We start from the raw sequence: 112,325 nt of genomic DNA, 5'->3' as shown, positions 1-112,325 counted from the left end.
CGTGCATGACGGATCCCGCGCCGAGGAACAGCCCGGCCTTGAAGAAGCCGTGCGTGACCAGGTGCATGATCGCGAAGACGTAGCCGATGGGACCGAGGCCGGCGGCCAGCACCATGTAGCCGATCTGCGACATGGTCGAGCCGGCCAGCGCCTTCTTGATGTCGTCCTTGGCGCAACCGACGATGGCACCGAAGAGCAGCGTGACCGCGCCGACGATGGTGACGACCAGTTGCGCGTCCGGCGCGCCGTTGAAGATGGCGCCGGAGCGGACGATCAGGTAGACGCCCGCCGTCACCATGGTCGCCGCGTGGATGAGGGCGGAGACCGGGGTCGGGCCCTCCATCGCGTCGCCGAGCCAGGACTGCAGCGGCACCTGGGCGGACTTGCCGCAGGCGGCGAGCAGCAGCATCAGGGCGATCGCGGTGAGCTTGCCCTCGTCCGCCCCGGCCGCGAGCCCGGCCTCCCCGTGGCCGCCGAGCACCGGCCCGAAGGCGAAGGTGCCGAACCACAGGAACATCAGCATGATGCCGATGGACAGGCCCATGTCGCCGACGCGGTTGACCAGGAAGGCCTTCTTCGCGGCCGTGGCGGCGGAGGGCTTGTGCTGCCAGAAGCCGATCAGCAGGTAGGAGGCGAGACCGACGCCCTCCCAGCCGACGTACAGCAGCAGGTAGTTGTCGGCGAGGACGAGGATCAGCATCGCCGCGAGGAACAGGTTCAGGTAGCCGAAGAAGCGGCGGCGCCGCTCGTCGTGCTCCATGTACGCGACCGAGTACAGGTGGATGAGCGAGCCGACGCCGGTGATCAGCAGGACGAACGTCATCGACAACTGGTCGAGCCGGAAGGCGACGTCGGCCTGGAAACCCTCCACCGGGATCCAGCTGAACAGGTGCTGCGTCAGGGTGCGGTCCTCGGCGCCGCTGCCGAGCAGGTCGGCGAAGAGGACGACGCCGATCACGAAGGACACGGCGGCCAGCAGCGTGCCGATCCAGTGGCCGACGCGGTCCAGCCGGCGTCCGCCGCACAGCAGGACGACCGCTCCGAGCAGGGGCGCCGCCACCAGCAGCGCAATCAGGTTCTCCACTTCAGCCCCTCACAGCTTCATCAGGCTGGCGTCGTCGACCGAGGCCGAGTGGCGGGAACGGAACAGGGACACGATGATCGCGAGCCCGACCACGACCTCCGCGGCGGCGACGACCATCGTGAAGAAGGCGATGATCTGGCCGTCCAGGTTTCCGTGCATCCGGGAGAACGCGACGAACGCGAGGTTGCAGGCGTTGAGCATCAGCTCGATGCACATGAAGACCACGATCGCGTTGCGCCGGATCAGCACACCGGTGGCGCCGATCGTGAACAACAGGGCCGCGAGGTACAGGTAGTTGACGGGATTCACTTCGACGCCTCCTCGGACCGCCCGGAGTCGGACCGCTCGGAGCCGGACCGCCGGGATCCGGCCGGGCCGACCGCGTTGCGCTCCAGCCGCTCCTCGGCCCGCTGCTCCAGCGCCTTCAGATCGTTCAGCGCCTCCATCGACACGTCCCGGACCTGACCCCGCTCGCGCAGCGTCTTGCTGACGGTCAGCTCGGAGGGCGTGCCGTCGGGCAGCAGGCCCGCGATGTCCACCGCGTTGTGCCGGGCGTACACACCGGGCGCCGGCAGCGGCGGCAGGTACTTGCCGTCGCGCACGCGCTGCTCGGACAGCTCGCGCTGGGTCCGGGCGCGCTCGGTGCGCTCGCGGTGGGTGAGCACCATGGCGCCGACGGCGGCCGTGATGAGCAGCGCGCCGGTGATCTCGAAGGCGAAGACGTACTTGGTGAAGATGAGGGACGCGATGCCCTCCACGTTCCCGTTCGCGTTGGCCTGGCCGAGGCCGGTGAACTCGGAGAGGGAGGCGTTGCCGATGCCGGCGATCAGCAGGATGCCGAAGCCGAGCCCGGACAGCAGGGCCAGCCAGCGCTGGCCCTTGATGGTCTCCTTCAGGGAGTCCGCCGCGGTCACGCCGACGAGCATCACCACGAACAGGAACAGCATCATGATGGCGCCGGTGTAGACGACGATCTGCACGATGCCGAGGAAGTAGGCGCCGTTGGCCAGGTAGAACACCGCCAGGACGATCATGGTCCCGGCGAGGCAGAGCGCGCTGTGCACGGCCTTCCTCATGAAGACGGTGCACAGGGCGCCGATCACCGCGACCGTGCCGAGGATCCAGAACTGGACGGCCTCTCCGGTCGAGGTGCCGGCCGAGAGAGTCGCCGCGGCGGCGAGCTGCGCGCTCATCGGCGGATCACCTCCTCCGACGCCGGCTCCGTCCCGCCGAAGGTCGAGTCGCCCTCCTGGACGACCTCCCCCTTGGAGTGGGCGACCTGCTGGACCGTGCCGGGCGCGGCCTCGGTCACCAGGCCCCGGTAGTAGTCCTGCTCGTCGGTGCCGGGGTGGATGGCGTGCGGCGAGTCGACCATGCCCTCCTCCAGGCCGGCGAGCAGCTGGTCCTTGGTGAAGATGAGGTTGGCGCGGCTGGAGTCGGCCAGCTCGAACTCGTTGGTCATCGTCAGCGCGCGCGTGGGGCACGCCTCGATGCACAGGCCGCACAGGATGCAGCGGGCGTAGTTGATCTGGTAGACGCGGCCGTACCGCTCGCCCGGCGAGTAGCGCTCCTCGTCCGTGTTGTCCGCGCCCTCCACGTAGATGGCGTCGGCGGGACAGGCCCAGGCGCACAGCTCGCAGCCGACGCACTTCTCCAGGCCGTCCGGATGGCGGTTGAGCTGGTGCCGTCCGTGGAAGCGCGGAGCGGTGGTCTTCTGCTGCTCCGGGTACTGCTCGGTCAGCCGCTTCTTGAACATGGCCTTGAAGGTCACGCCGAAGCCGGCCACCGGGTTCATGAAACCGGGGTCGGTCCCCTTCGGTTCCCCGTGTTCCGGGTTCTCCTTGTGTCCCTTGTGTTCCTCAGCCATCGGACGCCTCCTTTCCATCCGTAGATCCGCCCACAGGTCCGTCACTGTGAGTATCGGGCCCGCCACTGACAATCAGCTCCCGCTCCCGGCGGGGACGGCGCCTGGGCACCGGCGGCACCTGCTGTCCCGGCATCGGCGGGACGGGGAAGCCGCCGGCCATCGGGTCGAAGGCGGCCTCGCTCTCGGCGGGCTGTTCGGCGCCCTTCGCGCCCTTGTCCCGGTACATGTCCACGAGGAAGGACAACAGCAGCAGGACCAGGACGCCGCCGCCGACGTAGAGGGCGATGTCGGAGAAGCCGTAGTTCTCGTTCCTGAGGGCCCGCACGGTCGCGACCAGCATCAGCCAGACCAGGGAGACCGGGATGAGGACCTTCCAGCCGAGCTTCATCAACTGGTCGTAGCGGACTCGGGGAAGGGTGCCGCGCAGCCAGATGAAGAAGAACAGCAGCAGCTGGACCTTGACCACGAACCAGAGCAGCGGCCACCAGCCGTGGTTGGCGCCCTCCCAGAAGGTGCTGATCGGCCAGGGGGCCCGCCAGCCGCCGAGGAACAGCGTGGTGGCGACCGCCGAGACCGTCACCATGTTCACGTACTCGGCGAGCATGAACATCGCGAACTTGATCGACGAGTACTCGGTGTTGAAGCCGCCCACCAGGTCGCCCTCGGACTCGGGCATGTCGAACGGGGCGCGGTTGGTCTCGCCGACCATCGTCACGATGTAGAGGATGAAGGAGACCGGCAGCAGCACGATGTACCAGCGGTCGTTCTGCTGGGCGACGATCTCCGAGGTGGACATCGAGCCGGAGTACAGGAACACCGAGGCGAACGCGGCGCCCATGGCGATCTCGTAGGAGATCATCTGGGCGCAGGAGCGCAGTCCGCCGAGGAGCGGGTACGTCGATCCGGAGCTCCAGCCGGCGAGCACGATGCCGTAGATGCCGACCGAGGCGACCGCCAGGATGAACAGCATGGCGATCGGCAGGTCGGTGAGCTGCATGGCGGTGCGGTGGCCGAAGATCGAGACCTCGTTGCCGGCCGGCCCGAAGGGGATCACCGCGATCGCCATGAAGGCCGGGATGGCCGCCACGACCGGCGCGAGGACGTACACCGCCTTGTCGGCGCGCTTGACGATGACGTCTTCCTTGAGCATCAGCTTGATGCCGTCGGCGAGCGACTGGAGCATGCCCCAGGGGCCGTGCCGGTTCGGGCCGATGCGCAGCTGCATCCAGGCGACGACCTTGCGCTCCCACACGATGGAGAACAGCACGGTCACCATCAGGAAGGCGAAGCAGAACACCGCCTTGACGACGACCAGCCACCAGGGGTCCGTGCCGAACATCGAGAGGTCTTCAGCGGCGAGGTACGGGCTCATGCCTCCACCTCCTTGGGGGCGGCGTCCGCGGGCGTCGCCGGACCGATACGGACGAGGGTTCCGGGCTGCACCCCGGCGTCGGACGCGACGCCGGTGCCGGCCGAGTTCAGCGGGAGCCAGACCACCCGGTCGGGCATCTCGGTGACCTGCAACGGGAACGTGACGGCCCCGGCCGGTCCGGTCACCGCGAGGACGTCGCCGTCCTTGACGCCCGCCTCGGCGGCCGTGGCGGCCGACAGGCGCGCGCGGGCCGCGTGCCGGGTGCCGGCGAGGGCCTCGTCGCCCTGCTGGAGCAGGCCCTGGTCGAGCAGCAGCCGGTGTCCGGCCAGTACGGCCTCTCCGGCGGCCGGCCGCGGCAGCGCGCTCGCGGTCTGCAGCGGTTCACCGGCCCGCGGCCCCTCCCAGGCGCCGAGCCGGTCGATCTCCGCGCGCGTGGTGCGCAGATCGGGCAGACCGAGGTGGACGTCCATGGCGTCGGCCAGCATCTGCAGGACGCGGGCGTCGGCGGGCGCGAGGCGCCGGGTCATCTGGTCGGGCTTGAGCGCGGCCTCGAAGAAGCGCACCCTGCCCTCCCAGTTGAGGAAGGCGCCGGGCTTCTCGGCGACCGCGGCGACGGGCAGGACGACGTCGGCGCGTTCGGTGACCTCGCTGGGCCGCAGCTCCAGCGACACCACGAACCCGGCCTCGTCGAGTGCCGCACGCGCGCGCGCCGGGTCGGGCAGGTCGGCGACCTCCACGCCCGCCACCAGCAGCGCCTGCAGTTCGCCCCGGGCCGCGGCCTCGACGATCTCGCCGGTGTCGCGGCCGTAGCGGTGCGGAAGGTCGGCCAGGCCCCACAGGGCGGCGACCTCCTCCCGCGCGCGGGGGTCGGTCGCGGGGCGTCCGCCGGGCAGCAGCGACGGCAGCGCGCCGGCCTCGACGGCACCGCGCTCCCCGGCCCGGCGCGGGATCCACACCAGCCGGGCGCCGGTCGCGGCGGCGGTCCGTACGGCGGAGGTGAGCCCGCCGGCCACGGACGCGAGCCGTTCGCCGACGACGATCACGGCGCCCTCGGCGCGCAGCGCTTCGGCGGCCTGGGCGCCACCCTCCTCCAGGCCGACGCCGCCGGCCAGGGCGTCCAGCCACTCGGTCTCGGTGCCGGGAGCGGCGGGAAGCAGCGTGCCGCCCGCCTTCTCCAGGCCCCGCGTGGCGTGCGTGGCCAGCGAGAAGACCCGCTGCCCGTGCTTGCGCCAGGCCTTGCGCAGCCTCAGGAAGACGCCGGGCGCCTCCTCCTCGGCCTCGAAGCCGACCAGCAGGACGGCGGGTGCCTCCTCCAGCGACGTGTAGGTGACGCCGGTGCCTCCCTGGGACTCCGTCCGGGAGGCGCCCCCGAGATCACGGCCGCGGCCGGCGACGTGGGCGGCCAGGAAGTCGGCCTCCTCGGCGCTGTGCACGCGCGCGCGGAAGTCGATGTCGTTGGTGTCGAGCGCCACGCGCGCGAACTTGCTGTACGCGTAGGCGTCCTCGACGGTGAGCCGCCCGCCGGTCAGGACGCCGGTGCGGCCCCGGGAGGCCAGCAGGCCCTGCGCGGCGATCTGCAGCGCCTCCGGCCAGGAGGCCGGCTCCAGGTGGCCCTCCGCGTTGCGCACCAGCGGCGTGGTGAGCCGGTCGCGCTGCTGGGCGTACCGGAAGCCGAAGCGCCCCTTGTCGCAGATCCACTCCTCGTTGACCTCGGGCTCGTTGGCCGCGAGGCGCCGCATGACCTTGCCGCGCCGGTGGTCGGTGCGGGTCGCGCAGCCGCCGGAGCAGTGCTCGCACACCGACGGCGAGGAGATCAGGTCGAAGGGCCGGGAGCGGAAGCGGTACGCCGCCGAGGTGAGCGCGCCGACCGGGCAGATCTGGATGGTGTTGCCGGAGAAGTACGACTCGAAGGGGTCGCCCTCGCCGGTGCCGACCTGCTGGAGCGCGCCCCGCTCGATCAGCTCGATCATCGGGTCGCCTGCGACCTGGTTGGAGAAGCGGGTGCAGCGGGCGCACAGGACGCAGCGCTCGCGGTCGAGCAGCACCTGCGTGGAGATCGGCACGGGCTTCTCGTAGGTCCGCTTCTTGCCCTCGAAGCGGGAGTCGGCCTGCCCGTGCGACATGGCCTGGTTCTGCAGGGGGCACTCGCCGCCCTTGTCGCAGACCGGGCAGTCCAGCGGGTGGTTGATGAGCAGCAGCTCCATCACGCCGTGCTGGGCCTTCTCCGCGACGGGCGAGGTGAGCTGTGTCTTCACCACCATCCCGTCGGTGCAGGTGATGGTGCAGGACGCCATGGGCTTGCGCTGGCCCTCGACCTCGACGATGCACTGGCGGCAGGCGCCGGCCGGGTCGAGGAGGGGGTGGTCGCAGAACCGGGGGATCTCGATGCCGAGCTGCTCGGCGGCCCGGATGACCAGGGTGCCCTTGGGCACGCTGATCTCGGCACCGTCGATCGTCAGCGACACGAGGTCCTCCGGCGGGACCGCCGCCTCTCCCCCTCCCGAGGGAGCATTGGTGGTCACAGTCATGCCTTCACCTCCGTGCGGTCGGCCCAGGCCGTCGACTTGGCCGGGTCGAAGGGGCAGCCGCGGCCCGTGATGTGCTCCTCGTACTCCTCGCGGAAGTACTTGAGCGAGGAGAAGATCGGCGAGGCGGCACCGTCGCCGAGGGCGCAGAAGGACTTGCCGTTGATGTTGTCGGCGATGTCGTTCAGCTTGTCGAGGTCGGACATCTGTCCCTTGCCGGCCTCGATGTCGCGCAGCAACTGGACGAGCCAGTACGTGCCTTCGCGGCAGGGCGTGCACTTGCCGCAGGACTCGTGGGCGTAGAACTCGGTCCAGCGGGTGACGGCGCGCACGACGCAGGTCGTCTCGTCGAAGCACTGGAGCGCCTTGGTGCCGAGCATGGAACCGGCGGCGCCCACTCCTTCGTAGTCGAGGGGGACGTCGAGGTGCTCGTCGGTGAACATCGGCGTCGAGGAGCCGCCCGGAGTCCAGAACTTCAGCCGGTGACCGGGGCGCATGCCGCCGCTCATGTCGAGCAGCTGGCGCAGCGTGATGCCGAGCGGGGCCTCGTACTGGCCGGGGCCCGCGACGTGGCCGCTGAGCGAGTAGAGCGTGAAGCCCGGGGACTTCTCGCTGCCCATCGACCTGAACCAGTCCTTGCCCTTGTTCAGGATCGCGGGAACCGACGCGATGGATTCGACGTTGTTCACCACAGTCGGGCACGCGTAGAGGCCCGCGACGGCGGGGAAGGGGGGACGGAGCCGCGGTTGACCCCGGCGGCCTTCGAGCGAGTCGAGCAGTGCGGTCTCCTCACCGCAGATGTACGCGCCCGCGCCCGCGTGCACGGTGATGTCGAGGTCGAGTCCGCTGCCCAGGATGTTCTCGCCGAGGAAGCCGGCCGCGTAGGCCTCGCGCACGGCCTCGTGCAATCGCCGCAGTACCGGGACGACTTCACCACGCAGGTAGATGAAGGCGTGCGACGACCTGATGGCGTAGCACGCGATGATCATGCCCTCGATGAGGCTGTGCGGGTTCGCGAACAGGAGCGGGATGTCCTTGCAGGTCCCCGGCTCCGATTCGTCGGCGTTGACAACAAGATAGTGAGGCTTGCCGTCCCCCTGGGGAATGAACTGCCACTTCATCCCGGTCGGGAACCCGGCACCGCCGCGTCCGCGCAGACCGGACTCCTTGACGTACGCGATCAGGTCGTCCGGCGCCATGGCCAGCGCCTTGCGGAGCCCCTCGTACCCCTCGTGCCTCCGGTAGACGTCGAGAGTCCACGACTCGTCCTCGTCCCAGAAGGCCGACAGCACGGGTGCGAGCAGCTTCTCCGGGTTGCTGCCCTTGATCTCGGCTGCCACGGTCATCACTCCCCCTCCTCGGCGGTAGGCCCTGCCGGGTGGGAAGGGTCGGATGCCGATGTGTCCTGCGGCGCGTCGTGCGAGCTGAGGTGCTGCGTCGGGGACGGGTCGTGCACGGCCCGGTCCTGCGGCGCGTCGTGCGGCCCGCCGTCCCGCGGGTGCACCACGCGCGCGGCGGACGCCTCCCCCTTGGCGAGCCTGAGCCCGGCCAGGGAGGCGGGACCCGCGCTGCCGCCGGCCGCGACGGCGCCGTCCCGCTCGTCGGGGAAGCCCGCCAGGATCCGGGCGGTCTCCTTGAAGGTGCACAGCGGCGCACCGCGCGTGGGCGTCACCGGCCGTCCCGCGCGCAGGTCGTCGACGAGACGCCGGGCACTCTCGGGGGTCTGGTCGTCGAAGAACTCCCAGTTGACCATCACGACCGGCGCGAAGTCGCAGGCCGCGTTGCACTCGATGTGCTCCAGGGTGACCTTGCCGTCCTCGGTCGTCCCGCCGTTGCCGACGCCCAGGTGCTCCTGGAGGGACTCGAAGATGGCGTCGCCGCCCATCACCGCGCACAGCGTGTTGGTGCACACGCCGACCTGGTAGTCGCCGCTCGGCCCGCGCCGGTACATGGTGTAGAAGGTGGCGACCGCGGTGACCTCGGCGGTGGTGAGGCCCAGCACGTCCGCGCAGAACTGCATGCCGGTGCGCGTGACGTGTCCCTCCTCCGACTGCACGAGGTGCAGCAGCGGCAGGAGGGCGGACCGGGAGTCCGGGTAGCGCGCGACGACCTCGCGCGCGTCGGTCTCCAGCCGGGCCCGGACGTCGTCCGGGTAGGCGGGCGCGGGCAGTTCCGGCATGCCCAGGCTGACGCCCCGCTCCGAAGAAGAGGTGGTCACCGGTCGACGCCTCCCATCACGGGGTCGATGGATGCCACGGCCACGATGACGTCGGCGACCTGGCCGCCCTCGCACATCGCCGCCATGGCCTGCAGGTTGGTGAAGGACGGGTCGCGGAAGTGGACCCGGAAGGGGCGGGTGCCGCCGTCGGAGACGACGTGCACGCCGAGCTCGCCCTTCGGCGACTCGACCGCCGTGTAGGCCTGTCCCGGCGGCACCCGGAAGCCCTCGGTGACCAGCTTGAAGTGGTGGATCAGGGCCTCCATGGAGGTGCCCATGATCTTCTTGATGTGGTCGAGGGAGTTGCCGAGGCCGTCAGGGCCCAGGGCCAGCTGGGCGGGCCAGGCGATCTTCTTGTCGGCGACCATGACCGGGCCGGGCTGGAGCCGGTCCAGGCACTGCTCGACGATCCGGAGCGACTGGCGCATCTCCTCCAGCCGGATCAGGAAGCGGCCGTAGGAGTCGCAGGTGTCGGCGGTCGGGACGTCGAAGTCGTACGTCTCGTACCCGCAGTACGGCTGGGTCTTGCGCAGGTCGTGCGGGAGGCCGGTGGACCTGAGGACGGGGCCGGTGGCGCCCAGCGCCATGCAGCCGGCCAGGTCGAGGTAGCCGACGTCCTGCATGCGGGCCTTGAAGATGGGGTTCCCGGTGGCGAGCTTGTCGTACTCCGGGAGGTTCTTGTCCATCTTCTTCACGAACGCGCGGATCTGGTCCACCGCGCCCGGGGGCAGGTCCTGGGCGAGGCCGCCCGGGCGGATGTACGCGTGGTTCATCCGCAGGCCGGTGATCAGCTCGTAGATGTCGAGAATCAGTTCACGATCGCGGAAGCCGTAGATCATGATCGTGGTGGCGCCCAGCTCCATGCCGCCGGTGGCGATGGCCACCAGGTGCGAGGAGAGCCGGTTCAGCTCCATGAGCATGACGCGGATGATCGTGGCCCGGTCCGGGATCTGGTCCTCGATGCCGAGGAGCTTCTCGACGCCCAGGCAGTACGCCGCCTCGTTGAAGAACGGCGTCAGGTAGTCCATGCGCGTCACGAAGGTGGTGCCCTGCGTCCAGGTCCGGTACTCGAGGTTCTTCTCGATGCCGGTGTGCAGGTAGCCGATGCCGCAGCGGGCCTCGGTGACCGTCTCGCCGTCGATCTCCAGGATGAGGCGGAGCACGCCGTGCGTGGACGGGTGCTGCGGGCCCATGTTGACGACGATGCGCTCGTCGTCGGCGCGGGCGGCGGACTGGACGACCTCGTCCCAGTCACCGCCGGTGACCGTGTAGACGGTGCCTTCGGTCGTCTCCCTCGGGGAGGCGTGGGAAGTGCTCACGAGTACGACCTCCGCTGGTCCGGAGCCGGGATCTGGGCGCCCTTGTACTCGACGGGGATGCCGCCGAGGGGATAGTCCTTGCGCTGCGGAAAGCCCTGCCAGTCGTCCGGCATCATGATCCGCGTCAGGGCCGGGTGACCGTCGAAGACGATGCCGAAGAAGTCGTACGTCTCGCGCTCGTGCCAGTCGTTGGTCGGGTAGACGGAGAACAGCGACGGGATGTGCGGGTCGCTGTCGGGCGCGCTGACTTCGAGGCGGATCAGCCGGTTGTGGGTGATCGAGCGCAGGTGGTAGACGGCGTGCAGCTCGCGGCCCTTGTCGTGCGGGTAGTGGACACCGCTGACGCCGGTGCACAGCTCGAACCGCAGGGCCGGGTCGTCGCGCAGGGTGCGGGCCACGCGGACCAGGTGCTCGCGCTCGATGTGGAAGGTCACCTCGCCCCGGTCGACGACCGTCTTCCCGATGGCGTTCTCCGGCAGGAGCCCCTGCTCCTCCAGTGCGCCCTCCAGCTCGTCGGCGACCTCGTCGAACCAGCCGCCGTAGGGCCGGCTCGCCGGTCCGGGCAGCCGGACGGAGCGGACCAGGCCGCCGTAGCCGGAGGTGTCGCCGCCGTTGGCGGCGCCGAACATGCCGCGCTGGACGCGGATCTCCTCGCCGCCCTGGCCGCGCTGGCCGGGGAGGTTCTGCGCGGACAGGTCCTTCTCGGGGTTGGGACCGTTCGCGTCACCCGGGGTGTTGTTCGCGTCGCTCACCGCAGCAGCCCCTTCATCTCGATCGTGGGCAGGGCCTTGAGCGCCGCTTCCTCCGCCTCGCGGGCCGCTTCCTCGGCATTCACGCCGAGCTTGGAGCCCTGGATCTTCTGGTGGAGCTTGAGAATGGCGTCCATCAGCATCTCGGGCCGCGGCGGGCAGCCGGGGAGGTAGATGTCGACCGGGACGATGTGGTCGACGCCCTGGACGATGGCGTAGTTGTTGAACATGCCGCCCGAGGAGGCGCAGACCCCCATGGAGATCACCCATTTCGGGTTCGGCATCTGGTCGTAGACCTGCCGCAGCACCGGCGCCATCTTCTGGCTGACCCGGCCGGCGACGATCATCAGGTCCGCCTGCCGCGGCGATCCGCGGAAGACCTCCATGCCGAAGCGCGCCAGGTCGTAGCGGCCGGCGCCGGTGGTCATCATCTCGATGGCACAGCAGGCGAGGCCGAACGTGGCCGGGAAGACGGACGACTTGCGCACCCAGCCCGCGGCCTGCTCGACGGTGGTCAGCAGGAATCCGCTCGGCAGTTTTTCTTCGAGTCCCATGTCAAAGGCCCCTCAGTCCCATTCCAGGCCGCCGCGCCGCCATACGTACGCGTACGCGACGAAGACGGTGAGCACGAAGAGCAGCATCTCCACGAGCCCGAAAATCCCCAGGGCGTCGAAGGTGACGGCCCAGGGGTAGAGGAAGACGATCTCGATATCGAAGATGATGAAGAGCATCGCCGTCAGGTAGTACTTGATGGGGAAGCGCCCGCCGCCGGCCGGCGTGGGGGTCGGCTCGATGCCGCACTCGTAGGCTTCGAGCTTCGCCCGGTTGTACCGCTTCGGACCGATCAGCGTGGCCATCACCACGGAGAAGATCGCAAAGCCTGCCCCGAGGGCTCCCAGTACGAGGATGGGCGCATACGCGTTCACCGCTCCTCGCTCCTCTCAGTCGGCACTGACTGCTGGCGGTTGCAGTGGACTCAGAGCCGCCCCGACAGCCCCACGAGCCCCGCCCGTCCCGACGAAGATCGCGAACATGTGAAGCAGGTCACAAGCCCAACTGCCTCGCATCCTATGCCCGACGCTCTGTGATCTGCGACACGGGGTATTGCACAAGCTTTGTGATCTCCACCACCTGACGAACGATCATGAAGTCGGATGAGCGGTGATCTTCACACAGGAAGCGTTCACCTGATCACCAGAGGTGACAATTTCGCTCGTCGTCGCTGGCCAGAGGGGTGCCGCGGGGCGCGTCTCCATATCAAGATGGTTCCCTTGCATGCAAATTGGCGCCGGGCGAGCGGCCTTGATAGAGGAGGCGTTCACACGTCAGGAGGAGAGGCGGGGGCGATGTGGACACGTGCACGCGTTCACGAGCGCCGGCGGGCGATGACGGACGACGCCGGACCGCGCGCCGCGCACGCGACGGACGCACGCGCCGGGGTAACCGTTCCGTGACCTGTGCCACATTCATGAGAGGCGTCTGAGAACCGGGCTTGGCCAAGTGCCTCAACCAGTGGTAAGCGCGGGGCAATTCGGGCGTAACGATCAAAGACCGTGATCACAGGCTAGTTACGGCCAGTCCGCAATGTCCGTTACGGCGTCAATAAAGAGCGACACGCCCGGGATTCGACGGCTCGATTGAACAACTGTGGCGCAGCCCACGTTTCTTGAAGGTATGGAGGAGCTACTGATACCGGTTGTCCCTATGTCCCACACCGCTCACATACGCAGCCACCGGAAGCCCCGCCGCAACGCGTCGACGATCGCGATGCGGGCCGGAGTTGCCGGTGGCGTCCTCAGCACCCTGGCAGTGGCCGGTGCGTCGGGGTCGGCCCACGCGGCCGAACCGGTGACGCAGACCCTCGAACTGCCCACCCTGACGGCCGACCTGGCCGCTCAGGTCGCCCAGTCCGCGGACGTCACGCAGCAGGCGGCCGCGAGCTACCAGCTGCAGGCCGAGCGTGACGCGGCGGCCGCGAAGGCCGCCAAGCAGGCCAAGGCGGATCTCGCCGAGGCGAAGAAGAAGGCCGCGGAAGCCAAGAAGAAGGCCGAGGAGGCCGCGCGCAAGGAGGCCGCCGAGCGCGCCGCGCGCAGCGCCGAGCGCACCACCCTGAGCGCCTCCGCGGACACCGGCCCCTCCACCGCCACGGGCGGCAGCAGCACCGGCTCGTCCACCGCCACCGGTTCGGCCGCCGCCGTCGTCTCCTTCGTGCAGGCCCAGGTCGGCAAGGCGTACGTCTCCGGCGCCACCGGCCCGTCCGCGTACGACTGCTCCGGTCTCGTGCAGGCCGCCTTCAAGCAGGTCGGCATCAGCCTGCCCCGCGTCTCCCAGGCCCAGTCGACGGCCGGCACCCAGGTCGGGCTGGACAGCCTCCAGCCGGGCGACATCCTGTACTGGGGCGGTGCGGGCAGCGCGTACCACGTGGGCGTCTACGTGGGCGGCGGCATGTTCGTCGGCGCGCAGAACTCCTCCACCGGTGTCGTCGAGAAGCCGCTGTCGTACGACCCGCCGAGCGGCGCGGTGCGCGTTCTGTAGGACGCGAGCACATCCCGGCGAAGGGCCGCAGCCGCTCGGGGGCTGCGGCCCTTCGGCCTGTCCTGGCATGCTCGGCGCGGGCCGGGTCCCACCGGCCCGTCCACGAGCCGGAGGAGAGAACGTCATGCCGAGTGTGTTCGTCCAGGGGCGGCCCACCGCCTCCTACCCCCCGTTCGCGCCCGAGGCCCGGCGCGGATCGGTGCGCCGCGTCACCGAGGCCGGCGAGGGGGTGCTGCACCGGCCGTGCCGGGACGTCACGGAGTTCGGGCCCGACCTCGCCGCGCTCATCGACGACATGTTCCGCACCATGTACGTCGCGGAGGGGGCGGGGCTGGCCGCCAATCAGGTCGGGGTCGACCTGCGGCTGTTCGTCTACGACTGCCCGGACGACGACGGTGTCCGACATGTCGGGCACGTCGTCAATCCGGTGCTGGAAGCCCTCCCCCCGGCCGCCCGGCGACTGCTGGACGAGGGCGAGGGGTGCCTGTCGGTGCCGGGCGCCGTCATGGCCGTACCGCGGCCCGACCGGGCTGTCGTGCGGGGCCTGGACAAGGACGGCGCGCCGCTCCGCGTCGAGGGGACCGGCTACTTCGCGCGGTGCCTCGCCCACGAGACCGACCACGTGAACGGACGGGTCTACCTGGACCGGCTCTCCGGCCGGGAACGCAAGGCGGCGCTGCGGCAGTCGGCGGACCGGCGCGAGGAGGTCCTCGCGCGCCGCTCCGCCAACGCGGCGGCCTTCATCGCCTGAACGGCCCGGCGGCCCGGCCGGCCCGGCGGGCCCGGCGGTCGGCCGGTCCGTGGGGCCAGGCCGTGACGTGCCGGGCCGTGAGGCCGGGTCGTGGGGCCGGGCCGGCCGGGCGGGCTCAGGAGGCTCAGGCCTTCGGCGCGACCTTGCTCAGTCCGTTGATGATGCGGTCCATCGCGTCGCCGCCCGTCGGGTCCGTCAGGTTGGCGAGCATCTTGAGGGTGAACTTCATCAGGACCGGGTGGGTCAGGCCGCGCTGGGTCGCGATCTGCATGACCTTCGGGTTGCCGATGAGCTTCACGAAGGCGCGGCCCAGCGTGTAGTAGCCGCCGTAGGTGTCCTTGAGGACCCGCGGGTAGCGCTGGAGGGCGATCTCGCGCTGGCTCGGCGTGGCCCGGGCGTGGGCCTGGACGACGACGTCGGCGGCGATCTGGCCGGACTCCATGGCGTAGGCGATGCCCTCGCCGTTGAAGGGGTTCACCAGGCCGCCGGCGTCGCCGACGAGGAGCAGGCCCTTGGTGTAGTGGGGCTGGCGGTTGAAGGCCATGGGGAGGGCGGCGCCGCGGATCGGGCCGGTCATGTTGTCCGGGGTGTAGCCCCAGTCCTCGGGCATGGACGCGCACCAAGCCTTGAGGATCTCGCGCCAGTCCAGCTCCTTGAAGGCGGCGGAGGTGTTGAGGACGCCGAGGCCGACGTTCGAGGTGCCGTCGCCCATGCCGAAGATCCAGCCGTAGCCCGGCAGCAGCCGGTCCTGCGCACCGCGCCGGTCCCACAGCTCCAGCCAGGACTCCAGGTAGTCGTCGTCGTGGCGGGGCGAGGTGAAGTACGTGCGCACGGCGACGCCCATCGGGCGGTCCTCGCGGCGGTGCAGGCCCATCGCCAGGGACAGCCGCGTGGAGTTGCCGTCGGCGGCCACGACCAGCGGCGCGTGGAAGGTGACCTCGCGCTTGTCCTCGCCCAGCTTGGCGTGCACGCCGGTGATCCGGCCGGTGCGGTCGTCGACGATCGGGGCACCGACGTTGCAGCGTTCGTACAGGCGGGCGCCGGCCTTCTGGGCCTGCCGGGCGAGCTGCTCGTCGAAGTCGTCGCGCTTGCGGACGAGTCCGTAGTCGGGGAAGGAGGCCAGATCCGGCCAGTCCAGCTGGAGGCGGGAGCCGCCGCCGATGATGCGCAGCCCCTTGTTGCGCAGCCAGCCGGCCTCCTCGGAGATGTCGATGCCCATGGCGACGAGCTGCTTGACCGCGCGCGGGGTGAGGCCGTCGCCGCAGACCTTCTCCCTGGGGAACGCGGTCTTCTCGAGCAGCAGGACGTCGAGGCCCGACTTGGCCAGGTGGTACGCGGTCGTGGAGCCGGCCGGCCCCGCGCCCACGACGATGACGTCGGCGGTGTTCTCGGAGAGCGGCTCAGTCTCGACGGTCACGGCGGGATCTCCCCAAGTTCGGAATCTGCGTGCCGACCGGCACTGGTCATGGGCAGTCTATTCAGCGTCACCGACCACCCGGCTGAAGGGCTGCCCAGTGAAGCGACCTCTCCCCGCCGTGACGTTGCGCGTCCCCACCGACGAGGACGCCGTCGCCTGGCACCGGATCTTCGACGACCCGGACGTCATGGAGTTCCACGGCGGCAGGGCCGCGGAACTGTCCGTCTACGAGGAGCTGACCGCCCGCCAGCGCCGGCACGACGCGGAGCGCGGCTTCTGCCTGTGGACCATGGTGGACGAGTCCGGCCAGGTCATCGGGTTCACCGGCGCCCAGCCGTGGCCCGGGGAGTGGGGCCCCAAGGGCGAGATCGAGATCGGCTGGCGGCTCGGGCGGGCGCACTGGGGCAAGGGCTACGTCACGGCGGCGGCCCGGCAGACATTGCAGCGGGTGGGCGCCACGGGGGTGACCGGGGTGGTCGCGATGGTCAACGCGCGCAACGCCCGTTCCATCGCGGTCACCGAGCGGCTGGGCATGCGGCTCGCCGAGGTGTTCACGATCCCGTCCTCGGAGCAGCGGGGGCACTGCTACCGCCTCTCCCTGGACAGCGGCGACCTCGACGCCTGACCGCCGGTTCCCCGGCTCCGCCGGCACCCCGGTCCGGGCCGGGGTGCCGGCGGAGCCGGGGAACCGGCCGTGCTGAGCGCGTCGCGCTCAGACCGCCTTGAACCCGCGGTGCAGCGTCACCACGCCGCCCGTCAGGTTGCGCCACGCGACCCTGGTCCAGCCGGCCTTGCCCAGCCGCTCGGCGAGCGCCGGCTGGTCGGGCCAGGCCCGGATGGACTCCGCGAGGTAGACGTACGCGTCGGGGTTGGACGACATCGCGCGGGCGACCGGCGGCAGGGCGCGCATCAGGTACTCGGTGTAGACGGTGCGGAACGGCGCCCAGGTCGGGTGCGAGAACTCGCAGATGACGACCCGGCCGCCGGGCCGCGTCACCCGGTACATCTCGCGCAGCGCGGCGTCCGTGTCCTGCACGTTGCGCAGCCCGAAGGAGATGGTGACGGCGTCGAAGACGCCGTCCTTGAACGGCAGCCGGGTGGCGTCGCCCGCGGTGAACGGCAGCCACGAGTGCCGCTCCTTGCCGACCTTGAGCATGCCCTGGGAGAAGTCGCAGGGCACGACGTAGGCGCCGGTGCGGGCGAAGGGCAGGGAGGAGGTCGCCGTGCCGGCCGCCAGGTCCAGGACCTTCTGCGCCGGGCGGGCGTCGACGGCCTGCGCGACCGCCTTGCGCCACGCCCGGTCCTGGCCGAGCGAGAGCACGGCGTTCGTCAGGTCGTACCGTTCCGCGACGTGGTCGAACATCGAGGCGACTTCGTGCGGCTGCTTGTTCAGGGAAGCGCGGGTCACGGGCCCATTGTTGCAGCACCTCCCCCGCTCACCGCCGACGGGCTCACGGCAGCAGACGCGGCCGCTTCCGCGCGGCGACGTCCTCCACCCATCCGAACAGCAGCACGAAGAGCGCGATCAGCACCCACCCCACCACCAGCAGGAACCACTGGCTCTCCAGCGGCAGGTACGCCTCGAAGGCGGGCACGTCCCAGAGCCGGTCGATCAGCGGCACGGCCAGCACGAGGGCCAGCTCGTGCCAGAGGTAGATCGTCACCGCGCGGGCGTTGAACACGCTCACCAGCCGGTCCAGCCGCCGCGGCCGGACCGGTCCCCGGAGGCCGGACCCGAGCCGCGCCTTGGCGTACATCAGCGGCGTCACGAAGCCGGCCGACCAGAAGGCCTGCGCGAGCGGGATGTCGTCGAGGTCGTAGGTGCCGTACTCGCCCCGGTGCGCGAAGGCGTACCAGGCGCCGCAGACAAGGGCGGCGAGCGACAGGACGACGACCGGGACCGGCCTGAGCCGCCCCAGCACGCCGTCGCGGTGCGCGAAGCCGAGGACCCAGCAGAAGAGGTACGTCGCCAGGTCGAGCAGGCCGGTGCCGAAGCGGTCGTCCGGCGGTTGCCGGAGGAACTGGAACACGACGATCGGCGCGAGGGACAGCAGCAGCACCGGCACGGGCGCACGCCGGAAGAGCCGCAGCAGCAGCGGGGAGAGCAGGACGAACCACAGGTACGTCCGCAGGTACCAGAGGATCTCCCAGGCCTGCTCGCCCCACGCACTGCCCGGCGGGTCGCCGAGCGGCACCACCCAGTAGACGATCTGCCACCCCGGCATCCAGCCGCGCGCCAGCATCGCGCCCACCACGAACACGCCCCAGCACCAGAACGGCGGCAGCAGACGGCGCAGCCGGCTCCGGACCACCGTCGCCGCGGGACGCTGCAGCGAGCGGGCCATCAGGGTGCCGGCCAGGCCGAACATGACCCCCATGGACGGGAAGAGCAGCCCGGCCCAGGGCCAGCCGAAGGCGTGGTAGGCGACGACCCGGACCAGCGCCAGGGCGCGCAGGGTGTCGAAGTACCGGTCCCGGCCCGGCGCCGGGGAGCCCCCGTCCGCGGGAGCGGTACGCGGGGCACCCTTGCGGTGCGCGCCCATCAGCCGGCCCCCGTGGTCCCCGCCGGGGTGCCGACCTCGCCCGTCCGCTTCAGCTTCTGCCAGCGCAGCCGCCCGCCGGTCAGGGCGGTGACGCAGGAGTGGATGAGGACGAGGTACATCATCTGCCGGTACGCCAGCTGCTGGAGCGGCATCATCAGCAGGTACCGGTACTTCTCCCGGTCGAGCCGGAAGGCGTACGCCGCGCACACCAGCTGCACGCCCAGCACCGCGAGCCACGCGAGGAGCGCCGCGCGGAGGTCGACGAAGAGCATCGAGTAGACGGTGAACACGTCGATGAGCGGGGCGAAGACGGGCGTGACCACCTGGAAGAGCACGACCAGCGGCATGCCGACGCGCCCGAAGCGGCCCGAGGGCCCCCGGTCCGTCAGGGACCGGCGGTGCTTCCACAGCGCCTGCATCGTGCCGTACGACCAGCGGTAGCGCTGGGACCAGAGCTGGCCCAGCGACCCGGGCGCCTCCGTCCAGGCGCGGGCGTGCTCCTCGTAGACCACCCGCCATCCCGCGCGGTGCAGGGCGATGGTGATGTCGGTGTCCTCGGCGAGGGTGTCGTCGCTCATGCCGCCGGCCTGGAGGACCGCCTCGCGCCGGAAGGCGCCGATCGCGCCGGGGATGGTCGGCATGCAGCGCAGCAGGTCGTACATGCGCCGGTCGAGGTTGAAGCCCATCACGTACTCGATGTGCTGCCAGGCACCGATGAGGGTCCGCCGGTTGCCGACCTTGGCGTTGCCGGCGACCGCGCCGACGGCGGGGTCGGCGAAGGGCTGCACCAGGTTCCGCACGGTGTCCGGCTCGAAGACGGTGTCGCCGTCCATCATCACGATGATGTCGCAACGGGCTTGCCGGACGCCGTTGCTGAGGGCGGCGGGCTTGCCCGCGTTGGCCTGCCGCACGACGCGGACGCCCGGCAGTCCCAGGGACTCGGCGATCTCCGCCGTACCGTCGGTGGAGCCGTCGTCCACGACGATGATCTCGATCGGGTGGGTGCTGCCCGCCAGTGACCGCAGCGTCGCCTCGATGCACTCCTTCTCGTTGTACGCCGGGACGATCACGCTCACCGGCCCGGTGACGGGCGGGCCCCAGCTGAAGCGGCGTCGGTTGCGTTGTCTGTGGTGGCGGCGGGCGAGGACCAGCATCATCGCGAACCGGCCCAGGACGGCCACGCCCACGACCACGAGTCCGGCCGACAGCGCCGGCACCGTCCATTCGGCGACGGCGACGGCCGCGATCAGCGCCTTGCCCTCGTAGAGGGTGGCACCGGTGGCCGCGTGGTGGGCGGCCTGGAGCCCGCCGCCACCGCCACTGCCGCCGCCACTGCCACTGCCACTGCCGCCCGGTTGCCGTGTCTGCTGTGGCTGTTGCGTCTGCTGTGTCTGCTGTGTCTGCTGCTCGGTCATGACACCGCTGACGGTGGTGAAGGTGTAGCCCGCCGCCTTCATCTTCTCGATGTACTTCGGCAGCGCCTCGATCGTCTGCGACCGCTCGCCACCGGCGTCGTGGAAGAGGACGGACGCGCCCTCGTCGTCCTCCGGCGTGGCCCACTCGACGATCTTCGAGACGCCGGGCCGTTTCCAGTCGTCGCTGTCGGTGTCGACGAAGACGCTGGTGTAGCCGTCCTCACCGAGGCTTTGGTAGACGGGCCAGCTGTAGTTGTCGATGGCGTCCGTCTGCGAGGAGTAGGGCGCCCGGAACAGCGTGGTGGTGATGCCGGCCGCGCCCGCCAGGGCGAGCTGGGTCTGCTCGATCTCGCGGGTGACGCGGGCCCGGCTCTGGTAGGAGAGGTCGACGTGGGTGAAGGTGTGGACGCCCACCTCGTTGCCCTGTTCGACCATGTCCCGCACGATGCCGGGGTGGCGCGAGACCATCGAGCCGACCAGGAAGAACGTGCCGGGCACGTCGTACTTCTCGAGGATCTCCAGCACCCGCGGTGTCCAGGTGGGGTCCGGGCCGTCGTCGAAGGTCAGCACGATCGTCCTGTCGGGGACGGAGACGGTGGTGGCCTGCCCGCCCGGGAAGGACAGGATCGGGCCGCCGTCCAGCACGTCGTCGGGGACGTCGCTCGCCGAGGCGCCGGTGCGGACCCGCTCGTCGCCGCCGACCTCCGCGCGCAGGTAGCCGTCGAGGAGCAGCACGCAGGTCAGCGCGAGCAGGAGCAGCAGCGCGAGGAGGACACGGGGGCGTTGCAGGGCGGCGGCCCGGCCGGCGGCCCGTGCCATGCGGGTGGGGGCGCGGCGGCGTCCCCGGGCGGGCGGGACGGGGGGTGGGGTGGGGGTGGTCATGGGGTGGGGGCGTCCGGTCAGTCGGTGCGGGCGGCGGCGGGTGCGGCGGGTGTGATGGCAGCTGCGGGTGCGGTGGCAGTGGCGGGTGCGGTGGCAGTGGCGGGTGCAGTGGCAGTGGCGGGTGCAGTGGCAGTGGCGGGTGCAGTGGCAGCGGCGCTGGATGCCGCGCTGGGGGCGACGGAGGGCGCGCCGCTCGGCGGGGCGCCCGTGGGAGCGGCCCCGCCCTGGGGACGCGTGCCGCCGCCGGGACCGGGTCCGCCCTCCGGTCCGCCTCCGCCCCCGACGCCGAAGGGCAGCAGCGAGGACGGGTTGACCGAGATGCCGACGCCCATGAAGGCCAGGCCCAGGACGGCCGTGTAGCCGACGCACACGGCCCCCACCAGCAGTCCCAGCAGGCGCAGCAGCCGGGCACGGCGTCCGGTGCTGTCGACGAACACGGGCCCCTCGGCGGATCCCTCGTCGCGGGCGCGGCGACGACCGCGCGCGGCGGCACGGGACGCGGCGGTACGGGACGCGGCACGGGATACGGCACGGGGTGGGTAGGCAGGCTCGGAGTGCATGCCCCCGGACGTTAGGGAGCCTTGCCTGTCGTCGACTGGCAGGTTCTTGAGAGGTTCCGGTGAAAAGCGGCCCATCCTGTCCGTCTCCTGGGAGAGGGCACCGCACGGCGCCCTTTCCTCAGCGAAGACCCAGGAACGCGTGCCACCTTCACTGGTCCGACGACGACCACGGACGAGAACGGGAGAGTGCACTCATGAGGGTTCACCGGAATACGGCGGCCGGGTGCGCCCTGTTGTTCACCCTGGCCACCGCGGGCTGCGCCGGACCGGACGGCACCGCCGACACGGCCCCCGCGGCACCGTCGGCGACCTCCGCGACCTCCGCGACCTCCGCGTCCTCCGCGCCGGCCACCGTCTACGCCCCCTACGTCAGCGCCACCACCGCCTCCGCCACCGACACCGCGGGCTCCCCCACGGTGTACAACCTGGCGTTCGTCATCTCGTCCGGCGACGGCTGCGTGCCGCGCTGGAACGGTGTCCAGGACGTCGACGACACCTCCGTCGCCGCCCGCGTCGGGAAGCTGAAGGCGTCCGGCGCCACCGTCCGCGTCTCCTTCGGCGGCGCGTCCGGCACGGAACTCGCCGCCGCCTGCGACAGCGCCCCGGCACTGGCGGCTGCGTACGGCGCCGCCCTGGACGCCGCCGGGTCCACGCGGGCCGACTTCGACATCGAGGGCGACGAGCTGGCCGACGCCGAGTCCCGCGCCCTCCGCTCGGAGGCGATCGCGCTGCTCCAGGAGGAACGGAGCGGCCTCCAGGTCTCCTTCACCCTCCCGGTGATGCCCTCGGGCCTGGACACCGACGGCCTGGCGCTGCTGGCGTCGGCCGACGATCACGGCGTGCGGGTCTCCACGGTCAACCTCATGACCATGAACTACGGCGAGTCGTACACCGACGACATGGGCGACTACGCCCTCGCCTCCGCGAAGGCCGCCCACACGCAGCTGAGGAAGGTCTTCGGCACATCCGACGCGGACGCCTGGCGGGGCATGGCGCTCACCTCGATGCTCGGCGTCAACGACGTCGCCGGGGAGACCTTCACCCTCGAAGACGCCGCCGAGGTCCGCGCCTTCGCCGCGGAGAAGGGCATCGCCTGGGTGTCGGTGTGGGCGGCGTTCCGGGACCGGCGGTGCGGGGACGACGCGTCCGCCGAGAACGCGCTGACCGACTGCAGCGGGGTGGAACAGGAGAGCGGCGCGTTCGCGGAGGCGTTCGCGGGATAGCGGGCGCTCAGCGCCGCCGGTACACGATCCGGCCCGCGACGACGGTCGCCACGCACGTGGACGCGCCGTCCCGCACCAGCCCGGCCCGGTCGGGCACGTCGAACACCGCGAAGCGGGCGGGTTTCCCGGGGGCGAGCGCAGGAAGCAGCACGAGCGGCACCGGCGAGAACGACGCGGGCCCGGGCAGGGAGGCCGGGCGCCCCGCCAGGGCGAGCCCCGCCCCGCGCACCGCGTCCAGGGCCGCGCGCCCCCGCAGCTCACCGGCGACGGCGACCGTTCCGTGCGCCAGCATGCGCTGCACTCCGCGGCGCGCGCTGGCCCCCCGCGCGGAGGGGTTGCCGGCGAGGAGGGCGAGCCCGCGCTCCCCGAAGACCGGCTCGGTGCCGAGCCGGTCCGCTTCGCGCGGGTCGGGGTGGTACGCCTGCTCCAGCAGCTCCGGACCGTACGGGTTGAGCAGTCCGGGCGTCAGGAGTCCGGGCCACCGGCGCACCCGCGCCCGCGGGTGGCCGGCGACCAGCTCCTCGTACGGGCCGACGGCGGCGAGGTACGCGCCGTCGGCCACGACGGCCGCCTCGGGCGATGCCTCGGCGACGTGGATCGTCAGCACGGCGGCGTCAGTTGGAGGCCAGCAGCTTCAGCTCGGGGTGCGCGGTGCCACCCTCGATGGCCGTGGACGAGATGTGGGAGACCACGCGCTCGTCGACGGGGTCGTTCGCCGGGTCGTCGTGCACGACGAGGTGCTCGTACGTCGTCGCGCGCTGCGCCGGCACCCGCCCGGCCTTCCGGATCAGATCGATGATCTCCATCCGGTTGGAGCGGTGCTTGGCCCCGGCGGAGGAGACCACGTTCTCCTCCAGCATGATCGAGCCGAGGTCGTCCGCGCCGTAGTGCAGGGAGAGCTGACCGACCTCCTTGCCCGTGGTCAGCCAGGAACCCTGGATGTGCGCGACGTTGTCGAGGAACACGCGGGCGATGGCGATCATCCGCAGGTACTCGAAGAGCGTGGCCTGCGTGCGGCCCTTCAGGTGGTTGTTCTCGGGCTGGTAGGTGTACGGGATGAAGGCGCGGAAGCCGCCGGTGCGGTCCTGCACGTCCCGGATCATGCGCAGGTGCTCGATGCGCTCGGCGTTGGTCTCGCCGGTGCCCATGAGCATCGTGGAGGTCGACTCCACGCCCAGGTTGTGGGCGATCTCCATGATCTCCAGCCAGCGCTCGCCGGACTCCTTCAGCGGCGCGATCGCCTTGCGCGGCCGCTCGGGCAGCAGCTCCGCGCCGGCCCCGGCGAAGGAGTCGAGCCCGGCCGCGTGGATGCGGGTGATGGCCTCCTCGACCGACACCTTCGAGATCCGCGCCATGTGCTCGACCTCGCTCGCCCCCAGGCTGTGGATGACGAGCTCGGGGAACTCCTTCTTGATGGCGGCGAAGTGCTTCTCGTAGTACTCGACGCCGTAGTCCGGGTGGTGGCCGCCCTGGAACATGATCTGCGTGCCGCCCAGCTCGATCGTCTCCGCGCAGCGGCGCAGGATGTCGTCGAGGTCGCGGGACCAGCCCTTCTCGGTGTCCTTCGGGGCCGCGTAGAAGGCGCAGAACCTGCACGCCGTGACGCACACGTTGGTGTAGTTGATGTTGCGCTCGATGATGTACGTCGCGATGTGCTCCGTACCGGCGTACCGGCGGCGGCGCACGGCGTCGGCGGCGGCGCCCAGCGCGTGCAGCGGAGCATCCCGGTACAGGTCCAGCGCCTCTTCGGGAGTGATCCGCCCACCGGCGGCGGCGCGGTCGAGGATGGGCTGAAGGTCGGCCTTCTCGGTCACCGGCGTCCCTTTCGCAAGGTTCGTAAGGGTTGTGGACGGACCGCACCAGCGTACGCCAGGCCTTTCGTCCGCTCGTGCTCAGGCCGCGTAGGCCCCGGCCAGGACGCCGAGGAAGGCTCCCGCGATGAGGAAGGGACCGAAGGGGATGGCCGTCTTGCGGTCCGCGCGCCGGGCGACCAGGAGGGCGCCGCCGTACAGCGCCCCGAGCAGGAACCCGGCGAAGGTGCCCAGCATCAGCGTGGGCCAGCCGTACCAGCCGAGGGCGGCGCCGGCCGTGAGGGCGAGCTTGACGTCGCCGAAGCCCATGCCGGCCGGGTTGACGAGGAACAGCACGAGGTAGCCGGCGCCGAGCGCGAGGGCGCCCAGCAGGGCGGTGGTCCACTCCCCCGCGTGCTCGGGCACGAGCGCGGCGAGGCCGAGCACGACGAGTGCGGCACCGGCGAGCGGCAGGGTGAGCGGGTCGGGCAGCCGCCGTACCTTCAGGTCGACGACGGCCAGCAGCACGCCGGCCGGGGCGAGCAGCAGCCAGACGGCGAGCTCGGGCCGGGGCCCGGTGGCGGCGGCGAGGGCGGCGCAGACGAGGGCGGTGACCGGAGCGAGGACGAGGCGGCTCGGCCCGTAGGGCACCGCTGGCGGAGCCCGGTGGTACGCGGTGCCGGTGGTGGCGTCGTACGTCGGCTCCGTCGCCCCCGGCGCCGGGTCGCACTCCCGGCAGCGGGCCCGGCCGGCCCAGCCGCGGACCGGGTGGCCGCCGGGGCACGCGGTGCGCCACGCCTGGCCGGAGGGGGCGGAGAACCGGTAGGCGGCACGCGGCAGCAGCGCGCCCGTCACCGCGCCCCACAGCGCGGCGACGAGGACGACCGCGAGATCGACGTCGATGTCCATGGCCGTGTTCATCCGGCGGCGGCGACGCCCTCGCGCCAGGTCGGCAGCAGTTCGTCGAGCAGCGCCTCGGTGCGGGGCGGCAGCCCGCGAGCCCCGCTGCGGCCGGCGAGGTCGGCGGCGAGGGCGCGCAGCCGGCCGGGGTCGCCGGTGGCGTGCGTGGCGCGCAGCAGCTCGTGCCACAGGCGCTCGTCGGCGGGGGCGGTGCGCAGCGCCGCGTTCAGCGCCTCGATGGCCTTCTCCGCACGGTTCTTCTCCAGGTGGAACTCGGAGAGCGCCAGCCCGGTGTCGGCGACGAGCAGCGGGAGCTGGGCGTCGACGATCTCGTGGGTGAGCCAGCGGTAGCGGCCCTCGGGCCGGTCGGCGAGCAGCGGTCCGCGCACCAGCACCAGCGCGTCGGTGAGCAGCCGCCCGCGCACCTGGCGGCTGTCGACGCCCCGGCCCTGCGTGGCCTCGTAGTAGAGGGAGCGCAGCACGTCGAGGTCGGAGACGACGGACTTGGCGAGAGTGAGCCGTCCGGTCGCGTCGGTGGCGAGCCGCGGCGTGCCGTCGGGGTCGGCGCCGAGCCAGGCCCGCAGCCGCTCCAGCAGCGCGTCGCGCACGTCCGGGGTCACGCCGCGCGGCCACAGCGCGGAGGACAGCACGCGCGGGTGGACGCCCTCGCGGTGCAGCAGGAGCAGCGCCAGCGCCTCGTGCAGCAGGGCGCTGCGCTCGCCGTCGGGCGCGTCCAGGCCGATGATCTCGTACGAGCCGACGAGGCGGGCGTACACGGCGGGCCGGCCCTGCTCGCTGATGTCGACGAGGAACGGCGGCGCGTTGCCCGGCCGGCCGGGCCCGCCCTCGGGGCCGGAGCCGGGGTCGGCGTCGGTGAACAGCTCGACGACGGCACGCTGCTGGGCGAGGGGCAGCAGCTGGGCTTCCAGCTCCAGTCCGAGCAGCGGCGCGAGCAGCCGGCCCGCGCCGGTGATCTCCATCTCCCAGGCGGCGCCCGGCAGGTCGGTGCCCTCGGTGCCGACGAGGTAGCCGATGCCGAGCCGGCCGGCGTCGGCGGCGAGTTCGGCCAGCCGCAGCGCGTCGTCGTCGGAGGGCCGGGCGGCGAGCAGGACGAGGTGCGGCGCCCAACGGGTGTGCTGGGCGGGCCCGGTGCGGCCGGTGAGCACGGAGTCGTGCCCGGCGGCACCGAGCGCTCCGCGCCGCTGCCGGGTCTCGGCCGACATGGTCTCGAAGAGGTCCTCGAAGCCGTCGAGATGCCGGATCCGGCTGGGCGCGAGGGGCGTGAGATCGTCCCCGAACCCGACCAGAGTGATGGTCATACGGTCCGACCAGCCGTTGGTGGCCAGTTCGGCGGCGACCGACGCGAACACCGCGGCCCGGTCGGCCTCGGCGCCGCTCAGCGAGACGATGCCGGGCACGGCCTCCAGGTTGAGCAGCAGCCGGGAGTCGTCCATGGTGCCGAGGCTGACGAGCCCGGGGTAGGGCGCGGCCGTCTCGGCGTCCTCGTACCCCTCGGCGTCGGCGCGGGCCAGCATCCAGAAGGTCTGGTCCTGCCCCTGCTGCCAGGGAGCGGGCGGCTTCCCGGCGGGCTGGGCGAGCTGCAGGTGCAGGTCGCCGTTGCCGCTCATCCAGGCCGCGTAGACGACGGGCAGCGGTCGGGACTCGGCGGCGAGGGCGGCGGCCAGCCCGCGCAGCGACCGGTCGAGCAGGCGTACGCCCTCGGGGTCGGCGCCGACGAGCAGCGCGTCCTGCACGTCCTGCGCGTCGCCGGTCGGCGTGGGCGGCTCCATGCCGCGCCGCCCGCCGACCGCGCCCAGCGCCGACTGCCACATCGCCTGCCGGCGCCGGCGCCCCAGGGCACCGAGGAGACCTGCGGCGAGCAGCGGCGACGCGAGGAGCGCCTCGGGCAGCCCGAAGGAGTCCTCGGCCGGTCCGGCGGCGGGGGTCGCGTGCTGCTGCCCGGCACCGGGGACGGGGGTGGCCGGCGTGACGGGGTTCGCGGGCGTGGGCGCGGGCCGCTGCTGGGGCAGCGAGACCTGCGCGTCGCCGCCCTGCGCTCCCCCTCCGCCCCGGGCGTGGTCCCCGCTCTGTGCGTAGTCGCTGATTTGCTGCTGCACCTGCTCGGGGACGCCCGGCGCCTCGTCGGGCATCTCGACCAGCTCGCCGCCGCGGGCGTCGCCGGGCATCTCCATGATCCAGCCGGGCCGGATGAGGGACGCCTCCGACAGGCGGGACCCGTCCGGCTGCACCCGGTCCTTGTTCAGCTCGAAGATCTCCTTGTACCGGCGTCCGTCACCCAGGTGCCGTTCGGCCACCTCCCACAGGGAATCGTGGTGACGCCCCTCCGGCGGCTGGATCCGGTAGTACTTCGTCTCCCCGTGCGCGGCGGCGGAACCTCCGTCCGTCCGGGCCGCGGACTGTCCGGCCTGCCCCGTCTGCTCGGCCAGGGCGTTCGCGGTGGCGGCGGCCTGCTCCTGCTGCTGGGCGAAGAGTCCCGGCGTCTGCTGGGCGGCGGCGACGGCCGGCTTCTGGTTCCCCTCCAGGCTCTGCCCGAGCTGGGACAGCCCCGGCGTGAGGCTCGCCGCGGTGGCGCCGACGAGGAGCAGCGCGGCGACGAGCTGCCGGGCGAGGAGCTGACTGGGCCCCGACCCGGGCACCCGCCCCGGCACCCCCACGCCGGACAGCGCGGCCTTGACCTCGACGAGCACGCAGGCGGTGAACTGCGCCCAGGCGAACCAGACGATGACGGTGAGGATGTGCAGGAAGGTGGAGACGGTGATCTCACGCTGCAACCAGTCCAGGCTCGGCGCGCCGTCGGGCAACGGCCAGCCGATCTGGGTGGCCAGCGCCAGGGGCACCCCGACGACCAGCACCAGCAGCACCACGAAGGCGAGGAACGCCTTGACGAAGTCCCCGAGCGACCGCCGCCGCACCCGCACGGGCTGAGGCGTGCGGTTCCTCGGTGCGGAGGGTGCCGAGGGAGCCGTCGAGCTTGCGGAGCTTGATGTGCGGCGTCGCGGCATGGGCGGAGTCCTGGGTCGTGGTCGTGGGCGGCGCAGGCCGCGGGGGCGTCCGGGATGAGGGGTGTGCTGAGCCTACCGAGATCTTATGGACTCCCCCCGTCGGCGGCGAAGGGGCGAGGGAGGCCCGCATCACAACGTCCGCCCGCTTCATGCCGTTTGCCCGCCTCTGCGGACTCCGCCTTCACACTCCGCGCACAATCCCCGAAAACCGGTCAGAGGCCGCACGCGCACCCCTGGTAGCTTCGTTCCCTGTCGCACACGTCGTATCCCGGGGGGAACACCAGTGGCCCGCAGCGCCCTCACCATGACCGCCGCCACCTTCGCCGCGACGGCGGCCCTGCTCCTGACCGCCTGCGGGGGCGGCGACGAGGACGCGTCACCGGACGACATCAAGGGGGCGGGGACGGGCGCGAGCAGCCCATCGGCTTCGAAGTCGACCCCGGGGACGGGCGACCGACCGGACCTGAGCCTGCCGACCGACCTGAAGGTCGAGTTCGACGACTCCCAGCCGTCCGACGACCGCCACGCGGCGGCTCTGGACAACGCGGAGAACTACATCCTGGCCCTGAACCACGGCATCACCGCCCAGGATCCGGAGGACCCGGCCTACGAGTTCTACTCACTCGGCAATGCCACCACGTACGCCAGGGGTCAGATCCAGGCCTGGGTGGACGACGAGTGGACCGCCACCGGTACGGACAGCTACTACAGAACGCGGACCGATGACGTCAGCGACTCGGGCGGCGTGCTCGTGACGATGTGCCGGGACCAGGGCGACTTCTTCGGCAAGAACGTCAAGACCGACAAGGTCAAGCGCACCGAGCCGAGCCTCAACGACTACCAGGAGTTCCGCCTCCTGATGAAGCCTCCGCAGGGTTCGCAGAAGATCTGGAAGGTACTGCAGATCGAGGTACAGGGGCGCGTGAAGGAGTGCCGTCGATGACGGCGAGCCCTCTGCGTTGGGCGTCCGCCCTTGCCGTCGTGGCCGTCCTGTGGTCCGCCGGTACGGCGCACGCCGCGGGTCCGGAGGACAACACGACAGTGCCGCCCGCCGACGAGCCGAGCGGCAGCACCACCGGTAACGGAACGCTGTCGGCCTCGGTGTCCCACATCAAGGTCACCTATCCGAGCGGCGGTGACGGCAAGGGCCAGCAGGGCAATCTCGGCACGGTCGACCCCAACTGGAAGCCGCCCGCCTGCTGGTACGAGCCCGCCTTCACTCCCGCACAGCTCAAGAAATTCGTGGAGACGGACGGTGGAGGCGACGTCGGCATCCACGAGTCATGGTGGGGCGAGGAGCTGTGGACCGACCACTACCGGGACGGTAAACCGGCGGACAACTTCGATCTGGGCTCGCCCGCCAACAGCTCCGCCGACGGGTACAAGGACTACAACCTCGGCAAGGACGGCTACTTCTGGCGCGGAGTCGCTCCCGACAGCTCGGATCCCGACTCATGGGACTGCGGCCGCATCATGTTCTGGGTCGATGCGGGCCGGCTTCCGGACGACCCGAACACCCCGACCCCGAAGACACTCGCCGAGTACGCCTACAACAAGGTCAAGGTCCCCGAGACCGAGGTCGAGCTGAAGCCGGCCGCGAAGTCCACGGTGAACCTCCCGACCTGGGTCTGGCTGGACAAGGGCACCTTCAAGGAGGTCAAGGTCCGGGCCGAGCTGCCCGGCACCGGGCTGTGGGCGGAGACGACCGCCAAACCGGTCGCCCTCCACCTCAAGCCCGGCACCGCCGACGCCGAGACCTTCCCCGCCTCCGGCGACTGCGAGATCGACGCCGACGGCTCCATCGGCACGCCGTACGCGAAGGGCAGGGCCGATCAGACCCCGCCCTGCGGCATCCGCTACCTGCGCGCGTCGAACGGCGGGCCGTACCAGCTGAACGCCTCGATCACCTGGGAGATCTCGTGGGAGGGAACCGGCGGCGCCCAGGGCGACCTGCCGGACGGCACGTTCGAGACGACGCAGGACATGGAAGTCCAGGAGATCCAGTCCATCAACCGCTGAAAGAGGCAGCGGATCCCTGGGTATCAGCCACGCCCTTCGGTGAACAGATCTTCCGCGCGCGTGACTTGGACTGCCCGCTGGGACCAGACCCTGAGCTGCTCCAGATCGGTGCAGGCAAGCACCCGCTCCCGCACGGCATCGGCCACCGGGATGCCCCGCCACTCCAGGATCTCCAACGTGATCTCGGAACGATCCTCGGCCCGCCCTTCCTCGCGGCCTTCCTCACGGCCCTCGACTCGGCCCTCCTCGCGAACCTTCTCGGCCACCGGATTGTTGAAGAAGTAGCGGATCTCCGACATCAGGTCCCTCCAGATCCCCCAGCCGGGCAGCCCCCGCCTGATGGGTCGGGAAGCCCAGCGTGCCGTCGCACTGTTCTGCGAGCTCTCCCTCCTGTACGACGTGGTCAACGCGTCACGCCGCGACAAGGTCACACCACCCGTCCTCGCACCGACCCGACACGGGTACGCAGCGCGTGCGATAGGTTCGTACGCGCGTTCCAAGCGGGTACACCTAGCAACGTGCACGGGGGAGAACACGGTGTCGCACAGGCCTGCGGACTGGCACGTACTCGACCTGGACAAGGACCCGACTCCGGGCGACCCGGACCGCGTTCGCAAACTCGCCGGCACCCTGCACGACTTCGCCGATGACGTTGCCGACATCCTGCGCGGCCTCAAGGGGATCGCCAAGGAGGACGAAATCCTCTCCTGGGCGGGCAAGACGGCGGAGGTGTTCGCCGAGGAGTTCGAGGACGCCCCGAAGAAGCTGCGCAAGCTGAAGAAGTCGTACGGCCTGGCGGGCGACGCGCTGGCCACGTTCTGGCCCGACCTGCGGGATGCCCAGGAGAAGGCCGACAAGGCGCTGAGTGACGGCCGCAAGGCCCGCGAGGAACTCAGTACCGCACAGACCGCACTGACTGGTGCCGACGGCTGGGTCCGCAGGGCGACCGAGAAGACCGACTCGTACGACCCGGCCAAGAACGGCGGCAAGGACGTCCCCAAGCCCGACGAGGCCGAGGTCCGCCGCGCCACGCGTGATGCCCAGCATGCGAAGGCCCGGCAGGCGGCGGCCGAGCGGAACGTGGCGAGCGCCCAGAGCGCCCTCGACGCGGCCAAGAAGCTCGCCGGTCAGGCGAAGGGGCTGCGCGAGGAGGCCGCCCGCCGGACGGTGACCAAACTCCGGGAAGCCTCCGACGCCGGTATTCCGAACCGGCACTGGTGGGAGGAGGTGGGCCACTGGGTCTCCGACCACTGGGACGAGATCGTCACCGTCTGCAAGTGGGTCGTGACGATCGTCGGCATCATCGTGATGATCGTGGGCGGCCCGCTGGGCTGGCTGGTGTTCGCCGCGGCGCTCGTGGTGATGGCGGACACGATAAGAAAGGTCATCAAGGGAGAAGCCGGCTGGGGGGATCTCCTATGGGCGGCACTGGACTGCATACCCGCGACCAAGGGATTCACCAGCCTCGCGAAACTCGGCAAGTTGTGGAAGGCGGGAGGGCTGAAAGCGCTCGGCGCCGGTGCGCTGGGGGGTATCGGTGGCGGCCTGAAGAACCTCGCAGCCGGCATCAGAAGCGGACGAGCAGGTCTCAAGAACCTTTTCCTCCGCACCATGGGCAAGGGTCATCCCGAACGAACGGGATCCAAGATTCCCGCTCCTCCCAGAAACCCGGGTGACGATGCACTCGTCTCCGGAATGCCCATCTACCACGGTGATCGCATACTTGCCATCGGATACGACAGCTCGACACTGCGAAACTTCCAAGTGGCGGAACGCCTCCCAGGCCATCAGGACGCAGTGATCCACGGCCTGCGCGATGGAACCTTCCTGGCCGGCGCCGACAACCTCTCCGGATTTCGGGCTGCCGGAGAGGTCGTCAACCCGCACCAGGTGGCGGATGCCATCCGCCGAGCACCTGACTACGACGGCGGAGCAGTTCGCTTGCTATCGTGCCACAGCGGTGCGATACCAACCGACGGGATTGCACCTGCCCAGGAGATCGCCAACATTCTTGGCACCACGGTCAAGGCGCCCACCAACGCGGTGGGGGTGCCACCGATCGGCGACGGCCCCTTCACACCCGCCATCATGGACAATGGAAGCTGGAGAACCTTCCTGCCGCTCCTGTGACTGACGAAAATCAAGGACAGCAATGATCAGAACTGTCGGGTTCTTCCGAGAGCAACCCTCCAGTTGGGGAATCGAGAGAGAATCCTCGATCCACGACCTCGTACGCCCGGTCGGCGAAGCCGATGAAGAAGCAATCGTGACTTACCTGGTCAACGGGATCGACATCTTCAGCGAGATGGGGGCGGAACTGGATATCCTGTCCAGTGACAACTTCCCCATCGCGGGCGGCGCGTCGCTGAAGACCGACGGCGACTGGGTATGGCGCCTCGATCTGCCTCACTACGTGGATGCCTACCACGTGGTTCTGCCGGAAGAATTCCTCGAAACCATCAGATCGCGTGACTACGTCGTGCCGCAACTCGACCAGGACACGTTGTTCTCCATCCTGGAAGAGGTGACAGGGATTGACTACCGACGGAAATGACGAGCTGAACGACGGCTCAGGCAGCAACCCCGCACCCTCCGGCGGCATTTCCCTCTCGGTCCCGGACACCTGGTGGGAGTTCGATGTCCGACCGGAGGGCAGGGACGGGACGATTCGCGCCTTGGTGGATGAACGTCTCGAAGAGACGCCCGAACTCCGGCCCTACCGCGCCGACCTGACCGCCATGCTCCGGAAGATGGCCAAGGACGCCCACGACTCCGGTGCCCTCTACCTGGGGTGCATGGCCGAGAACTTCGACGGTGTACCGCTGTCCGCGACCGTCACCGTGTCCGTTCTCGGCGCCAAGGACAAGCAGGGCGTCGCCCTGTCCACCGATCCCCGGGCCATCGCCGACAGCCTGCGTGTGATCACCGCGCGGCGTGAAGGCGACGCCTGGCGCAAGGTGACGACGGTCGACATTCCCGAAGTGGGCCCGGCCGCGCGGACCTACGGCGTGGAAGACGTACCCGTGACGCCGGGCGACAGTCGTACCCTCCGTATGGTGCTGACGCAGACGTACATCCCCGTCCCGGGAACCACCGACCAGGTCGTCCTCGTCTCCGGGGCCAGCCCGGTGCTGGATCTCGCCGAGGCGTTCCACGACGTCTTCGACGCCGTGACCGGCACCTTCCGTTTCGTCTGACCCGCAACCCGCAGAGAGGACTTCGCGCCATGGCCAAGAGCGACCTCGCACTGCCATTGACCGAGCTGGAGGGCTACGGCCGTCAGCTGCGGTCACTGAAGACGCGGCTGAACCACACGAAGAAGCTGTTCGAGTCCTACCAGGACGACATCGGCGACGGCAGCGTCAACGAGGCCCTCGGCGACTTCGAGTCCAACTGGGAGGACGGCCGCGAGGACATCACCCAGCAGCTCGACGCGCTCGCCGAGATGTCGGACGCCGTGGTGCGGGAGTTCAAGAAGCTTGAGGACGACCTCAGCAAGAAGGTCAGTGGCTCTGTGCAGACGGAGGACAAGCGGGCCGGCGAGGGCGGCAAGGGCGGCGGCACGTAGCAGCCGGCCGGGGCCGCCGTACCGTACCTCGGTGGGACCGGCCCTCACCGGGTCGGGTCACGTCCGGCACGCCGGGTCACCCCACCTCGTTCTCCGCCACCGCCTGGCCGTGGACCACCACGTCGCCGCCGTAGAACATGCCGGTGAAGACCGGGGAGTAGGTGAGCTGGACCTCGACCTGGACGCGGGCCGCGTCGGCCGTGACGCAGTGGGTCGCGGCGATGTCCGCGCCGGTCATGTCCATCTCGGCGGCGAAGGCCTTGACCCGGGCGTCGCAGTTCTCGTAGTTGATCGGGGCGGGGCCGCCCACGTCGTCGTAGAGGGCCTCGCGGTCTATGTCCTGGGCGGCGTAGCGCGCGGCCTGCTCCGCGATGTCCGCGGCGCGTTCGCGCTTGGAGATGGACATGCCGCCGTCGATGACGAAGGCCGAGAGGGAGAGGAAGACCAGCGCGAAGATGATGACCGCGCCGGCGCCCGAGCCGCGGTCGTCCAGCCGGGTGCGCCGGTCCGCGAGCCACTCGCGTACCTGGGATCTCACGCCGTCCTCCGGTACGGGTCCAGCGGGGAACTGAAGGTCGCCGACAGGGTGGTGGGGATGTCCAGGCCGATCGAGGCCAGGCCGCGCACCTCGCAGCTCACCTCGACGGTGAAGAGGGTGTCCGGTTCGAAGCCCGGGCTCTTCTGGACGACCGAGACCGGGCCGGAGCAGACGTCCGCGAGGTTGGACTCGGCGGCCTTCTTCGCCTCCGCGATCGCCGTGCCGTGGTCCTTCTGGATCGAGCCCGCGCGGGCCGCGTCCCTGGCGGCGCCGTCGAGTGCGCCGCGGCCGTCGACCAGCTGGCCGAAGGCCACCAGGACGAGGATGAAGAGGATCATCACGGGGGCCAGGATGACCACCTCGACGGTGGACAGGCCCCGGTCGTCCCCGCTCCTTTGCGGCCGGTCGCCTCTGCGGCGGGAGTGGTCCATCTAGTCGCCCCCCTCCCGCACGAAGCGCTCGACCGGCCCCGTCGACCGGGCGTGCACCGTCAGGTCCAGGCCCGGGAACACCGTGGGGATACGGGCCGTGATCTCCACGCCGACCGTGTTCTGCTCCGGCTGGAGGGTCTTCACGTCGGGTGACAGGACCAGCTGCGGGCCGAGTTGGGCGATGTAGCTGTCGACCACGTCCCGGGCCTCGCCCCGCCACGCGCCGGGCCGGGCGTCGGCCGTCGCGCGGGCCTTGCGCGCGCCCGCCTGGGCCGCGGCCTGCGCCACGTGGTCGGCGAAGAAGTACAGACCGAACTGCACCGTCGCGAAGATCATGAAGAACAGGACCGGAGTGAGCAGCACGAACTCGATCGCGGTCATGCCGGAGTCGTCGCCGCGGGTGGTCGCGGTCTCCCGCGCGGCGTCCACCCTGCGCCGCACCCGTCTGTGCACGCTCCCGAGTACGCCCCTGAGCACGCCGCGCGCGGCGCCCGGCGTCCTCGTCCCCGTCTGTCCCGTCACGTCGTCCCCGTCAGCGCCAATAGCCGTAGAGCCGTACAGCCGCGTACGGCCGTCAGCAGGTCTTGCCCGCGTCCGCGCCCTTGATGCAGTCGCCGACCTTGTTGGCGCCGTCGCTGAGGGCGGTGTTGATGATGGCGGCCACCACGCCGACGATCGCGACGACGACCGCGGAGATGATGACCCACTCGACCGCGGAGGCGCCGCGGTCCAGCTCGCCGGAGCGGGCGCGGTCCACCCGGGCCCGCAGGAAGGTGATCAGGAAGTCGACGGGCACGATGCCCGTGGTGCCGGTGCGGAAGTTCCGTCCGTTCATGGTGGGTTCCGTCCTCTCGTATCGGTTCTGGGAGCGAAGCGGCTCGGCCTGCTGGATCAGGTCGGGGGCGGGTGCGTGGAAGGCTGCGGCGTCACACCTGGAACACCCGCATGGCCGCCGGGTAGATCAGGAACACCAGGAACCCGGCGCACAGCAGGAGCTGGGCCACGAGCATCGACTGAGACTTCTCACCCGCGCTGCCCTCGATCTCGGCGAGTTCCCGGTGCCGCATGGTCTCCGCGCGGGAGGCGAGGGACTCGCGGACCTTGGCGCCGTCGTCCGCAACCAGCGCGAGCGAGGCGGACAGGTCCTTGAGCTCCTCGACGCCCAGGTCCTCGCCGAGCTGGCCCAGCGCCTGCCACTGGCTGATGCCCGTGATGCGCGCGTCGGCCAGCGCGTTGCGGATGCGGTGGGTGGCCCAGCCGTCGGAGACCTCGGCGGCCGCCATCAGCGCCTCCGGCAGACCGCGGCCGCCGGCCAGGCTCATGGAGACCAGGTCCAGGTAGGCGCCGATCACGCGCCGCAGGTCACGGCGCTTCTCGGCGGCGTCCCTGCGGACCTCCAGGTCGGGGAGGAAGAAGAAGAGCGCGGCGCACAGCAGGGCCAGCCAGACCGGGATGATCGGGCTGTCGCCGAAGCCCAGCTGCCAGACGATGGCGAACAGGAACGGGCCGAAGAACAGCCCGCCCGCGGCCAGCAGCGCCTTGGTCGCCAGGAACTTCTCCCAGCTGCGGTCCAGCACCGCCAGGTCCGCGCGCAGCGAGCGCTGCTCCCAGCCCTGCTGGAGATACAGCTCGGCGACCCGGGCGCCGACCTGCGCCCGCAGCGAACCGAGACGGCTGGTGTCCTGCGCGGCGCGGGACGACTCGTACGCCGCCCCGCGCGCCCGCATGGCGTCGATCCGGGCGACCTGCTGGACCGGGCTGCGTCTGCTCGGCATCAGGGCGCGGACCAGGGCGTAGACGCCCAGTCCGATGACGGCGCCGACCAGGACCGGCATGGTCAGGTTCATCGACGTACCCCCTCGTCCCCGGAGGCCGGCGACGGCTGCGACGGTTGCGGCAGGCGCTGTACCGGCTGCCCCGGGCGGCCGGAGTGGCCCGGCTGCCCCGGTGTACGGGGGCGCACGAACTGGACGCCGGAGCCGTCCCGGACCAGGAAGCGTTCCGGTGTCTCGATGGTGGACAGCTTCCGCAGCCACCAGAAGCCCAGCGCGAACAGCCCGCACACGCAGGCCAGGACGAGCTGGCCGACGGGTGAGCCGTACGGTTCGACGAAGTCCCGGTTGAAGATGGACAGGCCGAGGACGAAGAGGACCGAGACCGCGACCACGATCTGCACGGACCGGCGGGTCGAGGCGCGTTGCGCCATCACGCGCTGGCGCATGTCGACCTCCTCGCGCGCCGACTTGGCGAGCGCGCCAAGGACCTGCCGCAGACCCGGGCCGCGCAGCCGCGCGTTGAGGATCAGCGCGGCGACGATGATGTCGGCGGACGCGTCGTCGATCTCGTCGGCGAGGTGCTGGAGCGCGTCGGGCAGCGGGGTGCGCGAGCGCAGCCGGTCGACCAGGGCGTCCAGGTGGGGCCGCAGGACCGGCGCCGCGGCGCGGGCCGAGGCCGGGATGGCCTGCTCCAGGCCTACCGCGCCCGCGATGGTGTCGCGCAGCGACTCCGTCCAGGAGGCGAGGGCCTCGACCCGTTTCATGGCGGCGCGTTCCTCGGAGGCACCGCCGAAGAGGCGGTCCCAGAAGAAGACGAGGACACCGGCCGCGATGCCCAGCACCGCCCAGCGGGTCAGGAGCAGGACCGCCAGACCGACGAGGGCGGCGGCGGAGCCGCGCCGGCCCGCCCACCGGATCAGCTCGTTGACACGCTCACTGGCCTGCCGCTTCTCGTGCTCGGGCTTGACGGGCAGTCCCCGTACCGCGACCAGGAAGAGGGCGAGGCCGCCACCGACGGCGACGCCGCAGCCGAGCGCGTACAGGACCGTGGTCGAGAACAGTCCGCCCATGGAGCCGAGCGAGTCCAGTGCCGCGAGGGTGGTCGTCGCGTCGTTCGTGCCGCTCATGTCCGTCACCCCCACGTTCCGTTGGGCCGGTAGCCGTAGGCGATGAGTTCCTCCAGGCAGGCGATGGGGGCGTGCGGTACGACCTGGCCGTCGGGCGTCTCGGCGAACACCTCGCTGGACAGGACGCGGCCGTCGACGCCGTTGACCTCGCGGACCGAGGTGACCGTGCGCTGGAGGCGGCCGCCGTTCTGGAAGTCGTTGCGCCGCTGGACGAAGACGACGAAGTTGACGGCGCCCGCCACCAGCATCTGGCTGGCCTCGATCGGCAGCCGCTCGGTCGCCTGGAGGGCGTACGTGGAGATGCGGTTGAAGACCTCGTGCGAGCTGTTGGCGTGGATCGTGGAGAGGGAGCCGTCGTTGCCCTGCGACATCGCGTTCAGCATGGTGACGATCTCGTCGCCGAGCACCTCACCGACGATGACGCGGGAGGGGTTCATACGCAGGGAACGGCGGACCAGTTCGGCCATGCCGATGGCGCCCTGGCCCTCGGAGTTGGGCAGCCGCTCCTCGAACGCCACGACGTTGGGATGGAGTTCGGGGAAGGTGTCGAGGCCCAGCTCCAGCGCGCGCTCCACGGTGATCAGCCGCTCGTGCGGCGGGATCTCGTTGGCGAGGGCGCGCAGCAGCGTCGTCTTGCCGGCGTTGGTGGCGCCCGCGATCATGATGTTCTTGCGGGCCCGGACCGCGCAGGCCAGGAAGTGGCCCAGCTCGGGGGTGAGGGTGCCGTTGCCGACCAGGTCGGAGATGAAGACCTTGCCCAGGCGGGCGCGGCGGATGGAGAGCGCCGGGCGCCGGGCGACGTCCATGACCGCCGACAGACGTGAGCCGTCCGGCAGCCTGAGGTCCAGCTGCGGGTTGGCGGAGTCGAAGGGGCGGGAGGACAGGCCCGAGTAGGCGCCGAGGATCTGGATCAGCTCGATGAGCTCCTCGTCGGTCTCGGCGACCGGCTCGCCGCGCACCTCGCGCCCGTCGGAGTAGCCGACGAAGACGTGGTCGCAGCCGTTGATGTCGATGTTCTCGACCTCGGGGTCGTCGAGCAGCGGCTGGAGCCGCCCCACGCCGAAGAGCGCGGCGTGCACGGCGGCCGCGTACGCCTCCTCGGTCTCCGCGTCCAGCGGCGTGCGCCCGGCGTTGATCTCGGCGCGGGCGTACTCCTCGAGTATCTGCGCGATGACGGCGCGGGCGTAGTGCCGCTCGTCCTCGGTGGACATCGGGGTGACGCCGGAGACCTGGTCCTGGCGGCGCTGCTCGGCGATGCGGTCACCGGCGTCCTGCCGGAACCGCTTGACCAACGCGTGGTCGACAGCGGTCATCGGCCGGCCCCCGCGTGGCCGGACATGCCGGCGGGACCGGCGTGGCCGGTGGCACCGGGACCGGCGTGACCGCCGGGCACGGACCAGGCGGCACCGAACTGCTGGTACAGGTCCGAGGTGACCTTGCGGGCCGAGCGGATGAGCAGCGACTTCTCCAGCCGCCCGCGCCTGCGCCCGGCCAACTGGTCGGCGCCGGCCGGGTCGTCGGCGATCGTGCCGACCACGCGGGCGCCGGTCTGGGCGTGCACCAGCATGTCGTTGACCTGGCCGGAGAGCTTGGCCGCGTTGTTCGTGTCGGCGACGAGGACGACGCCGACGAACGGCAGGCCTAGGCTCGCGGCGCCGCGCGCTCCGCCGTGCAGCTTGTTGGACAGCGCGGCGGCGCGGTCCCGTACCCGGGCGATGGCCTCCGGCTCGGTGCGGGAGAGGAGCAGGACGAGCGCGGCGTGCGGAAACAGCTCGGTCGCCGGGGAGTCCCCGCTGACCCGGCCGCAGTCGGCGATGACGTCGGCGGGCGCGTTCGGGGAGTCGGCGAGGGAGGCGAAGGCCCGGCCCAGGGTCGGCCACAGCCCGGCGAGCCCGGCGGCCTGCTCGGAGATGCCGAGCCCGACGAGGACTTCGAGGCCGCCGCTGAGCGGCTGCACGTGGTCCCAGAGCTGGTCGGGCACGAGGCCGCGGCGCGCGGTGGCGGCTATCGACAGCATGCCGGTGTTCGGGTTCAGCGGACCGCCGTGCGCGGCGGCGGACCGGTACACCAGGTCGCCTCCCGCCGGGTCGGTCTCGGCGAGCAGGACACGGCGCGGCCAGACCGCCGCGAGGGCGACGGCCGCGGTGGTGACGCCGGGGGAACCCTTGTCGGCGGCGAGGGCGATGAGGGCCATGGCTTCTTCGGTCGCCTTCTACTTGGCGGGAACGCGCACGACGGCGACCTCGCCGGCGGCCGACGCCGACGCGAGGGCGGCCGCGTCGGCCTCGTCGACGAGGAGAGTGATGGATGTGGTGCCGGTGCTTACGGTGGCGTCGCCATCCCCCTTGACGCTCTCCACCGAGGCGTTCGCGATGAAACCGTTGCCGGACGAGGAGGAGGACGAGGATTCCTTGTCGGAGGAGTCCGATCCGCTGGAGCCACGCGTACCGACCCGGTAGGCGGTGACCGTGTCACCACCCTTGATGCCCGTGTAGTACTGGCCCTCCTTGAGAGCCAGTCCTACGGAGGCCTTGCCCTCGGGAACCTCCGCCTTGGCGCCGAACATCTGGCCCACGACGACCGTGTCGGCGTAGATCGTGGACTTGGCCTTGAGCTTCTTGAGGGCGTCGACCTTCGTCCACTCGACGTAGTTGACGCTGTCGTCGGCGGCCACCATCACGGAGGTGACATGGTTGCCGACGGAGTCACCCGCCTGGATGTCGGCGGTCACCTTGACGACCTCCACCCGGTCCCCGGCCCGCAGCACCAGCATCGTCGCGCCCAGCGCGCCCACCAGGATCAGCAGCACCGCCAGCGCGGCAAGCGCCGGCTTGCGCTCGCGAGGAGGGCTGGGAAGCCGGTCACCGACCGACGGCTGAGCCGGAGCCGCGGAACGTCCCGCGCCCGCCCCCGTACGCTCCTGGATCTTCACGCAACCGCTCCCCGTACGACCAAGAAATTGTCTGCCTCGAACCCACTCGGACGACGACCGCCCAAGTGCGCAGAATCATCTGCGATTTCGGACACTTCGCCCGCGCCTGCCCGACCGTCGGCGTCCCGGGGCATTCCCTGACGCACCCGCCAGACCTGCGCGAATAACCAGCGGTAGGACGAGCGTCAAGCCATCGCACCGTATCAGCCGCACATAAGCCCCTCAAGGCATGCCCGACCACTGCCCACCCACCCCGCCCACCGTTACTCATCTGCAACTTCGCGCCACCACAACCCCGTTGAGCACGGCCCGCCGAGGAGCCTCGCCCACTGTGCTCACGCGAATCAGGAACGGCCGGCACCGAACACCGTCCGCGTGCTGTTCGTCACTGAGCGCCCATGGGTCCTGCACGATTCACTCACTAGGGCTCCGATCGCCCGTGCCATGATCTTCGCTCGGATCAGTGACGGAACGAGTACGCAGAGGGAGCGGGGGACACGAATGGGTCTACTGCCAGTGAGCGGTGCCGCGTTGGAGTCCGATGCCCGGGTGCGGGACGCCGCGCGGGACATCGGCACCCGGTACGGCGTCGACTACACCGACGACGCGGCCGTGACCGCCATGCTGACGGAACGCCGCAAGTCCCTGGAGAGGGAACAGCGACCGGCGGGCTGCCTGGGGCTGCTGACGCTGATGGCAGGCATGTTCCTGCCGTTCGGCCTGTCGATGTCCCCGGCGCTGGACGCCCATCTGTTCGCCGTACTGGGGGCATCGGGCGCTCTCACGGTCGTCGGCGTGGCCCTGCTCGTCCACACACGCGCCCAGTGGAAGCGGGCGCTGCGGCAAGGTCCCCTCGCCGGCTACCGCGAGGTCCTCGGCGTCGCCCGCGCCCACGGCATCCCGCTGGCGCACATACCGCCGTGGCTGGAGGGCCGGACGACGGATGGCGGCGGGAAGGGCGCGGCGCCGATCCCGACGTACCCGCCGGTGGAGCGGGCGGGCGAGCCCGCTCCCGCGCCGACGGCGGCACCAGCGGCATCCGTCTCCGTACCCGTGCCACCGAAGCCCTTGGCCGTCGAGGACTACGAAAACATGGCGGACACGGGCGGCTGGCACGACGAGGTGGGCTGGCTTCTCATGTTCGCCGGCGTGATCGGCGTCGCCTGCGCCTCCGCCACCGACGCCCCCCTCGGATACGGCGCCGCCTTCCTCGTCCCCACCGCCGTGTTCGTCTGGCTGGCGGGCCGCCGCCAGGGCCGGGAGAAGGAGAGGCTGCGCGAGGAGGCCCTGGACTACGTGAAAGCCCTGGAGGCGGCCCAGGCGGCGGGCGCGCGCATACCGGAGCTCTCCCCGCAACTGCGCGCCCTCCTCGACGACCACTGACCCCTTTTCCCCCACCGTCCTACGGAGCAACGGAGTACCCGTGAACCGCCCCGCAGCCGCAGCCATGGCCACCCTGACCCTGCTGTCCCTCACCGCGCTCACCGCGTGCGCCGGCGACTCGGACACCGATGCGGCGACCGACGAACCGAAGGCGAGCGCGTCGGCGGCCAAGACTCCCTCGCCCGCCGAGCACCTGACCGCGGTGATCGTCACGAAGGCCGACACCGACGGCTTCGAGGTGAACGAGCCGGCCGACGAGTACGCCTTCGCCACGTCGACGGACGAGGTGACGGTGGACAAGCCCGCCTGCGCACCCCTCGCGTACGCCATGAACCAGCTGCCCCTCGGCTCCCCCGAGACCGACCTGACCCGCATGACCTCGGGCCCGACGGATGCGCCGACGCAACTGACGACGGGCATCACCTACACGTACGTCACCCTGGCGTCCTACGCCCCCGGGAAGGCGCGGGCCACCCTCGCCGACGCACGCAAGGCCGTGGACGCGTGCGCGGACGGCTTCACGGCCGAGGCGAACGGCAACAAGAGCCCGTACGACTCCGTCAGCCCCGAGAAGGTCGCCCCGGGCGGTGACGAGTCGCTCGGCTACACGTCCACGATGACCTTCCGCGGCGTCCGGCACGTCCTGCACGGCGAGTTCGTCCGCAGCGGTGACGTCCTCGCCGTCTACTTCTCGGTCGACGGCATGGCCATCGCCAACGGCAGGCCGAGCGACGCGAAGCTCTCGCCGACGGTGGTGAAGGCGCAGAACGCCAAGCTGGCGTGAGGTCGTGACGGACCTCGGGCCGCACGCCGCCGTGCGCGTGCCTGGACGTGACCGAGCATGATCCCCTTCGCCTTCGGTCAGGTCAGGTCGCCGAGGCCGATTCCCTTCGGGCCGTAGAGGGCGGCAGTCTCGCCGGTAATCAGTGCCCAGTAGCGGTCGCCGTAGGACCAGTGCCACCACTCGGTGGGGTAGTTCACCAGCCCCGCGGCGGTGAGCACGTCACCCAGCAGCGTGCGATGGGCACGGGCCTCGGGGCTGATGTCGGCGGCGTGGGTGTAGCAGGCACCCTCGCTCTCCTCGGGGTCCGCATTCATCCGGGTGCCGAGGTCCAGCTCGTTCCCCGCGGCGTCGGCCAGGGTGAGGTCCACGGCCGCGCCGGCGCTGTGCGGAGCGATGCCGGGCGGTGACACGTACCGGCTCGCCGCCGAGTGGATCTGCTCGGCCGACCAGTCGGCGTGGATGCTCTGCAACTGGCCGACGTACTCCTCGAAATACGCGAGCTGCAACGAGGGTGGCCGGTATCCCTCGACAAACAGCAGTCGCAGGCCCCGCGGGAGCAGCTCCTGGGCCTTCTTCAGCCGCTCCAGCACACCTTCCCGCAGATACGCGAAGGCATCCGCCGGATCCTGCTTGCGCGCATCGACCAGCAGCGAGCCGTCCCTGCGGACGTCCACGAGACGTTCACCGCACTCCGCGACGGGTATGGCGGCGACCTTCGGATCCGACATCAAGACGATCTCACTCATAACGTGATCATCTCGCGGGACTCACCCTGTGAATCTTCCGGGCACGGTACTAGCGACGGACGGCCCGGCTCCTCCCTCCGCCCTTCTTGCGCAGCCGCCGAAGGCGTTCACGCTCCCGCGTCCGGCGCGTTTCACGGGCGGCACGGCGCCACCGATGGGTGAGCCAGCCGCCCACGGCCACGCACCCGACGTACACGAGGAGGGCGGGGCCTGTCCCCGGGACGTAGGAACACCCCGCCTCGTACGAACGGCAGTTCTTGCCCTGCAACCCGCTGAACAGGAAGAACACCGGCGCGACGGCGGCCGCGCAGCAGACACCGCGAGCTACCGTGCGCAACGCCCCGGGCCCCTTCCCCGGGCCCGCCGCGTCACGGCTGGCGAGCCGCTCCGAGAGGGCACCGCTCCAGCCGAGCAGAGTGATCAGCCCCAGGACGCCTCCAACGCCCCAGGCACCGCCGGGCAGGCCGTACAGCGCGGGGGCACCCTCACGGGCGGCCCAGCGGGCACCCCCGAAGCCGAACACGACGACGCCGCCCACGACGGCGACGAATGACACGAGCACGACCCCGTCCCGCCCCCGGAACGACGGGCGGCGGTCCCGACCCCGCCGCTCCGCGTCCCTCCCCCGCTCACGCCCCGTCATACGCCCGGTCCCACCTGCTCTGCCGCACGCAGCCCCAGGTGCCCATCACGACGGCCAACCCGAAGAGCGCCGCGAGGAACTCGGTGTCGGAGCCGGTGCGCCCGTCATCGGGAGCCGCGACCCCCTCGGGGTCGTACCGCACCCGCAGCTCGTCCCCCTTCGACACCCAGTCCCGGCAGCCGTCTCCTTCCGAGAGTGAGGGCGAGATGTCCCGCCCGTCGACGGTGCGCAGTTCGCAATGATTCGTACTGCTGTAATCCGCGCTGATGACCACCGCATCGGCCGACACACCTCGGTCCGCCAGGGCGGCCGTGCCCCCGGCGGCCGTCCCGAACATGCCCAGGGCCACACCGGCCATCAACGGAACGATCAACCGCCACGCCACCTTCCGCTTCTTGCGCGGCACGCGACGCAGCAGGAACACCGGGACCAGAACGGACGCCAGCGGAAGAACCAGGATCGCGCTCAAGCCCGCCACCGCACGGACCCCGGAGGGGAGCGGCACGACCGGCCCCAGCCAGGACAGCGCCCACGAACCCCCGGCGCACAACAGGCTGAACGCCAGCCACCGCACCACGTCGGAACCGACCGCCCGGTTCCGCGATATGACCTCAGCCACGCGATTCCCCGCCCCTCGCCTGTTCCGCACTCGTCCGGAGCACCGTAACGATTCCCGGCGCAGTTCGCTCTGGCGAAACCAGGAACCCCGTGGATACCGTCAGTAGCCTCGACCGCACTTCTGTCTCACGGGGAGTCCACTGTGAAGCGCCGCCCTTTGCCCGTTGCTGCCGCGCTCGCCGCCTCAGCAGCCCTGCTGCTGACGGCCTGCGGGGGCGGGAACGACAAGCCTGACAACGACAAGATCGCCGGCGCCGACACAGGCAAGTCGACGGTGCCCACTCCGTCGACCGAAAGCTCGTCAGGGCCTACTGATCGGCCCGAGATCACGTTTCCCGAAGGGGTCGAGAACAGATTCGACAACTGGCAGACGGGTGACTCCGCCGAGGACGCAGTGCTGTCTGATGTCACTCAGACAGTGAACGCCATCGACGACGCCATCCTCCAGGGCAACGCGGACTCGGCGACTGTCGCGTACTACCGGCAGGGCAATGCCCTCGTGAGTGCCCAGAAGTGGATCCAAGCCTGGCTGGACGAGGACCTCACGTGGACAGGCGTCACCCGCTACTTCAAGCCGAATGTCAAGGTGGCCGACAAGGACACGGCCGCGGTCGTGTACTGCGCCGACGAGAACAAGGCATTCAACAAGAACCGCAAAACAGGCGAAGTGGACAGGAGTCCTTCCGATGAGAGTCCGTACATCACGTACAGCACGCAGCTGAAGAAGAACGCCAAGGGTGTCTGGCAGACCACGGAGGTCCAGTCAAAGAGGGGGGACAAGACATGCGCCCCCTGACCCGAGGCATGGCTGTGGCGAGCGCCCTCATCACGATTCTCAGCCTGGCCGGCGGAACAGCACAGGCCAAGGGGCCGGGAGCTTCGGAGGGCGAGATCGACGCCGAGGGAACCCGTTCCGGTGGTGACCTGACCTCGAAAATCACTTACACCACCACGGCACGAGGTAACGGCGGTGCCGGTGGCAACCCCACCCCCACCAGCAACTGGGCTCCGCCGGCCTGCTGGTACGAACCCCGCTCCGCCGAGGAGTTCTCGAAGTACGTGGAGAACACCTACAACGAGACCGTCAACGCCCCGGGCCAGCACGGCTACGCCAAGACGTCCGTCGGCCAGTTCCGGGAGAAGTACAAGGACGGCAAGTACAAGGACTACAACCTGGAGGAGGCGGACAAAGGCAACTGGTGGGTCGCCGTTCAGGACGAGGACCGCTGGATGGAGCCAGAGGCACAGCTCTGCGACAGGGAGCCTTTCTGGGTGGAGAACGGGGACACCCCGGACGTCGAGAACGCCGTGACTCCGGAGATCCTCGCCGAACTCGCCTACAACCGGATCAGCCTGCCGACAACCGAAGTGACCCTCGCGCCACCTGCGGCCACCAAGGTCAACCTCCCGACCTGGGCCTGGCTCGACCAAACGACGTTCAAGAAAGTCTCGGTCACCGCCGAACTGGACGTGGTCGGCCTGCACATCGCGGCCACGACGACCGCGACACCGAGGTCCCTGAAACTCGAGCCGGGCACGGACGACGCCGAGACCTACCCTGCCTCCGGCGAGTGCGTCCTAGGCACCGACGACACCATCGGTGAGCCGTACGCCAAGGGCAAGGCGGACAAGACACCCCCGTGCGGCGTCAAGTACCTCCGCTCCTCCGGCGACGGCACCTTCAACCTCCGGGCCACCATCACCTGGGACATCGCCTGGACCGGCACCGGGGGAACCGGCAACGACCTCCCCGACGGCACCTTCGGCAACGACCATGCCGTCACCGTCCAGGAGATCCAGTCCGTGAACCGCTGAGCAAAGCCCAACCTCGGTCGGCCCGGATCGGGGAATTGCCGGAACGGCGAGGGCAACCCCCACGGCTGGACGCATCCGACCGCAACGGCCCCGTCCGCCACAGGGGGCCCCTTGGATACCGTCAGTGGCGTCGAATTGCACGCTGTCTCACCGGGAGCTCACTGTGAAGCGCCGCTCCATGCCCATCGCCGCCGCGCTCGCCGCCTCAGCAGCCCTGCTGCTGACGGCCTGCGGGGGCGGGGACGACAAGCCTGACAACGACAAGATCGCCGGAGCCGACCGGAGGTCTACGACCCCGAAGGAGTCGGCCAAGCCCTCTACGGCACCGACGGAGAACAAGCCGGACGGCGTGAACCTGTCCCTCCCCAAGGACATGAACCTCGTCTTCGACTGGGACAAGCCGAAGAACAAGAACGAAGCGGCTGCGATGGACGACGCGGCGAACTTCATCCGCGCGATCTATCGGGGCGTTGACAAACGCACGTCCAATGACGCCGCCGTGGCCGCATACGCCACCGGTGGCGGGCTGCACTACGCCGAGACGCAGATCAACAGCCGGATCGACGGCGGGTGGACTTCGACCGGCACTCGACGTCACTATGACGTCGCCACTCGATCTGCCTCCGATGGCAACTCGGTGGAAGTCTCCTTCTGCGTGGACTCCAGCAAGTTCTACGGAAAGGAGGTCACGACCGGGAAGATCCTCAAGAGCCAGCCGAGCATCACCGACTTCGACCACTTCGAAATCATCATGGCCAAGTACCCGACCGCTGATGATCTGTGGCAGGCCTCCGAGGTGTTTGTCGAGGCGAAAGCGAAGCAGTGCCAGTGAATGGGGCAGTGCGTAGGACACTGAGTAGCGGGGGAGCAGCCCTGACAGTGGTGTTCGGCGCTTTGGTACTCCGTTCGCCGGTCCACGCCGCGGAACCGCCTACGGCCGCACCCACCGGCGGCGCGGACTGACCGCCCTCCTGGTCTCCATGCTCATTCCCCAGTCCCGGACCAGTTTCAGCGCCCAGTCCCTACTTGCGGCGCCGTCTGACTGTTCTTCGCCGCCCTATGACTGATTGGCTTCGCCATCTCGCGGCACCGCTACAGGAAATGCAATCGCGCACCACGGGACTCCGGAGTCGACGGGCCCCCAAGAACACCCAGGGCCAAGCCGGCGATCACCGGAACGATCAACTGCCACGCAACCTTCCGCTTCTTGCGCGGCACGCGGCGCAACAGGGAAACCGGGATCAGAAGCGACGCCGGAGGCAGAACCAGAACTGCGCTCCCGAGCGCCCCTGCGCACAACAGGCTGAACGCCAGCCACCGCACCACATCGGAACCGACCACCCGGTTCCGCGATATGACCTCAGCCACGCGATTCCCCGCCCCTCGCCTGCTCCGCACTCGTCCTGAGCGCCGTAACGATCCCCGGCGCAGTTCACTCTGGCGAGACCAGTAACCCCGTGGATACCGTCAGTAGCCTCGACCTCACTTCTGTCTTACGGAGAGTCCACTGTGAAGCGCCGCCCTTTGCCCGTTACTGCCGCCCTCGCCGCCTCGGCAGCCCTCATGCTGACGGCCTGCGGGAGCGGGGACGACGGATCCGACAACGACAAGATCGCCGGGGCCGACGTGTCCGCCTCGCCCACGTCGGCTGCCTCCTCCGCTTCGGGTGGCACTGAGGAACGACCGCCGATGAAGCTTCCGGACGACGTCACCGAAACCTTCCAAGGGTGGAAGGCGGGTGACGCCACGGAGGACGCCGCCCTGGCCGATGCCGGACGCGCACAGACCGCTGTCACGCACGCGATCACTCAAGGCGACCCGGAGGCAGCGGCACTAAACTTCTACCAGTCGGGAGCGGCGCTCGCCGGTAGCCAGGACTGGGTGAAGGGGATCGTCGACGCGGGCCTCACGTACTCCGGGACAGTCCGGTATTACGCCCCCAGCATCAGCGTGGTCGGCAAGGACACCGCCGGTGTCTCGTACTGCGCTGACGAAAGCAAGGCCTACAACAAGAACAGGAAGACGCAGAAGGTCGACAAGGTCCCCGCCACCGACCAGTCTTACGTTCTGTACAACACCCGCCTGAAGAAGAACGCTGAAGGCGTCTGGCAGACGACGAAGCTGGAATCTGAGCGGGGAAACGAGAAGTGCGTTCAATGATGACGCGCCGTCGGCTGATCGCCACGAGTGCGATCGGGAAAGGGACCGGCCAGATGCAACCAGTCGGTGAGTGGGCTCCGCCGGCCTGCTGGTACAAACCCCGCTCCGCCGAGGAGTTCTCGAAGTACGTGGAGAACATCTACAACGAGACGGTCAACGCCCCGGGCCAACAAAGTTACGCCAAGACGTCCGTGGGATAGGCACCGGCAACACCATCGGTGAGCCGTACGCCAAGGACACGGCCGACGAGACACCCCTGCAGCGTCATGTACCTCCGCTCCTCCGGCAACGGCACTTTCAACTTCCGGACCACCATCACCTGGGACATCGCCTAGACCGGCACGGGCGGAACCGGCGACGACCTCCCCGACGGCGCCTTCGGCAACGACCAGGCCGTCAACGTCCAGGGGATCCAATCCGTGAACCGTTGAACGAGGTCCATCCATCGGTGCGGATCGGGGCAACGCCGGATCGGTGCACCCAGCTCCGCTCCCGGAGCTGGGTGCAACCGACCGCGACGGTCCCCGCCCGCCACCGCGAGGCCTTTGGATACCGTCAGTGGCGTCGAATTGCACGCTGTCTCACCGGGAGTTCACTGTGAAGCGCCGCTCCATGCCCATCGCCGCCGCGCTCGTCGCCTCAGCAGCCCTGCTGCTGACGGCCTGCGGGGGCGGGGACGACAAGCCTGACAACGACAAGATCGCCGGAGCCGACCAGGGGTCCGCGACCCCGAAGGAGTCGGCCAAGCCCTCTACGGCACCGGCGGAGAACAAGCCGGACGGCGTGGACCTGTCCCTCCCCAAGGACATGAACCTCGTCTTCGACTGGGACAGGCCGAAGGACAAGGACGAGGCGGCCGCGATGGACGACGCGGCGAACTATCTCCGTTCCATCTACCGGGGCGTGGACAAGCGCACTACCAAGGACGCCTCCTTGGCCGCGTATGCCACTGGGGAAGGACTCCACTACGGCCAGACGCAGATCAACGAATGGATCAAGGGCGGCTGGACCGGAACCGGCACTCGTCGGCACTACGAAGCCACCGCACGATCCGCTCCGAACGGTGATGCCGTCGAGGTCTCGTTCTGCGCTGACACCGGGAAGTTCTACGGGAAAGAAGTCAAAACGGGCAAGGTTTTGAAGACCGATCCCAGCCTCAAGGACTTCAATCACTACAGGATCATCATGACCAAATACCCGACGGCCGAGGGTCTGTGGCAGGCGTCCAAGGTGTTCGTCGAGACGGAGGCGAAGCAATGCCAGTGACCTGGTTGCAGCCACGCTTCTTCGGCATCGGTGCCGTTTCCCTGGTCACTGCGACCATCCTCATCGTTCTGACTGCGCCTAACGCGGCAGCAGAACCTGTGAACACCGGCAAGGGTGGCAGCGCGGAGCAAAAGGGCGGCCGCGACGCAACCGGCATCTACGCCGCCGCCCGCATCAAGTACTCCGGCTCCGTCGCCCCCAGTGGCCGCACCGGGAACGTGACGTCCTCCGACGTCAACTGGTCACCCCCATCCTGCTGGTACGCCCCCTACCTCGGCGCCAAGGACTTCAAGAAGAAGATGTCCGCCGACATCAAGGAGGCCGCGAGCGCGCCCGGCATGGCCGGTACACCGGGAGCGGCGATCGGCCAGACGAAGGCGCACTACGAGGACGAGTACGGCTGGGAGGACCACCCGGGGTACAAGGACTACAACGTCGAAAAGGACGGCGAGGGCATGTTCTGGGCCGGCGTCGAGAACCCCAACGAGCCGGACATCCTCAAGCGCAACTCCTGCACGGAACTCCCCTTCTGGGTCGACAACGGCGAGTCCCCGCCGCCTCGGTACGAGCAGGCCATCAACCCGGAAGTACTCGCCGCCCTGGCATACCAGCACATGGAACTCCCCGGCACCGAGGTCACCCTCGCCCCCGACGGGACCACGAAGGTGAACCTGCCGACCTGGGCCTGGCTCGACAAGGCCGACTTCCACGAGGTTCAGGCCACGGCTGTCCTCGACGCCCCCGGCTTCACCCTCACGGCCACCACCACCGCCAAGCCGGTATCCCTCAAGCTGCAGCCGGGCACCCCGGACGCCGACACCTACCCGGCCTCCGGAGAGTGCACCTTCAACGAAGACGGCTCCATCGGCGAGCCCTACGCCAAGGGCAAGGCCGACCAGACCCCGGCCTGCGGCATCAAGTACCTCCGCTCCTCCGGTGACGGCACCTTCGACCTCCAGGCCACCATCACCTGGGAGATCGCCTGGACCGGCACCGGCGGCGCGGGCGGCGACATGCCGGACGGCACCATCGCGAACGCCCAGGCCGTCACGGTGCAGGAAATCCAGGCCGTGAACCGCTGAGCAGCGCCCCGTCCGCCAGGAACCACCTCCCCGTACGCCCTCTCAGCGATCCCTCTGTGCCCCGTTCGGCGAGGCGTTGGATACCGTCACTTACCTCTTCTGCATCTTCGTCCACGGGGAGCTCACTGTGAAGCGCCGTACTTCGTCAGTTGCCGCCACGCTCGCCGTAACAGCAGCCCTGTTGCTGACGGCCTGTGGCAGCGGGAGCGACCAGCCCAGCGACAATAGCGCGGACGGCGAGCAGGGAAAACGGTCACCCCAGCAGTCTGCGGAACCCACGGCGGCACCGGCGGACAGCAAGCCGGATGGCGTGGACCTGTCCCTCCCCAAGGACATGAACCTCGTCTTCGACTGGGACAAGCCGAAGAACAAGAACGAAGCGGCTGCGATGGACGACGCCGCCAACTTCTTTCGAGCAATCTATCGAGGAGTCGACAAGCGCACACCCAACGACGCCGCTGTAGCGGCGTACGCCACCGGCGGTGGGCTGAAGTACGCACACACCCAGATCGAGGCGTGGATCGAAGGAGGCTGGACTGCTACCGGCACACTGCGCCACTACGACGCCGCGACTCGGTCAGCCGAGACCGGCACATCGGTAGAAGTGACTTTCTGCGCCGACTCGAGCAAGTTCTACGGCAAGGAGGTGGAGACCAACAAGGTCCTGACAACCAAGCCCAGCATCGAAGATTTCGACCACTACAAGATGATCATGACCAGAGAGCCTACGCGCGAAGGACTGTGGCAGGCATCCGAAGTATTCGTCGACACCAAGGCACAGGAGTGCCAGTGAGACCGCGGCGAGGGCAGATCAGGCCGAGGATCAGCAGAGGTCCACTGTCAGTGTCTTAGCAATACTGTCCGCAGCATGCTCCATCTTTTCCGAAAAACCCGGGACAGTCCACGACATGAGCATCATCAGAGCAGACTCGGCGCCGGTCGGCAGTGCCCCGTATGTCAGCGTTTCCAGAAGAATTCCCGGATCGCGACGTGAATGAGAATCGGCGGCGAAGTTCTGCCTGATACGAACAGCGGGGCCGATCGGCAGGTCTACGTGGAGAACATTCGGGCGACCGAAGTCGTCGGTGCTGAAGGTCTCCGCAAGCCAGTCGAGAGTGATCTGCGGGACTGTGTCATCGGGGTGGATCAGATCGACTTCCAACGTCGCCAGAGCGAAGTCGAAACCATCAGGGTAGAGAGCAAAAGCGTAGAAGGGCTCGCGGCTGCGGCTGTCCTCCACCCGAGATCGCAGGTCCCTCCGCAGAGTCACCTTGTCAAGCTCGTAACCTGCTGCTCTGCTTTGATCCCGAAGCTCTGCCGCAGTGCTCTTGGACCAGCTTCGGACATCTTCCGACGGCTCGATCGGAAGCGGCACCCAGCCGGTCGGAACTACGATGCCGCACGCACTGATGTCACTCACCGGTGCCGTCACCGCCCGTCCACGTCAGCGATCCTGCTACCGCGTCGAAAAGCTCAACCATGGCGTCAGCGATCTGTACCAACGGCGTGGAGAAGGTCATGAGCAAGTGGGCCCCGGTTCCCGGCACCGGCAGCTGGTAGTCGAGTGTGACCGAAGGCAGGGTCTCGGAAGCCTTCCCCGGCAGGCCGACCGGCGCCGTCTGATGAGGCCCACCTGTTGCCCGGCGAGCCCGTACGGCCGTTCCTGCGGCAAGCTCGACGACCGCGGTCTCCGCCTGCCCGCCGGACGCCAGGTGCGCAGCGACTTCCTCAAGACTCGGGGTGGTCGCGTGGGACGAGGCCGGCAAGAAGGTGACCAGGAGGGAGGCCGGAATCGTCAGCGGCCCTGCTTGCTGCATGCTGAGATAGAGCTCGAGGCCACCCGCCCGGAACGCAGCAGCTGCCTGCGCCAACAGGTCCTGCCTCAACTGCCGCTTGATGTGCGGGGCGCTGTCCGTGCCGTCGAACTGGCGATTCACGAGGGCATCGACCGAACGTTCACGTCGCTCGGGGTCAACGTCCAGACGGAACCATCCCTCGGGCACGAGTATCCGGTAATCAGCGGGCGGCGCCATGCGGCTGCTCGTAGGCATGGTCATTGTTTCTCCGTTGTCGTTGACGCCTATCACACCGTGCCTACTTCGTCTCAAGCACTCTGTCATACGAGAGGCGGCTGACCAGCGCGTTCACCGTGACCGGCCCCAGCACCAGCGCGATCGTCAGAACGGACAGCCAGCCGGCCAGAAGCATCGGCAGCTCGTCGCTAAAGAGCCCGACCAGCAGTAGGGCGCTGAAGAACGGAAAGGTCAGGGGTTCTTCGGTACCGGCAACCGAGCCGTACCAACTGCTTCGCCTACGAACTTCCCTGGCTTCCATCGGTGACATCTTGCGGGCGTCCGCCGCAAGCGCATGGCCCTGCCACCACAGTTGCGCTTCTCTGGGCCGCTGGTACTTCTCGTCCGAGACGGGCACTCCTAGCGCTTCTGTCAATGCCGTCCAGCCCTGAGGGCCCCCTGAGCCTGCGAACCAGGAACGCCACGGCAACAGTGCCCGCGTTTCGCCCTCCCGGTCCCGTACCTCGACACCGAGTGGCTCCCCGGTCGCGGCGTCAACCAGCCGCACCAGCCGGGCCACTCCGTGCGTACCAGCCCGCCCGAGCCAGCGTTCCTCACCCAGCGTGTTGGTCAGGACCACATCGTGGGGGAGTACGCACAGAGACGCTGTGCGCAGAAATCGCCGCGTTCCTCTGCTCCCTGCTGCCGGAGACGGCCTGATTTCCGTCTTCTCGGCGACGCGGCGGTGCTGTTTGTTGCGCCACCAGGCCCGGACCCGCACCACTGCGTCCCCTGCCGGGAGAAGGAAGAGCGCGCCCGCGGCAACCGGCATGGCCCAGGCGATGTCGGCAGCGATGCCGATCACGGCAGCAATGAACCACCCGAAGATGGCGAGTCCTTTTGCGCAACCGTGCCAACGAGTCACTCCGGCATTGACCGGCCGATCCGGCGTGTCATCCGACCCGTCGTTCGGCACCCCGGAAACTGTGACTGGCTCCTGGCTCTCCTCCAGGGGGATGCCGAGCGTTTTGACGAGCTGCCTCAACCCGGTGCGACCGAGACAATGATGCGGCCGCAGGTCCAGCGCACCGACACACTCCGCCTCGGGAAGCCATCCGGCGAGGGGCACGTGCAGGAGGTCCCGCCCGCTCTTGTCCTTGAAAACGAGAACACCCCAACGGTCGGCCGGACGTTTCTGCACGATCCCCCACACGTCCTGAGGTGGAAAGAAGATCGCGCGCCGAATGCCATCGCCACCCACGGCATACCTACGCTCCTGGCACCGCGCGTCACGTACGACCAAGTCCGACCCGTCGGCGTACAGCCGAGCGCGGCGTACGACCTGGGTTCCGTGCGGCGGCGTACCTGCAGGGCGCACCACCGGCTCGCTCAGCTGCCGCAGCACACCGCTTCGCCCTGTCTGCTCAGACATCACTCGCCCGCTCGTACATGACTCGTCTCACTCACCCGTCACTCGTCGTCGTGGCGTCCTTGACACCCGTGGCCGACCAGATTCCATCGTCCAGTCCCTGTATCCCTACCTGATCACCGGCCCATCCAGTGATCTCTCCCTTGTCGAGAGCGTCGGTAGTCGACGCGACGGCAGTCGAACCGGCCCAAATCCGAGTCTGTGTCTGCAGCACATCAGCCGCTCCCGCGACCGCGCTGTCAGCCCGCAACGCGTCGGACATCTGATCGATGCCCCTGGCCGCCGCGTTGATGTCTGGATCACGAACGCCGGCCCCTGCCCAGGTATCAGCCTGACCGAGCTTACGGACATTGCTCCAGCTCAAATCTTTGACACCCTTGAAGCTGTCGATCGAGTCCCGGTAAATCAGCTTCGGATTGAATGCGTCCTTCACCCGTTGGGCACCGGGAAACCAACCTTTTGGCGCCTGCGCGGCAGCCTCGGCGGCAGCTTTGCCACGGACACCACCGCCACTAGCGGCATTCGCCTTCTTGAAGGCCTTGTTTTGCGCCCTCTTCCAGGCAGCCGAGCCGGGTTTGGCCTTGACTCCCTGCATGTATGCCTTATAGGCAGCCGACCTTCCAGCGCCCTGTGCCGCAGCCGACGCCCCCTTGGCTCCCGCCAGGGCAGCACGGCCGACGCCAAGCGTTGCAAGACCGACAACATCAAGTGCGACATCGAACCAACTCCCCTTACCGGCCAAGGCCATCAGGGTGTGACCCACGAGAGACACCAGTGTTGCGGCCAGGGCGACGGTGCCGAGAACTCCAGCAAGCGCTTGACCGATGATCGGTATCCAACCGACCATGAGTGCCAAAGTGCCACAGATGGTGGCGACCCACCCCGACACTTGAAGTACGGTCTCTATCCAGCCGGCGTTGTCGTTCACCCAGTCTTTGAACTTGTCCCAGGTGCCGTCCTTGAGTCCGTCGTTCTCGATGGCATAGCTGATGGATTCGCGAGCTCTCTTTGCAGCGGAGTCCCGGACCTCCTTGGCGGATTCAAGCGCCTTCTTGGCACGCTCCATAGCTGAAGTCGCCCCTTCTTGGCGCTTCTCCAGCTTCTTTCGCTCGGGATCGTCATCAGCTGTGTCTTTGGGCAGCTTATCGATGGCACCACCGCTTGCCTTGTGCTCACGGTCGGCGTCCTGTGCGTCACGCAGTGCCTTGTCGGCCATCTTCTGCGCGCGATGAAGTTCCGAGGCGTACTCGCTGAAGCAAGCGTCGCCCTCCAGCACCTTCTCCCCAAGGGCGTCGGCTGCAGCGTCGTAGCGCTTGTACGCCTTGCTCAGCTTCCCCCCGGCTTCTTCGGCCTGTTCACGGAACTCCTTGGCCGCCTTACTCTTCCATGCCTCAACCGAGGAGAGCGCCTTGATCTCGCTGGCTTGCTTTTTGATGGATTCTGCGGTTCTCCGCAGATCCCTCCCGAGTCGAGCGATTTCCTCTGGATCCCCAGGTACCGGATCCTCGGGCTCACCGATGACGGCCCACTCGTCAGCTCTGGGACGCGTCACTTGGTCCCCCCGTCGGCGCCAGGCTTCTTTTTGTCGGTCCCACGAAGAGCCTCGGCAAGTTGATGATCAATATCCTCGTAGGCCTTGGCCGCCGCAGAAAGGATCTTCGACAGCTTCTCGATCTCCTCCATGAGACGCTCACGGTGGATCTTCCAGTTGTCACCGAAGTCGTCGAATGCTTTGACCAGGCCTTGGTCGCCCAGCGTTTTGACACCCAACCCATCGGCCGGGTTCGCCCGGTTCTTGAAGTCCCGGTGAATCTTGGAGAGAGCGCTGCCACTCTCCTTGATACGCGTGAGGTCGGCGGTCTGATCCGACAAGAGTCCCCCTAAGGCACACGACATGACAGGCCTGGCAGCTGTTCGAAACCGCCAGGCCTGCGCCTTCTTCACACGGGATCGCAGTGGCTCCCGTGGAGCGAACGACCGCTCAGCCCTTGGCGCCCTTGGCCAGCTGCTCGTCCAGGTCCTCGTAGGCCTTCTTGGCGTTGGTGAGGAACTTGGACAGGCCCTCCAGGCCCTTGACGGTCTTGGCCGCGCCCTTGGTGAAGTCCTTGATGGACTCGTCGTAGGCGCCGGAGGCCTTCTGCGTGGTGAAGCCGTTGGCGACGAGCTCCTCGACGCCCTTCTCGATGGCCTTCAACATGTCTTCCATGTCGCCCATCGCCTTGATGAGGTCGGTGGCCTTCTTCTCCATCTCGGCGTAAGTAAGGTCTGTGTCCTTCGCCATGACAGCTCTCCCTCCCATCGCCTCAGGGCCTCCCCCCGTGGCGTGACTGACGCGGACGGCCCGTCGTCTTCTGCCGTCCGCATGAGCAAAGATCCTACGGGTGAGGCACTTGGGACGACAGGGATACCTGACGGAGGAGGCGTGAACCGGTGCACATCGCGGGCGGCGAAGCCCGTGCATCCCGTTGCACCGGGGCGATGTCCGGCGGCTATGGTCGCTTCACTGTGTTCAGCGTTCCGGGGGCGGCCTCAGCCCAGCGAGGAGGACGAACGTGCGCCTGAGTCTGACCGTCGTCGACCCGGTCGGCGGAGCCAGCACCGATGTGGTGCTCGACGCCGATCCGGAGTCGTCGGTCGGCGACATCACGCGGGAGCTGGCGCGCCAGGTCGGTGTCACCGACGGTGCGGACGTCATCCCCATCGGTGGGCGTTCCGGCCCCGGTGGCGCACCGCAGGCCTTCGTCGACGGTTACGCCCTCGACCCCGACGCCAACATCGTCGGTTCCCCGCTGCGTGAGGGAGCCGTCGTCAGCCTGCACGACCCGGCCGGCTGCGTGTCCGGCGAGCCGGCCGGCCTCGTGGAGTTCCGCGTCGCCGGTGGTCCCGCCGCCGGCGCCGTGCACCGGCTCGGCGTCGGGCGGTACGACATCGGCAGCGGACCCGCCGCGCACCTCCGCATCGACGATCCCGAACTCGCCTCGCGCGCCGCCACGCTGTCCATAGCCATGGACGGCACCTGCGATGTCACCCTTCACGGCATCGCGCGGAAGGACGACGGGGACGAGAACAAGGAGAAGGAGAAGGCCAGGGAGAAGGAGAAGGAGAAGGAGAAGGGCGGTGACGGGGGGCGTCCCCGGCTCGACGGTGAGGGCTTCGACGGCGGTTCCTGGCCTCTCGGCTCACAACTCGCCCTCGGCAACACGCTCCTGGAGATCGACGGCTATTCCCCTCCCAACGCCGCGCTGAAGTGGTCGGAGGACGGGGCCGGTCTCGACTACAACCGGCCTCCGCGGCTGCGCCCCGCGGAGCGCAAGACACAGTTCCGGCTGCCTTCTCCGCCCCGGGAGTACGAAGTCCGGCCGCTGCCCTGGCTGATGGCCGTCTTCCCGCTGATCGGCGCGGTCGTGTCCGTCATGATCTTCGGGCGCTGGTACTACCTGATCATGGCTCTGCTGAGCCCGCTCATGCTCTTCGGCAACTACTTCAACGACAAGAAGCACGGGCGCAAGTCCCACGCGAAGCAGGTCAAGGAGTACAAGGAGACCAAGGAACGGATCGAGAAGGACGCCCACGACGCCCTGCGACTGGAGCGGCTCGACCGGCGCAGCGCCAGCCCCGATCCGGCCTCCGTACTCTCCATCGGCACCGGGCCCCGTACCCGGCTGTGGGAGAGGCGGCGCACGGACGCGGACCATCTGCTCCTCCGGGTCGGCACCGGCCACGTACCGTCCGAAGTGGTGCTCGACGATCCGGAGCAGGACGAGCACAAGCGCCAGGTCACCTGGGACATCGAGGACTCGCCCGTCGCGCTGCCGTTGCGGGACCTGGGCGTCGTCGGTATCGCGGGGCCCGGCGACTCGGCACAGGCACTCGCGCGGTGGGCCGTGGCGCAGACCGCGGTGCTGCACAGTCCGATGGATGTCCAGTTCTGCGTACTCACCGAGAACCACGCGCAGCCGCGTTGGGACTGGGTCCGCTGGCTCCCGCACGCCCGCCCGGCGAACGGCCAGGACGTCAACGTGGTGATCGGGACGGATTCCGAGACCGTGAGCGCCCGGATCGGTGAGCTGACGCAGCTGCTCGACGCCCGGCAGAAGGCGCTGAAGGAGAACAACCACAGCGGCCCCGGTCCCGCCTTCTCCGACCCGGACATCGTCGTCGTGTGGGACGGATCGCGTCGGCTGAGGTCGCTGCCGGGCGTCGTACGGCTCCTGCGGGAGGGGCCGGCGGTCGCCATGTACGCCATCTGCCTTGACGAGGAGGAGCGCTTCCTGCCCGGAGAGTGCCAGGCCTACGTCGTCGCCGAGCCGCTGGCCCACGACGACGGCGACACCGCCCGGTCCGGCAGCCTCCCGCAGGCCGGCGCCGGTGGCTTCCCCTCCTTCCATGCCTGGCACCAAGGCGCCCAGCAGACCCAGCAGACCGCCGAGCAGGCCCTCGAACTGCGCCTTCGTGTCGAGCAGACCGGCGCCCGGCGCAGGTCCGGTGTACGGCCGGACCTCGTCTCCCCCGCCTGGTGCGCCCGGCTGTCCCGGGCGCTGGCGCCTCTGCGCGACATCAGTGGCGAGACCGAGGACTCAGCCCTCCCGTCTTCCAGCCGGCTCCTCGACGTGCTGCAGCTGGAGCCCCCGACCCGCGACGGCATCGCCGCGCGGTGGCGCATGGGCGGTCAGTCCACCATGGCGGTCATCGGCGAGTCGTACGACGGCCCGTTCGGCATCGACATCCGGCGCGACGGCCCGCACGGCCTGATCGCCGGTACGACCGGTTCGGGCAAGTCGGAGCTGCTCCAGACCATCGTGGCCGCGCTCGCCGTCGCGAACACGCCGGAGAACATGACGTTCGTCCTGGTCGACTACAAGGGCGGGTCCGCCTTCAAGGACTGCGTCAAACTCCCGCACACCGTCGGCATGGTCACCGACCTCGACGCCCACCTCGTCGAACGCGCCCTGGAATCGCTGGGCGCGGAGCTGAAGCGGCGCGAGCACATCCTCGCCGCCGCCGACGCCAAGGACATCGAGGACTACCAGGACCTGTCGCGCCGGGACCCGTCGCACGCCCCCGTGCCCCGGCTGCTCATCGTCATCGACGAGTTCGCGTCCATGGTGCGCGACCTGCCCGACTTCGTGACGGGCCTCGTCAACATCGCCCAGCGAGGCCGCTCCCTCGGCATTCACCTGCTGCTGGCCACCCAGCGGCCGAGCGGTGTCGTGTCGCCCGAGATCCGCGCCAACACCAACCTGCGGATCGCCCTGCGCGTGACCGACGCCGGTGAGTCGACCGACGTCATCGACGCTCCCGAGGCCGGTCACATCGCCAAGAGCACCCCGGGCCGCGCGTACGTCCGGCTCGGCCACGCCTCGCTGATCCCCTTCCAGTCGGGACGCGTCGGCGGCCGGCGCCCGGGTGCCGCCGACCCGGCGGCGCTCGCCCCGTGGGCCGGACAGCTCTCCTGGCAGGAACTGGGACGGGCGGGGCTGGTCAAGCCCAAGTCGCAGGCGCGGGAGGACGACGAGATCACCGACCTCAAGGTCCTGGTGGACGCCGTCCGGGAGGCCAACGCCTCCCTCGGCATTCCGGCCCAGCACTCTCCGTGGCTGCCCGCCCTGGACGAGTCCCTGCTGCTGGACGACATCCCCGAGGTGCGCGGCCAGGGCGCGTTGCCGGCGGCTGCGTACGGCATCGCGGACCTGCCCTCCGACCAGGCCCGCCGCCCGGTGGTCGTCGACTTCGCCACCTTCGGGCACCTGCTCGTCGCCGGCGGTCCGCGCAGCGGCCGCTCGCAGGTGCTGCGCACCATCGCGGGCTCCCTGGCCCGCACCCTGTCGAGCGCCGACGTCCACTTGTACGGCATCGACTGCGGCAACGGCGCCCTGAACGCGCTGACCCGGCTTCCGCACTGCGGCGCGGTCGTCGGCCGCAACCAGCAGGAGCGGGTCATCCGGCTCTTCAACCGCCTCACCGGTGAACTCACCCGGCGACAGGACCTGCTGGCGGAGAAGGGCTATGCCGACATCGGCGAGCAGCGTGCCGCCGCGGCCGAGGACGAGCGGCTGCCGCACATCGTGGTCCTCCTCGACCGCTGGGAGGGCTGGCTCCCCACGCTCGGCGAGTACAACCACGGTGACCTCACCGACCAGGTGATGGCGATGATGCGCGAGGGCGCGAGCGTCGGCCTGCACCTGGTGATCACCGGTGACCGCCAGCTGCTGACCGGGCGGATCTCCTCGCTCACCGAGGACAAGTACGGTCTGCGCCTCGCGGACCGCGGCGACTTCTCGTTGCTGGACATCAACGCGCGCAAGATCCCCGAGGAGATCCCGCCCGGCCGCGGTTTCGCCGCCGGGAGCGCGATCGAGACCCAGTTCGCCCTGCTCGCCGAGGACACCACCGGTCAGGGGCAGGCTTCCGCGCTCCTCGCGATCGGCGAGGCGGCGACCGCACGGGACGCCGGACTGCCGCGCTCCCGCCGCCCGTTCCGCGTCGACGTCCTGCCCAGCCGCATCTCCTTCGCCGACGCCTGGGCCATGCGCGACCCGGTGGCGAGTGCCTCCCCGCTGTGGGCGATGGTCGGTGTCGGCGGTGACGAACTCACCGCCTTCGGTCCCGATCTCGCCCAGGGCGTCCCGGCGTTCGTGATCGGCGGGCCGGCGAAGTCCGGGCGCAGCACGGTGCTGCTGAACGTCGCGCGCTCCTGTCTCGCCCAGGGCGTACGGCTGGTTCTGGCGGCACCCCGCCCGTCCCCGCTGCGCGATCTGGAGGGGACGGAAGGCGTCCTGAAGGTGTTCACCGGCCGGGACATCGACGAGGACGAGATGGAGGAGCTCGTCGCGTCCGCCGCTCCCGAGCAGCCGATCGTCGTCCTCGTCGACGACGCGGAGGTCCACGACGACTGCGACGCCGAGGACATCTTCAAGCGCATCGTCGAACGCGGTGTGGAAGAGGGCCTGGCCGTGGTCATCGCCGGCGACGAAGAGGAGATCTGTGACGGCTTCTCCGGTTGGCAGGTGGACATGAAGAAGGCCCGCCGCGGCATCCTGCTGTCCCCGCAGGACAGCTCCGCGGGAGAGCTGATCGGCATCCGCACGAACCGCAGCATGGTCGGCGGGCAGATCACCCCGGGCAAGGGCATGCTGCACCTCGGCACCGGGGAGCACCTGACGGTGACCACGCCGATGTGACGGGCACGGGCCGCCCGCAGCGGACGACGGCCGCAGGACCGGCGGCGGCCCTGCGGCCGTCGGTCCTCGCTACACCGCCGGCAGGGCGTAGATCTCGTGTCCGTGCGTCGCCAGCAGCCGGTTGCCGGAGAGGGCGACCTGCCACGGCTCGCCCACGTCCTTGCCGTCGCTGTAGGTCCACCGCAGCGTGCCGGTCTTCGCCTCCAGGGCGACGATGCCGCCGTCCAGGGCGCCGGTGGCGCCGTACAGCGTCGCGCCCGCGCGCAGGAACGTCTCCGGCCCCTCGACGTCCAGCTCGTCGCAGAGCCAGTTCCGCTTGCCGGTCCTGACGTCGACGGACCATACGCCGTCGTCGTGGTCGCTCACGTAGAGGACGCCGTCGACGACCGTCGGGTTGTCGAAGCCGCGGCGGCCCGCCGCAGGGAGCGTCCAGACCGTGCTGCCCTTGTCCGCGTCGACCGCCGTGAGGTCGTCGCCCGGCAGGAGGACGAGGCCGTTCGCGACCGTGGGACGCCAGGACCACTCCTCCCCGAGCTTCCTGGTCCACAGCTGACGGCCGGTGGCCGTGTCCCGGACGGTGAGGTTGCGGTTCGAGTCCGCGTAGACCAGGTAGTCACCCGAGACGGCGCCCTGGACGTCGTAGTCCTTGGTGCCCCAGTCCCGGTGCTGTGTCCACGTCGTCCTCCCCGTGGTGTGGTCAACGGCCGACACGGCCGTGCGGTACTGGGTGGCGCTCTGCGACTGGCCGTAGTCGGTCGCCGTGACGTAGACGTTCTTGTCGTCGATCGCGATCGTGTCCTCGACGGAGAGCTGCGTGCCGAGACGGCTGCGCCAGACCTCCTCGCCGTTGTCGACGTCGTACGCGACCAAGGCGCCCTCGTGGTCGCCGTCGGCGAGGAACACCTTGCCGTCGTGGAAGAGGAGTCGGGCTCCGGGCCGGCAGATGTCCGCCCTGGTCCAGCGGGCCTTGCCCGTCCTGACGTCGTAGGCGACGAGCGGATCGCCGCTGACCAGGAGAAGTCCGTCGGACGTGAGGAGCGGTACGTCCGCCGCCGTGCTGTCCTTCGCGGCCGACTCGTGCCACAACGGCTGGGGCGCCACGCCGGCGGGCGGCGTGGTGAAGTTCTCCTCCACCGGCTCGGCCGAAGCCTTACGGTCCGGAGCCCCCGCCGCGTCGCCGGACGCGTCGCCGGAGGTGAGCGCCCACGCGACGCCGCCCCCGGCCGCTGCGACGACGGCCGCGCCGCCGAGGGCCATGCCCAGTACGCGACGACGGGACCGGGCGGGGGCGGGCACCGCGGGTCCTCCGAGTCGTACGGTGCCGGGCCGGGGGGTCCCGTACGCGGGCACCGGGGCCCCGCCGTGCGGCGTTCCGTGACCGGCCGTTCCGGACTGCGGTGCGCCGTCGAGCATGGTCGGTGCCGGTCCGAAGCCGGTCGCCGACTGCCGGTGCGGGACGGTGCGCGGCGCCTCAGGTGCCTCGGATGCCTCAGGTGCCTCGAATGCCTCAGGTGCCTCGAATGCCTCGGGTGCCTCGGGTGCCTCCAGGTCCAGGATTTTCGCGGCATGGGTCGCGATGGTCGAGGCGACCGCGGACGGCAGCCAGTCGTGGAGGGCGGCGTCGATGCCCTGCCCGGCCAGCGCGGTGACGATCTCCGCCGGCGACGGGCGCTGCGCCGGGTCCTTCATCAGGCAGGCGCGCACGAGTCCCCGCAACGACGGGGGCACGTCCGTCAGGTCGGGTTCTCCGTGCACGACCTGGTAGAGCAGCCCCGCGTGCGACATGGTGCCGTCACCGAAGGCGCCCCGGCCGCCGGCTGCGAACGTGAGTACGGAACCGAGGGAGAAGACATCGCCCGCGACGCCGACGTCGTTGCCCACCGCCTGCTCCGGTGACATGTAGCCGGGTGAACCGACCACCACGCCGGTCTCGGTCATGCGGCTGCCGTCCACCGCCCGCGCGATGCCGAAGTCGATGAGCCGGGGGCCGTCGGCGGCGAGCAGCACGTTGGAGGGCTTGAGGTCCCGGTGCACCAGGCCGGCCGCGTGGATGTCCTGGAGGGCTGCGGCGAGGCCCGCCGCCAGCGCGCGGACCGTGCGTTCGGGCAGCGCACCGTGCGCGGCGACCACGTCGGTCAGATCGGGGCCGAGGACGTACGAGGTGGCGAGCCAGGGAAGCGGCGCGTCCGGGTCGGCGTCGGCGACGGGGGCGGTGAACCGGCCGGAGACCGCCCTCGCGATCTCCACCTCGTACCGGAAGCGCGCGCGGAAGCCCTGGTCCGCCGCAAGATCGGGGCGGACCACCTTGACCGCGACGGTACGACCGCCGGGCGACCGGGCGAGGTAGACGCGGCCCATCCCGCCGGCACCGAGCCTTCGGAGCAGGCGGTAGCCGCCCAGCTCCCGCGGGTCGTCCGACTGCAGTGTCTCCATTGCGGGCCTTCCCCGTCGCGCATCCCTGACGAACAGTCGCCCCACGGTCGGATGTTCGTATCGCAGACACAGTAGTGACGACGTGGGTGGTGCCATGACGAGGGCATGCCGCGGCGGAGACCTCGGGCGGACGGGGGTCCCGCCCCCGCTACCCGACCTTGGACAACCGAGCCCCCGGCCGCCCCGACTCCTCGCTCCGCGAGGCGTAGTCGAGGTCGTCGCCGACCGGTGTGAACGTGACGGTGGTGGGGGCCGGGTTGCAGCCGTCGTGGTTGTTCTCGGCGCCGACGGACCCGGCGAGGATCTGCTTCTCCGTCACCTTCTTCAGGGTGATCACGTCGACGCAGACGCCGCCCAGCGCGTCGGTCTGGCGCAGGCGGCCCAGTTCCTCGCCGACGTTCACCTGCTCGATGGTGATGCGGAAGGTACCCAGCGGCAGTTTGCCGTCCAGGGCGGTGGCCTGCCCCTCCCAGGTACCGACGTAGCGCTCGGGCAGGACGCCGGCGCCGGCCGTGGCGGAGGCGGTGGCGGCGGGGGGCTCGTGCGCACCGTCGCTGCCGCCGGCGTGGTTCGCGTCGTTCCCCGAGCCCGGCAGCAGGTCCAGGACGAACACCGACCCGACCGTCACCGCGGCCAGCGCGCCGGCCACCGCGAGCGCCACGGTGCAGCTGAGCCGCCGGCCCCGGCCGTCCGCGCCCTGCGTGGAGGTCGCCGCGACGGAGAGGGCGAGCCGGCCGGGGGGCCGCGCCGGGGCCGGGGGCGCCTGCTCGGGATCGGCACCCCTCGGGCCGGGGACGGACGGGCCGTCGGAGGCGGAGGGGGAGGGAGAGACCGAGGGGGAAGGAAAGCCGGCGGGGTCGGGGCCACGGGAGGGTGCCGTGGGGGTCGGCATCACCGGCGGGGGGCCGAAGACACCGGAGGCCGGAGGCGTCACCCACACCTCGGCACCCATCCCCACCCCGGACCCGGCACCCACCCCCGCCCCGGGATCGCCTCCCACCCCCGCCCCGGACCCGGCACCCGCCCCCGCCCCGGACTCACCACTCGCCGTCGCCCCGGCCTCACCCCCGGCGGTGACCGACGGCCGGCTGAACCCGACCGGGCCCGACGCCTCCGCCGCACGCTCCTGCGGCCCGGTCTCCCCCGGCCCGGACTCCGCCGCCTCCAGATTCAGCAGCTGTACGGCGCTGCGGCTGACCCGCTCCACCAGCGCCCCCGGCAGCCAGCCGCCGGTCACCAGGCGGGCCGCGCCCCGGGGTGCCAGGCGCCGGGCCACCTCCGCGGGGGCCGGGCGGGCGGCGGGGTCCTTGGCGAGGCAGGAGGCGACCAGCTCGCGCAGCTCCCCGTCGGTCAGGCCGTCGAGCCGCGGCTGCTCGTGGACGACCTTGTAGAGCAGCGCGGCCGAGGAGTCACCGGGGAAGGGCGGCAGGCCCGTCGCCGCGTACGCCAGTACGGCGCCCAGCGAGAAGACGTCCGCGGCCCCGGTGACGCCCTTGCCGAGGATCTGCTCGGGCGACATGTAGCCGGGCGAGCCGACGGACACGCCGGTCGAGGTCAGGGAAGCGGTGCTGTCGGTGGCCCGGGCGATGCCGAAGTCGATCAGGAGGGGGCCGTCGAGGGTGAGCAGGACGTTGGACGGCTTCACGTCGCGGTGGACGAGGCCCAGCTCGTGCACCGCTGCCAGCGCCTCGCCGAGGCCCGCGCCGAGCGCCCGTACCGAGTGGGCGGGCAGCGGGCCGCCGTCCGCCACGGCCGCCGTCAGGGAGGGCCCGGCCGCGTAGGCCGTCGCGACCCACGGCACCCGCGCCTCGGGGTCCGCGTCCAGGACGGGCGCGGTCCAGGCTCCGCCGACCCGGCGCGCGGCGTCGACCTCGCGGCGGAAGCGGGCCCGGAACTCCTCGTCCAGCGCGAAGTGCGGGTGCACGATCTTCACCGCGACCGTGCGGCCCCCGGCGCTGCGGCCCAGGTAGACCCGGCCCATGCCGCCGGAGCCCAGCCGGCCGAGCAGCCGGTAGGGCCCCACGACGGTGGGTTCGTCGACATCGAGCGGCCGCATGGCGTCCACCCCTCCCCCGTACGCCGATACCTCTCAGCAGGGTAGTGGGCCGCCGGTGACCGGATCCCGGTCCGGATCAGGGCTCCAGCAGTTCGACCTTCACGTCCGCCGGGAAGCCGGTCGTGGGGCCGACGCGGCGGGCGAACTCGGCGACCGCCTCCAGCTGCGGGCCGCCGAAGCGGAAGTCGAGCGTGGTGAAGTACTTCGCGAGGGTCTCCTCGTCGAAGGCCTCCCAGCGCGCCGCCTGCTCGGCGACCTTGCCCACCTCCTCCAGGGAGAGGTCCCGGGAGGCGAGGAATGCCTCGTGCACCTTGCGGGTGATGACCGGCTCGCGCTCCGCGTAGTCCCGGCGGGCGGCCCAGACCGCGAAGACGAACGGCAGGCCCGTCCACTCCTTCCACAGGGCGCCCAGGTCGTGCACGTCGAGGCCGTAGCGCGGGCCGTCGATCATGTTGGCGCGCAGGGCCGCGTCCCCGATGAGGACGGCCGCGTCGGCCTCCTGCATCATCAGGCTCAGGTCCGGCGGGCAGGTGTAGTAGTCCGGCTGGACGCCGAACCGTTCCGCCAGCAGGAGCTGGGCGAGCCGTACGGAGGTGCGCGAGGTCGACCCGAGGGCGACGCGGGCGCCGTCCAGGCGGTCCAGCGGGACCTGGGAGACGATCACGCACGACATCACCGGGCCGTCGCAGCCGACGGCGATGTCGGGGAAGGCGACGAGGTCGTCGGCGTTCTTCAGGAATTCGACCAGGGTGACGGGGGCGACGTCGAGCTCACCGCGCACCAGCTGCTCGCTGAGCTTCTCCGGGGTGTCCTTCGCCAGCTCGAAGTCGAGGAGCGTTCCCGTTCTCGCGAGGCCCCAGTACAGGGGGAGGCAGTTCAGGAACTGGATGTGGCCGACGCGCGGCCGGGTGCGAGAATTGTCCACATCGCGAGGCTAGCCCTCCCCCTTCGCCCTCCCGTCGCCGCCCCCCGGCGTCAGCCGAACGGCGCAGGTGTTCAAACGTCCGGGTGAAGTGATCTTGACCTCTGTTGCGCTGGGGTCCCTGCGTGCTAGGCTCACAGCAAGTTGCAGTTTGGTTTCCCTTGCAGTACAGAGCCTGCGGAGCATGTGACCGCGGGCTCTCGTCGTTCTCAGACGTATGCAGTTGTGCGACATTCAAAGTCTTCACATTTGCTGGTTCTGGAGCAGGGCAACCCTTTGGGCCCAAGGAGGGCTTATGGCTACCGGAACCGTGAAGTGGTTCAACGCCGAAAAGGGCTTTGGTTTCATCGCCCAGGAAGGCGGCGGCCCGGACGTCTTCGTCCACTACTCCGCGATCAACGCTCAGGGATTCCGTTCCCTCGAGGAGAACCAGCAGGTGTCCTTCGACGTCACGCAGGGCCCCAAGGGTCCGCAGGCGGAGAACGTCACTCCTGTCTGATTGACAGCAGTACCCAAGGAGCCCCGCGCCGGTTTCGGCGACGGGGCTCCTGCCTTTCGTGAATCCTCGATGAACTTCCCGCCGCCGGTCCCGTTGTCAGTGGCTGCCCCTAGGGTCCGCGCATGACCACCGACCCCGCCTTCGTGACCACCACCCGGGCCTTCTACGACGCCGTCGCCGAGGACTACCACGCCCGCTTCCGTACCGTGCTCGACGACGCCCCGCTGGACCGGGCGCTGATGGGCGCCTTCGCCGAGCTGGTGGGGCCCCGGGGGCAGGTGGCCGACCTGGGCTGCGGTCCCGGTCTGGTCACCGCGCACCTCGCCTCGCTGGGCCTGCGGGTCTTCGGCCTCGACCTGTCCGCCTCGATGCTCGCGATCGCGCGCCGGGAGAACCCGGGGCTGCGCTTCGAGCAGGGGTCCATGCTGGACCTCGACCTGCCCGACGGGGCTCTCGCGGGGGCCGTCTCCTGGTACTCGTCGATCCACACGCCGTGGGAGCGGCTGCCGGACCTCTTCGGGGAGATCCGGCGGGCCCTGGCCCCGGGCGGGCATCTGCTGCTCGGTTTCCAGGTCGGCGACGAGCCGCGCCACCACGACCGGCCGTGGGGCCACCCGGTCGCCCTGGACTTCGAGCGGCGACGGCCCGAGCCGATGGCCGGGCTGCTGGAGGAGGCCGGGTTCACCGTGCTGTCCCGGACGGTGCGGATCACGGAGGAGACGACGGTGGCGCAAACACCGCAGGCCTGTCTCATCGCCCGCCGCTGAGCCCCGCGCTCTCGTGCCGGGCGTGCCTCATCGCCCTTCGCCGAGGCCTGCCCTCTCCTGCCCGTCGTACAGCCCCTCCACGGCCGCCGCGAAGTCCCGCATGATCGCGTCGCGGCGGAGCTTCATGGAGGGGGTCAGGTGGCCCTCCCACTCGGTGAAGTCCCGGGGGAGGATCGCGAAACGGCGGATGGACTCCGGACGGGAGACCAGCTTGTTGGCCTCGTCGACCGCGCGCTGGAGCACCGCGCGGACCTCCTCGTCGTCGGTCAGCAGCTCCGGCGGCACCGGGTGCTTGCCGTTCATGCGGCGCCAGTGGGTGAGGCCGTCGGGGTCGAGGGTGAACAGGGCGGAGACGTAGGGGCGGCGGTCGCCCAGCACGATGCACTGCGAGATCAGGGGGTGGGAGCGCAGCCAGTTCTCCAGCGGCGCGGGGGCGACGCTCTTGCCGCCGGCGGTGATCAGCAGTTCCTTCTTGCGGCCGGTGATCGTCAGGTAGCCCTCGTCGTCCAGGCTGCCGATGTCGCCGGTGGCGAACCAGCCGTCGGGTGCCGCCTGGACGACGCCGCCGGCCTGCGGGTCCCAGTAGCCGGGCAGCACCTGCTCGCCGGCGACGAGGATCTCGCCGTCGGCGGCGATGCGGATGCGGGTGCCGGGCAGCGGCCAGCCGACCGTGCCCAGGCGCGGCTTGAGCGGCGGCGTGACGGTGGCCGCGGCGGTGGTCTCGGTGAGGCCGTAGCCCTCGAAGATGTCGATGCCGGCGCCGGCGTAGAAGGCGGCCAGGCGGCGGCCGAGCGGGGAGCCGCCGCAGATGGCGTACCTGACCCGGCCGCCCATGGCGTTGCGTATCTTCCGGTAGACCAGCGGGTCGTAGAAGGAGCGGGCGGTCCTCAGGCCGCGGCCGGGGCCGCCGCCGGTGCCGGTCTGGCGGGCCTCCTTGGCCTCGCCGTAGCGCACCGCCACCGAGACCGCGCGGTCGAAGGCCGCGGCCCGGCCCCCGGACTCGGCCTTGGCCCGGGCGCTGTTGAAGATCTTCTCCAGCATGTACGGGATGGTCAGCAGGCAGGTCGGGCGGAAGGCCGCCAGGTCGGGCAGCAGGTCCTGCGGCTTCAGGCTCGGCGCGTGCCCGAGACGGACCCGGGCACGGACGGCGGCCACGGCGACCATGCGGCCGAAGACGTGGGACATCGGCAGGAAGAGCAGGATGGAGGGCTCCTCGCCGGTCTCCGCCTTGAAGACCGGGTAGAGCAGCTCGATCGCGTTGTCGACCTCGGCGAAGAAGTTGCCGTGGCTGAGCACGCAGCCCTTGGGGCGGCCGGTCGTGCCGGAGGTGTAGATCAGGGTGGCCAGCGTGCTCGGGCCGAGCATGCCGCGGCGCACCTCCACCTCCGCGTCCGGCACCCGCGCGCCCAGCTCCGCGAGCCGCTCCACGTGCCCCTTGTCCATGACCCACAGGTGCTTGAGGTCGGGCATGCGGTCCAGCTCGGGGCCGAGGGCGGCGGCCTGCGCGGTGGTCTCGGTGACCAGGGTGACGGCGCCGGAGTCCTGGAGGATCCAGCGGGTCTGGAAGAGGGAGGAGGTCGGGTAGACGGGCACGGTGACCAGCCCGGCCGCCCACGCGGCGAAGTCCAGCAGCGTCCACTCGTACGTCGTCCGCGCCATGATCGCGATGCGGTCGCCCGGCAGGAGGCCCTCGGAGATCATGCCCTTGGCCACCGCCAGCACCTGCCCGGCGAACTCCGCCGCCGTCACCTCGGACCAGTCGCCGTCCGGTGAGCGGCGGCTGAGGACGACCTGGTCGGGGACGGCCGCCGCGTTGTCGAAGGGCAGGTCGGCGAGGGACCCGCGGCGCACCGGCGGAGCGAACGGCGGTACGTACGCCTCCCGTACGGCTCCGTCCAGCATCCGCGTCTCGGGCACCACCAGGGCGGGGCCGGGCGAGTCGGCGTAGGCGGCGGATGCGGCGAAGGAGGGAAGCGGGGTGGACACGGGCGGCTCCTGGGACGTGCAGCAAAGACACTGCTTCTGATGTCGCTGCTCTGCTGCATGACGTACGTGCCTCGCGCGCCGAGGCGTTCATCGCCGGTCCCGCGGACAGGGGTTACCGGCGGTCAGTGACCGGATCGTACGGTGTTCGCGTGGGGACTTGGTGCGTGTTCCGGGATCTTCCCGCGCCGGAGGTGTGCAGTGTTGGGGGTTACCTGAGGGTAAGTCACGTTCGTTCCAGTATGGCGGTGACGCCCTGACCACCCGCCGCGCACACGGAGATCAGACCGCGCCCGGGCCCTTCCCGCTCGGCGAGCAGGGCGGCCAGCGTGGCCACGATGCGGGCGCCGGTGGCGGCGAAGGGGTGGCCGGTGGCGAGGGAGGAGCCCGCCACGTTCAGCCGGGCGCGGTCCACCGGGTCGAGGCCGCGCTTCTCCCAGGCGGCCAGCGTGGCCAGCACCTGGGAGGCGAACGCCTCGTGGATCTCGACGAGGTCGAAGTCCCCGATGCCGAGCCCGGCCCGCTCCAGCATCCGCGGCACCGCGTACGCCGGGGCCATCAGCAGCCCGTCCTCGCCGCCGGCCACGTCCCCGCCGACGAAGTCCACGGCCGCCGTCTCGTACGCCGTGAGGTAGGCGAGGGGCCGGATGCCCCGGGCCTCGGCCCACTGTTCGCTCGCCAGCAGCACCGTCGCCGCACCGTCCGTCAGGGGCGTGGAGTTGCCCGCCGTCATCGTGGGGCCGGGGGCGTCGAGGCCGAACACCGGCTTGAGCGCGGCCAGTTTCTCCACCGTCGAGCCGGGACGCAGGTTCTGGTCCCGGGCCAGGCCCCGGAAGGGGATCACCAGGTCCTGGAAGAAGCCGCGTTCGTACGCCGCCGCCAGCCGCTGGTGGCTCGCGGCGGCCAACGCGTCCTGATCCGCACGGGAGATGTCCCAGGCGCGCGCCGTCACGGCGGCGTGCTCGCCCATCGACAGGCCGGTGCGCGGCTCGGCGTTGCGCGGGATGTCGGGGACCAGGTGTGCCGGGCGGATCTTGGCCAGCGCCCTGAGCCTGCCGCCGGCGGTCTTCGCCCGGCGGGCCTCCAGCAGGATGCGGCGCAGCCGGTCGTTGACGCCGAGCGGGGCGTCGCTCGCGGTGTCGGCGCCGCCCGCGATCGCCGACTCGGTCTGGCCGAGGGCGATCTTGTTGGCGGCGGCGATCACGGCCTGGAGGCCGGTGCCGCAGGCCTGCTGGATGTCGTAGGCGGGGGTGCGCGGATCGAGGGCCGAGCCGAGGACCGTCTCGCGGGCGAGGTTGAAGTCGCGGCTGTGCTTGAGGACCGCGCCGGCCACGAACTCGCCGACCGCGCCCGGCTCCTGGAGACCGTGGCGCCCGACCAGCCCGTCGAGGGCGGCGGTGAGCATCTCCTGGTTGGACGCGGTGGCGTAGGGACCGTCGGAGCGCGCGAAGGGGATGCGCGCGCCGTCGAGGACCGCGACGCGGCGCGTGGGCCGCGGTGCCAGAGGGCTCATCTCGACCTGCTCCTCACCCGTGACATAGGCTTACCTCCGGTAACCTTACTCCAGAGTAAGCAATTGTGGGCAGGACCGTCTCTGGAGACTCCCCCACGCTCGAACACGCTCGCGCGGGGGGACCCCCATCCGCCGCCTGGGAGACAGACATGGCCGACCGCTATCTCAGCTTCACCGGCACCGCGCCCGGACGTTTCCTCACCCGCAGGCTCGGCCTGCCGCAACCCGCCGCGCTGCGGCGGGACGCGCTCGACGGGGGCCTGCTGCACCTCACGGCCGGCAAGACGGACCTCGACCCGGCACCGGTCCTGGCCCGCACGGGCCTGCGCCGGGACGAGGACGGGCGGCCGGCCGCCGTCGTCCTGGACGCCACCGGCGTACGGGACGTCGAGGCGCTCGCCCAGGTGCACGGCGCCCTGCACCCCGTCGTCCGCTCCGTCGCCGCGAGCGGCCGCGTGGTGCTGCTCGGCGCCCCGCCCGACCCGGACGACCACCACCAGGCCGCCGCCCAGCAGGCGTTGGAGGGCTTCACCCGCTCGCTCGGCAAGGAGATCGGCCGGGGCACGACCGTCAACCTCGTCCGGCTCACCGACGCCGCGCCCGCCGAATCCACCCTCCGCTTCCTCCTCTCCCCCGCCTCCGCCTACGTCAGCGGCCAGGTGATCGAGGTCGGCACGGCGGGCGGGAGCACCGCACCCGACGACTGGGCGCTGCCGCTCGCCGGGCGCACCGCCCTGGTCACCGGCGCCGCGCGGGGCATCGGCGCGGCGGTCGCCGAGACGCTGGCCGGGCAGGGCGCCCACGTCGTCGTCCTGGACGTGCCGCAGGCCGAGGACGCCGCACGCCGGGCCGCCGAACGCCTCGGCGGCACCGCCCTCGCCCTCGACATCACCGCCGCCGACGCGGGTGAGCGCATCGCCGCCGCCCTGCCCGGCGGACTCGACGTCCTCATCCACAACGCCGGCATCACCCGCGACCGGCGCCTGGTCAACATGCCCGCCGACCGCTGGAGTTCCGTCCTCGACGTCAACCTCGCGAGCGTCCTGCGCACCACGGACGCGCTGCTCGCGGCGGGCGCCGTCAACCGGGGCGGCCGGATCGTGGCGACGGCCTCCATCGCCGGACTCGCGGGCAACGCGGGGCAGACCAACTACGGCGCGAGCAAGGCCGGCATCGTCGGCCTGGTCCGCTCGCTGGCGCCGCGCGCGCTCGCGGAGCACGGGGTGACGGTGAACGCGGTGGCACCGGGGTTCATCGAGACGAAGATGACGGCGGCGGTCCCCCTCTTCATCCGCGAGGCCGGGCGCCGCATGAACTCCCTCGCCCAGGGCGGGCTGCCGGTGGACGTCGCCGAGACCACCGCCTGGCTCGCACACCCGGCCTCCGGCGCGGTCAACGGCCAGGTCGTACGGGTCTGCGGCCAGAGCCTGCTGGGGGCGTGATGACCGCCACGAGCCCCTCCACCCCCTCCGCCGCCGCGACCACCACGCTGTCCGGCGTCCCCGCCCTCGCCCCGCTCCTCGCCCGCGGCGCACTGCTGTCGCCCCTCAAGCGCCCCCGCCCCGACGCGGACTTCCCCCGCACCCGCCTCGTCGTGCCCGGCCTGCGCGTGGACCTCGCGCGGCTCGCGGCCTACGAGCGGGTGTGCGGCTTCCCGACCGGCGCGGACGCGCTTCCGCCGACCTACCCCCACGTGCTGGGCTTCCCGCTGGCCATGCGCCTGATGAGCGCCCGCACCTTCCCGCTGCCCCTGCTCGGACTCGTCCACACGTCCGTCGACATCACCCGGCGGGCGGCCGTGCCGGCGAGCGCCGCGTACGAACTCTCCGTGCACGTCGAGGGGCTGGCCCCGCACCGGCGCGGCACCGAGGCGTCGGTGGTCACACAGCTGCGTACCGGCGCGGACCTCGTGTGGGAGTCCCGCAGCACCTATCTGGCCCGGCACCGCACCGCCGCCACCCCGCAGGGCACGGACGGTACCCCGGCCGGCCCCCTCCCCGTCCGCGCCCGGTGGCGCCTCGCCGGGGACGTGGGCCGGCGCTACGGCGCCGCCTCCGGGGACCGCAACCCGATCCACCTGCACCCGCTCACCGCCCGCCTCTTCGGCTTCCCGCGGGCCATCGCGCACGGCATGTGGTCCGTCGCCCGGTGCCTCGCCGAGCACGGGACACCGGACGCGGCCGTGGTGCGGGCACGGTTCCTGGCACCGGTGCTGCTGCCGGGCACGGTGACGTACGGCGCCGACACCGGCGACCCGGGCGGCAGCGGACAGTTCGAGCTGCGCGGCGACGAGGGGCGGCGGCTGCACCTGTCCGGTGAGGTCCGGCCCTACCCGGCCTGAACCGGCAGAACCTGGTCCGCCGCTCCCGCCCCGGGTTCCTCCGGCGCGGACCACGGCCGCCCCGCCATCAGGTCGCCCAGGCCGGCCCAGGCGAAGTTCATCAGGGTCGCCGCCGCCTGCTTGGCGGTGACGCCCTCGGTGGCGCCCGCCCAGTCGGCGAGCGACTCCGCGGCCCCGACCAGCGCCTCGGCCAGCCCGGCGACCTCGCCCTCGGGCAGGTGCGGGTCCCGGTGCGCGGCGCGCGCCGCGGCGGCGATCAGCTGCGTCACGAACGCGACGATCTCCTCGCGCATCGCCGCCACCTCGGCCGCGAACCGCTCGCCGTGGGTACGGGCGTGCAGGTGCAGCACCCGCCAGGCGTCCGGGTGCCGCGCCGTGTGACTGAAGAACGCCCGCAGTCCCGACCAGAGTTGCCCGTCGGCGGAGAGCCCCGGACGCACGCCGGCCCGCACCGCCTCGGTGAGGGCGCGGGCCTCGCGGCGGATGCAGGCGCTGAAGAGGTCGTCCTTCGAGTTCAGGTACAGGTACACCAGCGGCTTGGACACGCCCGCCAGTTCGGCGATCTCGTCCATCGACGCCGCCATGTACCCACGCCGTCCGAAGACGCTCACGGCGGCGTCCAGCATCTGCTGCTCACGGACCGCACGCGGCATCCGCTTGGTCTTCCCTGCACCCATGCGAATCAGCGTACGGTCCGTGCGGAGTCGTTCAGGACGTGAGCGGCCCGGACCGGACGGTCAGGCGGCGGCCGGAACCGGCTCCGCGTCCTGCTTCTCCCGCGCCGGCTCGTCGATCGGCGAGGCGTGCGCCTCGTCGTACGCCTTGCGGTCGAGCAGCCCCTCGCGGGCCGAGACGATCACCGGGACGAGGGCTTGGCCCGCGACGCATAACCGTTGTTTATGTATGCACGTTGTAGAGAGTGCAGGCATCTAACGCGTGACCAGGGTGGGGCATGGCCAAGCCGAAGCGTGTAGGCATCTACGTACGAATCAGCAAGGATCGCAAAGGTCAGGAACTCGGCATCCAGCGCCAGGAGAAGGCGTGCCGGGAGCTGTGCGAACGCATGGGGTGGGGAGTCCTCAAGGTCTACCCGGAGAACGACGTGTCGGCGTCGACCACAAGCAAGCGTCGCCGCCCTCAGTACACGGAGATGCTGAGAGACGCACGAGACGGCTTCATCGACGGCATCGTCGTCTACTCCATCGACCGCCTGACGCGCCGGATCAGCGAGCTGACCAGCTTCCTCGAAGAGCAGAAGGAACACGGGTTCGCGTTCGCCACGACGGAGGGCGAGGACACGGCGACAGCCAACGGCCGCATGATCCTGACGATCAAGGGCGCGGTGGCTCAACAGGAGACCGAGCGCATGTCGGAGCGCATCAACAATTCCCTCTTGCAGCGAAGGGAACAGTGCAAGCCGCATGCCGGCGGGAAGCGGCAGTTCGGGTTCAAAGAGGGGTCGTACTTCAAGGAGCTGGACGAAGGCGAGGCCAAGCTCATCCGCGAGGGCTACCGCATGCTGATGGGCCGGATCGCGAAGACACCCGGCGATGTAGCGCGGTATTGGCGTTCCGAGGGCTCTGCAACGCCACAGGGTGGCGCCTGGACGATCCAGTCAGTGAAGCGGGTGTACCGGTCAGAACGAACCGGAGGAATCGTCACCTACAAGGGTCAGGACATAGGGGACAGCATCTACGGCGCCCCACTGACGCGCGAGCAGTGGGAGAACGTTCAGACGTTGCTCGATGGGCGAGCCACTCCGGCAGCGCGGGGGTCGGGCAAGCGGAAGCATGTGTACTCCGGGTTCCTGCGGTGCGGCTACTGCGGGTCCGCCATGCGGGTCCAGTGGGCGACCATCCAAGGACGAACCTTCCGACGGACGTTCTGTCACTCGGCCCAGCGAGGTCGGAACGGTCAATTGGGCTGCGGCAAAGTGAGCCGCAAGTACGAGTGGATTGAAGACCGTCTCAATGAGGTAGTTGAGGCTGCGCTCTTGTCCCGCATGCCTCAGAAGGAAGAGGCACAGACGGAGGACCTCACGAGCCAGATCAGTTTGCTGGAGAGCCGTATCCGAGCACTCCGAGGCCGCTGGAAGGAAGGTCAGATGGAGGACGAAGACTACTTCGACTCCTTGACCCACCTGCGCGCAGAGCTCCAGACCTTGCGCACGCGCGAGGCAACAGCGACCATCCGTCGATCCCGCGTCGAAACCGATGTTCTTTCGGTCTGGAAGGACGATGCGCCCGAGAACCTCGAACGCCGTCGCGCCATCGTGACATCGGTTATCGACAGCGTTGAGGTCTTCAGCATCGGCCGCGGCAGGCGCAAGCCGCCGGAGATCACGTCCATCAAGATTACGCCGGTCGGCGCAGAGCATGAGGAGCCAGAGCCGATGTAGCGCCAGTACGCCTCCGTGATCGCGTCGGGAGTATCGGCGTGGCCGACGTGGTGGGCGCGTTCGACGCGGAGCGGGGCGTAGGTGGTGGAGTAGGCGCGGGATTGGTGAGGATGTGTCCGCGATAGCCGAGGATGGGTGTCCAGGTGCGCAGGCGCAGGGGCGCGTATTCGTGGAGGCGGCCGAGTCGCCAGCAGGTGTGCATGAGGGTGCGGACGTGTCGGCTGGCGGGGGCGTGTCGATGCCGTCCCTGAGGGTGACCTTGTGGTCGGTGCCGGCGCCTGTCTCGTCGGTGCCCTTGGTGACGTACTTGGCGGACAGCCACGCGCTGGGCGGAAGCACGCACTGCGCGGGTGAGCCCGGCCGGCTCGCAGAGGTAGCGCCACGACCGCGGAAGCTGGAACGACCGGCCACGACGACCCGGACGAACGATCCGAGGACGGTGATCGCACAGGGTGGGTGCCGGGCTCTGGGACGTAGCCGCGCGTACCCTGTCGCAGCCCTCCTCAAGATCAGATGCGCACGGGTTCGGCGTGGCGCCCGCCAAGACAACGAGCAGAGTGAGGCGAGTGGCCCCACAGGTCACTGCCCTGCACGACAAAGACTTCGCTCTCGTTGAGAGCGTCCTGAACCGGCTCGCTCCTGAGCAGGGCGCCGAGGGATGGGCTCCTCGATCAGCGCCATAACGAGCACAGACCGCAGTCTTCCGAAGTTCCACCCCGCATCCAGCGGTTGGAGCAACCAAGCAAAGACCGACGCCCCGCACCAGGTATTGGCGCGGGGCGTCAACTGTGCTGCCAGTCAGCGGTCAGGCGGCGACCGGCACAGCCTGCGGTTCCTCCGCGTCAACGGGCGCCGAGGCCACGCTGTTGAACTTGTCGCGGTCGAGGATGCCCTCACGCGCCGACACAATCAACGGAGCTACAACTTGGCCCGCGACGTTCGTCGCCGTCCGCATCATGTCCAGGATCGGGTCGATGGCGAGGAGGAGGCCGACGCCCTCCATGGGGAGGCCCAGGGTGGAGAGGGTCAGGGTGAGCATGACCGTGGCGCCGGTGAGGCCGGCCGTGGCGGCGGAGCCGACCACCGAGACGAAGGCGATCAGCAGGTAGTCGCCGACACCCAGGTCGATGTTGAAGATCTGCGCGACGAAGATCGCGGCGATCGCCGGGTAGATCGCGGCGCAGCCGTCCATCTTGGTCGTCGCGCCGAACGGCACGGCGAAGGACGCGTACTCCTTCGGGACGCCGAGGCGCTCGGTGACCTTCTGGGTCAGCGGCATGGTACCGACCGAGGAGCGGGAGACGAAGGCCAGCTGGATGGCGGGCCAGGCGCCCTTGAAGAACTGCAGCGGGCTGGCCTTGGCGACGGTGGCGAGCAGCGTCGGGTAGACCACGAACATCACCAGGGCGCAGCCGACGTAGATGTCGGCGGTGAAGGTGGCGTACTTGCCGATCAGGTCCCAGCCGTAGGTGGCGATGGCGTTGCCAATGAGGCCGACGGTGCCGAGCGGGGCGAGGCGGATGACCCACCACAGGGCCTTCTGGAGGAGTTCGAGGATCGACTCGCTCAGGTTCAGGATCGGCTGGGCCTTCTCGCCGAGCTGGAGGGCGGCGATGCCGGCGACGGCGGCCATGAAGACGATCTGCAGGACGTTCAGCTCGGTGAACGGCGTGATGACGTCGGTCGGCACGATGCCGGTCAGGAAGTCGATCCAGGAACCGGTGTGCTCGGGCTTGGCGCCGTCGGCCGGGGTGAGGCCGGTGCCGGCGCCGGGGTTGGTGACCAGGCCGATGACGAGGCCGATGGCCACCGCGATCAGCGAGGTGATCATGAACCAGAGGAGGGTGCGGGACGCGAGGCGGGCCGCGTTGTTGACCTTCCGCAGGTTGGTGATCGAGACGAGGATCGCGAAGAAGACCAGGGGCGCGACGGCCAGCTTCAGCAGGCCGATGAACGTGTCACCGATCTTCTCCAGGGTGGTGACCAGCCACGATATGTCCTGGCTGCGGGCCAGCCAGCCCAGCAGGACGCCGAGGACGAGGCCGGCGAGTATCTGGGCCCAGAAGGGCACCTTGAGGTACTTCGCGAAGGACGGCGACGCGGACGCCGACGTGGACGCCGACGAGGAGGTCGACTCCGGGGACGGTGAAGACACGGACATGCTCCGTAAGGGGACGGGACGCGGGATGGGACGCGCTGAGCTGACGTGGGGACGACTGGCGAGGGGGGAACGTCAGGGGCGACAGTTCGCGGACGCGCACCGGCAGAGGTCCACGTGCAGGCGCGCCACGAGCGCGAGGCGCTGTGGTGTGGTGGGCGCGGCTGCTTGCTTCATGCACACGACTTTAACACCCATGCTTTGAGACACTCAAAGCCATACTTTGAGAGGCGGGAGCGTACTCCTGCCCGCAAAACGCAAAGCGCCCCGGTTTCCGGTGAATTCGGAAGCCGGGGCGTGCGCGTGCGTGACGGACGTTACGAGGTCTGGCCCTGCGCCCGTGCGGTGTCGTCGGCGGTGTCCTCCTGGCCGCGGCTGGCCTCCAGGTTGGCCTTCATGCGGGTGACCCGGCCCGCGACCTGCACCGAAGCGCGGTCCCGCTCCTTGCGCAGCGCGATGAAGCTGATGGGGGCGGAGATCAGCAGGGAGAGCAGGAGGATCCACATGCCGTTGGAGTCGCCGAGGCCGCGCGGGAACACCCCGGCGTAGACGAGGCCCCAGACGACCACGAGGCAGCCTGCGAAGATGCCGAGGCGCATCAGCGTGTAGCGGAGCATCTCAATCCACTCTTCCGTTTCTGGCACAAAGAGGCACTGTCCAGTGAAACATGCCGGACCGGCGATCTTGCAGGGGGGTCGGGCCGGGCGAAGGGGTCGGGCGCGGCGTCAGGCCAGCGGGAGGAGCATGAAGACGTCGTCCCGGTCGTCGCCGGGGGCGACGCGGATGGCGCCGGGGACCCGGCCGACCTCCTTGTATCCGCAGGAGGCGTAGAACCGCTCCAGGCCGAGCCCGCCCCGGCAGGTGAGCCGGACCGCCTCGATGCCGTCCACGGTGCGGGCGGCGTCCGCGGCGGCGGCCATCAGGTCCCGTCCGTAGCCCCGGCCCTGGTGGCGCGGGTGGACCATGACCGTGTAGAGCCACAGCCAGTGCCGCATCAGGCGGTGGGTGTTGAGGGCGAGGAAGGCGGTGGCGGCCACCCGTCCGTCCTCGTCGTGGCCGACGAGCAGGCGGGTGCGGCCCTCGGCCATGCCGGCCAGGTGTTTGACCAGCTCGGGGCGGATGTCCTCGCGCGTCACCGGCGGCACGAAGCCCACGGAGCCGCCGGCGTTGGTGACGTCGGTCCACAGGTCGAGTACGCCGTCGCGGAGGTCGGGAGTGACGGCCGGATCCAGGGTAAAGGTAAGGGACACCAAGCCATAGTAGTCATTACCCGAGTGTCCGTGCGGCGACTTTCAGGTCGGAGACCAGTCCCCGGTAGGCCCCCTCCCGGTCGTCGGCCCGCAGCACCGCCGACGGGTGCACGGTCGGCACCAGGCGCCGCGGGTGCCCGTGGACCTCCTCCTCCAGCACCGTGCCGCGCACCCGCGTGACGCGGAACGACGAGCCGAGCAGCGCCTTGCCGGCGGTGGCGCCCAGCACCACGATCAGCTCGGGCTCCACCCGGTGCAGCTCGGCGGCCAGCCAGGGGCCGCAGGCGGCCGCCTCGCGCAGGGTGGGCGCCTGGTGGATACGGCGCTTGCGGGGTTCGGCCCGGGTGAACTTGAAGTGCTTGACGGCGTTGGTCACGTACGCGTCCGCCGGGTCGAGGCCGGCTTCCGCCAGGGCCCGGTCGAGGAGGTGGCCGGCGGGGCCGACGAAGGGCTTGCCCTGCCGGTCCTCCTGGTCGCCGGGCTGCTCGCCGACGAGCATGAGGCGGGCGGACGCCTTGCCGGCGCCGAAGACGGTCTGGGTGGCGTCGCGGTGCAAGGGGCACCCCCGGCAGCCGGCCGCCGCCTCGCGCAGGGCGGGGAGGCCGCCGCGGTCGGGCACGAAGGGCTCCGCGGTGTAGGCGTCCTCTGAGGTCACGCTGCCGGTCATGTGGTCCGACTACCCGCCGTGGGGGCCCGGACCCGTGTCGGCTGCGGGTTGTGTGTGGCTGGTCGCGCAGTTCCCCGCGCCCCTCGGCGGCATGCTCCCGGCGCCTGCCCACAAGGCGCCGGGACTGCGCCGGCCCAGGGCGCGGGGGTGGGCGCGAGCGACCACCCGCTCACCCGCATCCGGAGAACAACCGGGTGCTCAGACCCGCATCGGCTGCGGCGACTCCCGGCGGGCCGGGTCGGGACCGTCGTACTCGCGCAGGATCTCGTAGCGCGTGTTGCGCTCCACCGGCCGGAATCCGGCGTCGCGGATCAGGTCCAGCAGGTCCTCGCGCGTCAGCTTGTTCGGCGTGCCGAAGTCGTCCGCGTCGTGCGTGATCTTGTACTCGACGACCGAGCCGTCCATGTCGTCCGCGCCGTGCTGGAGGGCGAGCTGCGCGGTCTGGACGCCGTGCATCACCCAGAACACCTTCACGTGCGGCACGTTGTCGAACAGCAGCCGCGAGACCGCGAACGTCTTCAGGGCCTCCGCGCCGGTCGCCATCTGCGTGCGCGCCTGGAGCCGGTTGCGGACCTTGCCGTCCTTCATGTCCACGAAGTCGTGCTGGTAGCGCAGCGGGATGAAGACCTGGAAGCCGTTCGTCTCGTCCTGCAGCTCACGCAGGCGCAGCACGTGGTCCACGCGGTGGCGGGGCTCCTCGATGTGGCCGTAGAGCATGGTGCACGGGGTCTTCAGGCCCTTCTCGTGCGCCAGGCGGTGGATGCGCGACCAGTCCTCCCAGTGGGTGCGGTGGTCGACGATGTGCTGCCGCACCTCCCAGTCGAAGATCTCGGCGCCACCGCCGGTGAGGGACTCCAGGCCGGCGTCGATCAGCTCGTCCAGGATGTCGCTCGCGGACATCCCGGAGATCGTCTCGAAGTGGTGGATCTCCGTGGCGGTGAACGCCTTCAGCGACACCTCGGGCAGCGCCGCCTTCAGCTCCCGCAGCGAGCGCGGGTAGTAGCGCCAGGGCAGGTTGGGGTGCAGGCCGTTGACGATGTGCAGCTCGGTGAGGTTCTCCCCCTCCATCGCCTTGGCGAGCTTCACCGCCTCCTCGATCCGCATCGTGTACGCGTCCTTCTCCCCCGGCTTGCGCTGGAAGGAGCAGTAGGCGCACGACGCCGTGCACACGTTGGTCATGTTCAGGTGACGGTTGACGTTGAAGTGGACGACGTCACCGTTCTTCCGCGTCCGCACCTCGTGCGCGAGGCCGCCGAGCCAGGCGAGATCGTCCGACTCGTACAGCGCGATGCCGTCCTCACGAGTCAGCCGCTCACCGGAACGGACCTTCTCCTCCAGCTCGCGCTTGAGCCCGGCGTCCATGCGATACCTCTTTCTCAGACGAACTCGACAACCGTACGCCCCGGCTACTGCTCCTCTTCCGGCAGCTCGCCCACCCGGTTCTCCCACTTGGTGGAGAGGACGATGGTGGTACGGGTCCTGGACACGCCCTTGGTGCCCGACAGCCGCCGGATGATGCTCTCCAGGCCGTCCACGTCGGCGGCGCGCACCTTGAGCATGTAGGAGTCGTCGCCGGCGATGAACCAGCAGTCCTCGATCTCCCGCAGCTCCTTGAGGCGCTGTGCGACGTCCTCGTGGTCGGCGGCGTCGGAGAGCGAGACGCCGATGAGGGCGGTGACGCCGAGACCGAGCGAGGCGGCGTCGACGGTGGCCCGGTAGCCGGTGATGACGCCGGCCGCCTCCAGCCGGTTGATGCGGTCGGTGACGCTGGGTCCGGAGAGTCCGACCAGGCGCCCCAGCTCCGCGTAGGAGGCCCGGCCGTTCTCCCTCAGGGCCTGGATGAGCTGCCTGTCCACCGCGTCCATGCGATCGAAGCCTTCCACTGAGGAATCTGAAGATGTGGGTAACAACCGTGGGTCACAAACATGTGGGGGGGGAGGTGCTGCTGCGGCGCCGCTCAGCCGGTGAGGCGGGCCCCGCCGAGGTCGCCGCGCCAGCGGCGGTAGAGGTCGTGCCCGACGCCCGCCGCGTCGAGCACGCGGCCGGCGACGAAGTCCACCAGGTCCTGGATGTGCGTCGCTCCCGCGTAGAACGCCGGGGAGGCGGGCACCACGGCCGCGCCCGCGTCGTCCAGGGTCACCAGGTGCCGCAGTGTCCGGCCGTCCAGCGGGGTCTCCCGTACGGCCACCACGAGCCGGCGGCGCTCCTTGAGGGTCACGCTCGCGGTGCGCTGCAGCAGGTCCTTCGAGAGCCCGAGCGCGACACCGGCCACACAGGCGGTGGACGCGGGCACGATCAGCATGCCCTTCGTCGGGTACGACCCCGAGGACGGCCCGGCGGCGAGGTCGCCCGCGCTCCAGTGCCGTACCGCGGAGACGTCCGCGTCGAACGTGCCGGGCTTTCCGTCGGCTCCGCGGGACAGCCAGGCACGCAGGTCGTGCTGCCAGTGGGCGTCGCGGAAGGGGATGCCGGTCTCGTCGAGCAGGGTGAGCCGCGAGGCCCGGCTGACCACCAGGTCGACGCTTTCGCCGGCGGCGAGCAGCGCACGCAGCACGGCGGCGGCGTACGGGGTGCCGGACGCCCCGGACACCCCCACGATCCAAGGCACGCGCTGCGTCTGTCCTGGCTTCATGATGCCGAGCCTAGTCGCAGGGTCAGGGTTTTCAGACCGTGAGGCCCCGTACGAGCAGATCCAGCAGCGCGCACACGAACAGGGCGATGCCGATGAAGCCGTTGACGCTGAAGAACGCCCTGTTGAGACGGGACAGGTCGGTCGGGCGCACGATGCTGTGCTCGTAGAGGAAGGCGCCCGCGACGATCACCAAGCCGAACCAGAAGAACGCGCCGGCATCGGTGGCGAGGGCGTACCAGACGAACAGGGCCGTGGTGACCGTGTGACAGGCGCGGGCGCCTCGGATCGCGGCCGGGACGCCGAAGCGGGCGGGGACCGAGCGGACACCGACCTCGCGGTCGGTCTCGACGTCCTGGCAGGCGTAGATCAGGTCGAAGCCGCCGATCCAGATGCCCACCGCGAGGCCGAGGATCACGGCCTCCCAGGACCACTCGCCGCTGATCGCCAGCCAGCCGCCGATCGGGCCCATCGCCTGGGCGAGACCGAGGATCGCCTGCGGGAAGTTCGTGAACCGCTTGCCGTACGGGTAGACCACCATCGGGATCACCGCGACGGGGGCCAGGGCCAGGCAGAGCGGGTTGAGCAGGGCCGCCGCGCCGAGGAAGACGACGAGGGCGACCAGGGCGCCGGTCCAGGCGTGCCTGACCGACATGGCGCCGGTGACCAGTTCGCGGTGGGCGGTGCGCGGGTTGCGGGCGTCGATCTCGCGGTCGATGATCCGGTTGACCGCCATCGCGAAGGTGCGCAGACCGACCATGGCGACGGTGACCAGCAGGAGCCGGCCCCAGTGGATGTTCTCGTCCCACCTGTACATCGCGGTCAGCGCGGCGATGTAGGCGAAGGGCAGCGCGAACACCGAGTGCTCGATCATCACCAGGCGCAGGAACGCCTTGGTGCGCCCCGGCTGCTGGGGCAGGGCGGCGGAAGCCGAGGTCACAGTCCGTACTCCTTCCAGCGGCGGTCGACCTTCGCCGCCGTATCCGGGTCGGACAGCACCATGTCCGGCCAGCCCCCGTCGCGCGTGTAGCCCTCCTCGGGCAGCTTCTTCGTGGCGTCGATGCCCGCCTTGCCGCCCCAGAACTGCTGGTACGAGGCGTGGTCGAGGTGGTCGACCGGGCCTTCGACGACGGTGAGGTCACGGGCGTAGTCGGTGTTGCCGAGCGCCCGCCAGGCGACCTCGTGCAGGTCGTGGACGTCGCAGTCGGAGTCGACGACCACGATCAGCTTGGTCAGGGACATCATGTGCGCGCCCCAGATGGCGTGCATGACCTTCTGGGCGTGCTTGGGGTACTTCTTGTCGATCGAGACGATCGCGCAGTTGTGGAAGCCGCCGGCCTCGGGGAGGTGGTAGTCCACGATGTCCGGGACGATGATCTTGAGGAGCGGGAGGAAGAAGCGCTCCGTGGCCCTCCCCAGGGGGCCGTCCTCCGTCGGGGGCCGGCCGACCACGATCGACTGGAGCAGCGGGCGCTTCCGCATCGTCACGCAGTCGATCTTCAGGGCGGGGAAGGGCTCCTGCGGCGTGTAGAAGCCGGTGTGGTCGCCGAAGGGACCCTCGGGGAGCATCTCACCGGGCTCCAGCCAGCCCTCGATCACCACCTCGGCCTGAGCGGGGACCTGGAGCGGGACCGTCTTGCAGTCGACCATCTCGATCCGCTTGCCCTGGAGGAAGCCCGCGAAGAGGTACTCGTCGATGTCGCCGGGGAGCGGCGCGGTGGAGGCGTAGGTCACGGCCGGCGGACAGCCGAAGGCGATCGCGACCGGCAGGCGCTCGCCGCGGCGGGCGGCGACCTGGTAGTGGTTGCGGCTGTCCTTGTGGATCTGCCAGTGCATGCCGATGGTGCGCCGGTCGTGGCGCTGGAGCCGGTACAGGCCGAGGTTGCGGATGCCGGTCTCGGGGTCCTTGGTGTGGGTGAGGCCCAGGTTGAAGAAGGAGCCGCCGTCGTCCGGCCAGGTGAAGAGCGCGGGGAGCCGGTCCAGGTCCACGTCGTCGCCGGTGAGCACGACCTCCTGGACGGGCGCGCTGCCCGCCTTCACCTTCTTCGGCGGTACATGCGTCATCGCGCCGAGCTTCCCGAAGGCCTCGCGCACGCCGACGAAGCCCTGGGGCAGCTCGGGGCGGAGCAGTCCGCCGATCTTGTCCGAGATGTCGGAGTACGACGTGAGTCCGAGTGCCTTGAGGAGGCGCCGGTCGGTGCCGAAAACGTTCATGGCGAGGGGCAGGTCGGAGCCCTTCACGTTCTCGAAGAGCAGCGCCGGGCCGCCCGCCTTGTTCACCCGGTCGACGATCTCCCCGACCTCCAGGTACGGGTCCACCTCGGCCTTGATGCGCTTGAGGTCGCCCTCGCGCTCCAGCGCCCTGAGCAGGGAGCGAAGATCGTCGTAAGCCATGCCGTCCAGTATCCCCGAGCGGCTACCCTGGCCCTGTACCTGGGGGCCCTGACGCGTCCCCACCCCCTAGCTTCCCGCGGGAGAGGCCCCATGCTCCGGGTGCTGATGTTCCTCGTGCCACTGGCGTTGAGCGTCTACGCGTTCATCGACTGCATCAGCACGAAGGACGCCGACATCCGCCACATGCCCAAGCCGCTGTGGGCGATCCTCGTGCTGCTCTTCCCGCTGGTCGGCTCGATCTCGTGGATCATCGCCGGCAAGAAGCGGCAGCCGGCCGGCGCGTCGTCCTGGCAGGGCGGCGGGCGCCGGCAGTGGGTGGCGCCGGACGACAACCCCGAGTTCCTGAAGTCGCTCGGCGACCACCCTCGTGACGCGGACGGGGACCGGGCGGAGGACGGCCCGCGGGACGGCGGCACCGGCCGCGGGGGCCCCGCCGAGGACGACGAGGACCGCAGGGGCGGCAGGCGGGACGAGTCCTGAGACTCCGCTCCGTCGGATCCGCCCGCTCCGACCGCCCGTCGGATCCGTCGGATCCGTCAGATCCGTCAGCGGGGGACGTCGGCGTACTTCTCGGCGGCGGCCGGGGTCGCCGGGCTGAAGAAGTTGACCAGGTTGCCGTCGGGGTCGCGGAACAGGAGCGCGCGGTTGCCCCAGGGCATGGTCGTCGGTTCCCTGACGAACTCCGTGACGAAGCCGGTCAGGTTCCGGTGCACGGCGTCCACGTCGTCGACGAGGAACTCGATGATCACGCTGCGGTTGTCGGCCGGCCGGGCGGAGCCGGGGGCGAAGAGCGGCACGGTGCGGGTACCGCCGATCGCGAGAGTGCCGGAAGGGGTGCGCAGTTCCGCGAAGTCCTCGGTGGCCCAGGTCGCGCGCAGGCCGGTGGCGCGCTCGTAGAAGCCGACGAGGCGGGCGACGTCGTCCGTGATGACGCGGATCGAGACGAGATGCATCGGTTCACTCCTGCTCAGTCGTGTTCAGCGCCGTCCTTCGCACGCTCCTTCGCACGCTAGGCGCGATACCGGTCACCTTCCGGCCGGTATCGGCGGGAGACTTGCGGGCATGTCCCGTCCCGTGTCCCGTGTGCTCACCCTGCTCGAACTGCTCCAGGCGGGTGGTGTGCGGACCGTGGCCGAACTCGCCGGCCGGCTCGGCGTCGGCGAGCGCACGGTGCGCCGGTACGTCGACCACCTCGTCGACCTCGACGTTCCCGTCGAGTCGGTGCGCGGCCGCTACGGCGGCTACCGGCTCGCCCCCGGTCACCGCATGCCGCCGCTGATGCTGACCGACGACGAGGCACTGGCCGTACTGCTGGGCCTGGCGGCCGGGCGGCGGGCCGGGATCACGGGGGCGGCGGGCACGGCGGCCGAGACCGCGGCGGCGAAGATCCGGCGGGTGCTGCCGGAGCGGCTGCGGCACCGGCTGGACGCGGTGCTCGACTCCCTCGCCTTCACGAGCGCCCCGCAAGAGCCGCCCGCTCCGGACGCGGCGGTCCTGCTTCCGCTCGCCGACGCGGTGCGCCACCGCAGGCCGGTGGCGATCCGGTACACCGGCGGCAGCGGCAAGGGCGGTGAACGCACCATGTACCCGTACGGGCTCGTCGCGCACGCGGGCCGGTGGTACGTGACGGGCCGGGACCTCTCGGTCGCCGAGGACCGGACGTTCCGTCTCGACCGCGTCGCCGGTGCGCGGGTCCTGCCGGGCACCTTCGCCCCGCCATCCGGCCCCGGCCCGGCGGAACGGGTGCTGACGGCACTGGCCACCGCTCCCTACCGGCACGAGGTGACGGTACGGGTGCGGGGAACGGCGGAGGAGGTACGCGCCCTGCTGCCGGGCAGCGTGGCGGTCGTGGCCGCGGAGGCGGACGGCGGCGAGCCGGGGAGGGCAGGGGCGGCGGACGGACCCTGGTGCCGGGTCGAGATCCGGGCCGAACGCCTCGACTGGCTGCCGGGTGTCCTCGCGTCGCTGGACCGCCCGTTCGTCGTCGAGCGCCCGGACGAGCTGCGGGGCCTCGTCGCGGACCTCGCGGACCGGCTCAGGGACGCCGCCCGGCACACCCCACCGCACGGCGGACGACGGACGACGGACGACGGACGACGGACCACAGCGGGCCATGGCGGGAACGAAGGGTGGAGGGGCCACGGGGGAAGGGTGAAGGGTGGTCCGGACGGGGGGACGGATCGGCGTTCGAGAGGCCATCCGTTCCGTTGAACAGTGTCCACACACCAGGTGCGGGGCCGCCGCGACGGCATTGTCTTGGTCGGGTCTGTACACCTGCGAACGGAGACCCCCTCGTGCGAATGACCGACATCCAGCGCTGCGAGATCCGGCCCGGGCGCCTCGTCGAGTGGACGCTCAGCCCCAGGACGCTCGACATCGCGGCCGCGCTGCCCGAGGACACGCGGCCGCCCGCGTACATCCAGGAGTCGCACATCCGCACGGCCCGGTCGGTGCGCGAGGACGGCCTGTTCGTGCCGACCTGGCTCGGCGCGGCCTTCGACATCCCGGGCCCGGTCGACCTCGGCGTGCTCCAGGAGGCGCTGCGCGCCTGGACCCTGCGGCACGAGACGCTGCGCAGCGGCTTCCGGTGGAGCGGTGACCGCGGCGAGGCGATGCGGCGGTTCACGCTCGACGCGGACGCCGTGACCCTGCACCGCGAGGACGTCGGCGACTTCCCGGACGCGGAACGGCTGGCCCGCCACCTCCAGGACCGCTTCGACCGCGTCGCGGACGCGCTGCGCTGGCCCAACCTCATCTACACGGCGGTCGTCCGCGACGACGGCGTCAGCGTCTACATGGCCTTCGACCACAGCAACGTCGACGCCTACTCCCTCTACCGCATCCCCGCCGAGGTCGGCGAGCTGTACGCGGCCGGCGTCGCGGGGCGGACCGTGCCGCGGCCGCGGGTCGGTTCCTACGTCGACTTCTGCGAGGCCGAGCGGGCGGACGCGGACCGGATCGACGGCGACCACGACATCGTCGCCCGCTGGCGGGAGTTCATCCGGCGGTGCGACGGACGGCTGCCGTCCTTCCCCGTCGACCTCGGCGTCCGGCCCGGCGGCGCGCTGCCCGAACAGCGGCTGCTGCGGGAGCCGTTGGTGGACGCCGCCGACGCCGCCGCGTTCGAGGCGTACTGCCGTCCGTACGGCGGCAGCCTCGTCGGGGTGCTGGCCGCGACCGCGCTGATCGTCCACGAGATCGGCGGCGAGCCCGTCTACCGCACCGTGGTGCCCTTCCACACCCGGTCGCGGTCCCAGTGGGCGGAGTCCGTCGGCTGGTACGTGGGCGGCGCGCCGATCGAGGTCCCGGCGGAGAGGGCCCGCGACTTCCCCGGTGCGCTGCACACCGTCCGCGCCGAACTCCAGGCCAACCGGCGGCTGTCCCGGATGCCGATCGACCGCGTGCTGCGCCTGCTCGGCACCGACTTCCGGCCGACCTCGCCCGACCTGTACTCGATCGTGTCGTACGTCGACGCCCGCGGCGTCCCGGGCGCCGACAGCTGGCCGGACCTGACGGCGTACGCGCTGCTGCGGGTCTCCTACGGCGACCAGGTGTGCGCCTGGGTCACCCGGCTCCCGGAGGGCCTGTGGTTCGCCAGCCGCTACCCGGACACCGACGTCGCCCACAAGAACCTGCGGCTGTACGTGGAACGGCTGCGGGACGTCGTCACGGGCGTCGCCCGCGGTGACGTCCCGCAGTAGAGGTCGGGCCGGTTCAGAAACCGACCGACTGAAGGGCGCCCAGGCCGACGTCCGCGTAGGAGTGCTTGCCGGAGACGAAGATGTTGACGCCGTAGTAGTTGAACAGCCAGCAGGCGAAGGCGATGAGGGCCAGGTAGGCGGCCTTGCGTCCCTTCCAGCCCGCGGTGGCGCGGGCGTGCAGGTAGCCGGCGTAGGCGACCCAGGTGATGAAGGACCAGGTCTCCTTGGGGTCCCAGCCCCAGTACCGGCCCCAGGCGTCGCCCGCCCAGATCGCGCCCGCGATGATCGTGAACGTCCACAGCGGGAAGACGGCGGCGTTGACGCGGTAGGAGAACTTGTCGAGGGAGGCGGCGGAGGGCAGCCGGTCCAGGACGGAGCTGGCGAAGCGCCCGGGGGTGCCGCCGGCGGCGAGCTTGCTCTCGAAGCTGTCCTTGAAGAGGTACAGGAGCGTGCCGACCGCGCCGACGTAGAAGACCGCGCCGCAGAAGATGGCGGTCGAGACGTGGATGTACAGCCAGTACGAGTGCAGGGCGGGCACCAGCTGGTCGCTCGCCGTGTAGAGGACCGTGACGGCGAGGCCGAGGTCGAGCAGCACGGTGGTGGCCAGCGGCAGGCCGAGCCAGCGGACGTTCTTCCGCAGGGCGAGCAGCACGAGGTACACGCCGACGGCGACCGTCGTGAGGGTGAGGTTGAACTCGTACATGTTGCCCCACGGCGCCCGCCGCACCGACAGGGCGCGGGCGACCACGCCGCCCGCCTCGATGGCGAAGGCGAGGACGGTGAGGGAGACGGCGATGCGGCCGTAGAGGTCGCCCTTCTCCGTGCCGCCGTGCGCGCCGGGCCCGTCGGGCACGTCGCGGGAGCCGGCGGCGGAGCGCACCACGACCTGCGGCCGCTCCAGTACGGCGGTGGTGCCGGCCTTCTTCACGGTGACGGCCGGACCGGACGCGGCCTTGGCGGCGGCGTCGGCCGTGAGCGCGGCGGCGGTACGGCCGACCTTGCTGCGGCTGCCGAAGAGCCACTCGGCGATGTACGCGAAGAAGGCCAGGGTGTAGACGGCCATCGCGGAGTAGATCAGCGTGTTGCTGACGTTCGCGAGATGCTCGTTGGTCGCGGCGGCGAGATTCACTTCTTCTCAGCCCCTTCGGCAGTGACGGCGTGGGTGTCGGGGGATTCGGGGGTGGCGGGGTTCTCGGCGTGCTCGGCGTGCTCGGGCGCGGCGGGCGCCCGCTCGTACAGGACCCCGGCGAGGTCGCCGAGCTCCGCGGGGACCTTCGCGGACTCGCTGCGGCCGAGGCCGGCCATCTCCACGACGGTGACGCCGTCGGCGCCCCGCACGGCCCGCACCCAGACGCGGCGGCGCTGGATGAACAGGGACCCGGCCAGGCCGAAGATGGCGACGACGGCGCCGCCGAGCGCCCAGCCGCTGCCGGGCTGCTGTGTGACCTGGAAGCCGGCCCACTCCTGGACGCCGTTGAAGGTGACGGAGCCGGCGCCGTTGGGAAGGTTCATGGTGTCGCCGACCTTGAGCTGCTGCTTGAACAGCTTGCCGTCGGAGCCCTTGAACTCGTCCAGGTTGCTCTTGTCGAGCTGGTAGATGCTCTGCGGGATGCCCGAGTCCACGCCGAGGTCGCCGTGGTAGGCGGAGAGCGCGAGCATCGGGTTGACCAGGGCGGGGAAGGTGGACTGCATGCCGCTGCCCTTGCCGCCATAGGTCGGCAGGAAGAACGCGTTGAAGCCGAGCTGCTCCTTCTCCCCCTCGGCGTTGCGGTAGCCGTCCATGACCTTGACGGCGCCGGAGGAGGTGACGTTGCCGTCCAGCGGCAGCAGGGCCACCGCCTGCTTGTCCATCACCACGTCGCCCTTGGCGTCCTTGACGGTGAGGATGGGCGCGTAGCCGTGGCTGACGAGGTACACCTTGGAGCCGTCGACGTTCAGCGGCTGGTTGACCTTGATGGTCTTCGACTGCTCGGCGCCGTCGGCACCCTCGCTGTAGGTGACCGCGGCCTCGTAGATCCGCGGGGTGCCGCGGTTGGGGCCGGTCGCCTCGTAGGTGCCGTGGAAGTCCTTCAGGGTGAAACTGAAGGGGGACAGGTCGTCGTCCGGGTCGAAGAGGTTCCCGGACTTGAAGTCGTCGTACTGGGTGAGGGTGTTGGCGAAGCCGTCGCCCTCCAGGATCAGCTTGTTGCCCTCGTACTTGAACAGCTGGCCCCAGGCGAAGGCGATCAGCAGCACGATCAGCGCGATGTGGAAGGCGAGGTTGCCGACCTCCCGCAGGTAGCCCTTCTCGGCCGCGACGGCGTCACCGGCGGCGTCGGCGCGGAAGCGGCGCTTCTTCAGCAGCTTCAGCGCGGCCTCGCGGACCTCCTCGGGCCCGGCGGCGGTGCGCCAGGTGGTGTACGCGGGCAGCCGGTCCAGGCGCCGGGGGGCGCGGGGCGGACGGCCGCGGAGCTGGCCGACGAACTGCCAGGTGCGCGGGACGATGCAGCCGATCAGGGAGACGAACAGCAGGATGTAGATCGCGGAGAACCACACCGAGCTGTAGACGTGGAAGAGCCCGAGCTTGTCGTAGACCGGGGCGAGGAGGTCGTGGTCGGTGCGGAACTCCTCGACCTTCATGGCGTCGACGCCGTCCTGCGGGATCAGCGACCCGGGGATCGCGCCCAGGGACAGCAGCAGGAGCAGGAGCAGCGCGACGCGCATCGAGGTGAGCTGGCGCCAGAACCAGCGGGCCCACCCGGTCACGCCGAGCGAGGGGAGGTTCGGGGCCTCCTCCGCGGGGGCGGTGGAGAGCTGGGAACCCGCGGCGCCGAGGTCCTGGTCGCCGCCGTCGGCCTTCGGCTGTTCGCCGGGGTCGGTACCGGGGGTGGTTTTCGAAGTGGTGCTCATCGGTCAGATCCCCACAGTGAAGCCGTTGGACCAGGTCTGCATGTCCTGCACGATGCCGTCCCACGCGCCGGTCAGCAGCAGCAGGCCGGTGGCGATCATCATGACGCCGCCGACCCGCATCACCCAGACATAGTGCCGCTTGACCCAGCCGAAGGCGCCGAGCGCCTTGCGGAAGGCGACGGCGGCCAGGACGAAGGGGACACCGAGACCGAGGCAGTAGGCGACGGTCAGTATCGCGCCGCGGCCCGCGGTGCCCTGGTCGGCGGAGAGCGCCAGCACGGAGGCGAGGGTCGGGCCGATGCAGGGCGTCCAGCCGATGCCGAACAGGGCGCCGAGTATCGGGGCGCCGACCAGGCCGTTCACCGGCTTGCGGTGGAAGCGGAACTCGCGCTGGGTCAGCCAGGGCATCAGGCCCATGAAGAAGACACCCATGAGGATCATGAACGCACCCAGGATGTCGGTCAGCACGCTCCGGTTCTCCTGGAGCGTCTGGCCGAAGTAGCCGAACAGCGCGCCGCTGGAGACGAAGACGGCGGTGAAGCCGAGGACGAAGAGGGAAGCGCCGGCCACCATGCGTCCGCGCCGGGCCTCACCGAGGTCGGTGCCGGTGACCCCGGTCACGTAGGAGAGGTAGCCGGGGACCAGGGGCAGGACGCAGGGGGAGAAGAAGGAGACGAGGCCGCCGAGCAGGGCGATGGGGAGGGCCACCAGGAGCGCGCCGTTGAGCACGGTGCCGTTGTAGCCCGCCGTCTCGGCGAGGGTGATCGCTGCGGACACGTCACTTCTCCGACGCGGCGGAGTCGGCGGATCCGTCGGGGAGGTACGGGGCGAGCATCTTGCGCAGCTTCTCCTCGCTGAGCGCCTGGAGCGTGCGCGCGGCGACCTTGCCGTCCTTGTCGATGACGAGCGTGGAGGGCACGGCCTGGGGGTTGAGGGTGCCCTTCTCGAAGCGCAGCATCAGCTTGCCGGTCGGGTCGTACAGGCTCGGGTAGGTGACGCCGTAGTCCTTCTCGAAGGCGCGGGCCGGGCCGGTGGAGGTGTCGCGGGTGTTGATGCCGACGAACTGGACGCCCTGGTCCTTGACGTCCTGGTAGACCTTCTCGAAGTTCTTGGCCTCGGCGCGGCAGGGCGGGCACCACGAGCCCCAGACGTTGAGGACGACGACCTTGCCCCGGTAGTCGGCGACGTCGACCCGGCCCCCGTCGACGGTCTTGCCGGACAGCTCGGGGGCGTCGGCGCGCTCACCCTGCTTCGCGGTGGCGATGCCGTCGGAACCGGTGACGAAGCCCGTCTGGCCGCCACCGCCCGAGGTGCCGCCGGAGCTGCACGCGGACACGAGCAGCGCCGCGGCGGCTGCGCCGACGGCGAGGGCGGCCCGGCTACGGACGCGGGCCCGGCCGCGGTCGGACACGCGGTCGGCGGTGCGGTTCGAGCGCAGGGGGGCGCGGCTGGCGGCACTCATGTGAAAAGTTTCGCATGTCCGTTCCGAGGATCTTGCGCACCCCCCTCCCGGGCGGAAACCCGCATTTCAGGCGGCGTTCCCGGTGGGTGTCCCGGATGCGGAGGCGCCGTCCCCGAGGAAGGTCTTCCAGCCGCCGGCCGGCCGCTGCCCCACCTCGACGGTCCGCAGCTTGGCCAGCACCTCCGGCTTCTGCACGTCCAGCCAGTCGGTGAACTGCCGGAAGGAGACCAGCCGGATGTCCCCGCCCTTCTCCTTCTCCCGCGCGATGTGCTTCAGGGCGTTCTCGACGGCGTCCATGTAGATGCCGCCGTTCCACTCCTCGAAGTGGTTGCCGACGAAGAAAGGCGCCCGGTTCGTCTCGTAAGCCCGCTTGAAGCCGGATATGTACGCCTTCGTGGCCTGTTCACGCCAGCGCGGGTAGTTGTGCGCGGGCGCGTTGGTCGAGTTCACCGACTGGTTGGCGAGGATGTTGTAGTCCATCGAGAGGACCTCGAAGGAGTGGCCGGGGAAAGGTATCTGCTGTAGCGGCAGGTCCCAGATCCCGTCCTTCTTCACCGGCCACACCTGGCGGCCGCCGGGCGAGGAGGCGTCGTAGCGCCAGCCCAGCTCGCGGGCGGTGGGCAGCAGGCTGTCCTGGCCGAGCAGGCAGGGCGTGCGGCCGCCGACGAGTTCCTTGTCGTAGTCGAAGGGCAGGGCGGGCAGGTCGGTCCAGCCGCTGTTGGTCTTCCACTCCTTGACGAAGGACTTGGCCTGGTCGATCTCGCTGCGCCACTGCGCCGCCGTCCAGTTGCCTACGCTGCCGCCGCCCCCGCAGAAGTGGCCGTTGAAGTGCGTGCCGATCTCGTGCCCGTCGAGCCAGGCGCGGCGGACGTTGGCGAGCGTCGCCTTGATGTGCTCGTCGGTGAGGTAGCCGATGTCGGAGGCGCCGCGCGGGTTGTTCGGCGGGTCGTAGAGGCGCTTCTTCGACTCGGGCAGCAGGTACAGGCCGGACAGGAAGAAGGTCATGTGGGCGCCGTGCTCCTGGGCGAGGTCCAGGAAGCGCGGGAAGAGCCCGTTGCCGACCTCTCCCGCCCCGTCCCAGGAGAAGACGACGAACTGCGGCGGCGTCTGGCCGGGCTCCAGCGGCACGGGGGCGTCCGGCTGGTGCGGCTGCTTGCCGGTGTACGACGTGGAGCCGTCGCCGATGGGTTTCGCCGGGGCCTTGCTGCTGCCGGAGGGCGAGGGTTTCCCGCCGTCCCCGGCCTGGTGCGAGCCGCCCGACGCGGGGTGGGAACCGGTGCCGCAGCCGGCGAGCCCGGCGGCCGCGGCGGCCCCCGCGCCGAGCCCGAGTATCCCCCTGCGGGTGAGAGTGCGGTTGGTAGTGCGCATCGCAACCTCGTTCGTCGCGTCCTTGGTGGTCACTCGGTGAGAGGACGCGACGAACGAGCGGGTTCCGGAAATATGTGCGGATCGGGTAACAGCGGGTCCACAGGAACGACCCGCTCACCACGACGCGCTTGCGGCCCTCAGGCCCCGTACGCCTTGCCCTGCCCCTTCACCGGCCTGGCCCCCGCGCGGAGGTGGGCCGGTACGAGGTCGCGGGCGGGCTCGGTGTACCCGACGGAGACGATCCGGTCGCCCCGGTACGTGAAGGTCGTCAGGGACGCCAGCGTGCACTGGCGCTTGCGCGGGTCGTGCCACAGCCGCCGGCGCTCGACGTACGACCGCAGGATCCAGATCGGCAGCTGGTGGCTGACGATCACGGCCTCGTGCCCGCGCGCCCGGTCGCGGGCGGCGTCCAGCGCGCCCTTCATCCGCACCACCTGGTCGACGTACGGCTCCCCCCAGGACGGCTTGAAGGGGTTGACCACGTGCTTCCAGTTGGCGGGCCGGCGCAGCGCGCCGTCACCGATGCCGAAGGTCTTGCCCTGGAAGACGTTCTCCGCCTCGATGAGGCGCCCGTCGGTGTCGAGGTCGAGCCCGTGCGTCTTGGCGATCGGCGTCGCGGTCTCCTGCGCCCGCTCCAGCGGGGAGGCGACGACGTACGTCACGTCGCGGGGCGCGAGGTGCTCGGCGACCCGCTCGGCCATCCGCCGGCCCAGCTCGGACAGGTGGTAGCCGGGCAGCCGCCCGTACAGGACACCGGTGGGGTTCTCGACCTCGCCGTGCCGCATCACGTGGACGACGGTCAGCTCGTCGTCGCGCTCGTGGGTGCCGTTGCTCATGCCGTCGCCTCCGCGGCAGCTCGGGCCGCCGCCGGGAGGGCGTCGGCGATGCGCTGGACGGCCCGCTCGTCGTGGGCCGTGGACACGAACCAGGACTCGAACGAGGACGGCGGCAGGTAGACGCCGTTCGAGAGGAGCGAGTGGAAGAACGCGGTGTAGCGGAAGGACTCCTGCGCCTTGGCGTCCTCGTAGTCGCGGACCGGCCGGTCGGTGAAGAACACCGAGAACATGTTGGAGGCGGTCTGCACCGTGTGCGCGACGCCCTCCTTGGCGAGGGCCTCGGTGACGAGCCCCTGGATCCGCGCGGACACGGCGTTGACGGTGTCGTACGCGGCGTCGTCGAGGAGCCGCAGCTGGGCGAGGCCGGCGGCGGTGGCGACCGGGTTCCCGGAGAGGGTGCCGGCCTGGTAGACGGGCCCGGCCGGAGCGAGGTGCGCCATGACGTCGGCGCGCCCGCCGAACGCGGCGGCGGGGAACCCGCCGCCCATCACCTTCCCGAAGGTCATGAGGTCGGGCACGACGCCCTCCACCCCGAACCACCCGGCGCGGCTGGTCCGGAACCCGGTCATGACCTCGTCGGAGACGAACAGCGCGCCGTTCGCGGCGCAGGCGTCCTTCAGCCCCTGGTTGAACCCGGGCAGCGGCGGCACGACGCCCATGTTGCCGGGCGAGGCCTCCGTGATCACGCAGGCGATCTCACCGGGGTGGGCGGCGAAGGCGGCGTGCACGGCCTCCAGGTCGTTGTACGGCAGCACGATCGTGTCGCTCGCCTGGGCGCCGGTGACGCCGGGGGTGTCGGGCAGCGCGAAGGTGGCGACGCCGGAGCCCGCGGCGGCGAGCAGCGAGTCGACGTGACCGTGGTAACACCCGGCGAACTTGATGACCTTGGTGCGCCGGGTGAACCCGCGGGCCAGCCGGATCGCGGACATGGTGGCCTCGGTCCCGCTCGACACGAGCCGGACCTCCTCCAGCGGCGCGACCCGCTCGACCATCGCCTCGGCGAGCGCGACCTCGCCCTCGGCGGGCGTGCCGAACGACGTCCCGCGCGCCACCGCCTCCTGCACGGCGGCGATCACCTCGGGGTGCGCGTGCCCGAGGATCATCGGCCCCCAGGAGCAGACCAGGTCGACGTACTCCCGTCCGTCGGCGTCGGTCAGGTAGGGCCCGGTGCCGGACACCATGAACCGGGGTGTCCCGCCGACCGCGCGGAAGGCGCGCACCGGCGAGTTCACCCCGCCGGGCGTGACGGCCGCCGCGCGGTCGAACAGAGCCTGCGAGGCCGGTGCTTCGTATGGATATGCCAGTTCGCTCATGACCTGCGACTTCTCCGACCTTCTCGACCTTCTCCGACGTATCGGACGCTGCCCGGGTCCTGCTCGGCCCGCACTCGGCCTCCGGTTGCCCAGGGTGACCTCGACAAGGGTAGACAACCGCCCCGAACGCCGTGCCGTCTGCCAGACTGGAGCCCATCCACGCAGCTCACCGAGGAGGCGCGGACGGGGCTGCCGACCGTCCGGCGGGCATATGGCGGACATATGTTTCACCGCACGTTTCGGCGGGCGGCCGTGGGGGAGGTCACTGACACGATGATCGGGTTGCGCGGCGGGGGCCACGCGTCCTAGAAAAGCAGTCGGGTGGAGATATGCATCGCGGTGGCGGACTGGGCGAGGGGACCGACGACCTGGGTCCTCGACGTGCCCGGCGGGGAAGGCACCGGCGCGAGGCGGAGGAAGCGTCCGAAGCACGTCAGGCACACGGCACCCCGGGTGAGTCCGAGCGGCTCGACCGGCGGGCCGACCGGCTGGGGGCGGGGAGCAGGAATGGTGGTCGGGTGGGGGTGACCTACAAGTACTTCGGCGCGCCCGACGGCGCGACCGCGGCCCGCGTCCCGATCTCGATGCGCCCCGAGGAACTGGGCGGCGACGAGCTCGGGATGAACGGCATGTTCACCAAGATCAAGCCGGAGACGATGGCCGCCATGGTCCTCACCGGCATCGAGGGCGTCCCCCTGCACAAGGTGCCCCCGCTGGAGCTGGTCGTCCTGCACCCCGACTACGCGGTCGTGAAGCTCCCGATGACCGTCGTCGACCCCCTGCGCGGCATCGGCGAGGAGGCGGTCGGCGCGGCGGCCTTCATCTGGTCCACGGTCCCGGACCGGGGCGGCCCGCGCGACGCGTTCAACGTGTACCAGCTGCTGCACGAGTGGCAGGACTTCAGCCACCGGCTGCACGAGGCGGGGCATCAGCCGTACTGCCTGGTGTGGCCCTGAGCCGGAGTCCCATGGCGCGGGCGGGGCTTTCGGGTGCCGTCGCGTCGGCCGGCGGTGTCTAGGGGTGCGTGTCCGTGATCGCGATGACCTCGTCGAGGTGGTCCAGGGTGGTCTGGAGGTCGTCGATCCTGGCCCGGATGCGCTCGCGTTCGGCTCGCAGCATGGCTCGTTGCCCGGCGTCGGTGTGCCCGGAGTCCCAGCACGGCATGAGTTCGCTGATCCTTCGGCTGGTGAGGCCGGCGGCGAACATCTGCTGGAAGAAGCGGACCATGGCGATGGCGTTCTGCCGGTACAGGCGCTGGCCGGACGGGCTGCGCTCCGCGACGAGCAGCCCCTGCTGCTCGTAGTAGCGCACGGCGCGCACGGAGACGCCGGCTCCTCGTGCCACCTCGCCGATGCGGATCATCCGCTCGGCCGCGGCCCCTGCGACAGTCACGTGACTCCTCTCACCCCGGCCCTGGCGATCAGCACTTGCCTCTGACGTCAACGTCAGGTTTTAGCGTACCGGCCATGGACATCGACAACTCCGTCGCCCTCGTCACCGGGGCCAACCGCGGCCTGGGCCGCGCGTTCGCCCAGCGCCTGCTCGAGCGGGGCGCCCGCAAGGTCTACGCGACGGCCCGCCGGCCCGAGACCGTGGACCTGCCCGGCGTCGAGGTGCTGCCCCTCGACATCACCGATCCCGCATCCGTGAGAGCCGCCGCCGAGGCCGCCACGGACGTCACGCTGCTCGTCAACAACGCGGGCATCAGCACGGGGACCGACCTGGTGACCGGCTCGCTGGACGCGGTACGGCGCGAGGTGGAGACCAACATGTTCGGCCACCTGGCGATGATCCGGGAGTTCGCGCCGGCGCTGGCCGGGAACGGCGGGGGCGCGATCGTCAACGTCCTCTCCGCCATGTCCTGGTTCGCGGGCAAGGGCGCCGGCGCCTACCACCTGACCAAGGCCGCCGCCTGGGCCATGACCAACGGCGTGCGCCTGGAACTGGCCGAGCAGGGCACGCTCGTGACGGCGGTGCACCTCGGCCTGGCCGACACCGACATGGCCGCGGGCTGGCCCGTGGCCAAGATCGCTCCGCGCGACCTCGCCGACGCGGCGCTCGATGGCGTCGAGGCGGGCTCCGCCGAGGTCCTCGCCGACCGGTGGAGCCGGGACGTCAAGTCCCGTCTGCCGCTGGCGCCGGAGGAGTTCGGCGCCGCGATGGACCGCGCCCTCGCGGCGCTGATGGCGGCCTGAGTGCCACTGTCCCCGTGCGGGGGGCCCGCCGCCCGGTTCCGCTCCCGGGGGCGGACGAACGGCGGAAGGCCCCCGGGGGCGCGAGTCCCCCGGGGGCCTTCCGTGGTGCCGCCTGCCCGGTGAAGGGTGAGAAGACGATCACGAGGCAGGACGTCTCAGGTGGTTCAGGGGGCCAGCAGCAGGGCGTTGGTGCGGGACTTGGCGGCCTCGTAGCGCTTGGCGACGTCCTGCCAGTTGACGACGGCCCACATGGCGTCGATGAAGTCGACCTTCTGGTTCTTGTACTGCAGGTAGAACGCGTGCTCCCAGGCGTCGAAGACCAGGATCGGGGTGGAGCCCTGGCCGACGTTGCCCTGGTGGTCGTAGACCTGCTCGACGATCAGGCGGCCGCTCAGGGGCTCGTAGGCCAGCACGCCCCAGCCCGAACCCTGGGTGGTCGCGGCGGCCTTGGTCAGCTGCGTCTTGAAGCCGGCGAAGGAGCCGAAGGACTCGGTGATCGCGTCGGCCAGGTCGCCCACGCCGTCGGCCGCCAGGGGCTCGCCGCCGCCGTCGCCGGTCATGTTGTGCCAGTAGATCGAGTGCAGGATGTGACCGGAGAGGTGGAAGGCCAGGTTCTTCTCCAGGCCGTTGATGGAGCCCCACTGCTCCTTGTCCCGCGCCTCGGCGAGCTGCTCCAGCGTGTCGTTGGCGCCCTTCACGTACGCGGCGTGGTGCTTGTCGTGGTGCAGCTCGATGATCTGCGGGTTGATGACCGGTTCGAGCTCCGCGTAGTCGTAGGGAAGCTCAGGGAGCGTGTACACCGCCATGTCCAACATCCTCCGACGTTATTGCCAATAATGTGCAAGTGCACGCTAACAGCAGATGCCGGAGCGGAAGATCAGGCATTGGTCCTAGGACCCGTGTCGCCCGGCGGGCGGGCGGCACGGGTCCGTCGCGGGCCGGCCGTGCTCAGTCCTCGCCCTCCAGGTCGCCCTCGGTCTCCAGGTACGCCTGGCGCAGCGCGGCCAGGACCTCCGGGTCGGGCTTCTCCCACATGCCACGCGACTCCGCCTCCAGCAGCCGCTCGGCGATGCCGTGCAGGGCCCAGGGGTTGGCCTGCTGGAGGAACTCGCGGTTGGCCGGGTCCAGGACGTAGGTCTCGGTGAGCTTGTCGTACATCCAGTCGGCCATGACACCCGTGGTGGCGTCGTAGCCGAAGAGGTAGTCGACGGTCGCGGCGAGTTCGAAGGCGCCCTTGTAGCCGTGGCGGCGCATCGCCTCGATCCACTTGGGGTTGACCACGCGGGCACGGAAGACGCGGGAGGTCTCCTCGACCAGCGTGCGCGTGCGGACGGTCTCGGGCCGGGTGGAGTCGCCGATGTACGCCTCGGGGGCGGTGCCGCGCAGGGCGCGGACGGCGGCCACCATGCCGCCGTGGTACTGGAAGTAGTCGTCCGAGTCGGCGATGTCGTGTTCGCGGGTGTCGGTGTTCTTCGCGGCCACCGCGATGCGCCGGTACGCCGTCTCCATCTCGTCGCGGGCCGGGCGGCCGTCGAGGTCGCGGCCGTAGGCGTAGCCGCCCCAGACGGTGTAGACCTCGGCGAGGTCGGCGTCGGTGCGCCAGTCGCGGGAGTCGATGAGCTGGAGCAGTCCGGCGCCGTAGGTGCCGGGACGGGAGCCGAAGATGCGGGTGGTGGCCCGGCGTTCGTCACCGTGCTCGGCGAGGTCGGCCTGGACGTGGGCGCGGACGCGGTTGACCTCGGCGGGCTCCTCCAGGGACGCGGCGAGCCGTACGGCGTCGTCGAGCAGGCCGACGGTGTGCGGGAAGGCGTCCCGGAAGAAACCCGAGATGCGCAGGGTGACGTCGATGCGGGGGCGGCCCAGCTCCTCGTACGGGACGGGTTCGAGGCCGGTGACGCGGCGGGAGGCGTCGTCCCAGACCGGGCGGACGCCGAGCAGGGCGAGGGCCTCGGCGACGTCGTCGCCCGCGGTGCGCATGGCGCTGGTGCCCCACAGGGAGAGGCCGACGGAGGTCGGCCAGTCGCCGTGGTCGGTGCGGTACCGCTCCAGGAGGCTGTCGGCGAGGGCCTGCCCGGTCTCCCAGGCCAGCCGGGAGGGGACGGCCTTGGGGTCGACCGAGTAGAAGTTGCGGCCGGTCGGCAGGACGTTGACCAGGCCGCGCAGCGGCGACCCGGAGGGCCCGGCGGGGACGAAGCCGCCGTTCAGGGCGTGCACGGCGTGGTCGATCTCGGCGGTGGTGGCGGCGAGCCGCGGGACGACCTCGCGGGCCGCGAACTCCAGGATCGCGGCGACCTGTTCGCCGTGCCCGGTGGGTACGGCGGCCGGGTCCCAGTCCGCGTCCTCCATCGCCTGGACGAGCGCGCGGGCCCGTTCCTCGGCGGCGTCGGCCGTGGTGCGGGTGGCGGCGGACTCGTCCAGGCCCAGGGCCTCGCGCAGACCGGGCAGGGCGGTGGCGCCGCCCCATATCTGGCGGGCGCGCAGGATGGCGAGCACGAGGTTGACGCGGTCGGCGCCGGCGGGCGGGGTGCCGAGGACGTGCAGGCCGTCGCGGATCTGGGCGTCCTTGACCTCGCAGAGCCAGCCGTCGACATGGAGGATCATGTCGTCGAAGCCCTCGTCGTCGGGCCGGTCGTCGAGGCCGAGGTCGTGGTCGAGCTTCGCGGCCTGGATGAGGGTCCAGATCTGGGCGCGGATCGCCGGGAGCTTGGCCGGGTCCATGGCCGCGATCTGGGCGTACTCGTCGAGGAGTTGTTCCAGGCGGGCGATGTCGCCGTAGGAGTCGGCGCGGGCCATCGGCGGGACGAGGTGGTCGATGAGCGTGGCGTGGACGCGGCGCTTGGCCTGGGTGCCCTCGCCGGGGTCGTTGACGAGGAACGGGTAGATCAGCGGGAGGTCGCCGAGGGCGGCGTCGGGGCCGCAGGCGGCGGACAGGCCGGCGTTCTTGCCGGGCAGCCACTCCAGGTTGCCGTGCTTGCCCAGGTGGATCATGGCGTCCGCGCCGAAGCCGCCGTCCTCGGTGCTCGCGGCGATCCAGCGGTAGGCGGCGAGGTAGTGGTGGGAGGGCGGCAGGTCCGGGTCGTGGTAGATGGCGATGGGGTTCTCGCCGAAGCCGCGCGGGGGCTGGATGAGGATCAGCAGGTTGCCGTGGCGCAGGGCGGCCAGCACGATGTCGCCCTCGGGGTTGCGGCTGCGGTCGACGAACATCTCGCCCGGCGGCGGGCCCCAGTGCTGCTCGACGGAGGTGCGCAGCTCCTCGGGGAGGGTCGCGTACCAGCGCCGGTAGTCGGCGGCCGGGACGCGCACCGGGTTGCGGGCGAGCTGCTCCTCGGTCAGCCAGTCCTGGTCGTGGCCGCCCGCCTCGATCAGCGCGCGGATCAGCTCGTCGCCGTCGCCGGAGACCAGGCCGGGGACCTCGCCGGTGCCGAAGTCGTACCCCTCCTCGCGCAGCCTGCGCAGCAGGGCGACGGCGCTGGCGGGGGTGTCGAGGCCGACCGCGTTGCCGATGCGGGAGTGCTTGGTCGGGTAGGCGGAGAGCACGAGGGCCAGGCGCTTGCCGGCGGCCGGGATGTGCCGCAGACGGGCGTGGCGTACGGCGATGCCGGCGACGCGGGCGGCGCGTTCGGGGTCGGCGACGTACGCCGGGAGGCCGTCGGCGTCGATCTCCTTGAAGGAGAACGGGACGGTGATCAGGCGGCCGTCGAACTCCGGCACGGCGATCTGGCTGGCCGCGTCCAGGGGCGACACCCCCTCGTCGTTCTCCTCCCAGGCGGTGCGCGACCCGGTCAGGCACAGGGCCTGGAGGATGGGCACGTCCAGCGCGGTGAGCGCGCCCGCGTCCCAGGACTCGTCGTCGCCGCCCGCGGAGGCTTCGGCGGGCTTGGTGCCGCCCGCCGCGAGGACGGTGGTGACGATCGCGTCCGCGGCGCGCAGCTCGGCGATCAGCTCGGGCTCGGGGGCGCGCAGGGAGGCGACGTAGAGGGGCAGGGGGCGGCCGCCGGCGGCCTCCACGGCGTCGCACAGGGCGTGCACGAAGGCGGTGTTGCCGCTCATGTGGTGGGCGCGGTAGTAGAGCACGGCCACGGCCGGGCCCTCGCCGCGGGCCGGTTCGCGCTCCAGCGGACCCCAGGTGGGCGCGGGCGCGGGGGCGTCGAAACCGTGGCCGGTGAGCAGGACGGTGTCGGACAGGAAGCGGGCGAGCTGCTCCAGGTTGGCCGGTCCGCCGTGGGCGAGGTACGCGTGCGCCTCGGCGGCGATGCCGACGGGCACGGTGGAGGCTGCCATCAGCTGGGCGTCGGGCGCCTGTTCACCGGTGAGGACGACGACCGGGCGGCCGTCGGCGAGCAGCAGGTCCAGGCCCTCCTCCCAGGCGCGCACTCCGCCGAGGAGGCGGACGACGACCAGGCCCACGCCGTCGAGGAGGCCGGGCAGGTCCTCGATCGGCAGGCGGGAGGGGTTGGCGAAGCGGTAGGGCACCGGACCGGCGGCCGCGCGGGCGCTGAGCAGGTCGGTGTCGGACGTCGACAGGAGCAGGATGCGGGGCTGCGCGGCGCGCTCCCCGGACGAATGCGGCATGCGTCGTCTGGCCTTCCTCGGGGTCCGCGCCCCGGGCGGTGAAAGACGGCGGGAGTTCCTGGCTCGTCCGGCCTCTTAGTGGCCGGATTCACAGTGGCGGGACCGCGCCGGGTTCGCACCGGGCTTCCTCCCCTGTCGCCGTCGTGGCGGCGGCGGACCGGACGATCCACCTGGTCAGCATAGTAAGGGGCGGCGCAAGAGGGCAGGGCATACAGCCGGTGTGATGGTCGGTATGCTCGCCGCCGTGCCCACTCCTCCCCCGCTTTCGTCCCCGTCGGCCGCGCCGGTTCCGCGGCACCGCGGCGACGCCTGCCCGGGGTCGCTGCGGCTGCACGCCGCCGACGACGGCGCCCTGGCCCGGGTCCGCGTGCCCGGCGGTGTCCTGACCGCCCGGCAGGCGCACGCCCTCGCGGAGGCGGCCCGGCAACTGGGCGACGGGGAGCTGCACCTGACCTCCCGCGGCAACGTGCAGTTGCGCGGACTCGGCGACGCGTGCGGCGGCGAGTTGGCCGGTCTGCTGGAGGAGGCCGGGCTCCTGCCGTCCCGTGGGCACGAGAGGGTGCGCAACATCGTGGCGTCGCCGCTGTCCGGGCTGGACGGGAACGGGGTGCGCGAGGTGCGGCCCTGGCTGTCGGCGCTGGACGCGGCGCTGTGCGCGAGCGGGGCGGCGCGCGGACTGTCGGGGCGATTCCTGTTCGCGCTCGACGACGGGCGCGGTGACATGGCCCCGCTCGGCGCCGACGTGACCGTGCGCGCCACGGCCGACGGCGGTGCGCTGATCCGCCTGGGCTCCGCGCCGCAGACGCTGCGGGTCGCCGGGGGCGACGCTCCGCGGGCGGCGCTGCTGGCGGCCGAGGTGTTCCTGGAGTGCGCCGAGGGGTCCGCCGAGCGGGTCTGGCGCATCGACGACCTGGGGCCGGGGCACACCGAGTTGACCTCCGCCCTACGACACCGCCTCGCGGCGTCGGGCATCGACTGCACCCCGGGCCCGGGCGACGCGACGGGGACCGACGACACCCGGCCGCCGGACAATACGGCGGCCACCGGCACCACCCACGACCCGAGCGGCCCGGCCGGAACGGACGGCACCCGGGCCCCGAGCCGTGCGCCGGGACCCGACAGGGCCCGGGAGCCGATCCCCGCGCCAGACACCGTCGGCACCCGCCCCCCGGGCAGCCCGGCGGCCACCGGCGGGCCCCCTCCCGGGATCGTCGGCTCCGCTCTGTCCGTCCATGTCCCGCTCGGGCGCCTGACCGCCCCGCAGTGGCGGGAGTTGACCGCGGTCGCCCCCGGTGAACTGCGCCTCACCCCCTGGCGCGGCGTCGTCGTCCCCACCGCGGACATGACCGCGTCCGAGCGGAGCGCCGCCCTCTCCCGCCTGGCCGCCGCGGGCCTCGTCACCGACCCCGCCTCGCCCTGGCCGGGCGTCGGCGCGTGCATCGGGCGGCCGGGGTGCGGCAAGTCCCACGCGGACGTCCGCGCCGACGCGACCCGCGCCCTCGGCGCCGTGGGCGGTGCCCGCCTCCCGCTGTACTGGTCCGGCTGCGAGCGGCGGTGCGGCCACCCCCGGGGCGACCGCGTCGACGTGACCGCCGTACCGGACGGCGGTTACCGCGTCACGCGGACCGACGGCGCCGGGCGGCAGACCCGCACCGCCGCGGTCCACGACCTGTCCGACCTCGCCACCGCCCTGGCGGCGATCACCTCATGAGCCGTACGAGCCGTACCACGACGACCGAGAGCAGCGAGACCAGCACCGTGACCCCCTACGACTACGAGAAGGACGGCGCGGCCATCTACCGCGCGTCCTTCGCGACCATCCGCGCGGAGGCGGACCTCGCGGCGTTGCCCGCGGACGTCAGCCAGGTCGCGGTCCGGATGATCCACGCCTGCGGCATGGTGGACCTCGTGCGCGATCTCGCGTACTCCTCCGGCGTGGTGGCCCGCGCCCGCGAGGCCCTGCGCTCCGGCGCGCCCATCCTGTGCGACGTGCGGATGGTGGCGAGCGGCGTCACGCGCAAGCGGCTGCCCGCGGACAACGACGTCCTGTGCACCCTGTCCGACCCGGCCGTCCCCGAGCTGGCGGCCAGGCTCGGCACCACGCGCAGCGCCGCCGCCCTGGAGCTGTGGCGCGACCGGCTGGAGGGGGCCGTGGTCGCCGTCGGCAACGCGCCCACCGCGCTCTTCCGGCTGCTGGAGATGATCGAGGAGGGGGCGCCCCGTCCGGCCGCCGTCATCGGCGTGCCGGTCGGCTTCGTCGGCGCCGCCGAGTCCAAGGACGCCCTGGCCGCCCACCCGTCGGGCCTGGAACACCTGGTCGTCCGGGGCCGCCGCGGGGGCAGCGCCATCGCGGCCGCCGCGCTCAACGCGATCGCTAGCGAGGAAGAATGAGCGGCAAGCTGTACGGGGTCGGGCTCGGGCCCGGCGACCCCTCCCTGATGACCGTGCGGGCCGTCGAGGTCATCGCCGGGGCCGACGTGATCGCGTACCACAGCGCCCGCCACGGCCGGTCGATCGCGCGGTCCATCGCGGCCCGGCACATCCGCGCCGACCACGTCGAGGAGCCGCTGGTCTACCCGGTCACCACCGAGACCACCGACCACCCCGGCGGCTACCAGGGCGCCATGGACGACTTCTACGCCGAGGCGTCCGCCCGGCTCGCCGCCCACCTGGACGCGGGCCGGACGGTGGCGGTCCTGGCGGAGGGCGACCCGCTCTTCTACGGCTCGTACATGCACATGCACAAGCGGCTCGCCGGCCGCTACGACACCGAGGTCGTCCCGGGCGTCACCTCCGTCTCCGCCGCCGCGGCCCGCCTGGGCACGCCGCTGGCCGAGGGCGAGGAGGTGCTGACCGTCCTGCCCGGCACCCTGCCCGAGGAGGAGCTGACCGCGCGGCTCGCCTCGACGGACGCGGCGGTGGTGATGAAGATGGGGCGCACCTTCCCCAAGGTGCGGCGTGCGCTGGAGGCTTCCGGCCGGCTCGACGGAGCCCGGTACGTGGAGCGGGCCACCATGGCGGGGGAGCGTCTCGCGGAACTGGCCGACGTGGACGCCGGGTCGGTGCCGTACTTCTCGGTGGCGGTGCTGCCCAGCCGGGCCGACGCCGTGGCGGCGGAGCCGGTGCCGGGTGCCGTGGGTGAGGTCGTCGTGGTGGGGACGGGACCGGCCGGCCCGCTGTGGCTGACGCCCGAGACCCGTGGCGCGCTCGCCGGGGCGGACGACCTGGTCGGCTACACCACCTACCTGGACCGGGTGCCCGTACGCTCCGGCCAGCGCCGGCACGGGTCCGACAACCGGGTCGAGGCCGAGCGCGCCGAGTTCGCCCTGCAACTCGCCCGGCGGGGACGGCGCGTGGCCGTCGTCTCCGGAGGCGACCCGGGTGTCTTCGCCATGGCCACGGCGGTGCTGGAGGCCGCGTCGGCGGACGCGTACGCGGACGTGCCGGTGCGGGTCCTGCCGGGGGTGACCGCGGCCAACGCGGCGGCCGCGCGGGCCGGCGCCCCGCTCGGCCACGACTACGCCACGATCTCCCTGTCCGACCGCCTCAAGCCCTGGGAGGTCATCGCGGAGCGGCTGCGCGCCGCGGCCTCGGCCGACCTGGTGCTGGCGCTGTACAACCCCGGGTCGCACAGCCGGACCTGGCAGGTGGGCAAGGCACGCGAACTGCTCCTGGAGCACCGGGCCCCGGACACGCCGGTCGTGGTCGCCCGGGACGTGGGCGGCGCCGACGAGCACGTGCGGATCGTGCGGCTGGCGGACCTGGACCCGGCCGAGGTCGACATGCGCACGATCCTGCTGGTCGGCTCCTCCCAGACGCGGACCGTACGGCGTGGGGACGGCGAGGAGATCGTCTGGACGCCCCGCCGCTACCCGGAGACGTGAGGCCCGCGCCGCCCGGCGGAGATCCGGCCCGCGTGGGCCTCCCGCACCCGGCGCACCGCCTGCTCGGGACCGGTCACCACCGGCACCCCGTCGGGCGCCGGGGGCCTGCGCACCACGACCACGGGCACGCCGGCCTCCCGGGCGGCCGCCAGCTTCGGCGCGGTGGCCGCTCCCCCGCTGTCCTTGGTGACCAGCACGTCGATCCGGTGCCGGCGCAGCAGCTCGCGCTCCCCGTCGAGGGTGAACGGGCCGCGGTCCAGCAGGACCTCCATGCGGGGCGGGTACGGCGGCTCGGGCGCGTCGACGGACCGGACCAGGAACCAGAGGCCGGCCAGGTCCGCGAAGGCGGACAGGTCCGTCCGGCCGGTGGTCAGGAAGACCCGCCGGCCGAGGGCCGGCAGCAGCGCGGCGGCCTCGGCCAGGGAGCCCGTCTCGTGCCAGACGTCGCCGTCGGCCGGCTCCCAGCCGGGGCGGCGCAGCGCGAGCAGGGGAACATGGGCGGTGGCGGCGGCCCGCGCCGCGTTGAAGCTGATGGTTGCGGCGAAGGGATGCGTGGCGTCGATGAGCAGGTCGACCGTGTGCTCCCGCAGCCAGGCGGCGAGACCCTCCGCTCCCCCGAAGCCGCCGACGCGCACCTCGCCGGGCGGTGTGCGGGGCGCGGCGACCCGTCCCGCCAGGGAGTTCGTCACGCGCAGTCCGGGCAGCGCCTCGGACTCCAGCCGTTCGGCGAGGCGGCGGGCCTCGGTGGTGCCGCCGAGGATCAGCACGTGCACGCGTGGTCCTTCATCCGTGTCCCTTCCTGGACGTGAGGCATGAGCGGCGAAGCCGAGGGCGGCCGCAGCGCCCAACTGAAGCACACCGGGCTGCGCCACGGCTGGACCACCGGTGCCTGCGCGACGGCGGCGGCGACGGCCGCGTACACCGCGCTGCTGACCGGCGACTTCCCCGACCCCGTCACCATCACCCTGCCCAGGGGGCAGACACCGGCGTTCGCGCTGGCGACCGAGGAGCTGACCGACGTCCACGCGACGGCGGGGGTCGTGAAGGACGCCGGTGACGATCCGGACGTCACCCACGGCGCGCTGGTCCGGGCGACGGTGCGACGGCTTCCCGCGGGCTCCGGCGTCGTCTTCCGGGCCGGGCCCGGCGTCGGCACCGTCACACGCCCCGGTCTGCCCCTGCCCGTCGGCGAACCGGCCGTCAACCCGGTCCCGCGCCGGATGATGCGGGACCACGTCGCCCTCGTCGCCGAGCGGCACGGCGGCAGCGGCGACGTCGAGATCACCCTCTCCGTCGACGACGGCGAGGAGATCGCCCGGTCCACCTGGAACCCCCGTCTCGGCATCCTCGGCGGTCTCTCCGTCCTCGGCACCACCGGCATCGTCGTCCCCTACTCCTGCTCGGCGTGGATCGACTCGATCCGGCGCGGGGTGGACGTGGCGCGGGCCGCCGGCCGTACGCACGTCGCCGGGTGCACCGGGTCCACCTCGGAGAAGACGGTCGTCGCCGAGTACGGGCTGCCCGAGGACGCCCTGCTGGACATGGGCGACTTCGCGGGCGCCGTGCTGAAGTACGTCCGCCGGCACCCGGTGGACCGGCTCACCGTCTGCGGCGGCTTCGCCAAGCTGTCCAAGCTGGCCGCGGGCCACCTCGACCTGCACTCCGCCCGCTCCCAGGTCGACAAGGGGTTCCTGGCCGGGCTGGCCCGGCGCGGCGGTGCGGGCGAGGCCCTGGCCCGGGAGGTGGCGGAGGCCAACACCGGCCTGGCCGCGCTCCAGCTGTGCCGGGCGGCCGGGGTGCCGCTGGGCGACCTGGTGGCGGTCGCCGCCCGTGACGAGGCGCTGTCCGTGCTGCGCGGGGCGCCCGTCGCGGTCGACGTGATCTGCATCGACCGGGCGGGCACGGTGGTGGGCCGCAGTGCCGTCGCCGGGGCGCCCGGCCCGGCTAGCCGGTGACCGGACCGACCCGCAGGCGGTTGCCGTCCGGGTCGCGCAGGGCCAGCTCCCGTCCCCACGGCAGCTCCTCGGGCCGGACACCGAACTCGGCGGCGACCGCGTCCAGGTCGGCGACCCTCAGGTACACCAGGGTGTCCGGGCGAGCGTCCCCCTCGTGCTCCGACAGGTACAGCCGGGCCCGGCCGCGGGCGACCTCCGTGAACACCGGGAGGCCCGGTTCGAAGCGGTGCTCCCACTGCCGGGCGAAGCCCAGCCGCGCGTACCAGCGCACGGCCGCGGCGGCGTCCCGCACCCGCAGCACCGGGACGGCCTCCTCGCCGGGCCCGGAGGGCTCAGCAGACATGGCGCTCCCGCTCGGCTGAGTACAGGTGGCTGTCGCGGAACTGTTCCGCCCCCAGGGTCCGCCCCACCATGATCACCGCGGTGCGCACGATCCCCGCCCCGGTCACCTTCCCGGCGATCTCGTCGAGGGTCCCGCGGATGATCAGCTCGTCGGGGCGCGAGGCGTTCGCGACGACGGCCGCGGGGCAGTCCGCCCCGTAGTGCGGCAGCAGTTCGCCGACCACCCGGTCCACGTACCTGGCGGCGAGGTGAAGCACGATCAGCGCGCCGCTGCGGCCCAGGGTGGCGAGGTCCTCGCCCTCGGGCATGGCGGTGGCCTGCTGGGCGACCCTGGTGAGGATGACGGTCTGCCCGACCGTCGGGACCGTCAGCTCCCGCTTCAGCGAGGCCGCCGCCGCCGCGAACGCCGGCACGCCCGGGACGACCTCGTACGGCACCCGGGCCGCGTCCAGGCGCCGCATCTGCTCGGCGACCGCGCTGAAGACGGACGGGTCGCCGGAGTGCAGCCGGGCCACGTCGAGGCCCTGCTCGTGCGCCCGGACCAGTTCGGCGGTGATCTCGTCCAGGGTGAGCTGCGCCGTGTCCACCAGCCGGGCGCCGGGCGGGCATTCGGCCAGCAGCTCGCGCGGGACCAGGCTGCCGGCGTACAGGCACACCCGGCAGGCGGCGAGCGTCCGGGCGCCCCGCACCGTGATCAGGTCGGCGGCTCCGGGGCCGGCGCCGATGAAGTACACGGTCATGAGTCTGCTCCTGGGGAGGGGTGGAGGGGCTTGGTGACGGCCCACTGGGTCACCGGCATCGCCTGCCGCCACCCGGTGAAGCCGCCCACGGGGACGGCGTGCGCCACGGCGAGGCGCACCAGTTCGCCCCCGTGCCGGGTGCGGGCCTCGGCCAGCAGCGCCTCGGACTCCAGCGTCACGGTGTTGGCGACCAGCCGCCCGCCGGCGGGCAGCGCCTCCCAGCACGCCCCGAGCAGTCCGGGCGCGGTGAGCCCGCCGCCGACGAACACGGCGTCCGGCCGGTCGAGGCCCGCGAGCGCGCCGGGCGCGGCACCGGTGACGACCCGCAGGCCGGGTACGCCGAGCCGGTCGGCGTTGCGGACGATGCGCTCGGCGCGGACCGGGTCGCGTTCGACGGTGACGGCCCGGCAGGAGGGGTGGGCGCGCATCCACTCGACGGCGATCGAGCCGGAGCCGCCGCCGATGTCCCACAGCAGCTCGCCGGGGGCCGGGGCGAGCGCGCCGAGGGTGGCGGCGCGGACGTGCCGCTTGGTGAGCTGCCCGTCGTGCTCGTACGCCTCGTCGGGCAGTCCGGGGACGGCGCCGAGGCGCAGCGCACCGGGAGCGCGGCGGCACTCGACGGCGACGACGTTGAGCGGGTCGCCCGGGGCGTGCGGCGGCCACGCGTCGGCGGTGACGGCCCCGGTCGTCCGTTCCCGCGGACCGCCGAGCTGCTCCAGCACCCGCATCCGGCTGGGTCCGAAGCCCCGGTCGCGCAGCAGGGCGGCGACCTCGGCGGGCGTGCCGGCGTCCGCGCTGAGCACGAGCAGCCGCCGGCCGTGGTGCAGGGCCGCGGCGAGACGGGCGGCGGGGCGGCCGACGAGGGTGACGACCCGGACGTCCTCGACGGGCCAGCCGAGCCGGGCGCAGGCGTGGGAGACGGACGAGGGGTGCGGCAGCACGTGCACCGCGCCGGGGCCGAGCACCTCGGTCAGGGCGCGTCCGATGCCGTGGAACATGGGGTCGCCGCTGGCCAGGACGGCAAGGCGGCGGTCCGCGTGCGCGGCCAGCAGGCCGGGGAGCGCCGGACGCAGCGGGGAGGGCCAGGGCACGCGCTCGGCGGCGCACTCCGGCGGCAGCAGCGCGAGCTGGCGCGGGCCGCCGACGACGGCCTCCGCGTCGAGCAGTGCCCGGCGCGCGGTGTCCGGCAGGCCGTCCCAGCCGTCGGCGCCGATGCCCACGACGGTCACGGCGGCGGTCGGTGCGGAGCGGTCGGCGGTCACGGCTCGGTACCTCGGGGTTCCTCGGCGTCGGAGAGGGCGTCGGTCAGGCACTCTACGGGGCGGCCACCTGCGAGGAACCGGTCGGGTGCACATCGGCGGCGAACTTATTGCACA

106 protein-coding genes, 3 pseudogenes and 1 riboswitch (1 of these 110 cut by a window edge) are annotated in these 112,325 nt (G+C 71.0%); of the genes and pseudogenes, 36 read left to right on the top strand and 73 right to left on the bottom strand.

All coding sequences use genetic code 11. From position 1 onward, the window contains the following. The 12 genes in view from nuoL to ACIBCJ_RS25680 are tightly spaced (at most 12 nt apart) and all read right to left on the bottom strand, a layout consistent with a single transcriptional unit that may run on beyond the window. Window positions 1-1,084 carry the 5' portion of an NADH-quinone oxidoreductase subunit L gene (gene nuoL / locus ACIBCJ_RS25735; RefSeq protein ID WP_362100521.1) on the bottom strand. It extends 881 nt beyond the left edge of the window, so the window shows 1,084 of its 1,965 coding nt (coding positions 1-1,084); its start codon is at window positions 1,082-1,084; its stop codon lies off the left edge, out of view. A 9-nt stretch (window positions 1,085-1,093) separates the two neighbouring features. Next, entirely contained in the window at window positions 1,094-1,393 is a 300-nt protein-coding gene (nuoK, locus tag ACIBCJ_RS25730) for an NADH-quinone oxidoreductase subunit NuoK (protein WP_003974374.1), read from the bottom strand. Further along, the gene (locus tag ACIBCJ_RS25725) at window positions 1,390-2,277 is read right to left on the bottom strand and encodes an NADH-quinone oxidoreductase subunit J (RefSeq protein WP_362100518.1); all 888 of its coding nucleotides are present in this window, start codon (window positions 2,275-2,277) and stop codon (window positions 1,390-1,392) included. The genes nuoK and ACIBCJ_RS25725 overlap by 4 nt, the downstream gene beginning before the upstream one ends. Beyond that, window positions 2,274-2,951, bottom strand: a complete 678-nt coding sequence (gene nuoI, locus ACIBCJ_RS25720) for an NADH-quinone oxidoreductase subunit NuoI (protein ID WP_362100515.1) — start codon at window positions 2,949-2,951, stop codon at window positions 2,274-2,276. The genes ACIBCJ_RS25725 and nuoI overlap by 4 nt, the downstream gene beginning before the upstream one ends. Beyond that, on the bottom strand, window positions 2,944-4,323 hold the full coding sequence (gene nuoH, locus ACIBCJ_RS25715; RefSeq protein ID WP_362511926.1) for an NADH-quinone oxidoreductase subunit NuoH: 1,380 nt from the start codon (window positions 4,321-4,323) through the stop codon (window positions 2,944-2,946). Before nuoH ends, nuoI begins: the two co-directional genes overlap by 8 nt. Continuing rightward, on the bottom strand, window positions 4,320-6,851 hold the full coding sequence (locus tag ACIBCJ_RS25710; RefSeq protein WP_365980388.1) for an NADH-quinone oxidoreductase subunit G: 2,532 nt from the start codon (window positions 6,849-6,851) through the stop codon (window positions 4,320-4,322). The genes nuoH and ACIBCJ_RS25710 overlap by 4 nt, the downstream gene beginning before the upstream one ends. After that, a complete protein-coding gene (gene nuoF / locus ACIBCJ_RS25705) occupies window positions 6,848-8,197 on the bottom strand; it encodes an NADH-quinone oxidoreductase subunit NuoF (RefSeq protein ID WP_362511920.1) in 1,350 nt (449 codons plus the stop codon). The genes ACIBCJ_RS25710 and nuoF overlap by 4 nt, the downstream gene beginning before the upstream one ends. After that, window positions 8,194-9,066 carry an NADH-quinone oxidoreductase subunit NuoE gene (gene nuoE / locus ACIBCJ_RS25700; RefSeq protein WP_362100502.1) on the bottom strand — a complete coding sequence of 291 codons (873 nt, stop codon included), beginning with the start codon at window positions 9,064-9,066 and terminating at the stop codon, window positions 8,194-8,196. Before nuoE ends, nuoF begins: the two co-directional genes overlap by 4 nt. Then, window positions 9,063-10,385 carry an NADH-quinone oxidoreductase subunit D gene (locus ACIBCJ_RS25695; protein ID WP_362100499.1) on the bottom strand — a complete coding sequence of 441 codons (1,323 nt, stop codon included), beginning with the start codon at window positions 10,383-10,385 and terminating at the stop codon, window positions 9,063-9,065. The genes nuoE and ACIBCJ_RS25695 overlap by 4 nt, the downstream gene beginning before the upstream one ends. Further along, window positions 10,382-11,137, bottom strand: coding sequence for an NADH-quinone oxidoreductase subunit C (locus ACIBCJ_RS25690; protein ID WP_362100496.1), 756 nt, complete (start codon window positions 11,135-11,137; stop codon window positions 10,382-10,384). Before ACIBCJ_RS25690 ends, ACIBCJ_RS25695 begins: the two co-directional genes overlap by 4 nt. Continuing rightward, entirely contained in the window at window positions 11,134-11,688 is a 555-nt protein-coding gene (locus tag ACIBCJ_RS25685; protein ID WP_005313804.1) for an NADH-quinone oxidoreductase subunit B family protein, read from the bottom strand. Before ACIBCJ_RS25685 ends, ACIBCJ_RS25690 begins: the two co-directional genes overlap by 4 nt. Window positions 11,689-11,700: 12 nt before the next feature. Continuing rightward, on the bottom strand, window positions 11,701-12,060 hold the full coding sequence (locus ACIBCJ_RS25680; protein WP_003974383.1) for an NADH-quinone oxidoreductase subunit A: 360 nt from the start codon (window positions 12,058-12,060) through the stop codon (window positions 11,701-11,703). Between the two features lie 778 nt (window positions 12,061-12,838). On the opposite strand from ACIBCJ_RS25680, the gene ACIBCJ_RS25675 reads away from it, so the two are divergent. Beyond that, entirely contained in the window at window positions 12,839-13,669 is an 831-nt protein-coding gene (locus tag ACIBCJ_RS25675) for a C40 family peptidase (RefSeq protein WP_365980387.1), read from the top strand. Window positions 13,670-13,793: 124 nt separating this feature from the next. After that, entirely contained in the window at window positions 13,794-14,420 is a 627-nt protein-coding gene (def, locus tag ACIBCJ_RS25670) for a peptide deformylase (protein WP_365980386.1), read from the top strand. Window positions 14,421-14,544: 124 nt separating this feature from the next. Here def and ACIBCJ_RS25665 read toward each other — a convergent pair whose 3' ends face one another. Further along, window positions 14,545-15,837, bottom strand: a complete 1,293-nt coding sequence (locus ACIBCJ_RS25665; RefSeq protein ID WP_362100485.1) for a geranylgeranyl reductase family protein — start codon at window positions 15,835-15,837, stop codon at window positions 14,545-14,547. Between the two features lie 97 nt (window positions 15,838-15,934). Here ACIBCJ_RS25665 and ACIBCJ_RS25660 point away from each other — a divergent pair, with 97 nt between their 5' ends. Continuing rightward, window positions 15,935-16,462: a GNAT family N-acetyltransferase gene (locus tag ACIBCJ_RS25660; protein ID WP_362511911.1), complete on the top strand. Its 528-nt coding sequence runs from the start codon at window positions 15,935-15,937 to the stop codon at window positions 16,460-16,462. Between the two features lie 87 nt (window positions 16,463-16,549). On the opposite strand, the gene ACIBCJ_RS25655 is transcribed toward ACIBCJ_RS25660, so the two are convergent. From ACIBCJ_RS25655 to ACIBCJ_RS25640, 4 genes are read right to left on the bottom strand one after another with little or no spacing between them, the layout of a single operon-like run. Further along, window positions 16,550-17,245, bottom strand: coding sequence for a demethylmenaquinone methyltransferase (locus tag ACIBCJ_RS25655; RefSeq protein WP_365980385.1), 696 nt, complete (start codon window positions 17,243-17,245; stop codon window positions 16,550-16,552). Window positions 17,246-17,288: 43 nt separating this feature from the next. Then, window positions 17,289-18,380 carry an acyltransferase gene (locus ACIBCJ_RS25650; protein ID WP_365980384.1) on the bottom strand — a complete coding sequence of 364 codons (1,092 nt, stop codon included), beginning with the start codon at window positions 18,378-18,380 and terminating at the stop codon, window positions 17,289-17,291. Then, window positions 18,380-20,677 (bottom strand): glycosyltransferase, encoded by a 2,298-nt coding sequence (locus ACIBCJ_RS25645; protein WP_365980383.1) that lies wholly within the window; start codon window positions 20,675-20,677, stop codon window positions 18,380-18,382. Before ACIBCJ_RS25645 ends, ACIBCJ_RS25650 begins: the two co-directional genes overlap by 1 nt. A 17-nt stretch (window positions 20,678-20,694) precedes the next feature. Next, on the bottom strand, window positions 20,695-21,237 hold the full coding sequence (locus ACIBCJ_RS25640) for a hypothetical protein (RefSeq protein WP_365980382.1): 543 nt from the start codon (window positions 21,235-21,237) through the stop codon (window positions 20,695-20,697). A gap of 194 nt (window positions 21,238-21,431) precedes the next feature. Here ACIBCJ_RS25640 and ACIBCJ_RS25635 point away from each other — a divergent pair, with 194 nt between their 5' ends. Continuing rightward, a complete protein-coding gene (locus tag ACIBCJ_RS25635) occupies window positions 21,432-22,460 on the top strand; it encodes a chitinase (protein ID WP_365980381.1) in 1,029 nt (342 codons plus the stop codon). 7 nt (window positions 22,461-22,467) lie between these two features. Here the strand turns inward: ACIBCJ_RS25635 and ACIBCJ_RS25630 are convergent, their stop codons facing one another. From ACIBCJ_RS25630 to ACIBCJ_RS25615, 4 genes are all read right to left on the bottom strand, one after another. Beyond that, on the bottom strand, window positions 22,468-23,067 hold the full coding sequence (locus tag ACIBCJ_RS25630; protein ID WP_362103190.1) for a hypothetical protein: 600 nt from the start codon (window positions 23,065-23,067) through the stop codon (window positions 22,468-22,470). 7 nt (window positions 23,068-23,074) lie between these two features. Next, window positions 23,075-24,274, bottom strand: a complete 1,200-nt coding sequence (gene mqnC, locus ACIBCJ_RS25625; RefSeq protein ID WP_362103191.1) for a cyclic dehypoxanthinyl futalosine synthase — start codon at window positions 24,272-24,274, stop codon at window positions 23,075-23,077. A 78-nt stretch (window positions 24,275-24,352) separates the two neighbouring features. Continuing rightward, the gene (locus tag ACIBCJ_RS25620; protein ID WP_365980380.1) at window positions 24,353-25,159 is read right to left on the bottom strand and encodes an A24 family peptidase; all 807 of its coding nucleotides are present in this window, start codon (window positions 25,157-25,159) and stop codon (window positions 24,353-24,355) included. Window positions 25,160-25,167: 8 nt separating this feature from the next. Further along, window positions 25,168-28,173, bottom strand: a complete 3,006-nt coding sequence (locus tag ACIBCJ_RS25615) for a BTAD domain-containing putative transcriptional regulator (RefSeq protein ID WP_365980379.1) — start codon at window positions 28,171-28,173, stop codon at window positions 25,168-25,170. A 283-nt stretch (window positions 28,174-28,456) separates the two neighbouring features. Here ACIBCJ_RS25615 and ACIBCJ_RS25610 point away from each other — a divergent pair, with 283 nt between their 5' ends. Further along, window positions 28,457-29,116 carry a hypothetical protein gene (locus ACIBCJ_RS25610; protein WP_362103194.1) on the top strand — a complete coding sequence of 220 codons (660 nt, stop codon included), beginning with the start codon at window positions 28,457-28,459 and terminating at the stop codon, window positions 29,114-29,116. Then, a complete protein-coding gene (locus tag ACIBCJ_RS25605; RefSeq protein ID WP_365980378.1) occupies window positions 29,113-30,192 on the top strand; it encodes a hypothetical protein in 1,080 nt (359 codons plus the stop codon). The genes ACIBCJ_RS25610 and ACIBCJ_RS25605 overlap by 4 nt, the downstream gene beginning before the upstream one ends. A 23-nt stretch (window positions 30,193-30,215) precedes the next feature. Here the strand turns inward: ACIBCJ_RS25605 and ACIBCJ_RS25600 are convergent, their stop codons facing one another. Beyond that, entirely contained in the window at window positions 30,216-30,491 is a 276-nt protein-coding gene (locus ACIBCJ_RS25600; protein WP_362103196.1) for a hypothetical protein, read from the bottom strand. Window positions 30,492-30,729: 238 nt separating this feature from the next. Here ACIBCJ_RS25600 and ACIBCJ_RS25595 point away from each other — a divergent pair, with 238 nt between their 5' ends. From ACIBCJ_RS25595 to ACIBCJ_RS25580, 4 genes are all read left to right on the top strand, one after another. Beyond that, window positions 30,730-32,322, top strand: coding sequence for a putative T7SS-secreted protein (locus ACIBCJ_RS25595; RefSeq protein ID WP_365980377.1), 1,593 nt, complete (start codon window positions 30,730-30,732; stop codon window positions 32,320-32,322). Window positions 32,323-32,344: 22 nt separating this feature from the next. Then, window positions 32,345-32,746 carry a hypothetical protein gene (locus ACIBCJ_RS25590; protein WP_362103198.1) on the top strand — a complete coding sequence of 134 codons (402 nt, stop codon included), beginning with the start codon at window positions 32,345-32,347 and terminating at the stop codon, window positions 32,744-32,746. Window positions 32,747-32,870: 124 nt separating this feature from the next. After that, the gene (locus ACIBCJ_RS25585; protein WP_365980501.1) at window positions 32,871-33,389 is read left to right on the top strand and encodes a hypothetical protein; all 519 of its coding nucleotides are present in this window, start codon (window positions 32,871-32,873) and stop codon (window positions 33,387-33,389) included. A 29-nt stretch (window positions 33,390-33,418) separates the two neighbouring features. Continuing rightward, a complete protein-coding gene (locus tag ACIBCJ_RS25580) occupies window positions 33,419-33,760 on the top strand; it encodes a hypothetical protein (RefSeq protein WP_365980376.1) in 342 nt (113 codons plus the stop codon). Between the two features lie 76 nt (window positions 33,761-33,836). Here ACIBCJ_RS25580 and ACIBCJ_RS25575 read toward each other — a convergent pair whose 3' ends face one another. From ACIBCJ_RS25575 to ACIBCJ_RS25535, 9 genes are all read right to left on the bottom strand, one after another. After that, window positions 33,837-34,298, bottom strand: a complete 462-nt coding sequence (locus tag ACIBCJ_RS25575) for a pilus assembly protein TadG-related protein (protein WP_365980375.1) — start codon at window positions 34,296-34,298, stop codon at window positions 33,837-33,839. Next, window positions 34,295-34,729: a TadE family protein gene (locus ACIBCJ_RS25570; RefSeq protein ID WP_362510831.1), complete on the bottom strand. Its 435-nt coding sequence runs from the start codon at window positions 34,727-34,729 to the stop codon at window positions 34,295-34,297. Before ACIBCJ_RS25570 ends, ACIBCJ_RS25575 begins: the two co-directional genes overlap by 4 nt. Then, on the bottom strand, window positions 34,730-35,110 hold the full coding sequence (locus tag ACIBCJ_RS25565) for a TadE family protein (protein ID WP_362510878.1): 381 nt from the start codon (window positions 35,108-35,110) through the stop codon (window positions 34,730-34,732). A gap of 193 nt (window positions 35,111-35,303) precedes the next feature. Next, window positions 35,304-35,564: a hypothetical protein gene (locus tag ACIBCJ_RS25560; RefSeq protein ID WP_133887572.1), complete on the bottom strand. Its 261-nt coding sequence runs from the start codon at window positions 35,562-35,564 to the stop codon at window positions 35,304-35,306. A gap of 91 nt (window positions 35,565-35,655) precedes the next feature. Then, entirely contained in the window at window positions 35,656-36,576 is a 921-nt protein-coding gene (locus ACIBCJ_RS25555; RefSeq protein WP_362103202.1) for a type II secretion system F family protein, read from the bottom strand. Continuing rightward, a complete protein-coding gene (locus ACIBCJ_RS25550) occupies window positions 36,573-37,574 on the bottom strand; it encodes a type II secretion system F family protein (RefSeq protein ID WP_362103295.1) in 1,002 nt (333 codons plus the stop codon). The genes ACIBCJ_RS25555 and ACIBCJ_RS25550 overlap by 4 nt, the downstream gene beginning before the upstream one ends. A 62-nt stretch (window positions 37,575-37,636) precedes the next feature. Continuing rightward, window positions 37,637-38,944 carry an ATPase, T2SS/T4P/T4SS family gene (locus tag ACIBCJ_RS25545; protein ID WP_362103203.1) on the bottom strand — a complete coding sequence of 436 codons (1,308 nt, stop codon included), beginning with the start codon at window positions 38,942-38,944 and terminating at the stop codon, window positions 37,637-37,639. Then, window positions 38,941-39,825, bottom strand: a complete 885-nt coding sequence (locus ACIBCJ_RS25540) for a hypothetical protein (protein WP_365980374.1) — start codon at window positions 39,823-39,825, stop codon at window positions 38,941-38,943. Before ACIBCJ_RS25540 ends, ACIBCJ_RS25545 begins: the two co-directional genes overlap by 4 nt. 18 nt (window positions 39,826-39,843) lie before the next feature. Then, window positions 39,844-40,563 (bottom strand): hypothetical protein, encoded by a 720-nt coding sequence (locus tag ACIBCJ_RS25535; RefSeq protein WP_362103205.1) that lies wholly within the window; start codon window positions 40,561-40,563, stop codon window positions 39,844-39,846. 501 nt (window positions 40,564-41,064) lie between these two features. On the opposite strand from ACIBCJ_RS25535, the gene ACIBCJ_RS25530 reads away from it, so the two are divergent. Both ACIBCJ_RS25530 and ACIBCJ_RS25525 read left to right on the top strand, forming a co-directional pair. Beyond that, window positions 41,065-41,946 carry a hypothetical protein gene (locus ACIBCJ_RS25530; protein ID WP_365980373.1) on the top strand — a complete coding sequence of 294 codons (882 nt, stop codon included), beginning with the start codon at window positions 41,065-41,067 and terminating at the stop codon, window positions 41,944-41,946. 40 nt (window positions 41,947-41,986) lie between these two features. Continuing rightward, on the top strand, window positions 41,987-42,730 hold the full coding sequence (locus ACIBCJ_RS25525; RefSeq protein WP_365980372.1) for a hypothetical protein: 744 nt from the start codon (window positions 41,987-41,989) through the stop codon (window positions 42,728-42,730). A 77-nt stretch (window positions 42,731-42,807) separates the two neighbouring features. Here ACIBCJ_RS25525 and ACIBCJ_RS25520 read toward each other — a convergent pair whose 3' ends face one another. The 3 genes from ACIBCJ_RS25520 to ACIBCJ_RS25510 all read right to left on the bottom strand — a co-directional run bounded on the left by ACIBCJ_RS25520 (window position 42,808) and on the right by ACIBCJ_RS25510 (window position 44,738). Continuing rightward, window positions 42,808-43,476, bottom strand: coding sequence for a M15 family metallopeptidase (locus ACIBCJ_RS25520; RefSeq protein ID WP_365980371.1), 669 nt, complete (start codon window positions 43,474-43,476; stop codon window positions 42,808-42,810). 49 nt (window positions 43,477-43,525) lie between these two features. After that, a complete protein-coding gene (locus tag ACIBCJ_RS25515) occupies window positions 43,526-44,038 on the bottom strand; it encodes a hypothetical protein (protein ID WP_365980370.1) in 513 nt (170 codons plus the stop codon). 67 nt (window positions 44,039-44,105) lie between these two features. Continuing rightward, on the bottom strand, window positions 44,106-44,738 hold the full coding sequence (locus tag ACIBCJ_RS25510; protein WP_365980369.1) for a hypothetical protein: 633 nt from the start codon (window positions 44,736-44,738) through the stop codon (window positions 44,106-44,108). Window positions 44,739-44,879: 141 nt separating this feature from the next. On the opposite strand from ACIBCJ_RS25510, the gene ACIBCJ_RS25505 reads away from it, so the two are divergent. The 3 genes from ACIBCJ_RS25505 to ACIBCJ_RS25495 all read left to right on the top strand — a co-directional run bounded on the left by ACIBCJ_RS25505 (window position 44,880) and on the right by ACIBCJ_RS25495 (window position 47,384). Beyond that, window positions 44,880-45,533: a hypothetical protein gene (locus tag ACIBCJ_RS25505; protein WP_365980368.1), complete on the top strand. Its 654-nt coding sequence runs from the start codon at window positions 44,880-44,882 to the stop codon at window positions 45,531-45,533. Further along, window positions 45,521-46,552, top strand: a complete 1,032-nt coding sequence (locus ACIBCJ_RS25500) for a hypothetical protein (protein WP_365980367.1) — start codon at window positions 45,521-45,523, stop codon at window positions 46,550-46,552. The genes ACIBCJ_RS25505 and ACIBCJ_RS25500 overlap by 13 nt, the downstream gene beginning before the upstream one ends. A gap of 163 nt (window positions 46,553-46,715) precedes the next feature. Continuing rightward, a complete protein-coding gene (locus tag ACIBCJ_RS25495; RefSeq protein ID WP_399283345.1) occupies window positions 46,716-47,384 on the top strand; it encodes a hypothetical protein in 669 nt (222 codons plus the stop codon). Between the two features lie 260 nt (window positions 47,385-47,644). On the opposite strand, the gene ACIBCJ_RS25490 is transcribed toward ACIBCJ_RS25495, so the two are convergent. After that, window positions 47,645-47,920, bottom strand: coding sequence for a hypothetical protein (locus ACIBCJ_RS25490; protein WP_365980365.1), 276 nt, complete (start codon window positions 47,918-47,920; stop codon window positions 47,645-47,647). A gap of 321 nt (window positions 47,921-48,241) precedes the next feature. On the opposite strand from ACIBCJ_RS25490, the gene ACIBCJ_RS25485 reads away from it, so the two are divergent. The 6 genes and pseudogenes from ACIBCJ_RS25485 to ACIBCJ_RS25460 all read left to right on the top strand — a co-directional run bounded on the left by ACIBCJ_RS25485 (window position 48,242) and on the right by ACIBCJ_RS25460 (window position 51,853). Further along, the gene (locus tag ACIBCJ_RS25485; protein ID WP_399283343.1) at window positions 48,242-48,712 is read left to right on the top strand and encodes a hypothetical protein; all 471 of its coding nucleotides are present in this window, start codon (window positions 48,242-48,244) and stop codon (window positions 48,710-48,712) included. A gap of 53 nt (window positions 48,713-48,765) precedes the next feature. After that, window positions 48,766-48,912, top strand: coding sequence for a hypothetical protein (locus tag ACIBCJ_RS25480; protein WP_365980511.1), 147 nt, complete (start codon window positions 48,766-48,768; stop codon window positions 48,910-48,912). Window positions 48,913-48,923: 11 nt separating this feature from the next. Further along, window positions 48,924-49,143 (top strand): annotated as a pseudogene (locus tag ACIBCJ_RS25475) (hypothetical protein); the annotation flags it as partial. Window positions 49,144-49,309: 166 nt separating this feature from the next. Beyond that, window positions 49,310-49,978, top strand: coding sequence for a hypothetical protein (locus ACIBCJ_RS25470; protein WP_365980363.1), 669 nt, complete (start codon window positions 49,310-49,312; stop codon window positions 49,976-49,978). Continuing rightward, the gene (locus ACIBCJ_RS25465) at window positions 49,969-51,060 is read left to right on the top strand and encodes a hypothetical protein (RefSeq protein WP_365980362.1); all 1,092 of its coding nucleotides are present in this window, start codon (window positions 49,969-49,971) and stop codon (window positions 51,058-51,060) included. Before ACIBCJ_RS25470 ends, ACIBCJ_RS25465 begins: the two co-directional genes overlap by 10 nt. Window positions 51,061-51,187: 127 nt before the next feature. Continuing rightward, window positions 51,188-51,853 (top strand): hypothetical protein, encoded by a 666-nt coding sequence (locus ACIBCJ_RS25460; RefSeq protein WP_365980361.1) that lies wholly within the window; start codon window positions 51,188-51,190, stop codon window positions 51,851-51,853. A 30-nt stretch (window positions 51,854-51,883) separates the two neighbouring features. Here ACIBCJ_RS25460 and ACIBCJ_RS25455 read toward each other — a convergent pair whose 3' ends face one another. The 6 genes from ACIBCJ_RS25455 to ACIBCJ_RS25430 all read right to left on the bottom strand — a co-directional run bounded on the left by ACIBCJ_RS25455 (window position 51,884) and on the right by ACIBCJ_RS25430 (window position 56,782). After that, window positions 51,884-52,480, bottom strand: coding sequence for a hypothetical protein (locus ACIBCJ_RS25455; RefSeq protein WP_365980360.1), 597 nt, complete (start codon window positions 52,478-52,480; stop codon window positions 51,884-51,886). Beyond that, on the bottom strand, window positions 52,473-53,111 hold the full coding sequence (locus ACIBCJ_RS25450; RefSeq protein ID WP_365980359.1) for a hypothetical protein: 639 nt from the start codon (window positions 53,109-53,111) through the stop codon (window positions 52,473-52,475). The genes ACIBCJ_RS25455 and ACIBCJ_RS25450 overlap by 8 nt, the downstream gene beginning before the upstream one ends. Before the next feature lie 43 nt (window positions 53,112-53,154). Beyond that, complete coding sequence (locus ACIBCJ_RS25445; protein ID WP_365980358.1) at window positions 53,155-54,333, bottom strand: hypothetical protein; 1,179 nt, start codon at window positions 54,331-54,333, stop codon at window positions 53,155-53,157. A gap of 202 nt (window positions 54,334-54,535) precedes the next feature. Continuing rightward, window positions 54,536-56,053, bottom strand: a complete 1,518-nt coding sequence (locus tag ACIBCJ_RS25440) for a putative T7SS-secreted protein (protein WP_365980357.1) — start codon at window positions 56,051-56,053, stop codon at window positions 54,536-54,538. Then, complete coding sequence (locus ACIBCJ_RS25435; protein ID WP_365980355.1) at window positions 56,050-56,373, bottom strand: hypothetical protein; 324 nt, start codon at window positions 56,371-56,373, stop codon at window positions 56,050-56,052. Before ACIBCJ_RS25435 ends, ACIBCJ_RS25440 begins: the two co-directional genes overlap by 4 nt. 109 nt (window positions 56,374-56,482) lie before the next feature. Then, window positions 56,483-56,782 (bottom strand): WXG100 family type VII secretion target, encoded by a 300-nt coding sequence (locus ACIBCJ_RS25430; RefSeq protein ID WP_087807860.1) that lies wholly within the window; start codon window positions 56,780-56,782, stop codon window positions 56,483-56,485. Between the two features lie 271 nt (window positions 56,783-57,053). On the opposite strand from ACIBCJ_RS25430, the gene ACIBCJ_RS25425 reads away from it, so the two are divergent. After that, a complete protein-coding gene (locus ACIBCJ_RS25425; protein ID WP_365980354.1) occupies window positions 57,054-61,682 on the top strand; it encodes an FtsK/SpoIIIE domain-containing protein in 4,629 nt (1,542 codons plus the stop codon). Window positions 61,683-61,751: 69 nt separating this feature from the next. On the opposite strand, the gene ACIBCJ_RS25420 is transcribed toward ACIBCJ_RS25425, so the two are convergent. The 3 genes from ACIBCJ_RS25420 to ACIBCJ_RS25410 form a co-directional block, all read right to left on the bottom strand. Next, the gene (locus ACIBCJ_RS25420; RefSeq protein ID WP_365980353.1) at window positions 61,752-64,115 is read right to left on the bottom strand and encodes a PQQ-binding-like beta-propeller repeat protein; all 2,364 of its coding nucleotides are present in this window, start codon (window positions 64,113-64,115) and stop codon (window positions 61,752-61,754) included. Window positions 64,116-64,263: 148 nt separating this feature from the next. Further along, complete coding sequence (locus ACIBCJ_RS25415) at window positions 64,264-66,171, bottom strand: serine/threonine-protein kinase (RefSeq protein WP_365980352.1); 1,908 nt, start codon at window positions 66,169-66,171, stop codon at window positions 64,264-64,266. A 76-nt stretch (window positions 66,172-66,247) separates the two neighbouring features. Next, window positions 66,248-67,096, bottom strand: coding sequence for a menaquinone biosynthesis protein (locus ACIBCJ_RS25410; RefSeq protein WP_362103221.1), 849 nt, complete (start codon window positions 67,094-67,096; stop codon window positions 66,248-66,250). Window positions 67,097-67,388: 292 nt separating this feature from the next. Here ACIBCJ_RS25410 and ACIBCJ_RS25405 point away from each other — a divergent pair, with 292 nt between their 5' ends. Next, on the top strand, window positions 67,389-67,592 hold the full coding sequence (locus ACIBCJ_RS25405; RefSeq protein ID WP_003974443.1) for a cold-shock protein: 204 nt from the start codon (window positions 67,389-67,391) through the stop codon (window positions 67,590-67,592). A 122-nt stretch (window positions 67,593-67,714) separates the two neighbouring features. Next, window positions 67,715-68,359 carry a methyltransferase domain-containing protein gene (locus ACIBCJ_RS25400; RefSeq protein WP_365980351.1) on the top strand — a complete coding sequence of 215 codons (645 nt, stop codon included), beginning with the start codon at window positions 67,715-67,717 and terminating at the stop codon, window positions 68,357-68,359. Between the two features lie 27 nt (window positions 68,360-68,386). Here the strand turns inward: ACIBCJ_RS25400 and ACIBCJ_RS25395 are convergent, their stop codons facing one another. Together ACIBCJ_RS25395 and ACIBCJ_RS25390 are read right to left on the bottom strand one after the other, a co-directional pair. Beyond that, the gene (locus tag ACIBCJ_RS25395) at window positions 68,387-70,345 is read right to left on the bottom strand and encodes an AMP-binding protein (protein ID WP_362513165.1); all 1,959 of its coding nucleotides are present in this window, start codon (window positions 70,343-70,345) and stop codon (window positions 68,387-68,389) included. Window positions 70,346-70,568: 223 nt separating this feature from the next. Continuing rightward, a complete protein-coding gene (locus ACIBCJ_RS25390) occupies window positions 70,569-71,855 on the bottom strand; it encodes an acetyl-CoA C-acetyltransferase (protein WP_365980350.1) in 1,287 nt (428 codons plus the stop codon). Between the two features lie 149 nt (window positions 71,856-72,004). Between ACIBCJ_RS25390 and ACIBCJ_RS25385 the strand changes: the two genes are divergently transcribed. Further along, window positions 72,005-73,297: a 3-oxoacyl-ACP reductase gene (locus ACIBCJ_RS25385; RefSeq protein ID WP_365980349.1), complete on the top strand. Its 1,293-nt coding sequence runs from the start codon at window positions 72,005-72,007 to the stop codon at window positions 73,295-73,297. Next, entirely contained in the window at window positions 73,297-74,196 is a 900-nt protein-coding gene (locus tag ACIBCJ_RS25380; RefSeq protein ID WP_365980348.1) for a MaoC/PaaZ C-terminal domain-containing protein, read from the top strand. Before ACIBCJ_RS25385 ends, ACIBCJ_RS25380 begins: the two co-directional genes overlap by 1 nt. Here the strand turns inward: ACIBCJ_RS25380 and ACIBCJ_RS25375 are convergent. Both ACIBCJ_RS25375 and ACIBCJ_RS25370 read right to left on the bottom strand, forming a co-directional pair. Further along, complete coding sequence (locus tag ACIBCJ_RS25375) at window positions 74,184-74,873, bottom strand: TetR/AcrR family transcriptional regulator (protein ID WP_362103227.1); 690 nt, start codon at window positions 74,871-74,873, stop codon at window positions 74,184-74,186. The genes ACIBCJ_RS25380 and ACIBCJ_RS25375 overlap by 13 nt on opposite strands. Before the next feature lie 60 nt (window positions 74,874-74,933). After that, window positions 74,934-75,080: pseudogene (locus tag ACIBCJ_RS25370) on the bottom strand (dicarboxylate/amino acid:cation symporter); the annotation flags it as partial. A gap of 68 nt (window positions 75,081-75,148) precedes the next feature. On the opposite strand from ACIBCJ_RS25370, the gene ACIBCJ_RS25365 reads away from it, so the two are divergent. Then, on the top strand, window positions 75,149-76,594 hold the full coding sequence (locus ACIBCJ_RS25365; RefSeq protein ID WP_365980347.1) for a recombinase family protein: 1,446 nt from the start codon (window positions 75,149-75,151) through the stop codon (window positions 76,592-76,594). An 805-nt stretch (window positions 76,595-77,399) separates the two neighbouring features. Here ACIBCJ_RS25365 and ACIBCJ_RS25360 read toward each other — a convergent pair. The 10 genes from ACIBCJ_RS25360 to ACIBCJ_RS25315 all read right to left on the bottom strand — a co-directional run bounded on the left by ACIBCJ_RS25360 (window position 77,400) and on the right by ACIBCJ_RS25315 (window position 85,692). After that, window positions 77,400-78,755 carry a dicarboxylate/amino acid:cation symporter gene (locus tag ACIBCJ_RS25360; protein WP_362103229.1) on the bottom strand — a complete coding sequence of 452 codons (1,356 nt, stop codon included), beginning with the start codon at window positions 78,753-78,755 and terminating at the stop codon, window positions 77,400-77,402. 72 nt (window positions 78,756-78,827) lie between these two features. After that, on the bottom strand, window positions 78,828-78,929 hold the full coding sequence (locus tag ACIBCJ_RS25355; RefSeq protein ID WP_309546884.1) for a putative leader peptide: 102 nt from the start codon (window positions 78,927-78,929) through the stop codon (window positions 78,828-78,830). Between the two features lie 140 nt (window positions 78,930-79,069). Next, window positions 79,070-79,369, bottom strand: a complete 300-nt coding sequence (locus ACIBCJ_RS25350) for a DUF4229 domain-containing protein (RefSeq protein ID WP_133887547.1) — start codon at window positions 79,367-79,369, stop codon at window positions 79,070-79,072. Window positions 79,370-79,477: 108 nt separating this feature from the next. After that, window positions 79,478-80,002, bottom strand: a complete 525-nt coding sequence (locus ACIBCJ_RS25345) for a GNAT family N-acetyltransferase (RefSeq protein WP_362103230.1) — start codon at window positions 80,000-80,002, stop codon at window positions 79,478-79,480. Window positions 80,003-80,018: 16 nt separating this feature from the next. After that, a complete protein-coding gene (locus tag ACIBCJ_RS25340) occupies window positions 80,019-80,669 on the bottom strand; it encodes a UdgX family uracil-DNA binding protein (RefSeq protein WP_365980346.1) in 651 nt (216 codons plus the stop codon). Between the two features lie 198 nt (window positions 80,670-80,867). Continuing rightward, the gene (gene mqnE, locus ACIBCJ_RS25335) at window positions 80,868-82,031 is read right to left on the bottom strand and encodes an aminofutalosine synthase MqnE (protein ID WP_133887544.1); all 1,164 of its coding nucleotides are present in this window, start codon (window positions 82,029-82,031) and stop codon (window positions 80,868-80,870) included. A 44-nt stretch (window positions 82,032-82,075) separates the two neighbouring features. After that, entirely contained in the window at window positions 82,076-82,534 is a 459-nt protein-coding gene (locus tag ACIBCJ_RS25330; protein ID WP_362103232.1) for an Lrp/AsnC family transcriptional regulator, read from the bottom strand. A 92-nt stretch (window positions 82,535-82,626) separates the two neighbouring features. After that, a complete protein-coding gene (locus tag ACIBCJ_RS25325) occupies window positions 82,627-83,277 on the bottom strand; it encodes a UbiX family flavin prenyltransferase (RefSeq protein WP_365980500.1) in 651 nt (216 codons plus the stop codon). A gap of 55 nt (window positions 83,278-83,332) precedes the next feature. After that, the gene (mqnP, locus tag ACIBCJ_RS25320) at window positions 83,333-84,238 is read right to left on the bottom strand and encodes a menaquinone biosynthesis prenyltransferase MqnP (RefSeq protein ID WP_133887543.1); all 906 of its coding nucleotides are present in this window, start codon (window positions 84,236-84,238) and stop codon (window positions 83,333-83,335) included. Then, a complete protein-coding gene (locus ACIBCJ_RS25315; RefSeq protein WP_362103233.1) occupies window positions 84,235-85,692 on the bottom strand; it encodes a menaquinone biosynthesis decarboxylase in 1,458 nt (485 codons plus the stop codon). The genes mqnP and ACIBCJ_RS25315 overlap by 4 nt, the downstream gene beginning before the upstream one ends. A 90-nt stretch (window positions 85,693-85,782) precedes the next feature. Here ACIBCJ_RS25315 and ACIBCJ_RS25310 point away from each other — a divergent pair. Further along, a pseudogene (locus ACIBCJ_RS25310) lies at window positions 85,783-86,088 on the top strand (PLD nuclease N-terminal domain-containing protein); the annotation flags it as partial. A 149-nt stretch (window positions 86,089-86,237) separates the two neighbouring features. Here the strand turns inward: ACIBCJ_RS25310 and ACIBCJ_RS25305 are convergent. Continuing rightward, entirely contained in the window at window positions 86,238-86,645 is a 408-nt protein-coding gene (locus ACIBCJ_RS25305) for a VOC family protein (RefSeq protein ID WP_365980345.1), read from the bottom strand. A gap of 109 nt (window positions 86,646-86,754) precedes the next feature. Here ACIBCJ_RS25305 and ACIBCJ_RS25300 point away from each other — a divergent pair, with 109 nt between their 5' ends. Together ACIBCJ_RS25300 and ACIBCJ_RS25295 are read left to right on the top strand one after the other, a co-directional pair. Continuing rightward, on the top strand, window positions 86,755-87,903 hold the full coding sequence (locus tag ACIBCJ_RS25300) for a WYL domain-containing protein (RefSeq protein WP_365980344.1): 1,149 nt from the start codon (window positions 86,755-86,757) through the stop codon (window positions 87,901-87,903). An 83-nt stretch (window positions 87,904-87,986) separates the two neighbouring features. After that, entirely contained in the window at window positions 87,987-89,393 is a 1,407-nt protein-coding gene (locus ACIBCJ_RS25295; RefSeq protein ID WP_365980343.1) for a condensation domain-containing protein, read from the top strand. A gap of 13 nt (window positions 89,394-89,406) precedes the next feature. On the opposite strand, the gene ccsB is transcribed toward ACIBCJ_RS25295, so the two are convergent. The 7 genes from ccsB to hemL all read right to left on the bottom strand — a co-directional run bounded on the left by ccsB (window position 89,407) and on the right by hemL (window position 97,261). Further along, entirely contained in the window at window positions 89,407-90,522 is a 1,116-nt protein-coding gene (ccsB, locus tag ACIBCJ_RS25290; protein WP_365980342.1) for a c-type cytochrome biogenesis protein CcsB, read from the bottom strand. Next, window positions 90,519-92,282, bottom strand: a complete 1,764-nt coding sequence (locus ACIBCJ_RS25285) for a cytochrome c biogenesis protein ResB (RefSeq protein ID WP_362103239.1) — start codon at window positions 92,280-92,282, stop codon at window positions 90,519-90,521. Before ACIBCJ_RS25285 ends, ccsB begins: the two co-directional genes overlap by 4 nt. A gap of 3 nt (window positions 92,283-92,285) precedes the next feature. Then, entirely contained in the window at window positions 92,286-93,059 is a 774-nt protein-coding gene (locus tag ACIBCJ_RS25280) for a cytochrome c biogenesis CcdA family protein (RefSeq protein WP_133887537.1), read from the bottom strand. A gap of 1 nt (window position 93,060) precedes the next feature. Then, window positions 93,061-93,744 carry a TlpA disulfide reductase family protein gene (locus ACIBCJ_RS25275; RefSeq protein ID WP_362507253.1) on the bottom strand — a complete coding sequence of 228 codons (684 nt, stop codon included), beginning with the start codon at window positions 93,742-93,744 and terminating at the stop codon, window positions 93,061-93,063. A gap of 66 nt (window positions 93,745-93,810) precedes the next feature. Continuing rightward, on the bottom strand, window positions 93,811-95,112 hold the full coding sequence (locus ACIBCJ_RS25270) for a hypothetical protein (protein ID WP_365980341.1): 1,302 nt from the start codon (window positions 95,110-95,112) through the stop codon (window positions 93,811-93,813). 137 nt (window positions 95,113-95,249) lie between these two features. Further along, window positions 95,250-95,948 carry a histidine phosphatase family protein gene (locus ACIBCJ_RS25265; protein ID WP_362103242.1) on the bottom strand — a complete coding sequence of 233 codons (699 nt, stop codon included), beginning with the start codon at window positions 95,946-95,948 and terminating at the stop codon, window positions 95,250-95,252. Next, a complete protein-coding gene (gene hemL / locus ACIBCJ_RS25260) occupies window positions 95,945-97,261 on the bottom strand; it encodes a glutamate-1-semialdehyde 2,1-aminomutase (RefSeq protein WP_362103243.1) in 1,317 nt (438 codons plus the stop codon). The genes ACIBCJ_RS25265 and hemL overlap by 4 nt, the downstream gene beginning before the upstream one ends. Before the next feature lie 329 nt (window positions 97,262-97,590). On the opposite strand from hemL, the gene ACIBCJ_RS25255 reads away from it, so the two are divergent. Beyond that, window positions 97,591-98,217 (top strand): hypothetical protein, encoded by a 627-nt coding sequence (locus ACIBCJ_RS25255; RefSeq protein WP_208298363.1) that lies wholly within the window; start codon window positions 97,591-97,593, stop codon window positions 98,215-98,217. 58 nt (window positions 98,218-98,275) lie between these two features. Here ACIBCJ_RS25255 and ACIBCJ_RS25250 read toward each other — a convergent pair whose 3' ends face one another. Then, a complete protein-coding gene (locus ACIBCJ_RS25250; RefSeq protein ID WP_365980340.1) occupies window positions 98,276-98,653 on the bottom strand; it encodes a MerR family transcriptional regulator in 378 nt (125 codons plus the stop codon). A 74-nt stretch (window positions 98,654-98,727) separates the two neighbouring features. Here ACIBCJ_RS25250 and ACIBCJ_RS25245 point away from each other — a divergent pair, with 74 nt between their 5' ends. After that, on the top strand, window positions 98,728-99,456 hold the full coding sequence (locus tag ACIBCJ_RS25245; protein ID WP_362103245.1) for an SDR family oxidoreductase: 729 nt from the start codon (window positions 98,728-98,730) through the stop codon (window positions 99,454-99,456). 164 nt (window positions 99,457-99,620) lie between these two features. Here ACIBCJ_RS25245 and ACIBCJ_RS25240 read toward each other — a convergent pair whose 3' ends face one another. Beyond that, window positions 99,621-100,262, bottom strand: coding sequence for a superoxide dismutase (locus tag ACIBCJ_RS25240; RefSeq protein WP_362103297.1), 642 nt, complete (start codon window positions 100,260-100,262; stop codon window positions 99,621-99,623). A 142-nt stretch (window positions 100,263-100,404) separates the two neighbouring features. Continuing rightward, window positions 100,405-104,028, bottom strand: a complete 3,624-nt coding sequence (gene cobN / locus ACIBCJ_RS25235) for a cobaltochelatase subunit CobN (RefSeq protein WP_362103246.1) — start codon at window positions 104,026-104,028, stop codon at window positions 100,405-100,407. A gap of 29 nt (window positions 104,029-104,057) precedes the next feature. Continuing rightward, window positions 104,058-104,205, bottom strand: a riboswitch (cobalamin riboswitch). A gap of 55 nt (window positions 104,206-104,260) precedes the next feature. On the opposite strand from cobN, the gene ACIBCJ_RS25230 reads away from it, so the two are divergent. The 3 genes from ACIBCJ_RS25230 to ACIBCJ_RS25220 are packed head-to-tail and all read left to right on the top strand — an operon-like array spanning window position 104,261 to window position 107,912. Continuing rightward, window positions 104,261-105,739 carry a cobalamin biosynthesis protein CobG gene (locus tag ACIBCJ_RS25230; RefSeq protein ID WP_365980499.1) on the top strand — a complete coding sequence of 493 codons (1,479 nt, stop codon included), beginning with the start codon at window positions 104,261-104,263 and terminating at the stop codon, window positions 105,737-105,739. Then, window positions 105,736-106,419 (top strand): precorrin-8X methylmutase, encoded by a 684-nt coding sequence (locus ACIBCJ_RS25225; protein ID WP_365980338.1) that lies wholly within the window; start codon window positions 105,736-105,738, stop codon window positions 106,417-106,419. Before ACIBCJ_RS25230 ends, ACIBCJ_RS25225 begins: the two co-directional genes overlap by 4 nt. Next, complete coding sequence (locus ACIBCJ_RS25220; RefSeq protein ID WP_362103248.1) at window positions 106,416-107,912, top strand: precorrin-2 C(20)-methyltransferase; 1,497 nt, start codon at window positions 106,416-106,418, stop codon at window positions 107,910-107,912. Before ACIBCJ_RS25225 ends, ACIBCJ_RS25220 begins: the two co-directional genes overlap by 4 nt. Here the strand turns inward: ACIBCJ_RS25220 and ACIBCJ_RS25215 are convergent. After that, the gene (locus ACIBCJ_RS25215) at window positions 107,897-108,685 is read right to left on the bottom strand and encodes a cobalt-precorrin-6A reductase (protein WP_365980337.1); all 789 of its coding nucleotides are present in this window, start codon (window positions 108,683-108,685) and stop codon (window positions 107,897-107,899) included. The two genes, ACIBCJ_RS25220 and ACIBCJ_RS25215, sit on opposite strands and share 16 nt — an antisense overlap. A gap of 39 nt (window positions 108,686-108,724) precedes the next feature. On the opposite strand from ACIBCJ_RS25215, the gene ACIBCJ_RS25210 reads away from it, so the two are divergent. Next, window positions 108,725-109,867, top strand: a complete 1,143-nt coding sequence (locus ACIBCJ_RS25210) for a cobalt-precorrin-5B (C(1))-methyltransferase (RefSeq protein WP_365980336.1) — start codon at window positions 108,725-108,727, stop codon at window positions 109,865-109,867. On the opposite strand, the gene ACIBCJ_RS25205 is transcribed toward ACIBCJ_RS25210, so the two are convergent. From ACIBCJ_RS25205 to cbiE, 3 genes are read right to left on the bottom strand one after another with little or no spacing between them, the layout of a single operon-like run. Beyond that, window positions 109,857-110,210: a glyoxalase superfamily protein gene (locus ACIBCJ_RS25205; RefSeq protein ID WP_365980335.1), complete on the bottom strand. Its 354-nt coding sequence runs from the start codon at window positions 110,208-110,210 to the stop codon at window positions 109,857-109,859. The genes ACIBCJ_RS25210 and ACIBCJ_RS25205 overlap by 11 nt on opposite strands. Continuing rightward, window positions 110,200-110,949: a precorrin-4 C(11)-methyltransferase gene (cobM, locus tag ACIBCJ_RS25200; protein WP_362103251.1), complete on the bottom strand. Its 750-nt coding sequence runs from the start codon at window positions 110,947-110,949 to the stop codon at window positions 110,200-110,202. The genes ACIBCJ_RS25205 and cobM overlap by 11 nt, the downstream gene beginning before the upstream one ends. Then, the gene (gene cbiE / locus ACIBCJ_RS25195) at window positions 110,946-112,211 is read right to left on the bottom strand and encodes a precorrin-6y C5,15-methyltransferase (decarboxylating) subunit CbiE (RefSeq protein WP_365980334.1); all 1,266 of its coding nucleotides are present in this window, start codon (window positions 112,209-112,211) and stop codon (window positions 110,946-110,948) included. Before cbiE ends, cobM begins: the two co-directional genes overlap by 4 nt. Between the last annotated feature and the right edge of the window lie 114 nt (window positions 112,212-112,325).

It is taken from the genome of Streptomyces sp. NPDC051136 (assembly GCF_044455745.1).
GTDB lineage: Bacteria > Actinomycetota > Actinomycetes > Streptomycetales > Streptomycetaceae > Streptomyces.
This window is presented reverse-complemented; position numbering and strand designations above follow the sequence as displayed.

Bases quoted from the DNA above. Each gene is read 5' to 3' on its own strand.
- ACIBCJ_RS25545 (WP_362103203.1), bottom strand. From the start codon at position 38,944: ATGACCGCTGTCGACCACGCGTTGGTCAAGCGGTTCCGGCAGGACGCC.
- ACIBCJ_RS25520 (WP_365980371.1), bottom strand. From the start codon at position 43,476: ATGAGTGAGATCGTCTTGATGTCGGATCCGAAGGTCGCCGCCATACCC.
- ACIBCJ_RS25555 (WP_362103202.1), bottom strand. From the start codon at position 36,576: ATGAACCTGACCATGCCGGTCCTGGTCGGCGCCGTCATCGGACTGGGC.
- ACIBCJ_RS25635 (WP_365980381.1), top strand. From the start codon at position 21,432: ATGAGGGTTCACCGGAATACGGCGGCCGGGTGCGCCCTGTTGTTCACC.
- ACIBCJ_RS25675 (WP_365980387.1), top strand. From the start codon at position 12,839: ATGTCCCACACCGCTCACATACGCAGCCACCGGAAGCCCCGCCGCAAC.
- ACIBCJ_RS25590 (WP_362103198.1), top strand. From the start codon at position 32,345: ATGATCAGAACTGTCGGGTTCTTCCGAGAGCAACCCTCCAGTTGGGGA.
- ACIBCJ_RS25570 (WP_362510831.1), bottom strand. From the start codon at position 34,729: ATGGACCACTCCCGCCGCAGAGGCGACCGGCCGCAAAGGAGCGGGGAC.
- ACIBCJ_RS25305 (WP_365980345.1), bottom strand. From the start codon at position 86,645: ATGCATCTCGTCTCGATCCGCGTCATCACGGACGACGTCGCCCGCCTC.
- ACIBCJ_RS25605 (WP_365980378.1), top strand. From the start codon at position 29,113: ATGACGGCGAGCCCTCTGCGTTGGGCGTCCGCCCTTGCCGTCGTGGCC.
- ACIBCJ_RS25350 (WP_133887547.1), bottom strand. From the start codon at position 79,369: ATGCTCCGCTACACGCTGATGCGCCTCGGCATCTTCGCAGGCTGCCTC.
- ACIBCJ_RS25385 (WP_365980349.1), top strand. From the start codon at position 72,005: ATGGCCGACCGCTATCTCAGCTTCACCGGCACCGCGCCCGGACGTTTC.
- ACIBCJ_RS25355 (WP_309546884.1), bottom strand. From the start codon at position 78,929: ATGAAGCAAGCAGCCGCGCCCACCACACCACAGCGCCTCGCGCTCGTG.
- ACIBCJ_RS25400 (WP_365980351.1), top strand. From the start codon at position 67,715: ATGACCACCGACCCCGCCTTCGTGACCACCACCCGGGCCTTCTACGAC.
- ACIBCJ_RS25390 (WP_365980350.1), bottom strand. From the start codon at position 71,855: ATGAGCCCTCTGGCACCGCGGCCCACGCGCCGCGTCGCGGTCCTCGAC.
- ACIBCJ_RS25645 (WP_365980383.1), bottom strand. From the start codon at position 20,677: ATGACCACCCCCACCCCACCCCCCGTCCCGCCCGCCCGGGGACGCCGC.
- hemL (WP_362103243.1), bottom strand. From the start codon at position 97,261: ATGAGCGAACTGGCATATCCATACGAAGCACCGGCCTCGCAGGCTCTG.
- ACIBCJ_RS25650 (WP_365980384.1), bottom strand. From the start codon at position 18,380: ATGGGCGCGCACCGCAAGGGTGCCCCGCGTACCGCTCCCGCGGACGGG.
- ACIBCJ_RS25230 (WP_365980499.1), top strand. From the start codon at position 104,261: ATGCTCGCCGCCGTGCCCACTCCTCCCCCGCTTTCGTCCCCGTCGGCC.
- def (WP_365980386.1), top strand. From the start codon at position 13,794: ATGCCGAGTGTGTTCGTCCAGGGGCGGCCCACCGCCTCCTACCCCCCG.
- nuoI (WP_362100515.1), bottom strand. From the start codon at position 2,951: ATGGCTGAGGAACACAAGGGACACAAGGAGAACCCGGAACACGGGGAA.
- ACIBCJ_RS25255 (WP_208298363.1), top strand. From the start codon at position 97,591: ATGCATCGCGGTGGCGGACTGGGCGAGGGGACCGACGACCTGGGTCCT.
- ACIBCJ_RS25315 (WP_362103233.1), bottom strand. From the start codon at position 85,692: ATGGCTTACGACGATCTTCGCTCCCTGCTCAGGGCGCTGGAGCGCGAG.
- ACIBCJ_RS25220 (WP_362103248.1), top strand. From the start codon at position 106,416: ATGAGCGGCAAGCTGTACGGGGTCGGGCTCGGGCCCGGCGACCCCTCC.
- ACIBCJ_RS25710 (WP_365980388.1), bottom strand. From the start codon at position 6,851: ATGACTGTGACCACCAATGCTCCCTCGGGAGGGGGAGAGGCGGCGGTC.
- ACIBCJ_RS25580 (WP_365980376.1), top strand. From the start codon at position 33,419: ATGGCCAAGAGCGACCTCGCACTGCCATTGACCGAGCTGGAGGGCTAC.
- ACIBCJ_RS25330 (WP_362103232.1), bottom strand. From the start codon at position 82,534: ATGGACGCGGTGGACAGGCAGCTCATCCAGGCCCTGAGGGAGAACGGC.
- ACIBCJ_RS25240 (WP_362103297.1), bottom strand. From the start codon at position 100,262: ATGGCGGTGTACACGCTCCCTGAGCTTCCCTACGACTACGCGGAGCTC.
- nuoH (WP_362511926.1), bottom strand. From the start codon at position 4,323: ATGAGCCCGTACCTCGCCGCTGAAGACCTCTCGATGTTCGGCACGGAC.
- ACIBCJ_RS25465 (WP_365980362.1), top strand. From the start codon at position 49,969: ATGCCAGTGACCTGGTTGCAGCCACGCTTCTTCGGCATCGGTGCCGTT.
- ACIBCJ_RS25500 (WP_365980367.1), top strand. From the start codon at position 45,521: ATGCGCCCCCTGACCCGAGGCATGGCTGTGGCGAGCGCCCTCATCACG.
- ACIBCJ_RS25480 (WP_365980511.1), top strand. From the start codon at position 48,766: ATGCAACCAGTCGGTGAGTGGGCTCCGCCGGCCTGCTGGTACAAACCC.
- ACIBCJ_RS25210 (WP_365980336.1), top strand. From the start codon at position 108,725: ATGAGCGGCGAAGCCGAGGGCGGCCGCAGCGCCCAACTGAAGCACACC.
- ACIBCJ_RS25365 (WP_365980347.1), top strand. From the start codon at position 75,149: ATGGCCAAGCCGAAGCGTGTAGGCATCTACGTACGAATCAGCAAGGAT.
- ACIBCJ_RS25615 (WP_365980379.1), bottom strand. From the start codon at position 28,173: ATGCCGCGACGCCGCACATCAAGCTCCGCAAGCTCGACGGCTCCCTCG.
- ACIBCJ_RS25530 (WP_365980373.1), top strand. From the start codon at position 41,065: ATGGGTCTACTGCCAGTGAGCGGTGCCGCGTTGGAGTCCGATGCCCGG.
- ACIBCJ_RS25725 (WP_362100518.1), bottom strand. From the start codon at position 2,277: ATGAGCGCGCAGCTCGCCGCCGCGGCGACTCTCTCGGCCGGCACCTCG.
- ACIBCJ_RS25540 (WP_365980374.1), bottom strand. From the start codon at position 39,825: ATGGCCCTCATCGCCCTCGCCGCCGACAAGGGTTCCCCCGGCGTCACC.
- ACIBCJ_RS25550 (WP_362103295.1), bottom strand. From the start codon at position 37,574: ATGGGCGGACTGTTCTCGACCACGGTCCTGTACGCGCTCGGCTGCGGC.
- ACIBCJ_RS25430 (WP_087807860.1), bottom strand. From the start codon at position 56,782: ATGGCGAAGGACACAGACCTTACTTACGCCGAGATGGAGAAGAAGGCC.
- ACIBCJ_RS25265 (WP_362103242.1), bottom strand. From the start codon at position 95,948: ATGAGCAACGGCACCCACGAGCGCGACGACGAGCTGACCGTCGTCCAC.
- ACIBCJ_RS25360 (WP_362103229.1), bottom strand. From the start codon at position 78,755: ATGTCCGTGTCTTCACCGTCCCCGGAGTCGACCTCCTCGTCGGCGTCC.
- ACIBCJ_RS25285 (WP_362103239.1), bottom strand. From the start codon at position 92,282: ATGAGCACCACTTCGAAAACCACCCCCGGTACCGACCCCGGCGAACAG.
- ACIBCJ_RS25275 (WP_362507253.1), bottom strand. From the start codon at position 93,744: ATGAGTGCCGCCAGCCGCGCCCCCCTGCGCTCGAACCGCACCGCCGAC.
- ACIBCJ_RS25450 (WP_365980359.1), bottom strand. From the start codon at position 53,111: ATGCCTACGAGCAGCCGCATGGCGCCGCCCGCTGATTACCGGATACTC.
- mqnE (WP_133887544.1), bottom strand. From the start codon at position 82,031: ATGGACGCCGGGCTCAAGCGCGAGCTGGAGGAGAAGGTCCGTTCCGGT.
- ACIBCJ_RS25685 (WP_005313804.1), bottom strand. From the start codon at position 11,688: ATGGGACTCGAAGAAAAACTGCCGAGCGGATTCCTGCTGACCACCGTC.
- ACIBCJ_RS25205 (WP_365980335.1), bottom strand. From the start codon at position 110,210: ATGTCTGCTGAGCCCTCCGGGCCCGGCGAGGAGGCCGTCCCGGTGCTG.
- ACIBCJ_RS25565 (WP_362510878.1), bottom strand. From the start codon at position 35,110: ATGACCGCGATCGAGTTCGTGCTGCTCACTCCGGTCCTGTTCTTCATG.
- ACIBCJ_RS25375 (WP_362103227.1), bottom strand. From the start codon at position 74,873: ATGGGTGCAGGGAAGACCAAGCGGATGCCGCGTGCGGTCCGTGAGCAG.
- ACIBCJ_RS25270 (WP_365980341.1), bottom strand. From the start codon at position 95,112: ATGCGCACTACCAACCGCACTCTCACCCGCAGGGGGATACTCGGGCTC.
- ACIBCJ_RS25245 (WP_362103245.1), top strand. From the start codon at position 98,728: ATGGACATCGACAACTCCGTCGCCCTCGTCACCGGGGCCAACCGCGGC.
- ACIBCJ_RS25405 (WP_003974443.1), top strand. From the start codon at position 67,389: ATGGCTACCGGAACCGTGAAGTGGTTCAACGCCGAAAAGGGCTTTGGT.
- ACIBCJ_RS25560 (WP_133887572.1), bottom strand. From the start codon at position 35,564: ATGAACGGACGGAACTTCCGCACCGGCACCACGGGCATCGTGCCCGTC.
- ACIBCJ_RS25380 (WP_365980348.1), top strand. From the start codon at position 73,297: ATGACCGCCACGAGCCCCTCCACCCCCTCCGCCGCCGCGACCACCACG.
- ACIBCJ_RS25420 (WP_365980353.1), bottom strand. From the start codon at position 64,115: ATGGAGACACTGCAGTCGGACGACCCGCGGGAGCTGGGCGGCTACCGC.
- cobN (WP_362103246.1), bottom strand. From the start codon at position 104,028: ATGCCGCATTCGTCCGGGGAGCGCGCCGCGCAGCCCCGCATCCTGCTC.
- cobM (WP_362103251.1), bottom strand. From the start codon at position 110,949: ATGACCGTGTACTTCATCGGCGCCGGCCCCGGAGCCGCCGACCTGATC.
- ACIBCJ_RS25225 (WP_365980338.1), top strand. From the start codon at position 105,736: ATGAGCCGTACGAGCCGTACCACGACGACCGAGAGCAGCGAGACCAGC.
- ACIBCJ_RS25620 (WP_365980380.1), bottom strand. From the start codon at position 25,159: ATGGACATCGACGTCGATCTCGCGGTCGTCCTCGTCGCCGCGCTGTGG.
- ACIBCJ_RS25640 (WP_365980382.1), bottom strand. From the start codon at position 21,237: ATGCACTCCGAGCCTGCCTACCCACCCCGTGCCGTATCCCGTGCCGCG.
- ACIBCJ_RS25340 (WP_365980346.1), bottom strand. From the start codon at position 80,669: ATGACCGGCAGCGTGACCTCAGAGGACGCCTACACCGCGGAGCCCTTC.
- ACIBCJ_RS25600 (WP_362103196.1), bottom strand. From the start codon at position 30,491: ATGTCGGAGATCCGCTACTTCTTCAACAATCCGGTGGCCGAGAAGGTT.
- ACIBCJ_RS25485 (WP_399283343.1), top strand. From the start codon at position 48,242: ATGAAGCTTCCGGACGACGTCACCGAAACCTTCCAAGGGTGGAAGGCG.
- ACIBCJ_RS25415 (WP_365980352.1), bottom strand. From the start codon at position 66,171: ATGCGGCCGCTCGATGTCGACGAACCCACCGTCGTGGGGCCCTACCGG.
- ACIBCJ_RS25300 (WP_365980344.1), top strand. From the start codon at position 86,755: ATGTCCCGTCCCGTGTCCCGTGTGCTCACCCTGCTCGAACTGCTCCAG.